Origin of the sequence: Mesorhizobium sp. WSM4989 (genome assembly GCF_029625795.1) — a bacterium.
Lineage (GTDB): Bacteria > Pseudomonadota > Alphaproteobacteria > Rhizobiales > Rhizobiaceae > Mesorhizobium.
Map to the genome: position 1 here is coordinate 57,672 of NZ_JARTVN010000001.1, position 107,744 is coordinate 165,415.

Here is a 107,744-nt window from a genome sequence, read left to right on the forward strand (position 1 = left end):
AGGAAGTCGCCCAGGTCGGCACGATCTCGGCCAATGGCGACGAGTCGGTCGGCAAGATGATCGCGGAAGCGATGCAGAAGGTCGGTAACGAAGGCGTCATCACCGTCGAGGAAGCCAAGACCGCCGAGACCGAGCTGGAAGTCGTCGAAGGCATGCAGTTCGACCGCGGCTATCTCTCGCCCTACTTCGTCACCAACGCCGACAAGATGGTCGCCGATCTGGAAGACGCCTACATCCTGCTGCACGAGAAGAAGCTCTCCAACCTGCAGGCCATGCTGCCGGTCCTGGAAGCCGTCGTTCAGACCTCGAAGCCGCTGCTCATCATCTCGGAAGACGTCGAAGGCGAGGCTCTGGCCACGCTGGTCGTCAACAAGCTGCGCGGCGGCCTGAAGATCGCCGCCGTCAAGGCTCCGGGCTTCGGCGACCGCCGCAAGGCCATGCTGGAAGACATCGCCATCCTGACCGGTGGCCAGGTCATCTCGGAAGACCTCGGCATCAAGCTCGAGAATGTCGGCCTCAACATGCTCGGCCGCGCCAAGAAGGTGTCGATCTCCAAGGAAAACACCACCATCGTCGACGGCGCCGGCAAGAAGGCCGAGATCCAGGGCCGCGTCGCCCAGATCAAGCAGCAGATCGAGGAGACCACCTCGGACTACGACAAGGAGAAGCTGCAGGAGCGTCTGGCCAAGCTCGCGGGCGGCGTCGCGGTGATCCGCGTCGGCGGCGCGACCGAGGTCGAGGTCAAGGAAAAGAAGGACCGCGTTGACGACGCTCTGAACGCGACCCGCGCGGCCGTTGAAGAAGGCATCGTCCCCGGCGGCGGCGTCGCGCTGCTGCGCGCTTCGCACGCCGTCAAGGCGACCGGCGTCAATGCCGACCAGGCGGCGGGCATCGCCATCGTTCGTCGCGCGCTGCAGGCTCCGGCCCGCCAGATCGCGGCCAACGCCGGTGCCGAGGCTTCGATCGTTGCCGGCAAGATCCTCGAGAACAAGGCTGCGACCTACGGCTTCAACGCCCAGACCGGCGAGTATGGCGACATGATCGGCATGGGCATCGTCGACCCGGTCAAGGTCGTTCGCACCGCTCTCCAGGACGCGGCCTCGGTCGCCGGCCTGCTGGTCACCACCGAAGCCATGATCGCCGAGGCTCCGAAGAAGGAAGCCGCCGGCGGTATGCCGGGCGGTATGCCTGGCGGCGGCATGGGCGGCATGGGCGGCATGGACTTCTAAGAAGTCCATAAAGCACGCCCATCATTGAACATTGCTCAAGCCCGCAAGCGGCTTGAGTGGCGGCATGGACTTCTAAGAAGTCCGGTCCCACAGCGAATATGGAAAGGGCGGCAGACATGTCGCCCTTTTTGTTTGGCATGCGGGCAGCCGGTCCAAAGGCGGGCTTCTATACTGTTGCGAAGTGTTGCGATTGGCGAAGGCCCGCGCAACAGCCGATCTCCCCTCTTGAGGGGGAGATGCCCGGCAGGGCAAAGGGGGTCCCGCGCATAAGGCGCCGGCGACGACTCCCTTGCAACGAAGGCGCTGGCGCTCCAACGCGCGGCGACCCCCTCTGTCGCCTTCGGCGACATCTCCCCCTCAAGGAGGGAGATCAGCAGCGCCAGCGCCAGCGCTCGGCCATCCCTGCGTCAACCTGATCCGCGTCGCGGACGGGCGATAGTCGAGGCGATGGGCTATATCACGGTTCGCTTACCGATCCGCCAGCGCCAGCTTGGCCCCCAGCATGACGAAGGCGCCGGCGAAGGTGCGGCGCATCCAGGTCAGCACCATCGGCCGCGACACGACATGGCTGCGCACCGAAGCCGCGAACACGCCGTAGACGACGAAGACAAGGAAGGTCATCAGCATCAACACGCCGGACAGCTCCAGCATCTTGGCGAAAGCGTGCGGCTCGGTGGTGCTGACGAATTGCGGCAGGAAGGCGAAGAAGAAGATCGACAGTTTTGGGTTCAAGATGTTGATCAGGATGCCGGAGGTGATCACCTTGCGGGCAGAGCGCGGCGCGGCGTTCTGATCGAGAGCAAGGCCGCCCTTCTCCTTCAGCGTGTTCCAGGCCATGTAGAGCAGATAGGCGACGCCCAGATATTTCAGAGTCTCGAAGGCGACGGCGCTTGTGTGCAGCACCGCCGCAAGGCCGGTGATGGCCGCCGCCATGTGCGGGATGATGCCCAGCGTGCAGCCGAAAGCGGCGATGATCGCGGCGCGAGCGCCGCGCGAGAGGCCGGCGCTCAGCGTGTAGAGAACGCCAGTGCCGGGCGAAGCGACGATAATCAGCGACGTCAACAGGAATTCGATGCTCACGGTTTCCTCCATGGCCTGCACGGCGCGGAAGGTATCGGGAGGTCCGAGCGTGGGCAAGCGGGGAAGAAAGTAATCTCCCCCTTGTGGTCCCCTCGCGAGGAGATGTCGCCGAAGGCGACAGAGGGGGCTCGCCTCGTGTAGAGCGCGGCCTTTTCCGCGACGCGATCACGTTGGCGATTTATGTGAGACGACCCCCTCTGACCGCTTCGCGGCCATCTCCCCCTCGAGGGGGGAGATCACGCTCTCCGCCGCCAGCCCATGGGCGGCCCTTGCCATTAGGCAGTCGTCGCCGCCGGGCATGCAGGCGCGGCAGACATGCGGGCGGGCTTCGTAAATCGCGCAGGCCGTCTGCTTGCCCACCTCGCCGCGAAGCGCGGTGCAGCGGCCGTCCTCGCAGCGCATGCCTGACAGGTCGGTCGCGACCAGCTCATCGGGGATGCGGTCGAGCTCGGCATCCTCTTCGGTCGAAAAGCGCGGCCAGTCCGCCGAATAGGCGCAGCAGGCGCCGCAGCTCTGGCAGTCGAAGGCGGCTGATGCGTCAAGCAGGGTCGGGCAGGGTCGGTCGTGCGGCAAGGCTATCCTCATGCTGGCAAGTGCCTTTAGCACGGAGCCGGGAAATGCGTCGCATCCGGCCGAGCAAAAAATTTTGTTTTGCCGGGAACCCTTTTGCCGGCTGGCGGTTTTGTCCCTGTTATCGGCAGTTCACGAGTATCGAGAAAAGCTGATAACAAAAGACGCCTCCCGCGCCCTGAAAAGCGCGAGAGGCGTTTTCCATCCGCCTTACATGATCGTGCTCATCATCGGCAGGATTTCATAGCGGAAGCCGCGGCCGGAACGCGCCACCGGGTCGCCTTCGGTAACCGCCCTGGCGTCGGCTTCCGTGCCGACCTGCAGGATCAGAAGCCCCCACGGTCCGGCTGGATCGGCGACTGGGCCGGCAATCATCATTCTGCCTTCACGAAGCAGGCCGCGCAGATAGTCGGCATGCGCATTCATCAGCGCCCTCTCCTCCTCCGTCAGGGTGAAGGCGAAATCCGGACGCGGCGGAATCAGCCGGCAATGGAAGACCGAAGGCGACCTGGCAGCCGTCTCCTTGGCAAGGAATTCGTCCAACCAGCCCAGAACGCGCTCCCAACCGGAACCGTGATCGCGGCAGGAGTCCCGTCGCGACCCGAAGCCGTCATGGCGCAGCGTCAGCCGGGTGCCGTTCTCGACGGCTTCGAGCGTATAGGTGACGGTGGTGAGGTTATCGCCGTCCCAGGGCGCCTTCCAGGTCATCACCAGACGATGCGGCGGCTCGACCTCGAGATACTCGCCGGCGACATGGAAGTCCTGCCCGTCCGCGCCCTTGCCTTCCGAGCGCCAGGCGCCGCCCGGCCGGACATCGGCCGTGTGCTCCGTCGTCCGGTACATGTTGTCGGCGCCCCACCAGAGCGGGATCTGGTCCTCAGCGGTAATGGCGCGGAAGACGCGCTCCGGCGGCACGGCGATCGTCACCGTGGCAAGGATGGTACCGGCGGAAATGTCGGCGATCGCGCGCGGCTTGTCTTGGATGGCCATCATTCATTCTCCAGGTAGGATTTGAGATTGCCGAGGCTGTGCTGCCAGAAGTCTCGGTAAGGCAGGATCCAGTCGGCGACATCCTTCAATTCCGCCGGCTCCAGCCGGTAGACTCGCTCGCGGCCCTGCCGCTGCTCGGAAACGACGTTGAGCTCGCGCAGTATCCTCAGATGCTTGGAAATGGCCGGCCGACTCTGCGAGAAGGCGGACGCCAGTTCGTTGACCGGCGCGGGGCCCTGCCGCAGCCGGTCGAGGATGGCGCGCCGCGTCGGATCGGCGATGGCGCGGAAGACGGAACGGTCGTGCTCAGCCTGCGGCATAATGCGTATCCATTTGGTTACATATTATGCCGAATTCGGTCGCCGGTCAATTATCCTCGACCGGTGTGCTTTGGCGCAACGGAACCGCGAAGCACTCCGGCCCGTTTCTCCTCGCGAATTGGATCTCCGGGAGATGCGGAGATGGTGAACATGGACCAAATAGTGGGCTTGGCGAAGCAGATCAAAGGTTCGATCCGGCAAGCCATAGGCAAGGCCACCGGCAACCGGCCGATGGAAATCAGGGGCATGGCGGACAAGTCGGCAGGCCAGGTGCAGAAGGCCTGTGGCGACATGAAAGCCATGCTCAAAAAGGCGATGTGACCAGCAGGCCCCGCGGTCAGATCTCGAACGCCCGGCACGGGCTGTCCGTCATGCCGACAGCGGCGTGATGCGGCAGGCCGCACGGAACTCAAACATTGCCCGTTCGTTGTCGTGGCGGATGCGGTTGGCGCATCCCGCTCCTATTCCAGGCCCAGGAGATGCGGATATGGTGAACAGGCATCAAGTTGCCGGCATCGCCAAGCAGGTAAAAGGCAGGCTGAAGCAGGCGGCCGGCAAGGCCACCGGCAGCCGGCGCCTGCAGGTGGAAGGCATGTCCGAAAGAATTGCCGGCAGGGGCCTATGGCGACGTGAAGGACAAGGCTCGCAAGGCGCTCTGACCCATAGCCGCGAGGGCAACGGCCGACCCGCGCGCCGGCCTGTTCGTCGTTTGAGCGTCGACCGCGCCAAGACCGCAGAACAGCTCGAACAACGGGCCTGGCGCAACTCTACCCGGCGTGCTTTCTCCGTTCAGGTGGCCCAGCTTTTGGCGAAGGCGTTGGTGAAGACGACCTCGCCATGGTCGCCGGCCGCCTCACCCAAGACCACGTCCATGTGGTCATCGGTCACCCGCGCCAGCGCGAAGCCGCCCATGAAAGCCGCCTTCGGCTTGACGAGGTCGAGCCCGTCGCGCCGGTAGATCATCGGCACTGCGTGCTGATGGCCGTGGAAAATGGCGATCACATTATAACCCTTCAGCGTGGCGACAAGCGCCTGGCGGTCGGCGTCGCCCCACCAATGCGGGCGGCCGGCGCCGTCGTCGCCATAGGTGCGCTTCACTGGATCCCAGCGCTCGACCGAGAAGGTGTCCCAACCATAGTGCTGGAAGAGAATCACCGGACGGCCGTCGCCGGCATAGGTCGCCAGATCCTGCTTCAGCCATGGCAGGCTGCCTATCGCGTCATGGCCGGTGTCGCCGGCGAAGCGATGCGTCTGGACGAGGTGCAGGCCGCCCCAATCCCAGGAATAGCAATCGGTGTCGACATCGTAATTGGTCGCCGGCACCGGCGGCTTGAAGAAAACGCCGGGGCGATGGTTGACCTCGACATAGTCGCGCATCTCGCGACGGTACCAGTCAACATGGCGCGTCGGCCCATTCTGGTCGAGATCGTGATTGCCGAGCCCGACATAGACCGGGACATGCACGCGATCGGGGCCGATGCCTTGCTGGTAGCGCTGGCTGAACTGCAGAAGCTGCGTGCCTTCGCTCGGCTCAGTGATCTGGCCGCCGCCGTCATCGGTGATGTCGCCCCCGGTGACGAGGCCGAGCGGCGTGGCGATGCGTGTGCCGGCCGAGCGCAGGCCGGTGGCAGCGCCGCTGATCTCGGCCGGCCACTCTTTGTCGTCGATTGCGTTGAGCACGGCCACATTGCGCAGCAATGCCGCGTCGGTCTTGCCCTCCTGCTCGCAATGCGGGCTGAGCCCGGTCTCCATGCGGCAGGCATGGATATCGGCGATGAACAGGAAGGTGGCGTCAATCGGCTGGATAGGCTGGCCGGTCTGGGCGAAAGTGGTGTCCGGCAGGGCGCAGGTCGCGGCAAGGCCGGCCACCCGGGCCAGGAAATCGCGCCGGGACAAGAATGCTGAGGATAAGCGATTCATCATCGCGCCATTGGAACATTTTCAGCGCCGGATCGTCCAGATTGGCGGGTCTTTTCAAGCATTGGTTGAATTCGTGAAGGGCACTTTGGGTCGACAGCGCAGAGAGGGTCTGTCATTCCTTCCAGAACACATTTCCAGGGGAGAAGGCATGAAACCCGTGACGACCTGTGTGGCCCTCTCCATGCTTGCCCTCACCGGCACCGCCGAGGCGGCCGACTGCGTGGACGCCAAATCCGCCAAGGCCGGCTTCGTGCTGGAGAAGCCCGGCATCCGCAGCGAGTTCCGGCCGGCGCCGGGCGGCATGGTCGCGGTCGCCAACAACTACCAGTCGCAATCGCCGCAGACGCAATATCTCTACGCCGGGCTGATCGAGATTTTCCGCGATAGCGACACGGGCCGGCTGTCAATGATCCCGCTCGGCGACCTCAAAAAGCTCTTCCCGCTGAAGGCCGGTGCCAAGAGCAAGACCGAGTTCGTGCGGCTTTCGGCGAAGAAGGCGCCGAAGGGCACCGAAACACTGGCTTTAAGCGTCAAGGGCAAGGACACCTACAAGCTGGGCGACTGCAAATACACGGTGCTGACGGTGAAAGAGACGCTGACCGGCGATTCCGGCGCGGTGATCGACAGCTTCACCGCGCTCTATTCGCCCGACCTGCAAGCGGTGCTGGCGCGGCGCTACGACGAGGGGACGAGCGCGCAGAGCGAAGTGGGGTTCGAGACGATCAAGCCGCTGAGGGAGTGAAGGCTGCCTTTCAGTCAGGGACTTAAGATGATCCTCATACCGGCATCAGCGGATTGCCTGCTGCCGCACCACCCTGCGGGGTCGTCTGGCGGGCGAACCGTTCTGTGATGGCGGGGGCTCGACCCGCTCCAAACCCTCCAGGCACTGCCGCAACACACCGGCATCCTGCTCGGCCTTGGCCATCGACATGGCGCCGGAGTAAGCCGCCACCGTCAGCGCGGCAAAGCGGTCGGGATCGGTCCCACCTTCCCGGCCGGCCTCCTGATCGGCGCGCACCTTGTCGGAGATCGCCCGCCGCCAGCCGGCGAAGATATCGGCCAACGCAATACGGAAATCGGGATCGGCGAGCGACAGCTCATGCGCCAGATTGTTGAGCGGGCAGCCGCGTACATAGCCCTGCTGCTCGAGCGCGGCCGCTACCGCCTCAAACACGGCGCGCACGCCCTTGCGAGCCGAAGGCGCCGCCCGCACCGGCTCGATCCAGGTCTCCTCAACCGCGGCCGCCACCCGCTCCTCGATCACCGCCAGCGCCAGCGCCTTCTTGGTCGGGAAATGATGGTGCAGCGCGCCGCCGGTGACGCCGGCCGCCGCCATCAGGTCGCCGAGGCTCGAGGCGTGGTAGCCGCGCGCCTGGAAGCAATCTTCCGCCACGTCGAGCACGCGCCGCCGCATGCCCTGCGGATCGTTGGTGCGCTTCTTGCGCATCGCCACCTCCACCTTTCCCCGTCGGAGAGAAGGGGAAGAACGTAGCATATTGACAAAACAGGACAACCGGTCTGTTTATAAACAGGATGAACACCCTGTTTTCGAGAGTCTAGCCATGAACAGACCTTCCCGCCTTGCGTCGCCGATCGTGGAGCTCAGGCAATACACATTGAAACCCGGCGATCGCGAAACGCTTATCGCGCTGTTCGACCGGGAGTTCATCGAGAGCCAGGAAGCCGTGGGCATGACCGTTATCGGCCAGTTCCGCGACCTCGATCGTCCCGACATGTTCGTCTGGCTGCGCGGCTTCGCCGACATGGAGGCCAGGAGGAAAGCGCTCACCGCCTTCTATGAGGGCCCGGTGTGGGCCGAGCATCGCGACGCCGCCAATGCGACGATGATCGATTCCGACGACGTGCTGTTGCTGAAGCCCGCGTGGCCGGACGCCGGCTTCGACCTGTCGAGGCGGGAGCGGTCGACCGTGAGCGAAGGCGAAAACAAAAGTGCGCAGCCTCACTTAGACGGCATTGTTGAGATTTCGATTCATCATTTGCGCCACGGCATGGAAACCGGCTTTGCCGAGCGTTTCCGGGCGGAAATGGTTCCGCAACTGACGGCCAGCGGGGGCCGGCTGCTCGGCGCCTTCGTCAGCGAGCATGCCGAAAACACTTTTTCGCGGCTGCCGGTGCGAGCCGGCGAAAATGTCTTCATCGCAGTCATCGGTTTCGACGATGGCGACGCCCATGCGAACTATCGGTCCGGCCTTGGCGCTTCTCCGGCATGGCAGGCGGTTCGCAAAACCATGCAGGCTGCTTCGACGCAGCCGGCAGAGACGTTGCGCCTCACGCCGACGGCCCGATCGCTGTTGCGGTAGTCACTCGGCTGGCAGCACGTCGGCTATTGCCTTGGCGACGAAGGCCGGGTCTTCCCAGTGCGGATTGTGGCCGCAGTCCTGCGCCCAGACGAGACGCGATCCGGCAAGCGCCTCGGCCAAAGCCTCCTGGTGCGCTTGGCCGAAGAGGGGATCGCAGGCGCCGGCAATGATCAACGTCCGGACCCGCACAGCCCGCGCCGCCGCGGTCAGATCCGTGCGGCGGATTTCTTCGAGAATGGCGCGCCAGCGCGCCGCCGGCATCGCCGAAGCGTCCGCCGCCAGGCCGGCAAGAAGGGCCCGCGGCACGCCGGACCCGCAGGCGTGCCACCAGTCGTAGAACGGATCAGTCGGCGAGATCGGGTCGCGCAGTTCCGCCACGCCGTCAACCAACGGATGGTCCGGCGCGAAATCTGCCTTCAGCGCCCCGGCCAGGACGACCAGCCCGCCGACCAGTTCCGGATGCCGCGCGGCCACCTGCATGGCGACCATGCCACCCAGCGAATGGCCGAGAACGACCGGCCGGGCGAGCCGCAGGTTGCGGATCAGCCCGGCGACATCGTCGGCGAAATCGGCGATGCCAAAGCCCCTGCCCGCCTGCGAGGCGCCATGGCCGCGCAGGTCCGGCATGACCAGCCGCCGCGCGGAAAGATGCGGCGCCAGCAACGAGAAACTGCGGCTGGTGTCGGTGAAGCCGTGCACCAGGACGAGCGGCGGTTCCGAGCCGGCGACCTCGACATAGGCGAGGTCGAGGCCACCGACATCGACGAATCGCTTGCGGCCGGCCCAGGCGTCCTGCTCGCCCCCCTGTCCCGACAGATCCAATGCCGCGGGCCTCACAGTCCAAGCTTTTCCTTGACCGCGGCGAGGCCGGGCTTGCCGTCGAAGGTGGTGACGCCGGCAAGCCAGGCGTCGACACGATCCTTGTTGAGCGTGATCGACTTAAGCGCCGCTTCCTCCGGCTTCATGCCGTCATTGATGAGGTAGCCCATGCCGACATTTTCCAGATCGATGTCGAAGGCAAGGTTCTTCAGGAACTGCGCCACGTTCGGGCACTCCTGCAGGAATCCCTTGCGCACCTGGGTCGTCACCGTCGCGGCGCCGAAATTCGGGCCGAAGAACTTGTCGCCGCCGGTCAGATACTTGAAGTCGTACATCGTGTTCATCGGATGGGGCGCCCAGCCCTGGAAGACGATGAACTGCTTCTCCTTGATCTCGTAGCCGACCTCCGAGAGCATGCCGGCTTCGCTCGATTCGACCACCTGCCAGCCGTCGAGCTGGAACTGAGGATCGGCGATAGCATCCATCATCAGCTGGTTCGAGCCGGGCTCGATGCCGTACATCTTCTTCCCGAACTTGTCGGCGAATTTGTGCAGGTCGGAGAGATCCTTGACGCCGGCTTCCCAGACATAGGTCGGCACGGCGAAGGTGTATTTGGCGCCGACCAGATTGACCCGCACATTCTCGATCGAGCCGTCCTTCCTGTAAGGCTCGTAATAAGTGACCATCGCCGGATCCCAGTAGCCGAGGAACAGGTCGAGGTCTTTGTTCTTCATGCCTTCGTAGATGACGTTGATGCCAAGCACGTCGCTCTGCGGCTCATAGCCGAGCACCTGGAGCAGGACCTTGGCCACGCCCGTCGTGAAGGCGAGATCGTTCCAGCCGGGCTCGGCCATTCGCACCACCTTACATTCCTCCGCCTCGGCCGCCTGAACGGTTTGAGCGGCCACCATCAAGGCAGCGAGACAGACGCCATTCGCAAGCAAGCGCACCATTCCGGTTCTCCTCTGTTGACCATTTGGTCATGTTATTGTCCCAGTGGTCAATGATTGATCTGAGCGGGCGAAAATGTCAACATAGATTCGCAAACATGGATCGATCCGGTGAAGCTCACACGTCTCAGCGACATACGCCGCAAGGAGTTGCGGCAAGCGGCCTTTGCGGTGCTCGAGCGCGAGGGCATTGCCGGCGCCACCTTGGAAAAGGTCGCGGCCCAGGCCGGCGCCTCGAAGGGCATCGTGCTGCACTATTTCCGCAACAAGCAGGAATTGTTCGAGCACGCGATGCGCGAGGCCAATGCCGTGCTGTGCAACGCGGTGGTGGCGCGGCTCAAGCGCGCGCGAACGCCGATGGAGCGGCTGGACGCGGTGATCGAGGGCAATTTCGAGGAGCATTTGTTCCTGCCGCCGCTCTGTCACGCCTGGCTGTCGCTCTGCGCCGAGGTGCCGCGCGACGAGAAGCTGGCGCGCATCCAGCGAGTGATCCACGCGCGCATGCGCTCGAACCTGTTGTCCGGCCTGCGCGGCCTCGCATCGCCGGAGTTGGCCGCGGAGATCGTACTCGGCGTCACCGCTCTGATCGACGGGCTGTGGCTCAGGCTTGGCCTGCAGCCGGGCAGCGTCTCGCGCGCGCAGGCGGTCCGCCAGGTCAAGGACTATGTCGCGGGGCGGCTCGCGCTGCGCCAGCCCGCGGCCATCGGCCTGGCGGCCGGATAACAGAGTCTACTCTCCGACCTCATCCTCCAGGTTGCGGAAGCCGAGCGCCTCGACTTCCACCAGGATCTGCTCGCGGATCCAGCGATGCGGCGCCTCGTCGTCATGGCGGGCGTGCCAGTACATCCTGACCGCCGGCGAGGGAATCGAGATTGGCGCCCCGTAGATGCCGAGCGGCAAGGATTTCGCCGCCACCGCCGCGAACTGCATTGGAACGGCCGCCAGATAGGGTCCGCTCGCCACGGCCAGCGCGACCGCCTGGAAATGCGGCAAGGCAAGCGTGACCCGGCGCGTCCGGCCCATCTTCCCCAGCGCGTCATCGGTGAAGCCCGACATCGAGCCGTCGATGGAGCGCAGCGCGTGCGGCAGCTCGCAGAAGAGATCGAGCGGCACCTGCTCGCCTTCGGCGATGCCGGCCCGATTGAGCGCTGCATTGCCCTTCGCCGCGATGACGGCGAAGGGCGAGCCGAACAGCGGTACGCTGGAAACCCATTCGGCGACTTCCAGGGGACGCTCCAGCGCCACGTCGATTTGGTCCTCCTGCAACAGTTTCGAGACGTCGCCGATGGCGCTATCGAGGAAGCGGAACGACACTGATGGCGCCACCGCCGCGATGCGCGCGGCAAAGGGCGGCATCAGGAGCATGGAAAAGAAATCCGCGCCCATGAAGGTGAAGGTCCGCTCCAGCCTGGCCGGATCGAAGTCCTTCGCCGGCTGGAAAGCACGCTCGATCTCGCGCAGCGCAGCACGCACAGGCCCGGCCAGGCTTTCGGCGCGTGGCGTCGGCACCATGTCGTTGCCGCGCCGCACGAAGAGCTGATCGTTGAGCGTATGCCGCAGGCGGTTGAGCGCGGCACTCACCGCAGGCTGGCTGAGGCCGATCTGCTCGCCGGCGCGCGTCACGCTTTTCTCGCGCAAAAGCGCGTCGAGCACCCTCACCAGGTTGAGATCGAGCGCGTTCAAATTCATCGCATCAATTCAGCCCATATGATCATTCGATTTCCATCGCCCACGCGTCGCTGGTTAGTTCGCCGTCGACGCCGCTTCGCCGGCCCAACACAAAGCAGAGACACCATGACAATGATCAACCGGACCATCGCAGGCAAGGAACTCCTTTGGTTCAACAACACGCTCGTCGCCATCCAGGTCTCTTCGGCCGACGGAGAGGACGGCATCTGCGTCATCGAGCATCGCCTGCCCTATGGCGATTCCCCGCCGCTGCATATGCACCGCAACGAAGACGAGGTATTTCACATCCTCGAAGGACAAATGCGTTTCCAGATCAACGGCCATGAGCGGGTCGTGGGCGCGGGCGAAACCGTCATCGCGCCGAAGGGCCTGCCGCATACATACAGGGTCGAATCTCCGCAAGGCGCGCATACGCTCACCGTCACGCGCGGCTCGGATTTCGAGACGATGGTGCGCCTGGCGAGCCGCCCCGCCGAACGGCCGGACCTGCCGCAGCCGGGGGCGCCGACGCCCGAGATGATGGCGACGCTGACGAGACTCTGCGCCGAGAACGGCATCGACATCGTTGGACCGCCGATGGAGGGCTGATCTGGCCCACAAGGGGGGAGATCGGCAGCCCCCTTCAACCGATTTGCATCTTCCTCGCCCACAATCTCCGCTTGAAGGGTTTTGTGCAACGCGATACGCCCTTGCGCAAATCGACAGACCGGAGATTTCCCGTGAGCGCTGAGAAGACCAGAACCGAAACCGATACATTCGGTCCCATCGAGGTCGCGGCCGACCGCTACTGGGGCGCGCAGGCGCAGCGTTCGCTCGGCAATTTCAAGATCGGTTGGGAAAAGCAGCCGGCCTCGATCGTGCGCGCGCTGGGCATCGTCAAGCGCGCCGCGGCCGAAGTGAACATGGAGATGAAACGGCTGGATCCAGCCATCGGCAAGGCAATCGTGGACGCCGCGCAGGAAGTGATCGACGGCAAGCTCGACGACCATTTCCCGCTCGTGGTCTGGCAGACCGGTTCGGGCACGCAGTCCAACATGAATGCCAATGAAGTGATCTCCAACCGGGCCATCGAGATGCTCGACGGCGTGATGGGCTCGAAGAAGCCCGTGCACCCGAATGACCACGTCAATATGAGCCAGTCGTCAAACGACACCTATCCGACGGCCATGCATGTCGCCTGCGCCGAGCGGGTCGCGCATCACCTGATCCCGGCACTCCACCATCTGCACAAAGCGCTCGACGCCAAGGCCCGCGCCTTCAACCACATCATCAAGATCGGCCGCACCCACACGCAGGACGCCACACCCCTTACGCTCGGCCAGGAATTCTCCGGCTACGCCGCGCAGGTCGCCTCGTCGATCAAGCGCATCGAGCAGACGCTGCCCGGCCTGCAGGAACTGGCGCAGGGCGGCACCGCGGTCGGCACCGGGCTCAACGCGCCGGTTGGCTTTGCGGAAAAGGTGGCGGACCGGATCGCCGCCATCACCGGCATCGCCTTCGTCACGGCGCCGAACAAGTTCGAGGCGCTCGCAGCACACGATTCCATGGTGTTCTCGCACGGCGCGATCAACGCGGCGGCGGCGGCGCTCTTCAAGATCGCCAACGACATCCGCCTGCTCGGTTCAGGCCCGCGCTCGGGCCTCGGCGAGCTGTCGCTGCCGGAGAACGAGCCGGGCTCGTCGATCATGCCGGGCAAGGTCAACCCGACGCAGTGCGAGGCGCTGACGCAGGTCTGCGTGCAGGTGTTCGGCAACAATGCCGCGCTAACCTTCGCCGGCAGCCAGGGCCATTTCGAGCTCAACGTCTACAACCCGCTGATGGCCTATAATTTCCTGCAGTCGGTGCAGCTGCTTGCCGACGCTTCCGTCTCCTTCACCGACAATTGCGTCGTCGGCATCGAGGCGCGGGAAGACAACATCAAGGCGGCGCTGGAGCGCTCGCTGATGCTGGTGACGGCGCTCGCCCCCACCATCGGCTACGACAACGCCGCCAAGATCGCCAAGACCGCGCACAAGAACGGCACCACGCTGCGCGAGGAAGCTCTCGCCACCGGGCTGGTCAGCGAGGCCGACTACGACCGGCTGGTGCGGCCCGAGGACATGACGCATCCGGGGTAGTTCTCGCGGCGCGGACAGGCCAAAGGGGTCGTCGTACCAGGGCGAAGACGACCCGATCGGGCGTTTCGGCTAGTCCCCGAGGTCTGCGACTGCAACCCCAACCGATGGCTTGGCTATTTTGCGGGGGCACAATTTACTCGTTAATCCCAATCCGCCGACACGATTTTCGCGCGCGTCCGACGGTCACCGAAACATACTGCCTGTGAACAATGTGTCGCCGCATCGGCGGCTTTGGTGAACAGTCTTCGTCGTCTATCTGACTGGGCATTCAACACGATTCGGAGACTCGCCAATGTCCATCAACACTTCCGCCGCCGGTACCAGCATCGCGTCCAACAGTGCCACCACCATCCTGCTCGGCCGTATCCTGCTCGCCGTCATCTTCCTGCTTTCCGGCTTCGGCAAGCTTACCGCCATTTCCGGCACCGCCGGCTATTTCGGCGCCCTCGGCCTGCCGCTTCCGACCGTGACGGCCGTCGTGGTCGGCCTCATCGAGCTGCTCGGCGGCCTTGCCATTCTCGTCGGGTTCCAGACGCGGATCGCCGCCTGGTTGCTCGCCATCTTCACGATCGCTACCGGCCTGGTTGCTCACACCGGCTGGGCCGACCAGATGCAGATGATCCAGTTTCTAAAGAACCTCGCCATCACCGGCGGCTTCATCCTGCTCGCCTCCTCCGGCGCCGGCGCCTATTCGATCGACGCCAAGCGCGGCTGATCTCCTTCCCCTCCCAAGTTGAAATTGGCGGCGCGGAATTTTTCGCGCCGCTTTTTCGTTTTTCGATTGCAGGCGTACACTGCACCGAGAGCCGGTGCATTCCCGGATACCGGCAAGGGAGGTGGGCCATGAACCGCAACGCGTTGCTTCTCGCCTCGCGGCTCCTGCTTGCCGCGCTGTTCGTGCCCTCGGGCTTCCAGGTGCTGACCAACTTATCCGGCACGATCGATTACTTCACCGGCCTCGGCCTGCCGCTACCGACCCTGGCGGCCTGGGGCACCGGCCTGTTCGAGCTGATCGCCGGACTTTTGATCCTTGTCGGTTTTCAGACGCGGATCGCGGCGCTGCTGCTTGCCGCCTTCACTATCGTCGCCGGCTTCATCGGCCATTTCGGCCAGGGCGGCGAGGATGCGACCCTCACCTTCATGCACCATCAGATGCTGATGAAGGACATTGCCATTGCCGGGGGCTTCCTGGCGCTCGCCATGGCCGGCGCCGGCGCATGGTCGGCCGACGGCCGCCCTTTTGGCGTCGGTGCCGAGATCACCTGATCCGTCACTTGACGGAAATGCTCGGCCCGCCCTCGACCGCCAGCACCAGCCGGCGGTTGGTGATGCGCGCCAGCTGCGCCAGCCGCCCGGCAGGTCGTTCGCCATAGAGGTCGGCAAGCGACGCCGGCAGCACCAGCGCAAGCGCACCGTTGCCGCGGCTTTCCCATTTCAGCCGCGGCATGACCCCGGGCATCGCCGCCGTCAGCAGATAGACGACGCGCATCATCGCCGCCAGCGCACGGGCGCGCTCGAGCATGCGCGGCGGCGCCAGGGTCTTGATCTCGGGCGCGATCGCATCGTTGAAGATGCCGTCATGGCGATAGGCGTTGGTCAGGGCCAGATAGGCGCGGCCAGGATGGTCGACGCCGATAAAGGACGCATGCGCGATGATGTTGAGCGACTGCCGGCCGCGATATTCGGGATGCGCCCGCCAGCCGATATCGGCAAGCAGGCAGGCGGCGTGGCGGTAGCGCGCCTCATCCACCGTCTCGTCGATCCCGAAGGCCTTGAAAGCCTTGTCCGTCCATTCGACGAGGTCATGCGCGTGATGGACCGAGCGCGAGCGCAGCAGCGCCAGTTCCTCCGCCGCGGAGATCAGCGGATCGGCCTTCTGCTCGGCGGCGTCGAGCAGCGAATAGAGGAAGCCTTCGCGCACGCCCTGCGCCGAGACGACGATCTTCGAGGGCTGCATTGCCGCCATGATTTCCTGCAGCACGACCGCACCGTAAGGCAGCAGCGAGCGGCGGTTCTTGGAGACACCTTCGATGCCCTTGACCTTTTCGACCTCGCCCTTGGCCACCTGCCTGAGGAAGTTCAGGGCGCTGTCGGCGGCGATCTCGTAATGATGCATGACGCCGAGCGGGTAGTTGGTCATTTCCATATGGAGCCGGGCGAGGTTTCGCCAGGTTCCGCCGACGGCGTAGAACACCCTGCCCTGCCCGCCCTTCAAAAGCTTCGCCCGCGCCAGTTCCTGGCGCGCGATCTTCTGCGCCTGGACGAGAGAGTTCTTCGCCATGTCCTGCAGGCGCAGGCCGCCGAGCGGCAGCGTGATACCGTCGCCGATCGCCTCGCCATTGATGTCGACGAGTTCCAGGCTGCCGCCGCCAAGGTCGCCGGCGATGCCGTTGGCCGGATAGAAACCGGAAATGATGCCAAGCGCCGAATAATGCGCTTCCTGGCGGCCGGAAAGCACGCGGATCTCGGTCTTCAGCACATCCTCGGCGCGGTGGATAAAGTCCGGGCCGTTGACCGCCTCGCGCGCGGCCGCGGTCGCCAGCACATAGATGTGTTCGGCGCCGGCCTGATCCGAAAGCGCGCGAAAACGGCGGAACTCCTCCATCGATCGCGTCACCGCCTCGGGATCGAGCTTGCCCGTCGAAACGATGCCGCGGCCGAGGCCGGCCAGCATCTTTTCGTTGAACAGCATCGTCGGCGAGCGCGCCAGCCCTTCATAGACGACGAGGCGGATCGAGTTCGATCCGATGTCGATGATCGACAGCGGCCGCCGGTCCTGGAGCCGGCCCTGCGAGACTGAAATCACGCGGCGGCGTTCTTCTTGCGGCGCTTGAACTGGGCAATGCGCCTTGGCGCATGCGATTTCAGCGCGTCACCCCGTCCGGAAAGACTCGGATTGGTCATGAAATATTCCTGCGCGTTGAACGGCTCCTCGCCCTCCTCGAGCGCGGCGCGCCGGGAGGTGCCATCAGCCAATACGTCGAAACTTTGCTGATTGTCCATGATGTTGCCGAGCATGATCTGGCCAAGCACCTGTTCATGCACAGTCGGATTGGTGATCGGCACCAGGGTCTCGACGCGGCGGTCGAGATTGCGCGGCATGATATCGGCCGAGGAGATGTAGACGATCGCTTCGTCGGACGGCAGACCGTGGCCGTAGCCGAAGCAGTAGATGCGGCTGTGCTCGAGGAAGCGGCCGACAATCGACTTCACCCTGATGTTCTCGGAAAGACCCGGCACCTGCGGCCTCAGGCAGCAGATGCCGCGCACGACGAGATCGATCTCGACGCCGGCGCGGCTGGCGTTATAGAGAGCATCGATGACGGTCGGATCGACGAGCGCGTTCATCTTCATCCAGATACGGGCCGGCCTGCCTTCGAGCGCATGGGCGATCTCCTCGGCGATGTGCCTCAGGATGCGGTCGCGCAGCGTGAACGGCGACACCGCAAGACGCATCTCCTCGGCAGGCTCGGCGTAGCCGGTGATGAAGTTGAAGATCTGCGCGACATCGCGCGCGATCGTCGGGTCGGTGGTGAAGAAGGACAGGTCGGTGTAGATGCGGGCGGTGACCGGATGGTAGTTGCCGGTGCCGAGATGCACGTAATTGCGCAGCCGACCGTCCTCGCGGCGGACCACCAGCGACATCTTGGCGTGGGTCTTCAACTCCAGGAAGCCGAAGACGACCTGGACGCCGGCGCGCTCGAGGTCGCGCGCCCAGCGGATATTGGCCTCTTCATCGAAGCGCGCCTTGAGCTCGACGAGCGCCGTCACCGACTTGCCGGCCTCCGCCGCGTCGATCAACGCCCGCACGATCGGGCTGTCGTTCGAGGTTCGGTAGAGCGTCTGCTTGATGGCGACGACTTCCGGATCGGCCGCCGCCTGGCGCAGGAACTGCACCACGACGTCGAAGGATTCGTAGGGGTGGTGGACGATGATGTCCTTCTCGCGGATGGCGGCCAGGCAGTCGCCGCCATGCTCGCGGATGCGCTCGGGAAAGCGCGGGTTATAGGGCGTGAATTTGAGGTCGTCGCGCGGGATGGCGACGATCTCGGAGATCTGGTTGAGCGCCAGCGGCCCGGTGAGCACGCTGATGCGGCTCGACGACACTCCGAGCTCGCCGGCGACGAAGTCGCGCAACTCGGCCGGCATCAGCGTGTCGAATTCGATGCGGATGACAGAGCCGCGGCGGCGGCGCTTCAGCGCCGTCTCGAACAGGCGAACGAGGTCTTCCGATTCCTCCTCCACCTCGATATCGCTGTCGCGGATGATGCGGAACGTGCCCGAGCCCTTGACCTCATATCCAGGGAAGAGCTTGCCGATATAGAGGCCGACCGCTTCCTCCAGCGGGATGAAGCGGACATGATGCTTGCGGTCGGGCAGACGGATGAAACGCCGCAGCGCCACCGGCAAGCGCAAGAGCGCGCTCATCTCCTCGCCGTTCTTGCGGTGGCGCAGCTGCAGCGCCATCGAGAAACCGAGATTGGGGATGAACGGAAACGGGTGCGCCGGGTCGATCGACAGCGGCGTCAGCACCGGGAAAACCTGATCCTGGAAATGCTCCTCCAGCCACGCCTTCTCGTCCTTGGTCAGGCCATCGCGGGGGATGCTTTCGATGCCTTCCTTGTTGAGCAGCTCCATCAGAGCCGACAGGCTCTTCTGCTGGTCTTCCTGCAGGCGCTCGACCTCGCGCAGCAATTGCTCCAACTGCTGCTCGGGCGTGCGGCCGTCCGGGCTCTTCAACGCGATGCCCTCGCGCACCTGACCGGCGAGGCCGGCGACGCGCACCATGAAGAACTCGTCGAGATTTGCGGCCGAGATCGACAGGAAGCGAACGCGCTCGAGCAGCGGGTGATGCTCGTTCAGCGATTCCTCGAGCACCCGGCGGTTGAACTGCAACCAGGAAAACTCGCGGTTGACGAAACGATCTGGATTGCCGCCGTCCGGGCTCGCCGCCTCGACGGTGATGAACTCGCTCTGCACCGGCTTCAGTTCGTTCATGGTCCTGCTCTTGCCCACAACGTCGTTCTTTGAGCGCCATACGCCGCCGGACTCGCTATGCACGCTCTAACACGCTTTTATGACGCATGATGTCACGGAATCGCTTCGTTTCCGGCCTCATGCGCTTAACCGGCTCAACTTATCCTCTGCCAGCCTTTTGCGACAGTTTCATTTCATCGATCTTGCAAACCGGCCGGTTATGATCCAGATGCAAACGGGCCGAACTGAAGGAGACGACGATGGCAGGCGGTACCATTCCCCATTTCCAGAACGACGCGGGCCATCCGGCGATCGATATCGGCGTCAAGGAATTCATGTGCACCGGCGCCAACCCGCCTTTCGACCACCCGCATGTATTCCTCGACATGGGCGACGACAATGAAAAGGTCTGCCCTTACTGCTCGACGCTCTACCGCTATTCGCCGAAGCTGAAGGCGACCGAAACCGAGCCTGCCGGCTGCCTCTATATCGACCAGGCCGCCTGATCGCGGATCTGGGTGACCGCTAGACCATGGAGGAGGCGCGGTCCCGGCAGGTCGTCATCGCCGGGGCCGGAATCGCCGGACTGACGGCAGCTCTTGCCTTTGCCGAACACGGCCATGCCGTCACGGTGCTGGAACAGGCCAGCCAGCTCGAAGCGGTGGGCGCCGGCATCCAGCTTTCCCCCAACGCCACCCGTATGCTCAGCCGGCTCGGCGCGCTCGACCGGTTGCGGTTGAACGCGATCCGCCCGGAAGCGGTGGTGCTGAAGGACGCTGCCACCTTGCGTGAACTGGCGCGCGTGCCGCTCGGCCAGGCCGGCGAAGAGCGCTGGGGCGCGCCCTATCTGGTGGCACACCGCGCCGACCTGCAGACGGCGCTGACGGCGCGGATGGCGGAGCATCCTGAAATCCAACTCGTCACCGGCGCGCGGGTAACGGACGTCGCTGTTCACCCGCCAGACATCGCCGTCGCCGCCGAAACGGATGGCGGCAGCATCGAGGCCGCCGGCGGCCTGCTGATCGGCGCCGACGGCGTCTGGTCGTCGGTTCGCAGGCTGCTTGCGGGTCGAGAGCCGGCCTTCGGGAAGAACCGCTTCTCGGGCGAGCTGGCCTGGCGCGCAACGGTTGCAGCGACAAGCGCCGCTGGCCAGGCTTTTGCAGCAATCGCCGCCGGCGACTGCGTCACGGCCTTCCTGCATCCCGGCTTCCATATGGTCGCCTATCCGGTGAGCAAGGGCAGCGCCTTCAACCTGGCCGCCTTCACCAAGGGCGAGCGCATCGCCGAAGGCTGGTCCGGCCATGCCGATCCCGCCATTCTTGCCAGCGCCATGCGTAGCACGGCGCCCGCGCTGGCGAGACTCGCCGCGCTCGCCGGGCCATGGACGGCGTTTCCAATCCACACCGTCGAGCAGACGCGCTGGACGATGCCGCAGGGCGTAGCCCTGATCGGAGACGCGGCGCACGCCATGACCCCGTTCGCAGCGCAGGGCGCGGCGATGGCGATCGAGGATGCCGCGATGCTCGCCGATCTGATCGCCGACTTTGCCGGCGATCCGCGGCAGAACCTCACCACATGGGAAAATCTCAGGCGGCCGCGCATCGAGAAGGTGCTCGGACGCGGCGCACTCAACCGCATGGCCTGGCACGCATGGGGCCCGGTTGCGATCGCGCGCAACCTGGTGCTGGCGACGCGCCCGGCGGAGAAGCTCGCGGGAGATTTGGACTGGCTCTATGGCTGGGAGGAGCGGAACAGGCGGTGAGGCGTTCGCTGCAGCGGTGTCCTGCACGACCGCCAATGCTACCGCGCCTCGACAACTATGGAAGGCGAGACCGGCAGCGCGCTTCACCAACCGGTCGCTCAAAAGCCCGGCCGTTGGCGGCCGGGCTTCTCGAATTGGCGTCAGAAGCTCAGTGCAGGATCTGCGACAGGAACAGTTTCGTCCGCTCATGGCGCGGATTATCGAAGAACTCGGCCGGCGTGTTCTGCTCGACGATCTGGCCCTGATCCATGAAGATCACCCGGTTGGCGACCTTGCGGGCAAAGCCCATCTCGTGGGTGACGCACAGCATGGTCATGCCTTCTTCGGCAAGGCCAACCATCGTCTCCAGCACTTCCTTGATCATTTCCGGGTCGAGCGCCGAGGTCGGCTCGTCGAAAAGCATGATGCGCGGGTTCATGCAGAGCGAGCGGGCGATCGCCACGCGCTGCTGCTGGCCGCCGGAGAGCTGTCCAGGATATTTGTTGGCCTGCTCCGGGATCTTGACGCGCTTCAGGAAATGCATGGCGATTTCCTCGGCCTGCTTCTTTGGCGTCTTGCGCACCCAGATTGGCGCCAGCGTGCAGTTCTCCAGGATTGTCAGATGCGGGAACAGGTTGAAGTGCTGGAACACCATGCCGACCTCGCGGCGCACCTCGTCGATCTTCTTCAGATCGTTGGTGAGTTCCTTGCCGTCGACGATGATCTTGCCCTTCTGGTGCTCTTCCAAGCGGTTGATGCAGCGGATCATGGTCGACTTGCCGGAGCCGGACGGACCGCAGATGACGATGCGCTCGCCGCGCATCACCTTGAGGTTGATGTCCTTCAGCACATGGAACTCGCCATACCATTTGTGCATGCCGACGATGTCGATGGCGACATCTGTCGTCGAGATGTGCATCTTCTTGGCATCGACCTTGAGGTCTTCCGCGCTGACGGCGTTTTCGGTGGCCATGGCCAATTCCCCTTTTTATCGTTTGTAGCCGGTGTCCAGCCGGCGCTCGGTATACATTGAATAGCGCGACATGCCGAAGCAGAACAGCCAGAACACGAAGGCGGCGAAGATCAAGCCGGACTTCGGGGTCTGCGGCGTCGCCCAGTTGGGATCGGAGAAATTCTGCTTCACCACGCCGAGCAGGTCGAACATCGAGATGATGAGCACCAGGCTGGTGTCCTTGAACATGCCGATGAAGGTATTGACGATGCCGGGAATGACCAGCTTCAAGGCCTGCGGCAGCACGATCAAGCCCATCTTCTGCCAATAGCCGAGGCCGAGCGAATCGGCGCCCTCATACTGGCCCTTCGGGATCGCCTGGAGGCCGCCGCGCACCACTTCCGCCATATAGGCGGCGGCAAACAGCGACACGCCGATCAGCGCCCTGAGGTACTTGTCGAAGGTAACGCCCTCGGGAAGGAAAAGCGGCAGCATGACGCTGGCGAAGAACAGCACGGTGATCAGCGGAATGCCGCGCACCGTCTCGATGAAGACGACGCAAAGCCATTTGACGATCGGCATCTGGGAGCGACGGCCGAGCGCCAGAGCGATGCCCAGGGGCAGCGACACGGCCATACCAACGAAGGAGAGACTGAGCGTCACCAGCAGCCCACCCCAGCGCGAGGTCTCGACATGCGGCAGGCCGAACACGCCGCCGACCAAAAGGAAGTGGGCGACGACCGGCAGCACGAGGAAGAGCAGGATGGCGTTCAGCCCCTTGCGCGGCACGCGCGGGATCAGCATAGGCACCAGCAACACCACGAACAGGATGGCGACCAGGATAGGCCGCCAGCGTTCCTCGATGTGATAGGTGCCGAACATGAACTGGCCGAACTTGGCGTTGACGAAGGCCCAGCAGGCGCCGGTCCAGCCGTCGGGCTGGATGCCGCCTTGCGACACGGTGGCGCAGACCGTGCGGTCCGGCCCGGTCCACACTGCGTTTATGAAGGCCCAGTTGATGACCTGCGGCAGGATCCAGGCGACTATGGCGATGCCGAGGATGGTCAGGATAGTGTCGCCAACCGAGGCGGTCAGGTTCTTGCGCACCCAGGCATAGGCGCCGCGCTCGCCAGGAGGCGCCGACTGCGCCAGCGCCATCTCCGTGCGCACCCAGGACATACCATGTTCCTGCATGGCCCTACCTTTCCACCAGCGCCATTCTGGCGTTCACCACGTTCATCACTGCAGAGGTGACGAGGCTCAGCACTAGATAAGCGATCATCATGAGGAACACGCCTTCGACCGCCTGGCCGGTCTGGTTGAGCACCGTGCCGGCGGTGGCCGTGAGATCGGGGTAGCCGATGGCGATCGCCAGCGACGAGTTCTTGGTCAGGTTCAGATACTGGCTGGTGAGCGGCGGGATGACGATGCGCATCGCCTGCGGAATCACCACCAGGCGCAGGATCGGCCCGGAACGCAGGCCGAGTGCAGCCGCCGCTTCGCTCTGGCCTTTGCTCACGCCCTTGATGCCGGCGCGCACGATCTCGGCGATGAAGGCGGCCGTGTAGAAGGAAAGCGCCAGCAGGAGCGACAGGAACTCAGGCTTGATCTGAAATCCGCCCGTCAAATTGAAGGTCGACTGCTTCGGGAAGTCGAAGGTAAGCGGCATGCCGGCGAGCAGGAAGGCGAGCACGGGCAGTCCGACGATCAGGCCGACCGAGGTCCAGAACACCGGGAATTGCTGGCCGGTGGCCATCTGCCGCTGGCGCGCCCGGTGCGCGACAAACCATGCCATGGCCAGCGCTACGACAAATGCAACCAGGATCAGCCAGGAGCCGTCGCCCCAGATGCCGCGCGGAAAATAGAAGCCGCGCTGGTTGAGGAAGGAGCCGAACGGCAGGTGATAGCTCTCGCGCGGCGGCGGCAGCACCGCGAGCACGCCCGAATACCAGAAGAAGATGACCAGCAGCGGCGGGATATTGCGGAAGATCTCGACATAGACCGTGCAGATCTTACGGATCAGCCAATTTTGCGATAGCCGGCCGATGCCAATGATGAAGCCGACTATGGTGGCGAGGACAATGCCGGCGGCGGCAACGATGATTGTGTTGAGCAGGCCGACGATGAGCGCACGGCCATAGGTTGCGTCCGACGTATAGGCAATCGGCGTGTCGGAGATATCGAAACCGGCCCTGTTCCTGAGGAACTGGAAGCCTGAGGCGATGTGAAGGCGCTGGAGGTTCTCGATGACGTTGTTGACGATCCACCAGATCGAGACGAACAGAAGAATTACGACCAGCGTCTGAAAGAACAGGGCGCGTATTTTCGGGTCATTGATGAAGGAGCCGCGACCCGGCTCCTGCCGAAGGATTTCCTGCGAAGCCATAGACGATCCCCTGAAAAGAGAAACCGGGAGGCAGACGACCTGCCTCCCGGATCACATTTCCATCAGCGAACCGGCGGACCATATTGCAGGCCGCCCTTCGTCCACAGAGCGTTGATGCCGCGCGCGATCTTGAGCGGGCTACCCGAGCCGACATTGCGCTCAAACATTTCACCGTAGTTGCCGACCGCCTTGATGATGTTGACAACCCAGTCGTTGGAGAGGCCGAGATCGGCGCCATACTTGCCATCGGGCTCAGTGCCAAGGAGGCGCTGTATGTTCGGATCGGTCGACGACTTCATCTCCTCGACATTGGCCTGCGTGATGCCGGCTTCCTCGGCATTGAGCAGCGCGAAATACGTCCACCGCGCGATATGGGCCCATTGATCGTCGCCCTGGCGCACAGCCGGGCCGAGCGGTTCCTTGGAGATGATCTCGGGCAGCACGACGTGGTCGGCGGGCGAGGAGAGCGTCAGGCGGATGCCGTAGAGGCCGGACTGGTCGGTGGTGTAGGCGTCGCAGCGACCGGAATCATAGGCGGCGTTGACCTCTTCCAGCTTCTCGAACACGACGGGGTTGTACTCCATCTTGTTCTTCTTGAAGTAGTCGGCGAGGTTGAGCTCCGTGGTGGTGCCGCTCTGCACGCAGACCGCGGCGCCCGAAAGCTGCAGCGCGGAGTTCACACCCGGCAGCTTCTTGGCGTTGATCATGAAGCCCTGGCCGTCATAATAGGTGACGCCGACAAAATCGAGGCCGAGCGCGCTGTCGCGGTTGCTCGTCCAGGTGGTGTTGCGCGAGAGGATATCGATCTCGCCCGACTGCAGGGCGGTGAAACGCTCCTTGGCGCTGAGCGGCGTGAACTTGACCTTGGAGCCGTCACCGAAGACGGCGGCCGCGACGGCGCGGCAGAAATCCGCATCGATGCCCTTCCAGTCGCCCTTGTCGTCCGGCGCCGAGAAGCCGGCGAGGCCGGTCGAGACGCCGCACTGGATGAAGCCCTTCTGCTTGACGGTGTCGAGCGTGCCGGCCGAAGCGGCGGACGCCATGAGCCCGAGCGCGGCGGCGCCAAGCATGCCCAATGCAATGTGTTTCATGACCCACAGACCCTTTTCTGTTACAGGCGCCCCTAATTGCAGGCGACGCTTGATCTTTTTTCGTTTGTGAATGCAGCTCCCACTTGGGCCCGCTCCCGGACCCGCATCGTTTCGCCGATGCACTGCCTCCCATTCACGAAACGCATCGAAGGCGATTATTCCTGTGAGGTCAAGGGAAATGACCGAATTGCGACACGTTTGAAAACCGATTGCCGCAAATCACCGAATTGCAGCCAAAAGCGCTCGCAAATTGGTCAAGAGCTGCAGCCGGGACGCAAGTCCGGCGCCATCGAAATTTTGGCCGTTACCTGAACTCCCGCCTCTTACTACTTGTTGGCGCCAATGGAAGGACTGGCGTGATTCGTAGCGAAGAAAGGCGCGCCGGGCTGCCTCCGGCGCATCGTCGCCGGAGGCCTGCAAAGGGCACGAAAGGTGAGCAGGCGACCTCTCATTTGGCCCATCCAAACACCATCGCTTGGCGGGTTCGCAGCGGTTGCGCGACCAGTTCCATCGCTCTATGGCTGAGCCCCTGACACACTGCGACGAGCGACGAACTATGGGCGACGAGCGACGAACTATGGTGACAGACGGCAGCAACATCGGCATCAACACGCGGCTTGCCCATTCCGGCAACAACCCGCGCGACTATTTCGGCTTCGTCAATCCGCCGGTCGTGCATGCCTCGACGGTGCTTTACCCCGACGCCGCTTCGATGGCCTCGCGCAGCCAGAAATACACCTACGGGACGCGCGGCACGCCGACGATGGATGCGCTCACGCTCGCCGTCGATGCGCTGGAAGGGTCGGCCGGCACGATCGCCGTGCCGTCGGGACTGGCTGCGGTGACGATTCCCCTGCTCACCTTCGTCTCGGCCGGCGATCATGTTTTGATCGTCGATTCGGTCTATCACCCGACGCGGAATTTCGCCGATACGATGCTGAAGCGGCTCGGCATCGAAGTCGAATATTACGGTCCGCGCATCGGCGCCGGAATTGCATCGCTGATCAAGCCCAACACCAAGGTGGTGTTCACCGAGTCGCCGGGATCGAACACCTATGAGGTGCAGGACATTCCGGCGATCGCCAAGGCGGCGCATGCGGCAAACGCGCTCGTCATGATGGACAACACCTGGGCGACGCCGCTCTACTTCAAGCCGCTCGACCACGGCGTCGACATCTCGATCCATGCGGCAACCAAATACCCAGCCGGCCATTCGGACGTCCTGCTCGGCCTGGTCTCGGCCAATGAGGCTTGCTGGAAGCAGCTCTATGACGGGTTCTGCACGCTGGGCTGCTGTTCGGGCCCGGACGACATCTACCAGACGCTGCGCGGCCTGCGCACCATGGGGGTGAGGCTGGAGCAGCACCAGAAGAGCGCGCTCGAAATCGCGCGCTGGCTGGAGGAGCAGCCGGGCGTGGCGCAGGTGCTGCATCCGGCGCTGCCGAGCCATCCCGACCATGCGCTCTGGAAGCGCGATTTCTGCGGCTCGAGCGGCGTCTTTTCGATCGTTCTCAATGGCGGCGGACAGAAGACGCAGCACGCCTTCCTCGACGCGCTGACCATCTTCGGCCTCGGCTACTCCTGGGGCGGCTATGAGAGCCTTGCGGTGCCGGTTTTCCTCGGCGACCGCACCATCGCCAAGGGCTCCTATGCCGGGCCGCTGATCCGCCTGCAGATCGGGCTGGAAGACGTCGAGGACCTCAAGGCCGACATCCAGCGCGGCCTCGCCGCCGCGGCCGAGGCCTGAGCGACGGTGCTAAATGCCGTTGCCAAACTGAATCCGCGGACGGCCGTAAAGCCTTGGCGCGATTGAGAAAGCCGAGGCCGCTGGCGGCATCTCGCAGGCGATCCGCGCTGCAATAATATTCTCTCCAGCCGCGAATATACGGATTGGTTTGGCTTCCAAATCCGTGGCTTCGGCGGCATTTCGGGCAGCGCAAATTCCACCATTCGACAGTTCAAGCCAATCGACCTGGGGCTGCCATGGCGTTCCGCCTCTTCGTTCCGATCCTTGCCGGCGCGACGCTGCGCGAGCGGCTGCTTGCCTGCATCGGCGCGACCATCGGCATCGCGCTGACCGGCGTGATCAGCGGGCTCGCCATGGGCAACGGACCGCATGTGGCGATGCTGGTGGCGCCGATGGGCGCGTCCGCCGTGCTGCTCTTTGCCGTTCCGTCGAGCCCGTTGGCGCAGCCCTGGTCGATCATCGGCGGCAACACGATCTCCGCGCTGGTCGGCGTGACGGTGGCGCATTTCGTGCACAACCCGGTGATCGCCTCCGGGCTGGCGGTGGCGCTGGCGATCGCCGCCATGTCGTTTACGCGCTCACTGCATCCGCCGGGCGGTGCGGCAGCCCTCACCGGCGTGCTTGGCGGGCCGGCCGTGATCAGCGCCGGCTTCCTGTTTCCCTTCGTGCCGGTGGCGCTGAACTCGATCATATTGGTGACGCTCGGTTTCCTGTTCCACAAGCTGTCGCGGCGCAACTATCCGCATGTGCCTCAGCCTGCCGCCAACAGCCACGGCACAGCCGACCGGCCGCCGGCGGAGCGCGTCGGCTTCCGGCCCGAGGATGTCGATGCCGCCCTGGCGGCACTCGACGAGACCTTCGACATCGACCGCGACGACATCGAAAGGCTGCTGCGCCAGGTCGAGCTGCAGGCGATGGTGCGCGCGCATCGGACGCTGCTCTGCCGGGACATCATGTCCCGCGACGTGATCTCGATGTCGGAGAACGCCACCGCCGACGAGGCGCGCAAGCAGCTTCTCGACCACAATATCCGCACCCTGCCGGTGGTCGACGCCGAGGCGAGGCTGGTCGGCGCCGTCGGCCTGCGCGAACTGACGCAAGCGACCGACACCGTGAAGGGCGTGATGTCGAAGGCCGGCACGGCCTCGCCCGAGACGCCGGCGATGAGCCTGCTGCCGCTGCTGACCGACGGGCGCAGCCATGCGGTGGTGATCGTCGACGCCGGACGGCATATTCTCGGACTCATCACCCAGACCGATCTGCTTGCTGCCGCCGCCCGCGCGCAGGCTGCAGACAGGCCGCCGCTGAAAGCTGTAGCATAGCGAGCGACTGGATCGGGAAAATCCGGGAACCTTTTGCCGGCAGGCGCGTCCAATTGCCCGGATGCAACGCCTGTTGGGAGATCGGGGCGCGATGATGAAGTCAGCAAGTCAGGCCGCCGCGGTTTCGGCGGCGGAGGCCGGCGAGATGGCGTTGGTGCACCGGGCCCTGGCACGGGACCCGGGCGCCTTTCGCTTGATCATCAAGACGCACAACCAGCGGCTCTACCGCATCGCGCGCGGCGTGGTGCGCAACGACGCCGAGGCCGAGGACATCGTGCAGGAAGCCTATATGCGCGCCTTCGCCAGCCTCGACAGCTTCCGCGGCGATGCCTCGCTCTCGACTTGGCTGTCGCGCATCGTCATCAACGAGGCGCTCGGCCGGCTGCGCAAGAGAAAACGCATCGTGGCAATGCCTGAAAACCCTGACGCGCAGATCATCCGGTTTCCGTTGAATTCAAATGACCTGAACCCTGGCGACGATCCGGAGCGGACAATGGCGCAGCGGCAGATCCTCGGGCTTGTCGAGCGGGCGACCGACAGCCTTCCCGATGTCTATCGCACGGTCTTCGTCGCCCGCGTCATCGAGGGATTGAGCATCGAGGAAACTGCCGACCTGCTCGGCATCAGGCCGGAAACGGTGAAGACAAGGCTGCACCGGGCGCGTGCCTTGGTGCGCAAGGCGCTGGACGACGAGATCGGCCCGGTGCTGCTCGACGCTTTTCCTTTCGCCGGCCGGCGCTGCGAACGGCTCACGCAGGCGGTGATGAAGAGGCTGGGGTTCGAGGCCTGAGGCGCGTTCAGATTTTGCGAAGCCCGCGTTGAGGATAGGCATCGCCGCCATCGCCTCGTCATCCTGGGCGTAGCAGGAGGAAAGCGACGCGCGCAGACCCTAAGATGACGAAGTGATGAGTATGTGTCCCGCGACTTTTCCCGGGAACGTTTCGCCCTCTCCCGCATCCAATGGCCGTCAACTGAGAATGAAGCCCGGTGCCAATGTGCCGGGCGAAGGAGATGCCATGTTTATCCGACCGACCGCAGCCCTCGCAGCCTTCCTCCTCGTCAGCGCAGCGCCGCTGGCTGGAGCCGCCGAGAAGCCGACCGACCCGCAGATCGCCCATATCGCCTATACGGCCGACGTGCTCGACATCGAGGCGGCGAAGCTGGCGATCCAGAAGTCGAAAACCAAGGAGGTCGTCGACTTTGCCAAGGATATGGAGCGCGACCACGAGGCGGTGAACAAGCAGGCTCTCGACCTGGTGAAGAAGCTGAAGGTGAAGCCGGAAGACAACGCCACCAGCCAGGCGCTGACCAAGGCGGCGAGGGAAGAGCGCGCCAAGCTGGCAAAGCTCGAGGGCACTGCCTTCGACAAGGCCTATATCGAGAACGAGGTCGCGTATCACAAGCAGGTCAACGGCGCGCTCGAAACCCTGCTCATTCCTTCGGCCAGCAATGCCGAGTTGAAGAGCCTGCTCGAGACGGGGCTAAAAATCTTCCAGGGACATGAGCAGCATGCCGAGCATGTCGCCGGCACGCTGAAATGAGGGCGGGCGCGTTATCGCTGCTCGGCTCGCTGACGCTGGCGCTTGTCGCGCCGCCGGCGCTCGCCGCCACCATCGAGGTGACGATCGACAGGCTGGTCTACTCGCCGGCGAGCGTCGAGGCCAAGGTCGGCGACACGATCGAGTGGGTGAACAAGGACGTCATCGCCCACACCGCGACAGTGAAGGGCGGCTGGGAGGTGATGATCCCGCCGAAATCGAAAGGCAGGATCACCCTCAAGCAAGCGGGAGCGGTCGACTATTTCTGCCGCTTCCATCCCAATATGAAGGGTCACCTCAACGTGGCGCCCTAATCCGCCGCGGGGTCGCGCCGAAACGAGGCGCGCCGTGCCTCGCTCAGCCGGGTGACGTGCGTCCATGAGCCGTCATAGATGGGCTGGCGCCGCTCGATCCAGGCGCTGAGCCCTTCGCCGAGGTCGGCGGTCGGGGCCATGCGGGCGAACTGCTCGGCCTCGACCAGCAGGCCCTCGGCGATGCTAAGGTTGATGCCGCGCGCCACCGCGGTGAGGATGCCAGCCACCGCCGCCTGCGAATGGCGGAGGATGCGGTTCGCAAGATCGAGCGCGGCGGGCATCAGCTCCTCATGCGGCACGACTTTGTTGACCAGCCCGAGCTCCAGCGCCCGCGCGGGCGAGAAAGGCTCGCCGGTAAGCAGCAGTTCGAGCGCGCGTTTGCGCCCGGCAAGCCTCGGCAGGCGCTGCGTGCCGCCGAAGGTCGGCGGCATGGCGAGCTTTATTTCGGGCTTGACGAACAGGGCGCGGTCGCTGGCGACCGCCAGCGGCACCGCCTCGGTGATCTCGCAGCCACCGCCGAAGGCAAGGCCGTTGACGGCGGCGATGACCGGCTTGCGGAACGCTTCCAGCCGCGCCGTCAGCCGCTGGCCGCGCATGACGAAATCGCGCAGCGCGACATCCGTGCCTTCGGCCACGCTCAACGCGAATTCGTGGATGTCGCCGCCGGCCGAGAAGGCGCGCTCCCCTGCCCCGGTGAGGATCACGGCACGCACGGCACCGTCGGTCTCTATCCTGTCGAGGATCGCCAGCAGGCGGTCGATAAGGTCGTAATTCAGGGCATTGAGCTTTTCGGGGCGGTTGAGCGTCAGCACCGCGACGCGGTCGCGGATTTCGCAAAGCACGGGCTCGGTCATAGTGTTCTCCTTAGCCGTTCGTTTTTCTCCGCAATTCCGGACGGAAGCCGCTTCGCATTTTCCTGGAATTGCTCTGTGGAACGGCTGCAAGGGATCAGCTTTCGGCTTGTTTGTATATTCACTAGTCGGTATACTTCCTGGATGATCGAGAAGCCCAATCCAACCAGGAAACGCCTCGTCGACGCGGCGGCAAAACTCTTCTATGCCGAAGGCATCGGCCGCGTCAGCGTCGATGCCGTGGCGGAAAAGGCGGGGCTGACCAAGCGCACGCTCTACTACCACTTCAAGAGCAAGGACGAGCTGATCACGGCCTATCTCGACAGCCGCGACCAGCCGAACCTCAAGCAGATGGCCGGCTGGTTCGAGGCGGCGCAAGGCGGCGCGGACAAGAAGGTCGCGGCGATCTTTACCCACCTGGCGCGCGTGGCGCGGCACGTCAAATGGAAGGGCTGCGGCTTCCTGCGCACGGCCGCCGAACTCGCCGCGATGCCCGGCCATCCGGCGGTGAAGGCCGGCTCGCGCCATAAGAGCAATTTCGAGAAATGGCTGGCGGGCGAGCTTTCTAGCCATGGCGTGCGCGAGCCGAAGATGCTGGCGCGCGAGATCGTGCTTCTGATGGACGGCGCCTTTTCCAGCATGCTGATCCATCACAATCCCGACTACATCACCGCCGCCGGCCACGCCGCCGCGACGCTGGTGCGGGCGCGGATGGCAGCGGCGTAGACCTCGCCCGGCGTCCTGACCCCGTGGACCGCGACGGGCGAGTCCGGCGGCCTCAGCCGCGCGCTGCCCCCTCCTCTGCCAGCAGCCAGTCGATCATGGCGGCGGCGGGCGCGGGCGGACGGTCGGGCGCCAAGATCGAGAGAGCGCGGCCGGTCGGCACGCGCAATTCGGGAAACGGCGCCACCAGCGAGCCGGCGGCGAGAGCGCGCGACACCAGCGCCTCATGCCCCATCAAAACGCCGGCGCCGTCGACGGCGGCCTGCACAGCCATGCTGTAGAGCGAGAATTCGGAACCTGTTTCGATCGACGGGCCTTTCACGCCGGCGACTTCGAACCAAAGGCTCCAATCCTCCGTCCAGGTGGTGTCCCAGAGCAGCAACTGCGAGGAAAGTTCGGCCGGCGTCTTCAATTGCCTGGCCAGCGCCGGCGCGCAGACAGGAAAGATGACATCGTCGCAGAGCTTAGAGGATCGGCCGGCGCCCGACCTGGTGAGGAAAATAGCGAGGTCGAAAGGCTCGCGCCGGAAGTCCGGCGGCTCTTCCAGCGCATGAATGGAGGGGCGCAGCGTCGGATGCGCCGCGCGTAGGGCCGGCAGCCGCGGCGCCAGCCAGAGCTGCGCGATCGAAGGCAATGCCGCGACGCTGACCTGCGGCCGGGGCGCCGAGACACGCAATTCCTGGACGGCGAGCCCCAGGGCGTCGAAGGCGGTGGAAAACGAGGGTAGCGCCGAACGCCCAGCATCGGTGAGGTGCAGTCCTTGCGCGTGACGCACGAATAGCGGAGAGCCTAGCCAAGCCTCCAGCGCCTTCACCTGATGCGAGACGGCGGCGGGGGTCACGCCGAGTTCGTCCGCCGCCTTGGCAAAGCTTTCATGGCGTGCCGCCGCCTCGAAGGCCCTGAGGGCGTTGAGCGGCGGCATGCGCGGTCGCGGCGGATTGACGGCCATCTGCAGCTTTCCCAATGCCGCGCCGCCTGCCATGACGGCGCGGCAATGCTTCGAGCGAAAGAACGGCGACCGCCTGCGCTCGCCTCCAGGACCTCAAGTCTATTTGAGGGCCACCGGAACGAGCTTGCCGTCGACCTTCCGCCACTCAAATACGACGAAGCCCGGCTGCTTGATATCCCCTTTGTCGTCATAGGAGATGGTGCCAAGCACGGTCGGGATGGCCGCTCCCGAATGGAGATAGTCGGACGCCGCCTTCGGGTCGTCGACCTTGGCCTTGGCGATCGCCTCGGCGAGGATCTGGGTGGCGGCATAGGCATAGAGCGTGACGGCTTCAGTGGGCACGTTCTTCGCCTTCAGGTCGGCGACCGCGTCTTTGGCTTCGGGAAAGCTCGCCGGATCGGGGAAGGACGTCATCAGCGTGCCGGCCGCGCCATCGCCGCCGATAGCGCCGAACTCGCTGTTGGATATGCCGTCGCCGCCCATCAGGACCGTCTTGACGCCCTGGTCGTGCATCTGGCGCACGATCAGGCCGGCCTCTGTGTGCTGGCCGCCGTAATAGACGAGGTCGGCGCCCGACTTCTTGATCTTCGCGACAAGCGCGCTGTAGTCCTTCTCGCTCGGGTTGATCTCCTCGCGCAGCACCTCCTTGCCGCCGCCGGAATTGTAGGCCTTGGCCATCTCGTCGGCGAGGCCCTTGCCGGCCGTCGACTTGTCGTCGACGATCGCGACCTTCTTGCCGGCAAAACGCTCGAGCACGAATTTCGCGGCGATGATGCCCTGCTGGTCGTCGCGGCCGCAGGCCCGGAACGCGTCCCATAGGCCTCGCTCAGTCACCATCGGGTTGGTGGCCGTGGGCGTGACGAAAAGCACGCCGTTTTCTGCATAAATCTCCGAGGCCGGAATGGTGACACCGGAATTGTAGTGGCCGACGACATAGTGCACGCCGTCGGCGACGAACTTGTTGGCGACCGACACGCCCTGCTTGGGGTCGGAGACATCGTCGCCGACCGAGACGCTGAGCTTCTGACCGAGCACGCCGCCATTGGCGTTTATGCGCTGGATCGCCGTCTCGACGCCGACGCGGTACTGCTCGCCATAGGCGGCGTTCGGCCCCGACATCGGGCCGGCGACGCCGAGCACGATATCCGCCCTGGCGACGCCGGCGGCGGCGGCCATCAGGGCAGCAGTCATCAATCGCAGAATCATGCGCATGGTCATTCCCCTTTGTTGAAGAAGGCGGGCTTCTCGCCCGCGGCCCTTGCTTTTGACGAAGCGGGCTCCCTGCCCGCGGGTTCAGGCGCTCAGCTGACGAAATGCAGCTTCGTGAACCGGCGCCGGAATGCACTCACATCCGCCGCGACATCCTCCACGGCATCGTTGCCACGCAGTCCCCTGGCGATGAGGGCGGCAAGCTCGGGCATGTCCTTCTCCGTCATGCCCCAGCGCACGATCTCGGGCGTGCCGAAGCGCAGGCCGTTCATGTCGCCATCGACCGCCGTGACCGGCAGGCCGATGCCGCAGGTGAGGATGTTTGCACGCCTCAGCCGCTTCGCCGCCGCCTGGCCGCCGCCGAACTCCGCCGCCTCGATGGCGAACTGGTGCGAGGCGGTGTGCCCCTTGGCGGTCGAGAACACCGGCAGGCCGCGCTCAGCCAGCGCGCTTGCCAGCGCCTTCGCGGTGCCGGCCATGGCGGCGGCATAGGCGCGGCCATGTCCCTTCCAGTCGAGCATGGTGATGGCCAGGGCGGCGGCCTTGGCGGCATCGAAATTGGCGGTCATGCCGGGAAAGGCTATGCGGTCGAGCTTTTCGGCGATCTCGGCGACGTTGGTGACGATCAGCCCGGAGGGCGGCCCGCCGAGGCTCTTATAGGTGCTCATCGTCATCAGATGGGCGCCCTCCTCCAGCGGCTGCTGCCAGGCCTGTCCGGCGATCATGCCGCAGAGATGCGCGGCATCGAACAGCACCAGCGCACCGACCTCGTCGGCGATCGCCCTGATTTCCTGGATGGGATGCGGCAGGAGATTGAGGCTGCTGCCGATGGTGATCATCTTCGGCCTGAGCTTAAGGGCAAGCGCGCGTAGCCTCTCGATATCGACCGTGTAGCCGCCGGCATCGACGGGCGCGGCATGAATCTCCAGCCCGTACAGGCCGGCGCAGCCCGCCATATGATGCGTGACATGGCCGCCGATGGCCGGCGGCGGCGCGATGATCGCGTCGCCCGGCCGCGCCGCGACCATGAAAGCATAGAGGTTGGCGATGGCGCCGGAAGGGACGCGGATTTCGGCATATTTCGCGCCGAAGACTTGCGCCGCAAGCTCGGCGGCGATGACCTCGATGCGTTCGACGCCCTCCAGCCCCATCTCGTATTTGTCGCCGGGATAGCCGAGCGACGGACGCGAGCCGAGCCGGGCGGCAAGCGCGGCCTCCGCCTTCGGGTTCATCACATTGGTCGCCGGATTGAGGTTGATGCAGTCGGCCTCGTGGATTCGCCGGTTGAGCGCGATGCCGCCCTCTATCGCGGCGAGCACGGCGTCGTTCCCCTGCCCGCTTGTGGCGGTCGCCAGCGCCTGGATAAAATCCTCGCAATGGGCGGGAACCCAGGGCCTGCGGGCAAGAGCGGTCATCGAAGCCTCCCTGTTGCCGGATGCGATGTCCGGCTCGTGAGGGCATGGTGGAGGCTTGGCCGGCCGGGCGCAAACGAGTAGTTCTAGCGGCTAGGCTTAGAAAATTTAGGGGTAGGAATTAGGGCAATGCGCCTGACTTAGGTGGTGCAATGCAGGAAGCGGATGGTCATTATAAGGAGAGTCTTTATAACGGTCGATCTGATCATGACCACCAAGGGGAGACGATGCGCTACATACGTCCGCAATCAATAGAAGAGGCCGCCGGCCTGTTGGCCAGCGCGGCCGGCCCGGCCACGATCCTTGCCGGAGGCAGCGACCTTCTGGTGAGGATGAAGGGCGGCTTCATCGAGCCCGACCTGATCGTCGACATCAAGGCGATCGCGGGCCTTAGCGAAATCAAGGAAACGGCAGACGGCTTCAGCATCGGCGCCGCGGTGCCCTGCGCGGTGCTCGGCGAGAACGCGGCGCTGAAGAAGGCCTGGCCAGGCGTCGTCGAGGCGGCCAAGCTGATCGGCTCGAAGCAGGTGCAGGGACGCTGCACAATCGTCGGCAATCTCTGCAACGCCTCGCCCGCCGCCGACAGCGTGCCGGCGCTGGTGGCTGCCGGCGCCAAGGCCGTGGTTGCCGGGCCGAACGGCAGGCGCACGATTCCCGTGGAAGCCGTGCCGACCGGACCGGGCCGTACCTCGCTGGCCAAGGGCGAGATCATCGAGGCGATCCTGCTCGACAAGCGCGCGCCAAATGCGGGCGACGCCTATCAGCGCTTCATTCCGCGCACCGAGATGGACATCGCCGTGGTCAGCGCCGGCGTGAACCTGACGCTCGGCGAGGCGGGCGCGATCAAGTCGGCCCGCGTGGCGCTGGGCGCCGCGGCGCCCACGGTGCTGCTGGTCGAGGAGGCGGCCGAGGTGCTCGTCGGCTCGAAGCTGGATGAGGCGACGCTGGAGCGGCTCGCCAAGATCTGCGCGGGCGCCTGCCGCCCGATCGACGACAAGCGCGGCACCATCGAATTCAGACGGAAAGTTGCGGGTGTGCTGGCGAAGCGTGTCGCCACCACCGCCTATGAGCGTGCAGGAGGCAAATGATGGCCGGTGTAGCGGTTTCAACGACAATCAACGGCGATCACGTCGAATATCTTTGCCAGCCGGACGAGACGCTGCTCGACGTGCTGCGCGACCGGCTGGGACTGACCGGCGCCAAGGAAGGCTGCGGGACCGGCGACTGCGGCGCCTGCAGCGTCATCGTCGACAACCGGCTGGTGTGCTCCTGCCTGGTGCTCGGCGCCGAGGCCGAAGGCCGCCAGATCGAGACCATCGAAGGCATGGCGCATGGCGACCAGCTGCATCCGCTGCAGCAGAAATTCCTCGAGCACGCCGCCTTGCAATGCGGCATCTGCACGCCAGGTTTTTTGATTGCGGCGAAGGATCTGCTCGAGAAGAACCCCTCCCCGACCGAGGAGGAAATCCGCTTCGGGCTCGCCGGCAATCTCTGCCGCTGCACCGGCTATGACAAGATCGTGCGCGCCGTCCAGGACGCGGCAAACGTGATGAAGGGAGCCTGAGATGAACTTCGATCCGCGCTACTCGGGACGCAGCTTCTCATCCGTCGGCACGCGCCCGCTCCGCCCCGACGGCGTCGACAAGGTGACGGGACGTGCCCGCTACGGCGCCGACTTCAACATGGCCGGGCAGCTGGTCGGCCGTGTGCTTCGCAGCCCGCACGCCCACGCGATCATCAAGAAGATCGACACCTCGAAAGCCGAAAAGCTCGCCGGCGTGAAGGCGGTGATCACGGCGAAAGACCTGCCGGACCTGACCGATGGCGATGCCGGCATGTTCGACACCCTCGACAATTGCATGGCGCGCAGGAAGGCGCTCTATGACGGCCATGCCGTGGCCGCGGTGGCGGCGATCGATGCCCGCACCGCCAGGCAGGCGCTGAAGCTGATCGAGGTCGACTATGAGGTGCTGCCGCATGTGACCGACGTCGACGAGGCGATGCAGCACCACGCCCCGCTCATCAACGATGCCATCTTCACCGAAGGGCTGGAGGAAAAGCCGGTCAAGCCGTCCAACGTCTCCAAGCGCACGCAATACGGCCATGGCGACGTCCACCAGGGTTTTGCCCAGGCCGATTTCGTCGTCGAGCGCTCCTTCAAGACCGAGCAGACGCATCAGGGCTATATCGAGCCGCATGCCTGCGTGGCGAGCGTCAATCCCGACGGCACGGCCGATCTCTGGGTCTGCACGCAAGGCCATTTCGTCTATCGCCAGCATTGCGCCCAGCTGCTCGGCCTCGAAGTCTCGAAGCTGCGCGTCACCTCTTCCGAGATCGGCGGCGGCTTCGGCGGCAAGACCCATGTCTGGGCCGAGCCGGTGGCGCTGGCCCTGTCGCGCAAGGCCGGCCGCCCGGTGAAGCTGGTGATGACCCGCGACGAAGTGTTCCGCGCCTCGGGGCCAACCAGCGCCACCTCGATCGACGTCAAGATCGGCGCGAAGAAGGACGGCACCATCACCGCCGCCGAAGCGACGCTGCGCTACACCTGCGGCCCCTATGCCGGCATGTGGGCGGAGATCGGGGCCATGACGGCATTCGCCTGCTACAAGCTGGAGAACGTCAAGACCGTCGGCTACGAGGTGCTGGTCAACCGGCCCAAGACCGCGGCCTATCGCGCGCCTTCGGCGCCGATGGCGGCGTTCGCGGTGGAAAGCGCTGTCGACGAGCTCGCCAAGAAGATCGGTATCGACCCAGTCGAGTTCCGCATCAAGAATGCGGCGCAGGAAGGCACCCGCGCCTCCTACGGCCCGGTCTACGGCCCGATCGGCATCGGACCGACGCTCGAGGCGGTCAAGGAGCACCCGCATATGCGCGCGCCGCTGGCTCAGAACCAGGGCCGCGGCATGGCCTGCGGCTTCTGGTTCAACTTCGGCGGCCAGACCTGCACCGACTTGAACATCGGCATGGACGGCACGGTGTCGCTCGCCGTCGGCACGGTGGATGTGGGCGGTTCGCGCGCGTCGCTGTCGCTGGTGGCGGCGGAAGAGCTCGGCATCGACTACAGCCAGGTCAAGGCGATCGTCGCCGACACTTCCAGCCTCGGTTACAACGACATGACCGACGGCAGCCGCGGCACCTTCTCCTCCTCGATGGCGACCATCTCGGCCGCCCGCAACGCCATCAAGGTGCTGCGCGAGCGCGCCGCGCAGATGTGGGACATCTCGGTCGAAGACGTTGCCTGGGAAAAGGGCCATGCAGTCGCCAAGGGCGAGAAGCACGGCAATCTCGGCAAGCTGTCGCTGAAGGAGATCGCCGCACAGTCCGGCAAGACCGGCGGGCCGATCGCCGGCCATAGCGAGCTCGTCGCCGACGGCGCCGGCGTCTCCTTCGCCACCCATATCTGCGACGTCGAGGTCGATCCCGAGACCGGCTCGACCAGGGTGATCCGCTACACGGTGGTGCAGGATGCCGGCAAGGCGGTGCACCCGACCTATGTCGAGGGCCAGTACCAAGGCGGTGCCGCGCAAGGTATCGGCTGGGCGCTCAACGAGGAGTATATCTACGGCAAGGACGGGCGGCTGCAGAACCCAGGCTTCCTCGACTACCGCATCCCGGTCTGCTCCGACCTGCCGATGATCGACACGCAGATCCTGGAAATCCCCAACCCCAACCACCCCTACGGGGTGCGCGGCGTCGGCGAGACCTCGATCGTGCCGCCGCTGGCGGCGATCGCCAATGCGGTGTCGAACGCGGTGGGCGTGCGCATGAGCCACATCCCGATGTCGCCGCCGCGGATTCTTGCAGCGCTCGAGGCCGAACGGGAAGGCTAGCATGCCGAAAAGCGCGAAGCGGTTTTCAGCTCACGTCACGGTCCAATGAGGATCAGGCGATAATGGTCCAAGTCACGCTCTGGGGCTCGCTCAGCGCCGCCGCCGGAGGCAAGGACAAGCTCGACATCGAGGCCAAGGACATCAGGGAGCTGTTCCGCAAGCTTGCGGAACAGCATCCCGCGTTCGAACCCCTGCTCGATCGCGGCATCGCGGTCGCGATCGACGGGACGATCTATCGCGACACGTGGTCGAAGGAACTGCCGCCGGGGGCGGAGATTTTCCTGCTGCCGCGGCTGGCGGGTGGATAGGCGGAGCGGCGGACCGCCTTCGCCGGATTCGCGCTGAGCCTCACCCCTTTTTGACAGAGCCGGCAGTGACCTCATCCTTGTGCGCGGCAAAGGCTTCCAGGACCTCGGTCTTTTCGGCTTTCGGAACCTTGAAGCGGTCGAGCGTCCGCCCGAGTTCCGCTGCGACCTCGTCGAACTCGGCGGGAGAAATCTTCAGGTCCTTGTGGGCCTCCTCGAGGCCGAGCGGCGTCGCGCCCGGCTCGGTGGCCACGAACTTGAAGGGGCCGCCGGAAACATCGCACACCCACAGCGTGCGCATGAACTTGAGGCCCGGCAGCCGTTCGAGGTTCTTGGTGTGCCATTTGCGCAGTTGCGGGTTCTTGGACTTCTTGCCGACGATGGGGTTTTTCACGACGGCGTCGCTGAAGTGATCGACCACGGCTGCGATGGCGAACACGCCTCCCAGCCGATCGTACAGACTCTTGTCCGGCGCGGTCTGCTTGGTCTGCGCCAGCGCATCGCCGGCGGGCAATATGGCGGTCGACGCGGCCGCCGCCGCCAGCACGGCGACGACGCTTCGTCTCGAAAGAGAGGTCGAAACAGCCGTTTTCATCTCCGGTACCTCCGTTGGGCCAGAGCCGGCCGCTCTGGCGGCTTCAATGCGTGATTGCGGGACATATGCACTTTGCCTCAAACGGCATCGTATGAGGAACTAACGAAACTGCGCCCGAAATATTCCTCCGGCGGACCGGCAGCCTGGGGTCTATTCACGATGGCTAAAATTTTGCGTGACGGAGACGGATACATAAACGGCGTCGCGCGTTAATGCGCCTATGGCTGACGGGCTCTTCCGTGAATCGTGGCCTCGCGGAAACGGCGAGATGGCGCGATTCATTCGCGAATTTCCCTGGTCGGAAAGCCCGCTCGGGCCGATCGAGACATGGACGCTCAGCCTGAGGACGACGGTCGACCTGATGCTCGCCGCCGAAGCCCAGATCGTGCTTTTCTGCGGGCCGGAGTTTGTCGCGCTCTACAATGACGCCTACGCGCCGACCATTGGCGACAAGCATCCGCGCGCGCTCGGCCGTCCCGCCGAGGAAAACTGGTCCGAGCTCTGGACCGACCTCGAGCCGCTGCTGCGCGGAGTTCTCGAAACCGGCGAAACCTTCTCGGCCAGGGACCGGCCTTTCTACATCGAACGATCCGGCCTGGTCGGCGAGACGGTCTATTTCGACATCTCCTATTCCGCAGTGCGGGCGCAGGACGGCACGGTCGAAGCCGTGCTCTGCATCGTTTCGGAGACCACGGCCCGGGTGCTGGCGGCAGCAAAGGTGCGCGAAAGCGAGCAGCGGTTTCGCGCGCTGGTCAATGCCAGCTCCGACGTGGTTTACCGGATGAGCCCGGACTGGCAGGAAATGCATGAGCTGGACGGCCGCGGCTTCCTGTCGAGCGCCCAAGGGCCGGCGATCCGCTGGCGCGACGAATACCTGTTCCCGGAAGACCAGGCGAGCATCCAGGCGGCGATCGAGCGCGCCATCATGGAGCGCGGCGTGTTCGAGCTCGAGCACAGGGTGCGGCGCGCCGACGGGTCCGCCGGCTGGACCACCTCACGGGCAATCCCGATCGTCGATGACACCGGCAGCATCCTGGAATGGTTCGGCATGGCGGCCGACATCACCGAAAAACGGGCGAGCGAACAGCAGATCCAACTCTTGATGCGCGAGGTGAACCACCGCGTCAAAAACCAATACGCCGTGATCCTTTCCATGATCCGCGAGACGAGCAAGCGCGCGACCGACCCGCGCGCGTTCGAACACCAGATCCGCGAACGCATCATGGCGCTGTCGCGCTCGCACGACCTCTTGGTGCTCAACGACTGGCGCGGCGCGGGCATGGCCGACCTTGTGCGCGAACATCTGCGGCCGTTCGGACACGAAGAGCGGATCTCGCCTTGCGGGCCGGACGTGACGTTGCGGCTGAACGCGGTGCAGAACATCGGCATGGCGCTGCATGAGCTGGGCACCAACGCGACGAAATACGGCGCCCTGGCCGGCGACGCCGGAACCGTGCGGATGGACTGGCGGGTAGCCCCGGCCCCCGAAGGCAGCGATTTCGAGCTGGTCTGGGAGGAACATTTTTCCGAACCTCCCGCGGCCGCCGATGCCAAGCCGCACAAAGGCTTCGGCAGCGTCGTTCTCCAGCGCGTCGTCCCCACCAGCCTCTCCGGCAGCGCCTCCATGGAACGGCTGCCCGGCCTCGTTCGCTGGACGCTCTCGGCGCCGCTCGCCAACGTGGTCGTCGCCGGCGGGGCGGAGCTGGACGGCGATGAGCAGATCGCCGGGCTGACGTGAGGCCGGTTGCATCCTGGGAGACCGAACAGGGCGGCTCGCCGCCACGTCGGAAGCTCGCTGGCGCCGCCGAGCCCTCGCCGTAGCGCCGTACGCCGAATGGCTTGCGCTGCTCCCATTTTTGCTTTCCCCTTCCCCGCTTTTTTAGAACAGAAAAGCGCCAGCTTTTCTGTTCTGGACTCTGGATATTTGGACTCTGGATTCTGGCTTATGGATTATGGGGCTTATCCCAGGCCTTAACCCCTGGCTTATCCAAGCGCAGAATTCCGTCACACTTCCAAAGGCTTGGGCTACGGCTCCTCAGCATGCCTTTGAAGCGCGTGCGCACGGGCCGGCGATCTCCTGTCGCTGTCTGCCAACAGTGAACAAAATGGGAACAAGAATGTCAAGCCGAGCACCGCTGACGGGGCGGCGATCGACCTTTGCCGTCATCGGCTTCCCGATGCCGAGGCATTCAAGGCGGCAGGCTGGCAGCCCGCCGGCGTCTGATGGCAGAGAGATGCGGCTGGCCTGCTGCAGCCAGCCGCCGCCGGCGGCTTATGAATTCTTTGCTGCGGATCCGATCTCCACATCGTCCAGCCCCTTGGCCTTGTAGACGAGGTAGGAGATCGCCCAGGCGGCGATGAAGATGCCGATAATGGCGAAGCCCAGATTGTTGAAATTGTCGTTGAGCCTGCCGACGCCGTTCCAGAAGCCACCCGACAGACCGAGCTTGTCACCGATCAGGCCGAGCGCCTCGATGCCGCCGATCAGTACTGCGACAAGGACCGACACCAGGGTGATCGTGATGTTGTAGTACAGTTTGCGGATCGGCTTGACGAAGGCCCACTCATAGGCGCCGAGCATCATCACTCCATCGGTCGTGTCGACCAGTGACATACCGGCCGCGAAAAGCACCGGGAAGACCAGAATGGCTTCGAACGGCACGCCCTTGGCCGCTTGTGCCCGCGGACACGCCGAACATGGCGACTTCGGTCGCGGTGTCGAAGCCAAGGCCGAAGAGGAAACCAAGTGGGAACATGTGCCAGCTCTGCGACACCAGCCGGAACATCGGGCGGAAGACGCGGGCCAGGAAGCCGCGATTGTTGAGCAGCAGGTCCAGGTCCTCCTCGACAAACGCCTCACCGGCCCGCACCCGCCGATAGCTTCTGTAGATCGAGAACAAGATGACGATGTTCATCGCCGCGATGGCGAGCAGGAAGAGTGCGGAAACGCCGGTACTGATCGTGCCGCCAATCTCCTGAAAGCTCTGGAAGCGGCCGAGCAGGGACGTTGCCGCCGCGATAGCCGCAGCGACGATGACGACGATCGTCGAATGGCCGAGTGCGAAAAAGAAGCCGACGGAGACCGGCCGTTTGCCGTTCTGCATCAGCTTGCGCGTGACATTGTCGATGGCCGCTATGTGGTCGGCATCGACGGCATGGCGCAAGCCGAGGCCATAAATGACGAGAGCGACGCCAAGCAATGTCGGCTTGTCGTGGAAGGCGACGAAAGCCCACAGCCACGCCCCGACGTTGAGAATGGCGAGCGCCCCGTAGATTGTAATCAGCCTGGCCTTCAGGTCCGGCGCGGTTTTGTTCAGCATTTTCGATAGTTGGGTCAGCATGATTCTGCCTTTGACGTTGCCTGTCATCGCAGGGAACTCGCCCCGCCCTCCGGCCAGGCGCGCACACCGGATCACCCGTCCGATGTTCTGCTTTGACGTCCATGATGGCAGGTCTCCTGGCTCGCGGATTCCCGCCGCTTTCGCCTTCCCGGCCCATGCAGCCAGTGGCATCGTGAAACCGGCATGCCGCTTACAGTTGCGGGGGCAGCCACGGCTTTGGATTTCTCCGCACCGCGTTCCCTTTTGATCCCCGAAGGGAACCATCGGCGCGAATTCGCCACACCGCGATTGGTCAGTCAATCGACAACTCCGCCGGCCAGCCGCCTCTCACGCCATCGTGACGAGATCGCCGCGCCCCCCTCACACCCCCAGCGTCGGCTCGGTATTCACCTCCAGCGCCTCTTCCGCCTCGTCCTCTTCGCCAAGCACGTCGCCCTTCACCGGCAGCGCCTGGCCGATCCAAATCGGGTCGATAAGGTGGTCGCGCTTGGGGTTGGTGGTGTTGGGATGGATGAGGATGCTCAGGCCGCCATGGTTCAGCATCAGCCAGGGAACCAGCGTGGCAAAGATCTCGGTGGCGAAGGAGACCTGGTACATGGCTTGCTGGTGCGGGCCGACCGGCTCGTCGCGCCAATTGCCCAGGCGCACGCGGAAACGCTCTGCGATGCGCTGGCGCAGCCATTCGGCATGCTGCCGCTCGGCTTCCCCGCCGTAGTAGATATGGGCGTGATAGCTGGCGATCTCGGCGATCGGCCTGACTTCGTTCATCGCGATGCTCCCCTTCGATGATTTTTTTGCGCCCGGCGGAACTCTAGCCGAAGCGCGGGCGCCTTGTCTGCAGCCGGCCGAGGTCCGCGCCTGCGGTCGGCAGGGTTATCGGATATGGCGCTCCCCCGCTCCGTCTCGGCTGCGCCGAGCCACCTCTCCCGTCCACCTTGTGGGGGCGAGGAATTGCCAAACCGCCGAGGTTGCAACCGGCAGGAAGGATGGCAACGGCCGTTCTGCCTTTGCCCTAAATCACCGCGGTGACCGCGCCCTTCGCATTTAGGCGACAGCCGACTTTCGCCTGCCTCACTTCGATGCCGCCTCGCCCGTCATAGTCTATGCGCACCTCGATCGGCGCGTTGAGCCCGCTTCGGCGTTGACGCAAGGGGCCGGCGCTGACCGTGTAAACACGCACGGCGCCGAGGGGCTTGGCGGCCGCCGCGATCGCGGCGCGACAGGCGCGCACTACGGCGGCCGGCGTGCCGGGTATCGCCTTCGGAGGTGACAGCGGCGCGATGCGATAGCCTTTGGTGACCCGCCAGAGGTCGCCGCCGGCGGATCTGGAGGGCCTCAGCACTGGAGGCAGCACAATGGTCTGCGTCGCGCTTTTGGCCAAAGCAGGGGCTGTCGGCACCGCGGCCGGGTTCTGCGCAGAGGCAGCCGATCCGCTGACGGCGGAAGGATCGTCGCCCGCGGCGGCGGCGCCCACGCTTGTCGACACGCCTGTGCTGGTGCTGCCCAGATTGCCGCCGGCATTGACGCCGAGCGATCCGCCGCCGGTCGATGCGCCGACGTTTGCGCCGCCGACACCGTCGGCACTGGCGCCCACGCCCGCCGACACGCCTTGCGAACCGGCGCCCAATCCGGCGCCCACGCCGATGCCGCCGACTTTGCCGCCCACGCCGACGTCAAGCGCCGAGGCAGGCCCGATCGGGATGGCGATCGCCAGCGCGGCTGCTAGGTATTTTTTCATGGCCAGACCTTTGTTCCAAGGCCAACCTTGTGTGGCTCCTCATCGAGCGTTCCGCTCGACAGCGGTCTGCGAAGCCTTCGTCGCGCGAACGCGTGCCGAGCGATGGCGACTTCTCGCCTTGCCAGGCATCGGCCTCGGCGGTGACCGGCGCGGCTGGAGGCCGCTCGAAAGACGAATGATAGAAAAGCGGTCTCGGCAACGCCAAGCACTGAAAAAGGCTTAGGACTTCTCCTTTCAACTTAGCTGTCGACAGCAGGGCAAGTTTGAGCTCGCCTACGCGGTGCTAACGGGTAACTTTCAAATTAGTTTCAACTAAAATGCAACAGAACAAGGACACCACCGTGCCAGCGCCGGTTGCTGATGCCGACGCCGGGCTCTCGTCGAAATGGCCGTCTCGCCTTCGCCGGGCCAATTCTCCCCCACTTCCTGGCGTGCGCGGGCCTGGAGGCTTGAGAGTCGCCCAGGGCGGCAAGGCGCCCGCGCTACCGGCTCGAAGCCGCAACGCTCGTCGCGCTGGCCGACAAGGACGCGGTGCTGGTCGGCCAGGCCGACCTGTTGCGATCGATGGTCGAGGGTGCGGCCGGCGATGCGATCCTGGCCAACAAGCGCGAGATCGAGACCGGCATCGCCGCCATCAGCGCCACATTGCGCGACAGGCAATCGTTCCTGCTGTGAGGGCCGGCTAGGCCTTGCCCCTGGAGCGCCTCACGCCTTTTGACTGGTGAGGCGCTCGAGCGCATCGACGATCAGGTCGCAGAATTTCGCATGGTCGAGCTTCATCGCCACGGTATGGCGGAAATCGACCTGCTCGCTCGCCGTGCCGCCGAAATGGCGCATGCCGCCCAGCTTCTCGAAATTGCAGACCGTCATGCCCTTGGTCCACCGTCCGGCAAGCTCGACGCGGATATCGGCCTTCTCGGTGGTGAAGACGCCTGCATCGATCATCGCCGCCACGCAGCAGGCGTCATGGACGGCGGGATGGGCTATCTGCAGCAGGCCGCCATGCGTGGTCGCGATGAACTCCCAGATATCGAGAATGAATTTGGCGATCGGCCCGCCGACGGCGCGCACCCTGTCCTGCAGGTCGGGGGTGGCCAAGGCCTGGTGCGTGAGGTCGAGCCCCACCATGGTGACGTCCCAAGCGGCGCGGAACACCACGTCTGCGGCCTCCGGGTCGGCATAGACGTTGAACTCGGCCGCGGGCGTGATGTTGCCGCGCGTGAAACTTCCGCCCATCGCGACGACCCGCTTCACCCGCTCGACGATGCGCGGCTCCTTGCGCACGGCTAGAGCGATGTTGGTGTAGGGCCCGACCGGCACCAGCGTGACGGTTTTCGGCTCATGCGCCATGACCGTCTCGATGATGAAGTCGACGGCATGGCGCTTGTCGAGCTCGAACGAGGCGGGCGGCAGCTCCGGGCCATCGAGCCCGGTCTCGCCGTGGATCTCGACGGCCAGCACCTGGTCGATGATCAGCGGGCCGGGAGAGCCTTTCGCCACCGGCACCTTTATGCCGTAGGCCGTGCATACGGAGAGCGCATTGCGCGTGGTGTTCTCGACATTGTGGTTGCCCGAAACCGTGGTGATGCCGAGAAGGTCGATGTTCGGGTTGCCGGCCGCAAGCAGGATGGCGATGGCATCGTCGTGCCCCGGATCGCAGTCGAGGATGATCTTTTCCATGGGGGTCGCCTCTCCCTGGCCTGCGGCGATTACAGACCGGGGCCTCTGGTGACGTCAAGGTTGCCATCCGGCCGAAGCGCGATCACCACAACTGACGCTCTTGCCGCCCCGCCCATAATGCCGCCCTCAGCGCGCCTGCCCGCCTCTCGCCCCGCTCCCCCACAGCGCCCGCGCGAACACGTTGCGCTTGCCCTTGCGCGGCGCCAGCTCCACATCGCTGACCAGCTTCGCGCCGCCCTCGCGCCGCTCCAGCGTGATCTTGCGGCTGTGGAAGGCTTCCAGCTCGGCGCGGTGGGCGACGCTGATGACGGTGACCTTCGGCAATGCCTGGACCACCGTCTGCATCATCTTGTCCTGGCTCTTCTCGTCCAGCGCCGAGGTCGCCTCGTCCAGCACGACGATGTCTGGCTCGTGCAGCAGCAGGCGCGCGAAGGCGAGGCGCTGCTTTTCGCCACCGGAGAGCGTCTGGTCCCACGGCGCCTCTTCCTCGATCCTGTCCCGCAGGTAGCCGAGGCCGACCTTGTCGAGGGCGGCGTCGATCTCGTCCACCGTCCAGTTGTCGGCGGCGGCCGGATAGGCGACCGCGCGCCGCAGCGTGCCGGTCGGGATGTAGGGGCGTTGCGGCAACATGAACAGCCGCTTGCCGGCATGGAAATTGACGCTGCCGCCGCCCCAGGGCCACAGGCCCGCGACGGCCCGCACCAGCGTCGACTTGCCGGTGCCGGATTCGCCCGCGACCAGCACCCGCTCGCCCGGGTTGATCTCGACCTTCGTCTCCTTGACCACGCCGGTGCCGTCGTTGAGGGTGACGGAGAGATCGTCCAGGCTGAGCATGGCGCCGTTTTGCGTCTCGCCGCGCCGGATGCGCCCAAAGGACTCGCTCTCTTCGGCGCGCTCCAGCCCGTCGAGCGACATCATCAGCGAAGCGACGCGGCGCGCCGAGGCGTTCCAATCGGCCAGGCGCGGATAATTGTCGACCAGCCAGCCGAACGCGCCTTGCACGATGGCAAAGGCGGAGGCCGCCTGCATGACCTGGCCGAGCGACATCGAGCCTTCGAGGAATTTCGGCGCGCAGAGCAGCACCGGCACCACCGGCGCGAACAGCATCGACCCTTGCGAGACAATCGCGGTGCGCATGTGCTGTCCGGTCAGCAGCGCCCATTGCCTCAGCACATGGCCGAAATTCCTGTCGATGCCGCTGCGCTCCTCCGCCTCGCCGCCGAGCAGCGCGATGCTTTCGCCGTTTTCGCGCACGCGTGTCAGCGTGTAGCGGAATTCGGCTTCCGCCTGGTTCTTGCGCTCCGAAAGCTGCACGAAATGGCGGCCGATGACCACCATCGAGGTCGAGGTGATGGCGGCATAGATGACCGCGGTGACGACGAGGAAGCCGGGGATGGTGATGCTCTCGCGGCCGAGCGGCAAGGTGAGCGCGCCGCCGATGGTCCACAGCACGACGATGAAGGTCGAGGCCGCCAGGAAGGCGTTGAGAACGCCGGAGATGAAATCGACGGGGGACTCGGTGGCGATGCGCAGATCTTCGGTGAGACGGGCTTCGGGGTTCGAGTGGTCGCCGGCGACGAGGTTGAGCTGATAGTAGCGGCCGCTGGCCAGCCAGCGCGCGATGACAGATGTGGTGAGCCAGGAGCGCCAGCGGCGCTGGATCGTCATACGCAGGTAGACCTGAACGACGACGAGGCTGGCGCTTCCGGCAACCAGCGGCACGAAGACGGCGCTCAGCATATAGACGGTGTGGACATTGCGCTGCTCGATGGCGTCGAAGAAGGCGCGGTTCCAGACATTGATGCCATACTGGAAGCCGACATTGACGCAGATCAGCACCAGCAGCCCAATCGTAAACGGCCATGCGAGCTTGTCGCCATTCCGGCCCCAGTAGCCGCGCCCGCTGATCCAGAACCGCCTAAACAGGTACTTCCTGCGCGCCTGCTCGGCCTCCTCGGGCGTCAGCTTCGGACCGGGCTCGACGGATTCCGGCGGCGGCGGCGCCGGTTCGCCGACGGCCTCCGGCGTCGCTTCGGCCGGCTCCTCGTGCTCGGGCGATTGCTTCGGTTGCGACTTCTCTTCGCGGGGTCTTTCCGGATGCAAGCTTTCCGGCGGCGACTTTTCCGGCCGCGTCTTGCCCGGGGGTGCCTTCGCTGCGCCCGTCTTTGCGGGGCGCGACTTCCCGGCACCGCGCGGCTGGGCGCCGTCGGCCGATCTTGGCTTGAGCTTTGCTTCAGACATCAGCCGACAACGGCTCAAAAATCAGAAGGTTTCACGATCTCGGCGAGAGATGTTGCCTGCCCGCTCGGGCCTCGACCTCACCTCACCCGGCAAAACCCCGCCGCGCGGCGGCCATGCCTTCCCACATCAGCTTGATCCCGAGCGCGCCGACCACGGCGCCGGCGGCGCGGTCGATCCAGTGCTTGGTGCCGAGATAGGCCGCGCGCGGCCGGCTGGAGGAAAAGGCGAAGGCGACGACCGCGTACCAGACGAATTCGTTGAGGAAGAGCAGCGGCGGCAGGACCAAGAGCATCCAGAGCGGCGGCGAGGCCGGCAGCATGGCCGCGAACATCGAGGCGTAGAAGATCGCCGTCTTCGGATTGGCGAGCTGGACCAGAAGCGCGCGCCGCAGCGCCCGCCAGAACGAGCCGGCGCGCGCCGAGGCATCGTTCGCGATCTCGATCGGCTGATTGGCGCCGCGCCAGATCTTGATGCCGATCCACAACAGATAGGCGCCGCCGGCGACGCGCAGGAAAATGTCCAGCCAGGCGACCTGGACGAGCAGCGCGGTCAGGCCCGCGACCGCGATGATGGCGAAGATGAAGCCGCCGATGCCCATGCCGATCGCCGCTGCTAGGCCGTCACTGCGCTCGCCGGCGACCGCGATGCGCGAGACGACGACGAAGCTCGGCCCCGGGCTCATCGCCCCCAGCAAGAAAACGCCAAGGATGGAAAGGATGGTTGCAATCTCGGACAAGGCTTCCTCCGCAGGCGGCTGCAATTCCCTGCGCAGTACAATGCACGCGCCGCGCGCCTTGTCACCATCCTGGCGGGCGATCGGCGAGCGCGAGCATGCCGAGACGGCGTCTGGTCAGGCTGGAGCCGCGCCCTATGTCTTCCGCGGCCCGTCCAGCCATCGGGCAAAACACCGCCTTTGCGGAACAGGCGGCAACTGCTTGGGTTGGCAGCCGTGTTCAGCAGTCGTACGGTATATGGCGGAAGTGCCTCTGCACACGGGGAGACTTCAGATGAAAGCTGCTGCAGAACGCGACCCTCGCAGGCGCGAGCTTTTGAAGGATCACGGCCCAGCCGGACTGGCCGCGAAGTCTGTTTCCGGCCGTGCCGCGGCCCAGCGGCGCCGACGACGCGCCGCCCACAGTCAAGACGTCCCGCCGATCCGTTCGCGCCAAGCATGATCCGTTCCAGTGCTTTCCTTCCCTAGACCGAGGCGAGGCCGCTCGCCGCTCTGGATAGGCCTGATCGCAACGCTCTCCGGCTGCGCGGGCGGGGTGCTCGACCCGCAGGGCCCGATCGGCGCGGGCAACCGCACGATCCTGCTCAACTCGCTGGCGGTCATGCTGGTCATCGTCATTCCGACGCTGGTGGCGCTGCTTTTGTTTGCCTGGATGTTCCGTGCCTCCAACCGCAACGCGCGCTACGAGCCGGAATTCACCTATTCGGGCCGCATCGAGCTGATCGTCTGGTCGATCCCGACGCTCACCATCCTCTTCCTCGGCGGGCTGATCTATTACGGATCCTACCATCTCGACCCGCGCCGGCCGATCGCCTCCAGCCAGCCGCCGCTCGACATCCAGGTGGTGGCGCTCGACTGGAAATGGCTGTTCCTCTACCCCGACCAGGGCGTCGGAACGGTCAACCAGCTGGTCATCCCGGCCGGCGTTCCCGTTCGTTTCAAGCTGACCTCGGCCAGCGTGATGAACACCTTCTTTGTGCCGCAGCTCGGCAGCATGATCTATGTCATGAACGGCATGCAGACCGAGCTCAACCTGCAGGCCGACCGCGAGGGCGACTATCTCGGCCTGTCGGCGCATTTCAGCGGCGATGGCTTCTCCGACATGAATTTCCGCGTGCGCGCGGTCCCGCCCGACGAGTTTGCGCGCTGGGCCTCTTCGCTGCATGGCGCCGGCGGCGTGCTCAACGCCCGCGCCTATGGCGAGCTTGCCAGGCAGAGCATCAACGTGCCGCCGGCCTCGTTCGGCGTCGTGCAGGACGGCCTGTTCGACGCGATCGTGCGCCAGACGCTGCCGCCCGGTCCGGGTCCCGCCGAAACCGCCGCCGGCGAGCCGCAGGTAAGCCCCAAGGCCCAGCCCAAGGCCGGGACGCCGGCGCCTGCCCAACAGCCGCAGCCGAAAGCGGGAGGATGACGATGCTCGGCAAGCTCGACTGGTCTGCCATTCCCTTCGATCAGCCCATCCCGCTGGGCGCCGCGCTCGTCGTCTTCCTGGCGGCCGCCGCGGTGCTGATCTGGGTCACGGTGAAAGGATACTGGCCCTATCTCTGGGACGAATGGATAACTTCGGTCGACCACAAGCGCATCGGCGTCATGTATATCGTTCTGGCGGCGCTGATGCTGCTGCGCGGCTTCGTCGATGCGGTGATGATGCGCACGCAGCAGGTGCTCGCCATCCACGGGCCAGGCTACCTGCCGCCCGAGCATTACGACCAGGTCTTTTCGGCCCACGGCACGATCATGATCTTCTTCGCCGCGATGCCCTTCGTCATCGGGCTGATGAACTTCGTCGTGCCGCTGCAGCTCGGCATCCGCGACGTCGCCTTTCCGACGCTGAATTCGGTGAGTTTCTGGCTGACGGCGACCGGCGCGCTCCTGGTCAACATCTCGCTCGTCGTCGGCGAGTTCGCCCGCACCGGCTGGCTGCCCTATGCGCCGCTTTCGGAGACGACCTACTCGCCGGGCGTCGGCGTCGACTATTATCTCTGGTCGATCCAGATCTCCGGCGTCGGCACGCTGCTCACCGGCGTCAACCTGGCGACCACCATCCTCAAGATGCGCGCGCCGGGCATGGGCTATCTGCGCATGCCGATGTTCTGCTGGACATCGCTCGCCTCCAACCTGCTGATCGTCGCGGCCTTCCCGATCCTCACCGCCACGCTCGCCATGCTGACGCTCGACCGCTACCTCGGCTTCCATTTCTTCACCAACGAAGCCGGCGGCAACCAGATGATGTTCATGAACCTGATCTGGGCGTGGGGCCATCCGGAGGTCTACATCCTGGTGCTGCCCGCCTTCGGCATCTATTCCGAGATCTTCTCGACCTTCTCATCGAAGCCGCTGTTCGGCTACCGGTCGATGGTCGCGGCGACGCTGTTCATCTGCATCGTCTCCTTCATGGTCTGGCTGCACCACTTCTTCACCATGGGCGCCGGGGCCGACGTCAATGCCGCCTTCGGCATAGCCACCTCGGTCATCGCGGTCGGCACCGGGGTCAAGATCTACAACTGGCTCTTCACGATGTATGGCGGGCGCGTGCGCTTCGACACGCCGATGCTGTGGGCGCTGGGCTTCGTCACCACCTTCATCATCGGCGGCATGACCGGCGTGCTGCTCGCCGTTCCGCCGGCCGACTTCATGCTGCACAATTCGCTCTTCCTGGTGGCGCATTTTCACAATGTGATCATCTCGGGCGTGCTGTTCGCCGCCTTCGCCGGCTTCACCTACTGGTTCCCGAAAGCCTTCGGCTTCCGGCTGCACGAGGGCTGGGGCAAGGCCGCGTTCTGGTTCACCCTTGCCGGCTACGTGCTGGTCTTCGTGCCGCTCTATATCGTCGGCCTGCTCGGCATGACCCGCCGTCTCCAGCATATCGACATGGACCTGTGGACGCCGTGGCTGGTCGTGGCGGCCTTCGGCATTGCGGTGATGATCGTCGGCGCCGCCTGCCAGGTCGCGCAGCTCGTCGTCTCGATCAGGCATCGCGACGAATTGCGCGACGAAACGGGCGACCCTTGGGACGGCCGCTCGCTGGAATGGTCGACATCCTCCCCGCCGCCCTTCTTCAACTACGCGCGGCTGCCGCATGTCGAGAACGAGGAACCCTACTGGACCATCAAGCAGCGGGCGATGGAGGAGCAAAGGCCCGGCGAGGACGAAAGCTATGAGCCGATCGAAATGCCGCGCAACAGCCCGACCGGCTTCGTCACCGCCTTCTTCAGCACGCTGATCGGCTTCGCCCTGATCTGGCACATCTGGTGGCTGGCGATCGTCGGCTTCATCGGCGCCTATATCACTTTCGTCGTCTTCGCCTGGCGAGAGCACGGCGACTACGAGGTCTCCGCGGAGGAAGTCGAGCGCATCGACCGCGACGGCAGGGCCGCACAGCTTGCCTGGCTGCGCAGACGGGAGCGCGTGGCATGAGCGACATAGCGGCCGGCAGCGCGGCGCGCGATCCCTACCGGGTTGGACGGTCCGGCGGGCATGGCCATGGGGGACACGGTCATGGGGGTCACGGCCATGCGGGACACGGCCATGGCCTGCTCTCGGCGACCGGCCACGGCCAGGGCGGCCCGGCCTCGAAGTTCGTCACGGTGGCCTACGGCTTCTGGATCTTCCTCCTGTCCGACATCATCATGTTCTCGGCTTTCTTCGCCGCTTATGCGGTCCTGTCGACGGCGACCGCCGGCGGGCCATCCGGCAAGGAGCTGTTCGAGCTGCCGCGCGTTGCGGCGCAAACGGGGCTGCTGCTCACATCGAGCTTCACCGGCGGGCTGGCGACGCTCGCGACGCATCGCCGGTCGATGGCCGCCACGCAGTTCTGGCTTCTGGTCACCGGCCTGCTCGGTGCCGCCTTCCTGTTCCTCGAGGTGCAGGAATTCGCGGTGATGGCGAGCGAGCAGGCAGGCCCTTCGCGCAGCGCCTTCCTGTCAGCCTTCTTCGCCCTTGTCGGCTGCCACGGTACCCATGTCGGGCTCGGCCTGCTCTGGCTCGGGACCATGATGGCGCAGCTCTGGGTGAAGGGCTTCCGGCCGGAAATACTGCGCCGGCTCCACTGCTTCGGCCTGTTCTGGCACGCGCTCGACATTATCTGGGTCGCCATCTTCACCCTGGTCTATCTCTTGGGAGCGTCGCCATGAGCGACATCGACAGCCGGACCGACGAGGAACTCGACCGCCGCGATTCGGCGCCGGGCGAGGAGCGCATCACCGAGCACGAACTGGCGGGAGGGCTGTCCGGCTACCTGCTTGGCTTCGGCCTGGCGATCCTGCTGACCATCGCCTCTTTCCTCGCCGCGCAGACCGGCTTGATCTACCAGCCGGCGGTGATCTCGGCCCTGGTGGTGCTGGCGATCGCGCAGATGGGCGTGCATCTGGTCTTCTTCCTGCACCTGACCACCGGGCCCGACAACACCAACAACGTGCTCGCGCTCGCCTTCGGCGTGCTGATCGTCGCGCTGGTCGTGATCGGCTCGGTCTGGATCATGGCCCATCTCAACCTGAACATGCCTCCGATGAGCGCCCATCAGGCCAGGATGATGCCATAAGGCGGCTCAACCCGCCGGCAGAGGCGTTCTCCCGCGTGGGTCGCCACCGTCACAGCCGGCCCGATCGACGTCATGACCCCATGCCAAAAGCATGGGGTCACATCGATGTCAGAGGTTTGATAGGCTTCCGCCGGTCAGTGAATGGCGATGCGTCGCGTCACCTGACCGTTGCTTTCCCAGTAGGTGTGCTTCTTGGCGATGACGGGATCGTCCATTGCCGGTTGGACCTGCCCTCCAGTGCTAACGGCGCGCGAGGTGACTGTGTGCTCCCCGGCGGAGGGCTTGGGCCAGTCGACGGACCATATCTTCCAAGCGAAGTCCGCCTTTTCGGTTTCATCGATGGTCGCCGGCATCCATGGGCCGTCATCGATCTTCACCTCGACCCGCTCGATCGGCGCGCCCCAGGCCGCCCCGACGATCCGGTAATCATTGCCGATATGAGTGACCCGGGCCGGCGCAGACTTCAGGCGCGCCCTCCCGACAGAGGTTTCCATCCATACCGTCTCTCCGTTGTGCTCCTCCTCGCGCAGCGTGACATAATCGCGTCCCATGAACTGGTTCACGAAGCGTTGGTCCCTGACTTCGATGCGCTTGAGCCATTTCACGTTCGCGATCCCGTACCAGCCCGGCGCTATCAGCCGCAGCGGGAACCCGTTATCGGCAGGCAAGGCAGTGCCGTTCATCTCGTAGCAAAGCATGTTTTTGGGGTCCAAGGCGTCGGCGAGCGACATGCTGCGCGCAAAGTTCTGCGTAAACTTGACGTCGTCGGCTCGCTTGATTTCACCTTTATCGGCGCCCCAGAAGACAATCTCGATGCCACTGTCGAGGACGCCGACCTCCATAAGGATCGGGGCGAGCGGCGTGCCCGCCCAGCGAGCATTGCCAATCCCGCCATTGAAGAACGGGAGGCCAGTATTGCCCGAACATTCGACCGTGAACGTGACTTCCTGGCGTGGTCGAGCCTTGATGTCGGCGAGCGTCAGGGCAGTCGGCTTTTTGACGGACCCGCCAATTTCGAGCTTCCACGTGCTTTCGTCGATGACCGGCCGGTCGAAATGCGCGATTGAGAAGAACTTGTCGTTGGGCGTCACCCAGGAATCGAGATCCTCCCACACCAACTGATTTTTGATGACTTGCGGAACCGGGTTTGGCGGCAACTGATCGAGCCATTTGATGACTTCCTCGCCGGCCCGGGTTGGAAAAGCATAGGCAATCCGCGATTGAAAGGACGCCAGCGCCACGAGGGTTGCCCCTCCTCGAACCATGAATTCACGTCTGGGAAGGTAATGCATGATCACTTCTCCTCCAGTGAAAAGCTCAGTTCTCCTTCAGTGAGTAAATGCGAATAGCGACCGCGATCGCGCGCAGAAGCCGGACGCGGCGGGCAATGATGAGAGCGCGTGGAACACCCCCCGAGTTGGAAGTGCGCCCTAGTTGAAGCGACGTCTCCCGCTCTCAATTCGCCGGCGTGTCAGGTCCGAGCCAGCGGTCTTCAAATATACGCCCTATCTGTCGTCGTGGCGAGGCCAAGGGCTGGCATCTTCGCATCAGGACTCGATACCTGCATCGTGCTCCAAGCTTGAATGCCGCCGACGATTGATGCGTTGCATCTCGTGAGCGGCATGGACCTGGTCAGCACCGATGTCAGCTCTGAGGCGTTGCCGATCCTGCCAAAGTCCGACCCGTGACGTCCCACCAGGTCTTGACGAAGATCGGCGGGCCTGTTTGAGACTCGCGGTCAAATGGGGACACTTGCTTCACGGGGAGATGAACAGGCGGTGGGCAGGCTGTGAGGCGCGTTTTTCGATTGCTTGCCGCGGCGGTCCTGGCGGCCGGCGTGGCCGGGTGCACCAGCATTTCCTATTACGCGCAGTCGCTGGAGGGCCATGTTGAGATCATGGCGGCGCGCAAGAATGTCGGCAAGCTGATCCGCGACCCCGCAACGCCGGAGGCATTGCGCGTCAAGCTGACGTCGGCGAGCGCCATACGCCGCTTTGCCACGGATGAACTGGCGCTGCCCGAAAACAGCAGCTACCGCAGCTATGTCGACATCGGCCGGGACGCTGTGACCTTGGCGGTTTTTGCCGCGCCGCAATTCTCGCTCACGCCCGTAACATGGTGCTTTCCGGTCTTCGGCTGCGTTCCGTACCGGGGTTACTTTTCCCGGAAATCGGCGGCAGAGAGCGCTGCCGAACTGCAGCGGCAGGGGCTGGACGTCTACGTCTCGGGCGTCACCGCATATTCCACGCTCGGATGGTTCAGCGATCCGCTGCTCAGCACCATGCTGCGCCAGGACGACACCTATCTCGCAAGCCTGATCTTCCATGAGCTGGCGCATCAGAAAATCTATGTGAACGGCGACTCCGCGTTCAACGAGGCTTTCGCGGTCTCGGTCGAAACCACCGGCGTCAGGAAATGGCTCCGCGCCACAGGCAATCGCGCGGGATTGCGCCGCTACGAAGCCAATCGCAAGCGCAACGCCGATTTTCTCGGACTGATAGCGAAAACCCGGGACGAGTTGCGCCAAGTCTATGGAAGTCCGCGTGGCCCACAGCAGATGGCCGCCGCCAAAGCAGCCACGATCGACAGGCTGCGGATGCGCTACCGGCGCATGCGCGATACGCGCTGGGCCGGATACCGGGGCTATGACGCCTGGTTCGATAGCCCGATCAACAACGCAAAGCTCGCCGCGACTGCCGTCTATGGCGAACAGGTTCCGGCGTTTCTTCGCCTGTTCGACTTGTGCTCCGGCGACTATCCAAGGTTCTACGCCGCCGTTCGAAGGATCGGGAATTTGCCCGGACCTGCGCGCGCCCAGACGCTGAAGACCGTGGCGGCGTGCGATTGACCTGAACAGGCAAGGGTCGGCCGCGTACCCGACATGAGCGAAGCCAACTCGGCAGCCAATCACATCGGGCGCGCCATATGCGATTGCCCTTAGGCAGCCGCGCGGTGCCGCGACGCCCCAAAAAGGCCTCTTGCGGAGCCTCGTCGCAACAGCGGCGCCCGGTCGGCGCGCGGCCCCTAGCTCGAAAACGTCACGGTCACGCCGCGCTGGCGGAAATAGGCCTGCATCAGCTTGCGGCCCGCGCGGTTGTTGTGCGCCAGCTTGGCCGGCTCGAACACCGCCTGTTTCAGCCCTTCCCGCGCCATCGCCGCCTTGAGCGTCGCGATATGCGCATCGATGTCGGCGTTGTCCGCGCGGATCGAGGCATAGATGCTTTCGGTCGCTTCGGCCACGGTCGGTTCGCTCACTTTATGTCGTCCTTCGGTTGGTTGCGCGGCGGCTTAACCGGGCCTGAAAACAAAAACAAGGCTCCATGGGGCATTGTCGCACTCACAGCAGAACCTTGCCCTATTCTCCCCGCCAGCTGCTTGGCGTTTTCCGGCTTAATCGCCTACGCCGACGCGATCGCACCCAACGTAAAGGCGTCCAACGGCTACGAAGTGAGCGCCAGCCACGCCGTGCCGAAGACCAGCGTCAACAGCGTCAGCGGCAAACCGACCTTGAAGAAAGCTGCGAAAGACAGCTCCTTGCCCGCCGCTCTTGCCTGCTCAGCCACGATGAGGTTGGCGACCGAGCCGAGCAGCGTGAAATTGCCGGCGAGCGTCGAGCTCATCGCCACGACCAGCCACGCGCGGTGGGGGTTTTCGAGGCCCGGGATGAACGGCCTCAACGCCAGCACCGCCGGCACATTGCTCATGACGTTGGAAAGCACCGCGGTGAAGCCGGAGAGCCGCCAAACATCGTCGAGACCCATATTCTTCGCCGCGGCGATCATGTCGGGGGTGAGCAGCGTGCGCTCCGCGCCCGCCACGACCACGAACAGTCCGGCGAACATGAAGAGCAGCGGGCCGTCGATCTCGCGGTAGATGCGGTGCGGCTTGATCGCGCGGGTGACGAGCAGGAAAGCGCCGGCAATGAGCGCCGCCTTGGCGACGGGCACGCCAGCGAAGAAGGCGAACGCCAGCACCACGCAGACGATGGTCGCCTTCAGCACCTGTCCCGGCAGCATGCGGCCGCGATAGACCTCGGGGCTGAGCTCGGCGGGGCGAGAGAATTCGCCGCGGTAGACGATGCGGACAATGACGATGACGGCGACAAGGCCGAACAGCGCCACCGGCGCGAGCGCCGCCGTGAAGGCCGGATAGGAAATGCCCGAGAGCGCGCCGATGACCATGTTCTGCGGGTTGCCGGTGATGGTGGCGACGCTGCCGCAGTTGGAGGCCGTGCAGGTGGCGATCAGGTAGGGAACCGGGTTGCGCCGGATGACGCGGGTGACGTGGACGACGATCGGCGCCATCACCAGGCAGATCGCGTCATTGACCAGAAAGGCCGAAAGCACTCCGGTCAGAAGCGTCACCATGACGAGCAGCATGAAGGGCGCGTGCGCATGCTCAATAGCGAAGCCGCCGAGCGCCCGGAACGCGCCCGACACTTTCAGATGCGCGACCACGATCATCATGCCGAGCAAAAGCGTGATCGTGTCGAAATTGATGGCGCGGTAGGCATCCTCCATGCCGATCGCGCCGATCGCGATCATGGCGGCGCCACCGAGCAGCGCGATGCCGGCGCGATCCAGCCTGAAGCCCGGAATACGGCCGACGGCAACGCCGGCATAAGTGGCTACCAGGATGAAAAGCGCTCCCGCACCGGTCCATGTCATTGCAGGAAATCCCGTTGCCTGCCCGCGCCCGACGGAATCTGCTCGGGCGCCCTTTGCCGGACGAGCTTTAGCAACGGCAGCGCAAAGGGAAAGGGTCGAGGGATGAAACTTTCGTCATCCGCCCGGGGCTTTTATATCTCGGATGGCTAATGTAATGTCTTGAGAAAAACAGGACCGACAATCCAGTCGTTGGGGACTAAATGGATGAACGCGGTCGTTGAAGCGGAGCATCGCGTCTCGCCAAACGAGAATCTGATGCCCTCGGCGGAATGCCGGCGCTGCCATGGCGCCAGGAAAATTTTCATTTGCGACCGCTGGGTCGCCTCCAACGGCCATTGCTGCCCGGAAGGAACGCACCGGCTGAGCTGTCCGGGACACAGTGTGGTCTGCCTTGAATGCGGCGGATCGGGAGGCCAGAATGCCTGACCGGGTTCTTACCGACGTCGCGCTGACGGTCGCTTCGTCGTCCGTCCGACCGCGACAAGGCCGGTTGCGCAGACATCCTCATCGGCGTCGTTTTGCTGTTCAAAAGCCTTGCGGTGTTCCGGCGGCGAGCCATATTCGTACTGCAAAAGCCATCACTGAAAGCTGGCGCTTCGATGAAAAGCCTGACGACCGCCCTTGTTGCCGGCACGATATTATGGACCGCGGGCGCCGCCGATGCGCGGCCCGACACACGCGCCATGACCTGTGGCGAGACGCAGGCGCTGATCCAGCGCCGGCATGCTGCGGTGCTGACCACCGGGCCCAACACTTATGATCGTTTCGTGCGCCAATTCGGCAATGAGTGCGACTGGCCGGAAGTCCCGATGTCGGTCGCGGTTCCGACCCGTGACGGTCCATGCCGCGTCTACCGCTGCGAGGAACCGGTCTTCGACTTCCCCGGTTGAGCGACGTTCCGACCGCGCTGTGGAACAGTTGAGGCGGCATGCGAATTGTACCGGATGGTGACACCAATGTCCCGGCTGCAGGAGGAACGGCCATGTTCAACGATGTCATGCGTAGCGGCAGCTGCCTGTGCGGCGGTGTGCAGTTCCGGGTGACCGGCGAGCCGCTGAGGGTGGGACTTTGCCATTGCAAGGACTGCCGCAAGACCAGCGGATCGGCGTATCAGGCCTTTGCCATATGGCCGCGCCAGGCATTCGAAAGCGCGGGTATCACCAGCACTTATGGCGGGCGAAGCTTCTGTCCAACCTGCGGCAGCCGCTTGCCGTCGGTTCGCGAGGACGAGGCCGAGGTGATGATCGGCAGCCTGGATGTCGTACCGACCGAAGGGCTTGAGCCCAGCTACGAATTGTGGATCGGCCGCCGCGAGCAGTGGTTGCATCCTCTGCCCGAGGCGAGCCAATTCGAGCATGACCGGACCGTCGCTGAGTCGGCGGCCGATGATGCCGAGCCGGAGGCCGTGCGCGAGCCGTATCGCAAATCAGCCTAAATGCTGAATGGCAGTAAGGCTTAAGTCGCAGAGCAAGGACGCATCGGTCCAGCGAGCCGGCGTCTATGCCCCTGAACGACCGGACGCTGACCGCGAGGGCCTTGTCTTCTTCTGGAAGTCGGGCATTTTCAACCAACGGTCGGTTTGCCGGCGCGGCAGCGGCCGCTAGCATCCCCGGCGCGGCGAAAAACCTTTTGGAGGCCGCTTCGGCCGGCGCGGCTCAGGCAACACCAGCATTGCCGCGCCGGCCTTACAAGATGGACAGTATGTCCAGCCCCAGGCGTTGCGTCCGGGAGAATACAACTTTTGATGTTGTTTCTAGTTCGAAAGCTTCCTTCCCGCGTGAAGCACCGGCTTCATTTGCGACACGGAAATGAAAATTGTTTCGGCCAGAGAAAATTTTTCACCAACCGTATTTCCTGGATGATGCCAACTATGCGGCGTAGCCATGGAAGCAAGCGGCAGGCCCAATCATTTTCTTGCCTTGTACACAAAACTCACCTTTGTTTCTTTTTGATTTTAAGACATAGTACTGGCGAATCCTGAAACCGAACGGGGCGGTTTTCATGACACTGGCGCCTCAACGCAGCCGCAACCTGCATATGCGGTATCCACCGATCGACGGGTTTTGGACCTGGGACATCAAGCGCGACCGCGTCTATGGGGACGCGAATCTGTCCGCTTATTTCGACCTGACGCTCGAGGAGTTCTCGCACGGCGCGCCGCTGGAGCGGTGCATGCAAAGCATAGAGCGGGACGATCGGCCGCGGGTTCGGCTGGCGATCCGCAAGGCGATCGAGCGCAGGTCAGGTTTCCGCGAGGTCTACAAGGTCCGCTCGGAAAAGATGGGGCTGCGCAAGATCCTTGCCGTCGGCCAGTGCTATGTCGATGACATGGGCGAGGCAGCGCTCTATCCGGGCTGGTTCATCGACCTGACGCAGGATGCCGCGGGCGAGGATCACTCGCTGCGCGAAATCCACGACCATGTCGAGCAGGCCAGGGAACTCGCGCAGTCGATCGGGGACGACATGCTTTCCTACCTGCTGGACAACATCCAGGAAGAGATCCTGCAAAGGCTTGGCGAGAGATCGAGGAGGCGCAAATCGTCCTGAGGCGATCTTTGTCGGTTTCTCGGCCGGGTTCCGGGCTAGCTTCTGGGCGGAAGCCTGCCGCGCCTGCCGATCTCGGCCGTCACCATGCGCGCGAAATGCGAGTGGGGCGAGCGGCGCTCGATAAGCTTGGCTCGCTCGAGGGCAGCGTCGCCGTAGAATTCGATCAGCACGTTGGCGGCCTTGGCGGCATCGGCCTGCAGCCTGCCGAGATCGGCCTGTCCGCTCCCGCTCGCGGGCTCGCTCCTGGCAATCACGTCAAGCATGGCTTGCAGCTTGTCGGGAGTGCTGCCCTCGTCTTCATGCATATTCGCCATCCGATTGGGGGCGTAAAATATCGACATTTTCGCGCGATGTGCAACAGCTTCATTGATCGAGCGCAGGTGCAACCGGGCGCAGCCTGGCCGCGAGCGAGCCGACAACCTTCGTACAAGTATAGTCAGCCAAACTTCCACGTAGACATTGGGGGCACCGATGGACCAGCCGAGCAAAATGGAAAACCTGCAGTTTGCGCAGGGCATCTTGCGCGAGCTTCGCCAGAAGGCTGAGGCCGACGGCGAAAAGCTTCTGACCTATCTCATCGACATGGCTTACCTTGAAGCCAGCGACCGCATCCGAGCCCACTGGATCGGCAGCCACGAAAACGAAAACCGCCGGGCCAAGGGGTAAGGCCACAATTCCAGCCGGAGCATGCCGGCGAGATGCGGGCTTGCGCCCGGAACGCAAAAAGCCCGCCATGCCTTTCGGCACGGCGGGCGTGATCCTGAATGAAGGGCTGCGCAGCCCTATTTTTATGATGCGGCGGCCTTTTCGCGGACGGGAAGCTTCCAGCCCGGCCGAACGAAATGGCAGGTGTAGCCGTTGGGGTAGCGCTCCAGATAATCCTGATGTTCGGGTTCGGCCTGCCAGAAGGCACCGGCCGGGGCGAGCTCGGTGACGACCTTGCCCGGCCAGAGACCCGAGGCGTCGACATCGGCGATGGTGTCTTCGGCCACCCGCTTCTGCTCGTCGCTGGTATAGAAGATCGCCGAGCGGTAGCTCATGCCGACATCGTTGCCCTGACGGTTCCTGGTCGTCGGATCGTGGATCTGGAAGAAGAACTCGAGCAGCGTGCGGAAACTGGTCTTGGTCGGATCGAAGACGATCTCGATCGCCTCGGCATGGGTGCCGTGATTGCGGTAGGTTGCGTTCGGCACGTCGCCGCCGCTGTAGCCGACACGGGTGGAGATCACGCCGGGCAAGCGGCGGATCAGATCCTGCATGCCCCAGAAGCAGCCGCCGGCAAGGACCGCGCGTTCGGAAGAAGCCATGTCAAACCTCCTTTGGATTTCTCCATAAGTGGGGATTGTGGCCTGCTTCTTCCAGCGGCTCAAGCGGCTGGAAAAAGGCGCCGGGAAAGGTCGACGGGGGAAAACGAGCCACGGCGCCGAATCTGCCGATTGCTCGCCGGTCGGGCAAACCGGCGAGCCTCGGGCTGAGCGCCAGCTTCACTTGGGCCCTTTATCGCCCCTGCCGTTGTCGCCTCCGCCATTGTTGCCCCGGCCGGGATTCCCCCGGTCATGGCCATGGCTTTCACCACCGAGGCAATTCGCGTCGCCGACCCCGCAGCAGCGGCCAGCCCACAGCTTGTTGGTCGGCGTGTTGTCGCATTCGTAGATCTGCTGGCCGGCCATCGCGGATCCACCCAGGGCGGATACGGCCAGGGCGGCAAGAAGTGCATTGCGAAGGATTGCAGGCATCGAAAATCTCCATGGATACACGGGTGTTCATTTGCACCGATGCGTCGCATGGCCACGCGAATTGGTTCATCGCGATTGGCAGAATTCTTGCCGGCCGGTGTCGCCAATGCTCGGGACTGATCGGCACGGCTCCCATTCCGCGCCGCTCATTCTTCTGGTGCGGGCCTGAAGCGCCGCACCAGCACCTCGAACACGATGTCCGATAGGCGGCGATAATTTCCGCGCGCTGCTCGGGCGAATAGTGCCCGGCATCTTCGATGGTCATGAAGGTCACGTGTCGGGACATATTAGTCTCGTCGTAATTATCTGCCCCAACCAACTATTGTCGTTGATAATACTGTTCATCAATGCGAAGTTCCTGATGAAACGGGGGAGATACATGATCCGCATTGCAATCGTCGTGCCATTGCCGCGAGCGCCTCAGCCTGCCAGTCGAACGTGCCCTATGACACGAGCAAGCAGACCTGCGGGATGCACGAGTTCAGGGGGTTCCAACGCAAAGTTTGTATCCCGGACACACCGAACAAAGTATGCAATGTCTGGTACAATCCAATTACTCGTGACGAAAGGATATGGTGCCAACCGCTAACCCGGAAAGCGACCGACCCTAAGGCTCGCGCTAGGCAGCTTGCGGGCAGCAAATATCCCTGATCGGATTTCATCCGTATTTTTTGGCTCCAATTCCTCGCCCCACGAACGTGGGGAGAGGTGGCGCGGCGGAAGCTGCGACGGAGCGGGGGCAGCGCCGGCTGTCGATGCAAGAGCGGAAAGCTACTCGTAAGCTTGTCGCCCTACGAAGACCCCCTCTCCGGCCGCTTCGCGGCCACCCCGCCTTGCGGGGGCGAGGAACCCAAGCCCTGAACCGCCTCCGCCGACAAAAACCGCAGCACCACATCCGACATCCCGAGCAGCGGTGTGAAAGTCACGATGGTTATCCCGCCCGTCGCATTGGTGCGGGTCAGACCCTCGGAATAAATGTCCAGCGGCGGCTCCTCGTCGAACCAGACACCGTGCAGCGTCTCGCCCTGCCATTTCTCGCGGCCTTTTTCGTAGGACTTGAAGGAGAGCACGCTTTCGCCCGCCTGCACATCACCGCCACCGCCCCAGCGCACGACGACGCTGTCCAGCGCTCCAGGGGCGCCGCGGCCCATCGTCGTTTCGGCAATGGCGTCGGCCGGGATCATGCCGGTGCCCCATTCCGCCTGTCGCTGCGGCGGGCCGACCAGCACACGCTGCGGATTGTCGCGCGTGCCCTCGCCGGTGACGCCGGCGGCCCAGAGCCGGACGGGCGTGTCGAACACCTTGCCCCTCCACCAGTCCGGATAGCGGCCGGTGAGGTGCATGGCCCATTCGGCGCCCCCTGCCCTGGTCTTGCCGAGCTGGTTACCGGCCATGAACAGGCGCTCGCGGTTTTTTGCCCCCGCCGCGTGGAACTCGGACTGCCTTTCGTATGGCCTGTAGGCAGCAAGAAGGTTACGTTGACGGCGTCGGTCCATCTCCTCGAGCAGCGCCAAATAGGTCGCTATCATCGAGGAACGGCCGCAGCCTCGCTTCGAGGCAGCGGATGCGGCTGCGGATCTCCTCATCGCTCAACTGGCCCAGACTGTTTTGGTTCGCATCGAGACCCTGCGAGAACTCTTTGGGCAGCATCGTCAGCACGACCTTCAGATACTGGTCGGGCTTTTCCGCCCTGACCGCGGCGATGACGCCGGCGCCATGGGCGCGGAAATCAGCGCGCAGCGCCGCGGCGAAATCGTCGCCCAGCGTCTTTTTCGAGCGCCTGGCTATCGGCGCGGCGGCCGGCTCAGCCTTCGCTCCAGCGGTTCGGGCGCCGGCGCGCCGCGCCTTGCCTGCGCAGTCAGCCATTGACGGCTGCATCGGCTTCCGGCGTTCCGGCGGAACGAACGGCACGCCACTTGGCGGGCTTGCGCGCCGGCTTCTTGCGCGGCTTGGCGCGGGCGGCCTTCGGCGCGGAGGGCTGATCGACCTGTCCGGAAAACGGCTCCGTTCGTTTCAGCTTCGCCGCGGCGGCTCTCATGGCCGACGGATCGAGACCCTGGCGCGGAAAGCCGAAGCCGGCGATCGCGTCGACCGGACCGCCGCGCACCATGCCGATGCGCACACCCGGCGCGACTGCCTCGACGCGGCTTGTGCGGGGCGGCTCGCCGAACGATGCGAACTCGCCGATGGCGCTGACGATTTCGGCGCCGTCGTCGCCGGTGATGATGGTGGCGTAGCGTGGCATGCAGAGCTTCCGCAGATTGGATTCAACTAAAAAGGTCGAGTTCCCGCCCCGCCTGTCCTGCCGGACATCTCGCCCGCAAGGGGGACCATCGATCCCCTTCTTGCGGGGGATATGGCTGGCACGCCACAGGAGGATGCTGTCCCGTCGCCTCGCCAACTGGCGAAGCCCCCAAGGTGAGGAGCCACAAAAAAACCCGCCGGCTGGCGGGTTGTTGGCGCAAATCAGCACCATGGATAAAATCATAGCAGAGCTGCCCTCACCTGACAAGGCTCTTAGGTAAATTTTCCTAGCTGCTTGTCTGCAGCCTTGCCGGGAAGCGACTTTCGCTCGCGCACCGATAAATTGTGGCCCAGGTCTGAAAGTTCCAGAAATTTTTTCTCGGAACCACCTCCGGGCCGAGGGGTTCCACCCTTAGTCGCGACGCGACAGACTCCCGAACAGAGAAACGATCTCGCACAAGAAGGAGAAGATCATGCTCATCAAGATTCTTGCGGCATCGGCTCTGACCATCGGTCTGGCTACGGCTGCGATGGCTCAGAATGCAACGGGCGGTACCGCCGACACGGCGGGCAGCGGCCAGAGCATCACGGTGGACCCCACCACGCCTGCCAATCCGCCGCCTGATCAGATGGCGCCCGATACAGGCACGACGGGCAGCATCACCACGGACAGCATGAATTCGAACGCCGATCGGAATTGCCCCGCGACGCCGCAGGGCGCCCAGCCGGATGCAACTCACACGTCGCCTGGCACGGCTACACCGTCGGTCAACGATAATCATTGCGGCAAGTAGTAACGAGACGCGGCAGTTTCGTCGCGCGAGGGCCGTGGAGTTCCGCTCCACGGCCCTTTGCTTGGAAGGGAACCATGGCGGACGTGAGCCGTTGCAAGGTCGGGCGTGAGCCGTTGCAGAGTTCAGCAAGGAGAGACCCATGGCAGACGACGAAACCAACCAGGGTAAGGACACGAACGCAGCAGCCGCGCGCAACGGCAGCTCGACGTCCCAGGGCGGCGGCACAGAGCGAAGCAATCCGGGCCGCAGCAGCGCTGCCCGCAGCGGCAGCGCTTCGCGCACCAGCGCCAGATCTTCAGCCGCTTCGGAAGCGGCGATGAGGAAGCAGATCGCCGAATTGAAGCGCGAGGTGAGCCGGCTCAACCGCGCGCTTGCCGATCAGGCCGAGGAAGCCGCCAGTGCGACGCAAGGGTGGTACCAGAGCGCGGCCGACCGGGCCTCCGGCCTCTACAGCGGGGCGGCCGACCGAGCTTCTGAATTCTACGGCGGCGCGAGCGATCGCGCCTCACGCGCGGCAAGGCAGTTGCGAAGCCAGGCCCAGAGCGTTTCCGAAACCGTGCAGCAGAATCCCGGCACCGTTTCCACCGCCATGGTTCTTGGCGGCCTGGTCGGCTTGCTGATCGGCATGGCGATGGCGCGCAACTCGGACACAGACCACGACTGGGCCCGCCCCTGGACCCGATAGAGCAATCGCGCCCCCACGGCCGCCGCAGCGCAGGCCGCTGAAGGAGGCCGGGCCCAGAGCCCGGCCTTTCCATAGCGGCGGGTTGGTGTGCCCGGTTGTCGTTGGTGTGCCCGGTTGGGCTGGTCATTAGCCGGACCTTATGGAATCATTCCCCAAGGGGAATCGCGGAGAGCGGGCATGGACAAATCCGCCATGGCATCGGTCTTTCGGATGCGGCATGCGCCAGCAGGTATTTCAGGCGTTCGCAGTCTTGGCCGAGGCCAGGCGGATCCGGTCTTCCATTCGCGCCCGCTTGGCGAAGCCATCCGCTTCATCGCCGAGGCAGACGGCCAATATGATCTGAGCGCCGTGGCCATCTCCTATGGAGATCGCTCGACCCGGCCGCTGGGCGCCCGCGAGATCAAGCAGCTCTGGGCCGAATACGGCGTGCGCCTGATGGAGGCCTAAGGCGGTCCCGGATCGGAAACGCCGCTCATGCGTTTTCAAGCGAGGTCAATGGGAGGAAGCGCCATGAACGTCGCCAATCTGCAACTCGAGGGCCTGCTGATGGCCGTCGCGGCAATCAACCATACTCTGGTGCGCAAGGGGGTGCTGACGGTCGAGGAGATCGACATCGCGCTGCGCAAGGCCGAGGCCGTCGAGACAGGCGAGGACCGGTCCGAGGCGATTTCGGCGTCGAACCGCGATGCGATCAACTTCCCGATCCGCCTGCTCGAGCTCGCCAACCAATGCCAGCCGGAAGCGGACATGCCTTCCTTCTCCAAGCTGGCGCGCATGGTCGGGCAGATGAAGGAACCCTATAACGATCAGATGTGAAGTGGCGGCGCCTCACGCCCGGCCCGGCCAACCCTGTCGGACGCCGAGCAACTTGCCCGGCCCATGCACGGCGGCGAAGAAAAGGCCGGCGAGGAAAGTGAAATGATCGACGAAGAAGCCGAACTCGGCCTGGTTGCCGGTCCAGTGCGACGGGCCGTGGAATGAAAAGCCGAGGAAGATCACATAAACTGCCGCGACCAGCGCCGCCGGCGTGAAGAAGGCGCCGGTGAGGAAGGCGATCACCAAAAGCACCTCCAGGATCGCCGCGCACCAGGCGAGAAACAGCGGGAACGGAAACCCGGCGGCGGCGATGTAGCCAGCGGTGGCGCCCATATCCATGAACTTGAAGGTCACGGCCATCGCGAAGACGGCGGCGAAGATCAGGCGAGCGATGAGAATGGCGGCGGTCTGCCAGGCCGATTGCGTTTCCACGTTGTCCCTCCGGTTCGAAGCTGTTGATGCCCCAAGGACGGAGGAAGGGCAATGATTCCGACAGGGGGCTGGAATTTTTGCTTCACTTGTTTCCTCACCCCCACTGCAGGCCGAGGAGAGTCGCCGCGCAGCAGCCGGTGAGGCGCCGGCGACGCCGGGACGAACCGCCAGACGGCGAGCCCACAGCCAAGCTCGGCGCTCAACGAGGGCGCTCTCCCTCGCGGCTACGCCGCGCCACCTCTCCCCTGTTCGCGCGGGGCGAGAAAGCTCAGCCCGCCTTCGCGTGCGGCGGGTGGCTGATCGAGTCGCGCACGGTGCCGTAGGCCGCACCCCAGCGGTCGGTCATGTCGCAGCGTATGTCCCAGAGCTCGGGGAAGAAGCGGTGGCGGGCGCCGCCTTCCAGGATCTCCACCGGGCGACCCTTCAGCGACTTGGCGCCAAGACCGATCGAGCGGTGGATGAGATAGAGGTGGTTGGCGCGGAATTTCTGGAACAGCTCGTCGAACTCGATCAACGCCTCGGCCACGACATAAGCATCGCCATGGTCGTAGTGAGCGTCGTAGACGTCCTCGACGGAAAGCCCGCGGCCGTCGAGATAGGAATGCTTGAAGGCCCGCCAGAGGTCCGGCGGCAGGCGCAGGATAAGCTTGAAGCCTGGCGATTCCTGGCCGCTGCCATTACCGAGCTCGAGGCGGATCTGCTGGTACTCCTTGGGCGACATCGTCTCCAGCAGATCGAGCTGCGCCGTCATCATGCGCACCAGCCGGTGCACGCGGCCCATCAGCGTGACGATGCGGTGCGTGTCCTGCCTCTCCAGATAGTCGAGCACGTCGACCAGCGTGTAGGCGATGAGCTTCATCCACAATTCCTCGACTTGGTGCACGATCTGGAACTGCAGCTCGTCGGCATTGACCATTTGCGAGAGCGGCTTCTGGCAGGCGAGCAGCTGGTCGCATTTGAGATAGACGCCGTAGTCGCGCATTTCGGGCGCCTCGATGCGGGCGTGATAGTCCAACTTGTCCATGGCTCATCCTCCTCGCGCGGGCATGTTCGGCAGGCAGCCAAGGATAGCGCTTTCGGCTTGAACATTGTTCCTTTCTGTTATCCAAATAGCGGAAATTGGAGTACGATTAGCGCCCATTGTCGCGACATCGGAGAACGGGCTATGCTTGATGCCCTTGACCGCAAGATAGTGTCAGCACTCGAGCGCGACGCGCGCATCTCCTTCGGCGAGTTGGCCCAAGAGGTGGGACTGAGCAAGACGCCGTGCTGGAAACGGGTGAAGGCGCTCGAGAATCAGGGCATCATCCGCAGCTATTCCACCCGCATCGATCCGGCCGCGATCGGCTTCGACATCGAGGCCTTCATCCAGGTGTCGATCGACTTCGAGGTGTCGGACGCCTTCGAGGCGGCGGTGAGGAAGCACCCGCTGATCCGCCGTTGCTATGCCACGACCGGCGAGGCCGACTATCTGTTGCAGATCGTCACCGTGGACATGCGGGCGCTGGACAGGATGCTGCGCGAGGAGCTCAGCCGGCTGCCCGGCGTGCGCCGCACCGTCACCTCGATGGCGATGCGTGAGATCAAGGGCGACATCTCGTTCGCCGATGCAGCGGCGCATGCGCTAAGGGAATGACTACAAGAATATTTGCAATCAAAGAGTAATTTCGGTATATACCTTAATTGTCGAGACGGGCGGGGGCGATGCTTTTCGAATGGGATGCCGCAAAGGCTAAGATCAATAAGGCCAAGCATGGCATCGATTTCGAGCTCGCTCCGGAATTCGATTTCGCCAACGCGGTCGTCGACGACAGCACGGTCTATGGCGAGGAACGCCTGGTCGCCACCGGGATCATCGGCCTGTCAGTCTGTGTGATGGTCTATGTCGAGCGCGGCGAAACGATCCGGGTGATTTCGCTGCGACGGGCCACGAAGAACAAGATCGAGAGTTATGTCGAAAACCTCTAGTCGTTCCCGCTCCGCGCTCGTGCACCGGGAAGCAATCCCGCCGAAGCGCACCCGAGAGGAAGCCCTCGCCATCGCCCGGGCCGCGCTTTCGCGCATGTCCGAACAGGAAGATGCGGCGATCAGGGCGGCGGCGTTGGCCGATCCGGATGCGCAGCCTGCGGAAACATTGCCGCGCCGCAAGCCGGGCCGGCCGCGCGCCGAAGTCAAGAAAGTGGCCGTTTCGCTGAAGCTCGACCCCGATGTGGTCAGCGCTTACCGCGCCCAAGGTCCCGGCTGGCAGACGCGGATGAACGACGATCTGCGCAAGGCCGCGAAACTAAAGCGCCACGCTCGCTAGATTGCCCTGGCAGGTTGGCGGTGCTCAGGTCAGTCTGAAGCAGGCCGGCCGGCTCGGGCTCCCGCGCGGCCTTTTCCTTCTCGGCGTCGGCCTTGCGCTTCGGGCACGCCTCGAACTCGTGATCGCGGCCGCCGCAATAGGAGCAGCATTTGGCAGGCTGATCGGGATGGAGCATCGGTGCCATTCCCAAGAATGCACGAAAAGGTTTCCGGTTGCAGCAATTGCGTGAGGTCGCAACCGTTGCTCAGCCCCGTGCCCCGATTGGTCTTCCATGCAGTTCCGGTCGGAAAACCGGCTGCACGCTTTTCCTGGAATTGTCTTTTCAAAGGAGCTCGCCGCTTGCGCGGCGGGCTCCCTTAATCACCGCTCACGCATGCGCGTGGGGATGACGGACGTCCCAGACGGCCCAGGCAGATGCCGCGACCACGAGCACGCCAAGGATGACGTGCGTGAGCATCACGTTCCTGTCCGCCGCGAAGCCCAGCAGCCAGGGCGACACGATCAGCCAGAGCCCGAGCACGAGATTTACCCATTCCTCCCATTCGGCGAACACCGAAAGCGTCGCGAGCGCCAGCGCACCGAGCAGGACGCCAACAATCCAGGCGTTCCACGCGGGCATCATTGCCGCGGTGAATCCGATGACCCAGGGTGAGATGAACAGGCAGATCGCGAGGACCAGGATAACCCAGTCCTTGCTCTTCCTTTCTTCCATCAGTTTGCTTGCCATGACAACCTCCATCGATGAAGCCAGACCAAAGCAACTGCAATCGCGTGCAATGCGCACGCTATGTTACATGATGTAATACATTTTTACGGAACGACAAGGGAACCTTCCGCGGCAGCCGTATTGCGCGCCGTGGCGGCCCGCACAAGCTCCCGCTGGATCGGGCCGGGCCGTCCCTTTTACGGGAAAGCCCTTCGAGGTGGGGAACGGACTGTCATCCGTAGAAGTCGCTTCCGCTCTCGGCGCCGAGCTGCGGCATGACAATGGCCTCTAGCGGTGCCGTCAGCGACCATTTCAACGCACCGGACGAGCGCTCGAGACTGGAGGAGCCGCTAAGGGATTGCGGCGCCACCCGCTGCAGCACCACGGTGCCAAAACCCTTGCGCGCCGTCTCGTCCGGCTCGCCATTGGCATGGCCATTCGACCTCTCCTGCCAGACAAGGTGAAAGTGGCGCTGCGCCTTCGGGCCGGTCTCGACCGTCCAGGTGATCTCGACATGCCCGCCCTCGCCTGCCAACGCGCCATATTTCGACGAGTTGGTGCCAAGCTCGTGGAAGGCCATGCCGAGATTCTGCACGGCATTCGACTGCAGCGTCAAAAGCGGGCCGGAAAGCGAGATGCGCTCCTCATGACCAAACGGTTTCAGATGTTCCTGGATCAGGTCGAAGAGACTGGCGCCTGCCCACTCCGAGGTAACCAGCAGATCGTGCGAGCGCGACAGCGCCATGATCCGGGCTCGGATCATCTCCTCGAACTCGCTGGGGCTGGCAGAACGCTTGTTGGTTTCCCTGACCATCGACAGGATCACCGCGAACTGGTTCTTCACACGGTGGTTGACCTCGCGCATCAGGAGCCGGATGCGGCGCTCATTTTCCCTGGCGGCGGTGATGTCGCGCGCGATCGTGGAGGCGCCGACGATCTCGCCCGCAAGGCTCCTGATCGGCGACACCGTTACCGAAACGGCAACGAGTGAGCCGTCCTTGCGCTTTCGCATCGTGTCGAGATTTGCCACGCCCTCGCCCCGGCGGATGCGGCTGATAATGTCGGTCTCCTCGTCGTGCATATGCTCGGGGATAAGGAGCAGCATCGATTGGCCGATGGCTTCCTCCGCGCTGTAGCCGAACATGCGTTCTGCCGCGCGGTTCCAGTCGGTGATGGTGCTGTTCAGATCCTTGCCGATGATGGCATCGAAGGAAGAATCGACAATGGCGGCCAGACGCGCATTGGCGCTGGCATCTTCAAATTCCCTGCCCCCGGATGTCACCATGGGCATTAGTTAGCGCGGCCGAATCTCATAGCAAGCGGCTAAGCCTTGGAGGGGTCAGGATTTTCGCCATTCCCCTTTGCTGGATCCAGCACGCCGAAATCCTGCGACTTCATGCCGGTCTCGGCTGTCAGGAAACCTTCGGATGCGAGGCCCCTTCGCAGAAGCTCGCGCACGGCGGCCGAGCGGCTCGGCATGCGTTTCTCGAAGCGCCAGTTCTCGACTGCCGCCAGTTCCTCTTCCGTCAACATGATCTGCAGCCTTTGCGGCCGCTCCAATTCAACCACCCTAGCCTCCCGCAGGTCATGACACGAATGAGTATGTCACTCACTGCCAGTAAAAGTAGGATTCGGCTCAAAAGACGTCAAGGTCATGCGAGACAACAAAGGCGGGGGACGCTGGCGGTGCTAACGATATGGCTACACCGCATTTGCCGTTCTATGCTAACTTGTTGATTTTTTTACAGCTTTTCCATTTTTTAGTTGCCAACCGAGCGAGGTCGGCGCATTATCGCCGGCAGAGGGATGAACCGCCGCGAAAGGAGGTTTTTCCGATGTTACGAGGATTTTCCGACCGGTTGCGCAACGACGCTCACCACAAGGTCCAGCGGGCTTTGCGGCAAAACGGCATCGTCAACATCATCCAATTGTCGGAAGAAATCAGGCTGATGAATCTCGGCGAGAACATTGCCCGCGAGGATATCGAGACTCTGGTGATGCAGGTGGCTCAGCTCTATGGCGGGGCCATCGAATTCGACGAAGAGGCGCTGACGGCGCTCGACCTGCCCGACGCCTGCCCGGCTGACAGCCGCAACGACCTGGAAAAGGCGTTGCGAGAACGCTCGCTCCTTTCACCCGAGTCGGCGGATCTGCTGCAGGTGAGCGACAAGGGCTAGAGCAATTCCAGTCACTCGCTGGTCAACTCGTCGAGCAGGCGCAGTCCGTTCTCGTACTTCTCGGGGTCGATGCCCGCCTGGTGCGCCTGCCAGAGATTGTCCTTGAGGTCCGCCTGCTTGACAGGCAGCGCAAGCTCGTTGGACGCCGCACGGCAGACAAAGTCGTGCTCGCTTTCGTCCATTCTTTTCGTCAGCGCGTCGACGGCGGCGACGACCGGAAAGCCGAAGCCCTCGGCCTCGAGCCGATCGAGCGTCCACCCCTCGCCTTTCTCGACCACGTCGTGCAGGTAGGCGACGGTTTTCTCGTCAAGCGTTTCGACCGCATCGGCGACGCGTCTCAGATGTTCGATAAAGGGACGGCCGGTCTTGTCTTTCTGGCCGCGATGGGCCTCTTCGGCGATCTTCGCTGCCTGGTAAAGCATGATCTCCTCGATCTATTGGAAGCCCGCCCCAACGGGACAACGAGACGGGCAGGATTGGGTCCCGACCCGGTCCGCCGGCACGCCTTGCAGGGACGGCGCGCCATACTGCGGCAGAACATGAGCAGCGTTCAAATGTTCCCTCGTGTCCGGCCGAAAAACAGGAACCCGCGGCCCGCGCAGTCGTTAGCATTTACGCAAACACAAAGGAGGTCTGCACCATGGATTGGAACCGCGTCGAAGGTAACTGGAAGCAGGTCAAGGGCAAGGTGAAGGAACAGTGGGGCAAGCTCACCGATGATGACCTCGACCGCATCGCCGGCAACCGCGAGCAGCTCGAAGGCAAGATCCAAGAGCGCTACGGCATCGAGAAGGATCGCATCCGCCGCGACATCGACGACTGGGCGAGTCGCCAGGGCTGGTAAGATCCGCCGCCGGATGAAATGAGCCCGCAGCCCCGATCGGGGCTGCGGCGTCGAAAGCCAGAAATTTTGATTTCAGAACAGGGACGTTATATTAGTTGACTAAGCGATTCGCGGCACGGTGAACCGATGGCCAAGAAGAAATCGAGACCGGCCTTGTCCGTTATCGCCGCAGCCTCGCGATCGGAGGCTTCCGAAGCGATTTATTTTGCCCGCAAATGCGGCCTTACCCCCGATGAAGCCCTGCGGATAATGCGCGAGGCGCTCGTGACCGTGGGGCCTAAGCCTTCCGGCGCCGGAAAGCGGAAGCGCTAGGCGCCATCGCCTCGGGCGATCGGATACGATCGTTCTCAAACCCGCAGCGGACTTCGGCCAGGATCACAAGTGCTGTGCTCGGCGGCAAAGCCCGGGGTTCCAAACCGCTCCGTCCGTGACGCGAGAAAGTTCCGCTTGATGGCAGGGTGACACAACATGTGACCCCGCCGCCAGCGCTTATCCGCAACTCCCAAACCCAGGCCAGCGTTTGTAAGCGCGGACCACGCTTTCACTTTCACCTGTCAACGGGAGGGAGAGCAATGGTTTTTCCGGGTTTCCTCAACCCCGAGGATTTGGTCATCCTTGCAGCCGCTCTCGACGACTACTGCCGCACATTACCGTCGGACAGTGAGGAGCGGCTTCATGCGGCAAGGCACGCGCTGATTTTGTTTGAGAACGGCTGCCGCGATCCGGTCGAATTGAGTGAAAAGCTCAAGGCCAAACGCAAGTAGCGCAAGCCGGCGCGAACTTTAGGTTCGCCAGCGGCCTGCCTCTTGCCGCCAAAATGAAACATACGGCCACCTCGAAAGTTCTTGTCTGAGAGGAGGCGCGCCATGGTTGGAAATGATGGAAAGCAGGTGCAGCAAACGGAGGCCGATGTCCAAATGCTCGCCCACCGGTTGGCAAAGGACGCGGACATTTCGGAAAACGATGCCCGCGAGTTGATCAAGCTAATCGGAACCGACTGGCCTTCGCTGCTGCGCGAAGCCCGGTTCCTCAAAAGCCGACACTGATGCTGCCTGCCGGCCAGGCGTCCCGCGATTCTTTGCGAGCTGCTTCAGCGCCTTGAGAAAGATCGGAGCCGCCAGATCGCATTTGTATTTGGACGGTCCATTGGTCTGGATGACGATCTCAGCCTGCCTCAGGGTCAGGCCGTGCTTTTCGGCGAATTCGAGCGGTTGATAGGCCTGCTCCCAACCTGGCCCTGTCTTTGGCATCGTGACGACTTCCTCCCGCGATTGACACGTGAGGCAACGCATTCGGCTGGACAAGGTTTCAATGGCTCGCACACAGCGGCGAAACCGCTGCCAAGCGCCTGACACTGGGTGCATGGAACTTCGGTTGCTGCTGATTGTTGCACCTGAAAGGCGGGTCGGGATGACCATATCGTCGTTGCATCTGCTCAAGGGCATAGGCTATTCGATCTCAACGGTAAGCGTGATGCTGCTGGCGATCGTCAGTTGGGAGCACGTTTCGCAAAATCCGTTGCTGATTGCCTGCCTGCTTGGCGGCGCCGCCACTTCGATCATCGGGATGTTCTGCCGCTGGCTTTCCTACGAAGTCGAAAAGCGTCAGCAGGAGCGACAGGTAGAGAACGGCCGACCCTCGAACCGGCGGCCAGCATCCTCACCCCTGCCGCCAGCGCCGGAACTCCGAGATCAGCACCGTGATTAGGCTGCTGAGGACGATCCATCTGACGACCTCGCCGTCCGGCACGCCCGGTTGCGGTGACCTGCCTGACCTTGCCGTTTCGTCGCTGGCCGCCACCACCGGCGCAAGATCCTGCCGGCTGCCGCTCCGCACCGAATAGGCGCGGGTGATCTCGGCACCGAAGAGGAAAATCTGTGCCGAGTAGTAAACCCAGACCAGCACGACCATCAGCGCGCCGGCAGCGCCATACGAAGTGCCGATGGCGCTGGTGCCGATGTACCAGCCGATCAGCGACTTGCCGATGGTGAAGAGCAGTGCGGTGACGATGGAACCGACGCCGACGTCGCGCCATTTGAGCCTGCGGTCCGGCAGGACCTTGTAGATCGCCGCGAAGAGCAGCGCGATCAGCACGAATGAGACGATGGTGTTGATCGCGCTCACGATCAGCTCGCCGAACGGCAGGTGCTGGTTGATGACCTCGCTCAGCGCCGAGATCGCCGTGCTTGCGGCGAGCGACACCAGAAGCATGAAGCCAAGAGCTGCCACCAGCCCGAGGCTTGCCGCCCTCGCCCGCACCAGGCGCGAAAGCGAAACGCCGCTGGGCTTGACCTTCCATATCTCGTTCAACGACTGCTGCATCTCTCCGAAGACGCCGGAGGCGGTGACAAGCAGCGTGATCAGCCCGATGAAGGTGGCCAGCGTGCTGGACCCGCGATGCGCGGCGGTCTCGATCACCGCCGTGAGCAGTTCGGCGCTCTGCGGGCCCATCACCCCCGCGAACTCAGCCGAAAGCGCGAGCTGCGCGGCGTCGTTGCCGATGACGATGCCCGCGATTGCTACCACGATCAGAAGGATCGGCGCCAGCGAGGTCGTGGCGTAGAAGGCTATCGCCGCGCCATGGCTCAGCGCATTGTCGTTGACATAGCCGGTGATGCTCTCTTTCAGCACAACCCAGGCTTCCTGGAACCAGCGCTGCATCTTCCTTCCCGTCGGCTGTTCCTCCTCGGCGGCTATTTGGGGCGCGGATCCTCGAGCCCGGCTCCGATGGTCTGGAACGAACCCGCGCGACGCTTCTCGACGGCTTCGGCGAGCGCCAGCGCGGCATTGCGGACTTCCGTCTGCACGGCATGGTCGGCGTCGAGCTCGTCATGGCTCGTCGCATAGGGCTTCCAGTAGCCAATGTAGCGGTCGAGCTCGGCAGCCTCGCCCACCGGATCGAGCTTCATCGAGCGCAGCCAGTCGGCGAGGCTGTGACGCACCCTTCCGGCACCTTCGGTGTCGCCATGCACGATGACGGAGAACAGCCGGCCGGCGAGATGGCGCGGATAGTCCCGGCCGGCAAGCTCGACCTTCTTGGCAAGCGCGGCATCCTTGCCCTGCGTCAGCGAAGGATCGGGATTGCCGCCGTCGGCGCAGACAAGCCGGTCCATCATCAGCTTTACCGGCGAGGAGGAATGATACCAGTTGACCGGCGTGACGATCATGACGCCATGCGCCTCGACCCAGAGCGGGTAGATGTCGTTCATCCAGTCATTGACCTGCCCGAGCGAATGATTGGGGTAGCAGGAGCATGGCCAGTGGCAGAGCGCAGCCGCGGTCGAGAAGCACGCCTTGCAGGGAAAGATCCGGCGGCCGTATTCGGAGGCGAGCCGCGCGAGGTCGAGAACCTCGATCGCGAAGCCCGGTCTTGCTGCAATGGCGCTGCGCGCCAACTCGACAAGGCGGAAGGTCTTCGACATTTCGCCCGGGCAGGTGTGCTCGCTGCGCGAGGAGCCGTTTATGAGCAGGATGCGGGACGGCGCGGTCTTGTCCTCGTAGCGGCGCTGTGCCGCTTCGACCGCTTCGTGCGCGGCGAACCAGTCGACGGAGAGATCATAGTCCGGATCGTGGAAGCCCTGTCCCGCCTTTCTGGTGATCGGTGCCTTGCGTTCTTCGCTGTAGGCCTGCCAGGCGATCTCGGCCAGCCTGCCAATGGCATCCGCCTCCGACTGAAAGGCCGGATCGTAGAATTGTCTCAGATAGCGTGCCTTGAATTCGCTTTCGCCGAGACGCGGGCTCGGCATGCCTTTGCGCGGCTCAGGGCTCTTGCTGAAATCTGTGCTGTTTGCCATGCGCCCACGCCCGAGTTGGGCGGGCCGGGTGGGACAAGAGCTCGTCTGCCTTTTCGTTGGCCAGGGTGTGAAGCCGGAGAAACCAAACCCTGTTCTCTTTACCACCAGGTCCGGCTGACGCGGCCCGCTGAGGACAATTCGGCGCGGGCCCGATGGTTCCGTGCTTCGGAGCCGAGAAGATAAGGGACCGAGGCAGGCCGTGCCGGGCCCGCCGCCGGCAAAAAACCGCCCCGGATGGGAGAACCGGGGCGGCAATTGTGGGAAGCAGTTCGGGTATCCGGGAACTGCACAGTCAGTAACTCGCCCGTGCGGGAAAAGTTTCCCGCCAGACCGATCATGCGTTCTACTTCGACGGCTGCGGCGGGACCTCGCCCGGCTTGATCACCGGCATCTGGCTGGTGTCGGCCGGCGGAGCGGTAGCGTTCTTGTCGCCCGTGGGCGGAGGCTTCAGCACACCGTCGCAAGGCGCCAGGCTGGCGGTCAGGTTGTTGGACTGATCATTGGCCTGCGCTTTCGGGGCCTGCGCTTTCGGCTGCTCGCCGGTCTGATTAGGGGTCGCGCTGGCGTCCGGTTTGACCTGGCAATCCTCGATCTGCGGATTCTCCAGCTGGGTCTGGGCCGCGGCAGTCGTTCCCGACATTTGGCCCGACATCATGACAATGGCGAAGCCAAGAAGTGCTTTCTTCATTGGATCCTCCTTATGGATTCGGCAACCGCCGACGATCGGGGAGAGCCGTTCGCCTTCGCAGGCCGACGTCGACTCTGGCCCCGCTCGCCGTGTTCGCCACCGGGTGGCGGTGGGGCACCGGGGCATTCGTCATCCTCTTCTCGAGAGACAACGCTATCGGAGAGACAACGCATGCCGGCCGAAAAGGTTGGCTTTCGGTAGAGGCTGCGGTCTCGGCAGGGCGTGGCGCACGTACATCAAAGTTAAATGCGCGAATGCTGCCGGAGTGCTAGTCGCTCGCAGCTTGGGGGGACTCTACGAGGAGAGTCCCATGGAAATTCGAGATCTGATCGGCACACTGTCCAGGTCATTTCTGCGCCAGGGTGCCCGGCGTCCGTGGCCGATCCAGTCTTTGCGCGCCGGCGTGCCGCTCAGGCCGCGTCCGCGCCCGCCGTACCGCCCGCAGCCGCCCAGCCGGCCGGCGAGCAATTAGCTTGCCGCTTATTCAGCGCCTGCCTGTGCAACCGGTCGGCGGCATCCTCGTTATGACGATCCAAAAACATGTGGTGGCAACGATGAGACCCTTTCGGACCAACAATCATCTTTTCATTCTGGCGGCAGCGGCGGTGACCGCGGCGCCCTTCGCGGGCCTCGCCTGGCGGGCTCAACAGTGGCTTGGATGGTGACCGGGGATGAGTAGATTCCTGCCGCTCACCATCCGCTTCGTCACTGGCGGCTCAATGGTGGTTTCGTCGATCGCCGACGCAAGGAAGGCCTTGGACGGAGCCTGGAAGAACAAGGAAGCGCCCGACTATTTGGCGGCGGCGCGGCTGGTGGACGACGCCATGGCGGGCATCTGCCGTCCGGCGGTCGCCTTCGACGCTTTCAAGCAGGCCGCCGCCCGGCAGGGCCTGCTGAGGACGGCCGACCCGAGCGCGGCACTCTCGATGCTCGACTCGCTGTGGTCTGGCGACGACCAAGGGCCGCCGCGCTGACGCGTTCTCACCTTGGCTCGTTCCTCATGCTGAGATAGGTCGGGTCGAATTCCGCAATGGCGACCAGGCGGTTCCAGTCGAGGATGTCGATCAGGTGGTTGGTCCAGTTGATGACGTTCATGCGGCGCAACGTGCCGATGACCCGATTCATATGGACGACGGAGAGACCGAGCACATCGGCGAGTTCGGCCTGCGAAAGCGGCAGATTGAAGCTCATGACCCGCGTCTTCTTCACGGCCTGCAGCCTGACGAAGAGTTCGCATATCAGATGCGCCAGATGCGCGGTCTTGGAGCGGCGTCCCATGGCCACGATCCATTCCCGGTGGATGGCGCCGTCCACCAGCGTGTCCAACCAGAGCAGCCTCGTCAAATGCGGGGCCTTTTCGGTGATTTCCCGCAACTTGCTGTGCTCCGCAGCGATGATATGGCAGGGCGACAGCGCGACGATGCCATGGTCCATGGTCTTCAGGAGAAAAGCGTGCAGATCGACGAAATCGCCGGCAACATGGAGCGCAGTGAACTGCCGGCCGCCGTCCTCCAGCACCTTGTAGCGCGCGGCAATCCCGTCGACGATGAGGGTGCTGAAAGTCGGCCTTGATCCTTCGGCGACGAGATCCTCGCCAGCGACGAAATACTTCTCCACCGATGTGGCGCTGGCCAGCAACGCCTTCTCGCTTTCGGAGAGAGCATCGTGCTGACCCAGGTTCAGATAAAGGGGTTCCAGCATGCGCGGCCGCCCGTTGTGATTTGCAAGGGCCTAACGTTGCAGAGCCGGGCCGGGTTGCAGCGGACCACCACACCGCCGGCCGCCGGCAAAGCAGTCCCCGGCCAAGACGGTCCGTTGGAACCATGATCGCGCGCAGGGATTGAACGTCCAGGTTGCGGCGGATGCTTTCGCGGATGGAACGCTTCTACTTCGATTTGTACAACACCGTGCACACGCAAATGGACAGCGAGGGGCAGCTCTTCTCCTCAGCAGAAAACGCGCGAAAGGAGGCGCTCAGGATCTTGCAGGATGTCGCGCGCGACGAGATGCCGAACAGTGATAACCTCAAGATCACCATCAAAATGCGCACCGACAAGAGAGGCCAGATATTCGAGGCGTCCCTTACAGTCAAATCCGCCTGGAGCTGACCACGGAAGGCGCCAGCCGAGAGAAGCCGCGGCCCGAGCAACCATCCCGCCCGCGGCCGTTCCGCCTGTGGAGTACAAAGCATGTTCGGCGGTTTCGAAAGCGCGGAAGTCGATACGGGCGCGGCACGGACATTCATCCGGACTGCCGGCAGCGGCCCGGCGCTGCTCCTGCTGCACGGCTTCCCCGAAACGCATCTGATGTGGCGCGACGTGGCGCCGAAGCTGATCGACCGCTTTAGCGTCGTCTGCGCCGACTTGCGCGGCTACGGCAAAAGCTCCTGTCCGCCATCCGATCCGGATCATGCGCCCTACGCCAAGCGCGCCATGGCTGCCGACCTCGCGGCGCTGATGACTAAGCTCGGCTTTGGCCGCTTCATGGTTGCCGGCCACGATCGCGGTGGACGCGTTGCGTATCGCCTGGCGCTGGACCACCCGGACCGCGTCGAGAAGCTTGCCGTGCTCGACATCGTACCCACCGCCGATGTCTGGGACAGGGCCGACGCCCGGCTGGCGCTGGGCTATTGGCCCTGGTCGCTCTTGGCGCAAGCCGAGCCGCTGCCGGAGACGATCATGACGGCGGCCGCGGATGCGATCGTCGACAGCGCGTTGGCTGGCTGGGGTTCCTCGCCTGCCGCCTTTCCCGCCGAGGTCCGGCAGGCTTATGCCGAGGCCTTGCGCGATCCAGCCCACGCGCACGCCATCTGCGAGGAATACCGTGCGGCAGCGACGCTAGACCGTGAGCACGACCAGGCGGACCGCAAAGCCGGCCGGCGCATCGGCTGCCCGATGCTTGCGCTATGGAGCGGACATGGCGCGCTCGCCGAATGGTACGCGCGAGAGGGCGGTCCGCTGGCACTGTGGCGGGAGTGGGCCGACGACGTCAGCGGCGGGGTCAGCGGCGGGACGATGCCCGGCGGGCATTTCTTTCCCGAAGAAGCCCCGGCCGAGACAGCCGCAAGGCTCGGCGAGTTTTTTGCCGGCTACAGGCCGTAGGCCAGGGTGAGGTAGATCGCCGGCGCAACGATCAGGCAAAGCGCCATCACAATCACCACGGCATTGCCAAGGCGCTCGGCGCGCCTGGCGATGTCGGTGACATCGTCGTCGTTGAGGAATTGGAGAATCGAGGTGTCGGCGAGGACGGAGAGGCGATTGTCGTTCGCGGGCAGGCTTTCGGGCTCTCGCAGATTGGGCTTGGCAGAAATAAAGGTCAAAACGTCGTCTCGCTTTCGAAGCCGGCCGCGCGACTTCCTGGTTCCAATGATTGTGGATGGTATTGGATGCCCGCCATTTGCGCGGAAACGGCGGGCACCCAAAACGGCGCCGACGAAGGGGACTTCGTCGACGACCGCTACCAACTCGAAGCCTCCGCTTTGGTTGCCGTCGAGGGCCCAATGCGCGAGCCACTCCGACTTCAGTCGTAGGAAAGAGACCGACCGTGGCCCCGGGCCCTGGCGCCCGCGCGGACCGGCGACGCACCGTCCCGCGATCCCTTCGCGGGACGCCGCCCAGAACATCCAATTTGGAACTTCTTCCCCTCCCCTTGGTTCCTCCGAAACCCCGGCGGCTCGGCCGTCGGCAGGACGTTTGAACGGAGGCAACAATGTCCGTGCGCACACTTCACCCCGAACGTGTCGATGAGACACGTATGCAGGCCTATTCGACCTTCGCTCCGCTGCTCATCACCGCCCTGAGCCAGAAGCTGGCGCGCTGCCAAGGCAAGAGCGAGATGGACAAGGTCGAGGCGTCCCTCATCCGCGTCATCGAAGAAGCGGACGTCGTCACGGGAGACGTCGAGGCAATGAAGGAGTTCGCGATCGAACTCGTCGTGTCCACGCTGCGCAATGTGCGCGAGCATCCCGACGCCAAACAGGATGTGGAACAGATCGACGGCCGCCGCACGCAAGGACGCTCGGAGAACCCGGACACGCTGGAAGAACAATTGCAGTCCGGTCTCGAAGACAGTTTCCCGGCGAGTGATCCGCCCGCGGTCGTCTCCACCGCCATCAGCGGTGGCGCGAAGGACATCGTCGGCACCGACGAAGTGCTGCGCCGCAAGAAGGAAGCTGCCGAGCGCGGGCACGAAAACGAGAAGGCGTAGCCCCAGCCCCGCAGCCGCCCGTTTCAGGCGCCCTGCCTCATCGCGGTCGCCAGCTCGGCGAAGGAACCAGTCCTTTCGCCAAGGGTTGGTTATCGGAAGGAGAAAACGATGGATAAAAGCAAACTTCCACATCGCCCGGGCGCTGGCCGAACGGCACAAGACGCAAGGCTGCCGACCAAGGGCGGCGACGATCCGGACGTGCGGTTCCTGGCCGAGAACACCGACCTTTCACCGAAGCAGGCGCGCGAGCTGATCCGCGAGCACGGGCATGACCGCGACAAGCTGCTTGAAATCGCACGAACCATGAAGGCCGAGGGCTGACCGGCTCTCTGAAAGCGAGGCAACGATGAGCAACTCACCCCGTACGGGACGTCCAGGCACATCCGATCAATGGCCACGTTGGGAAGGTCCGAAAGCCAATCGGCCGAGAGGTTATCTGCCAGCCAAGGACGATCCCGACAAGGATCGCGACGCGGCCGGCGAGAACAACCAGGACCCCGAGCGGTCCGATCTCGGCGACGCGGTCAAAACGAAGAAGGAGCCGTAGGGCGGCTCCTCTCAGCCCAACAGGAGAAGAAAAATGCCACGCGGAGACAAATCGAAATACACCGACAAGCAGGAGCGCAAGGCCGACCATATCGCCGAGGGCTACGAAAAGCGCGGCGTCTCCGAGAAGGAAGCCGAGCGCCGGGCCTGGGCGACCGTCAACAAGGACGATGGCGGCGGCAAGAAGGCGGGCGGCTCGGGCCGCGGTAAGCACACCGGCCATCCGGCGGCGCACAAGGGCGGCAAGGCCGGCGGCCAAGCATCAAGCTCGCGCTCGGCGGCCGAGCGTTCTGCTTCCGCCAAGAAGGCGGCGGCGACGCGCAAACGCAACGCGGAGCACCACGCCCAACATTAGGCGTGGGTTCGCCTTCTCCCTTGCCGGAGACGGCGGACAGGCGCGCAGCGCCGAGACGATAGAGACGAAACGAGGCGCTGGGAAACTGGCGCCTCATTGCCGCGGCGGTCCTTCCAGCAGCATCCCGACGGTTCGCGGTCACCTTCTCCCTCAAGGAAAAAAGGGAAGATCTAAAGCGGCATCTCCGAAGTCTGCTTGACCGTCTGGCTGGGAACGTCGGTCTTGACGTTCTGCACCCCCTTGATGCGACTTAAGTGCTCCGACTGGAAGCGGCGATAGTCCTCGATGCCCGCCGCCACAACCCGCACCATAGCGTCGCAATCGCCCAGCATCAGATAGCATTCCAGCACCTCGGGCAGCTTGGCCACCTCCCTGGCGAAATGCTCGATCGTGTCCTCGTCCTGCTGCTTCAGCCAGATGCGAGTGAAGAAGGTATGACCGCGACCGATCTTGGCCGGGTTGAGCACCGCGACATAGCGGTCGATGACGCCAGCCTCCTCCAGCAATTTTACGCGCCTGAGACAGGGTGACGGCGACAGGCCGACCTCTCTCGCAAGATCGTTGTTGGCCATGCGTCCGTCGCGCTGCAGGGCGCGCAGGATCCGCTTGTCGATCTCATCCAGCTTCATGGCGTCTGATTCCAATATTGGCTTAATTCTCGCTATCCAATGCCAAACCTTGGCAGAAACGGCGCATCTTCGCAACCCGATTGCGGAGCATTTCGGCTATGGTGGCCAGCGATAACCGACCATCGAGCAACCGGAGAAGGCCGCCCCGCAAGGCTGGCCGAAGAAGAGCCATGAGCGTTTCCGAGATAACCCTGGGCCACCCTCCCGCCGAAGCACGCGGCGCCGAATTCCGGCGGGGCGCCGCCGCCTCGACGCCGGTGCTGCTTGGCATTGTCCCCTACGCACTCGTGCTGGGCGCGCAGGCCGCGCAGAAGGGCTTGAGCGTCGTCGAGGTGCCGTTGATGACGGGCCTCAACTTCGCCGGCGGCTCCGAATTTGCCGCCATCCAGCTCTGGACCTCGCCGCCGCATGTGCTGTTGATCGCCGCCATCACATTGCTGGTCAACAGCCGGCATTTCCTGATGGGCGCGGCACTTGCGCCGTTCCTGCGCCACCTGCCCAAACGCAAGGCGCTGCCCGCGCTGTTCTTGATGTGCGACGAGAGCTTTGCGCTCGGGCTCGCCGACGCGAAGCGCCGCGCGGCCAGCGGACTGCGGCCAGCCTTCAGCCTCGCCTACTATGCGGGAACTGCCCTTCCCTTCTATCTTGCCTGGGTGATTTTCACGACCTGCGGAGCGGCGCTCGGGCCGGTGCTTGGCAACGTCGAGCGCTACGGCTTCGCCATGGCCTTCCCGGCAGTGTTCCTGGTGCTGCTGCGCGGCATGTGGAAGGGTTTTGCCGCGGCGCGCCCCTGGCTTGTCAGCCTAGTGGTGGCGGCGGCAACTTATCTGGTCGTTCCGGGCGCCTGGTACGTGGCGACAGGCGCGCTGTCCGGGTTGGTGTCCGCCTGGCTTCTGGCAGGTGAGAAATGATCGAGCCCTGGACCGTCCTCGCCATCCTCGCCATGGCCGGCGTCACCTATTTGACGCGGATCGGCGGCTATGTCGTGCTCAGGAACCGCACGCTCAGTCCACGCGCCACCGCCGTGATGGAAGCCGCGCCCGGCTGCGTGCTGATCTCGGTGATCGCGCCCGACTTCGTGTCGAAGAATCCGGCCGATCTGGCGGCGCTCGTCATCACATTGCTCGCGGCGACAAGACTGTCGATGCTGCCGACGGTGGTCATCGGCGTGGCTTCGGCCGGGGTATTGCGGTGGGTGATGGGGTAAACGCCGGCGGCCCCCCTCTGCCATGCCGGGGCATCTCCCCCAAGGAGGAGATTGGCTCTCCATCGCATCAATTGCCGTAGACCCCAATTTCGCCAGACGCGATCGAAGCGGTCTCGTCGATCCAGCCCAGATGCTTTTCCAGCGCCGGTCCAGCGGGTCGGGGTCCTGCGGGTCGATGATCGCGGGACCATTGTATCGGGCAAAATGCCGAGCTGATCCAGGCCGAGCTGCTGTTCGATCTCGGCAATCGCGGAGGGTGCTCGCAATTTTAGCCGTGGCTTATTTTGCGACACCCACCCGGGCTTGTGGCTTCTCGGCCGCGGCCCGCGCCGCGATCGCCTCCAGCGGCTCTGGCCGGTGCAGGAAATAGCCTTGGCCATAGCCGACGCCCATGCCGACGAGGATCTCCAGCGCGCTTTTCCCCTCGACCTTCTCGGCCACGACGGCGCAGCCCATCGAGCGGGCGATGCCGGCGATTGCCGAGACGATCTCGCGGTCGAAGCGGCTGTCGGCGATGTGCTGGACGAAGGAGCCGTCAATCTTGATCGCATCGATAGGAAAGCGCCGCAGATATTCGAACGAGCTCATGCCGGCGCCGAAATCGTCGAGGCTGACACGGCAATGGCGCAGCCTTGCCCGGCGCACGAATTCCTCCGCTGCGTCGAAATTGGTGACAGCCGCGGTCTCGGTGATCTCGAAGCCGATTGCAGACGGCGGCGCGCCGTTCTCGGCGATCGCCGCGTCGACGAAATCCCAAAGCTGCGGATCGGAGAGCGTCTGCGCCGACAGGTTGAAGCCGAGCGAGACGGCGCCGGAGAGCATCGCCCTGCCATGGCGCGACAGCGCCGTGCGGATGATCCAGCGGTCGAGCCGGGCGGCAAGCCCGAAGCGTTCGGCCACCGGCATGAACTCGCCCGGCAAGATCAGCTTGCCGTTGCGCGCCTCGAGCCGCGCCAGCACCTCGACATGGCGGCTGTCTTGCCAAGGCCTGCCGAGGCGATGGATCTCCTGGCCGAACAGCTTCAACCGGCTGTCCTCCATGGCATCGACCAGATCGGCGGCAAGCCGCGCGGCGTTGAGGCCGCCGGCTCCGGAAGCTGTTTCGGCCGAGAACACGGCGAAGCGGTCGCGCCCGCCGGCTTTGGCGGCGTAGCAGGCATCGTCGGCGCAGGCGAGCGCATCGGTTACCGTCGTCCGGGGATCGCGCACGAAGGCGATGCCGATGCTGGCGGCTAGCCTGCGGGACGACACGGCGGAGCCGAGATCGGCGTCGCGCACCGCGGCGAGCACGGCACGCGCCAGCCGCTCGGCGCAAGCGTCGCTGCAGTTCGGAACCAGCAGCGCGAATTCGTCGCCGCCGAGGCGCGCGGCGTGCGCCGAAGGCGGCAGGCTGGCGCGGATGCCGCCGGCGACGCTCTTCAGCGCGATATCGCCCGCGGCATGGCCGGCATAGTCGTTCAGCGCCTTGAAGTAGTCGAGGTCGACATAAAAGACGGCAAGCGGCAGCCGGTCCGCCGCGCCGATGTTTTCGGCGAGCAGCCGGTCGAAGGCCGAGCGGTTCCACAGCCCGGTCAGCGCATCGTGATGGGCGGCGTAAGCGAGCTCCTCGGCGCGCTTCGTCTCGTCGGTGATGTCGCGTACCGTGCCGAGGATCTGGCCGGCCGAGCCGGCGCCGGCGATCAAACGCACCAGCGACTCGACATGGCGGACCGAGCCGTCGCGCCGGACGATACGGTATTGCGTGGCGGTCACGCTTTTCGAGCCCGGCGGCGGCAGATGCGCGCGCTCGGTGGCCTCCTTGTCGTCCGGGTGGAGATAGGTGTGCCAGAGATCGGCCGTCACCTCGTCGGTATCGCTGACCAGGCCGAAGATCTCCCTGGTGCGCGGGTCCCAATAGCTCTTGTTGGTGCCGATATCGTAGTGCCAGATGCCGGTGCCGCTGGCGGCGAGCGCGAGCCGCAAGCGGACATTGACCTGCTCAAGCGCGGCCTCGGCCTCCTTCTGCCTCGTGATATCGGTCTGCACGCCCATCAGGCGCAGCGGCTTGCCCTCGGCATCGCGCTCGACGATGCCGCCGCGGTCAAGCACCCAGACCCAGCGGCCGTCCTTGTGCTTCAGCCGTAGTTCCGTCTCGATCGACTCGGTGTCACCAGCGATATGGCGGTCGCCGCTCGCCAGTGCTCGCTCGCAGTCGTCGGGATGAGTGAGCTTCAGCCACAGATCGGAGGTATCGAGCTCGCCCTCGGCATAACCCAGCATCTTCCACCAGGTCGGCGAATAGTAGCAATCGCCCGTCGCGAGATTCCAGTCCCATAGGCCGAGCTGGGCGCGATCGAGCGCCAGCGCCCAGAATTCGCCGTTGCGTTTGGTGTCGTCCGCCATGCCCTCGTTCTTGCCGTCCCCGTTCGGGCATAGTGCATGAAAGCTGACAAAAAAGGGTTACTGGATGAAGCTGCCAATCTCCCCGCTTTTTGGAGGAAATGTCCGGCAGAACAGGGGGGCGCGAAGGATCGCGGCCCATCTGCTTCGTCATCCGAGGGCGAAGCAAGGAGCGAAGCGACGCGCGCAGACCCTGGGATTCATGCCGTTACGCTAAAGCGTTGCAACAGCTACAGTATTCTGCGCTGCCGAACTCTACGCCAAAGGTCATCGAATGGATCCTCGGGTCAAGCTCGAGGATGACGAAGCAGAAGCTCCGCCGCTTTCGCCAATCGCAGACGCCCTTACCCCGCCGCCAGCCTTCGCCTCACCACCGCCGCATGGAAACGCGCGCCATGCAGCAGGCCTTCATCGTTGAAATCGTAGGCCGGGTTGTGCAGCGGGGCGGAATTGCCGTTGCCGAGGAAGACGAAACAGCCGGGCACTTCGGTGAGGAAGCGGGCGAAATCCTCCGAGGCGGTCATCGGCTCGGCGGCGATGCCGACGGCATCGCCGGCCAGCACCGTTCGGGCCGCAACAAGCGCCTCATTCACCAGCGCCGCGTCGTTGATCAAGGGCACGAACTCGCGCGTGTAAGTAACGTCAGCCGCTACGTTATAGGCCTGCGCAGTGCCTTCGGCGATGCGGCGCATCTCCTTCTCGATCGCCGCGCTCACCTCGGGCCGGAAACTGCGGCAGTCGCCAAGGATGCGGGCGAGGCCGGGCAGCGCGTTGCGGGTGCCGTCGGTGATGAGCTCGGTGACCGAGACGACGCCGATATCGACGGGGCTCAGGCGTCGCGAGACGATGGTCTGCAGGTTGACGACCAGCGCGCAGGCGGCAACCAGCGTCTCGCGAGCGTCGTGCGGCCTGGCGGCGTGGCCGCCCAAGCCTTTCAGCACGATCTCGAAATTGTCCTCGGCCGACATGATCGGACCGCTCCGGGTTTCGAAGTGGCCGATGGGCAGGCCCGGCATGTTGTGCAGCCCGAAGATTTCCTCGAAGGGAAAGCGTTCGATGAGCCCGTCTTCGATCATCGCAAGCGCGCCCCTGCCCCACTCCTCGGCCGGCTGGAAGATGAACCGCACCGTGCCGTCGAAGCCGCCTTCCTCCGCAAGCAGCTTCGCCGCGCCGAGTAGCATGGCGGTGTGACCGTCATGGCCGCAGGCATGCATGGTGCCCGGCGTCTGCGAGCGCCAGGCTTGGGTCCCTTGCTCGGCGATGCGCAGCGCATCCATGTCGGCGCGCAGCGCAATCGCGCGATTGCCGCTGCCCCTGGCCAGCGTGCCGACAACGCCGGTGCCGCCGATGCCTTCCGCGACTTCGAGCCCGAAGGCGCGAAGCTTCTCCGCCACGAAGGCGGCGGTACGTTTTTCCTCGAAACCGAATTCCGGGTGGGCGTGAAGGTCGCGCCGCCAGGCTGTCATCTCGCGATGCAGCTGCTGCTGGTCGAGTTCAGCCATCTTCTCTTCCCCAGCGCTCGTTCCAGGCGAGTCTTCCCGAAGTTGCGCTTCGTTTCCATCGATTCCGGAGGGAAGCCCGCTTTCCTGAAAATCCTTCAGGCGATCTGCAGCTCCAGCTCCCGCGGCACCGCCCCGACCAGCTCGGTGTAACGGCCGGCGTCGGTCGCGCCTTCCGAATTGATGACGAGGACACGCGACGTCGCATCGAGCCCGAGAGCCGCGCGCATGCCCTTGTCTCCGGCTGCGCGGATCAGCCCGGCAAGCCCCGCGCCGCCGCTCTCGCCGGAAACGATGGCCGGATCGTTGCCCAAGGGCCGGGCCAGCCGGTTCATCACCGCGACCGCGTCGTCTTCGTCGACGGTCATGAAGGCGTCGCCGACGCGGGCCAGCACCCGCCAGGCGATCAGGGACGGCTCGGCGCATTCCAGCATCGCCATCACCGTCGACCGCTGAGGAGCGATCGTTACGGGACGGCCGGCCTCCACCGAGGCGTAGACGCAAGCCGAGCGCCTCGGCTCGACCACCACGGCCTTCGGCCGCCCCTCGCCGAGCAGAATTGCCATATAGCCCGCAAGCGCCGCCGCAAAACCGCCGACGCCGGCCTGCAGGAAGACGTGCGTGGGCGGCTCGGCCATGTGCCGCAGCGCCTCGCGCACGATCACCGTGTAGCCCTGCATGACAAGCCCCGGAATGCGCTCGTAGCCACGCCAGGAGGTGTTGGAGACGATCTTCCAGCCGCGCTCGGCGCCGACCCGGGCGACTTCGCGGACCGCCTGATCATAACCGCCCTCGACCTGCACGATCTCGGCGCCGAAGCGGGCGATGGCCGCCACGCGCTCGGCGCTGACGCCGGCATGGACGTAGATGACCGAACGCGCGCCAACGAGGCCCGCCCCCTGCGCGACCGATCGGCCGTGGTTGCCATCGGTGGCGCAGCAGAAGGTCATCTGGGCGGCGATAGCGCGCAGCTTCGGATCGTTAATTTCGCAGATATCGACTTCGCGACCGAAGCGCTTGCCGGCCTCTTCCAGCACCAGCCGCATGACGGCATAGGCGCCGCCCAGCGCCTTGAAGCTGCCAAGGCCAAGACGCTGGCCCTCGTCCTTGACATGCAGTGCTGCGATGCCGAGGCCATTGGCGAGCGCCGGCAAGGCATAGAGAGGCGTTTCGGCATGGTCGTCGCGAGCCCTCAGATAATGCTCGGCCCGGTCGGCGCCCGCCACGCCGAGGGCCTCGGCGTCGGCCGGCACCAGCGGCTGGTTGTGTTCGGGGCGCTGGTTGATGAGCAGCATGCTATTCTTTCTTCGATACACTGAACTTTTTTGACGCGCGCGAGAATCGCGCTCCCTGATCTGGCTAGTGATTGAAGTTTGTTTCGATCAGATGTCGCCGGATTCCCGCCTTGGTGGCACGCAACGTTTCGAGATGACTATTTTTGGTGGTGTTTCGCCTTGGCGGCACCTGCCGTCGACAACATACCGTTTGGTTCCGCGATCAGTCGGCTGCCAGCCGGGCGGCGACGCCAAGCAGGACATTGGCGCCCGCAACCAGCTCGTCGGCGGCGGTGAACTCGTCCGGGCTGTGGCTGATGCCGCCCCGGCTCGGCACGAAGATCATCGCGGACGGCGCAATGCGGGCAATCATCTGCGCGTCGTGCCCCGCGCCCGACGTCATGCGCCGGCAGGAGAGGCCGGCGGCTCTGGCGCCATCCTCGATCAGCGAGACGATGCCGGCATCGAACGTCACCGGCTCGAAGCGCGCCAGGCTTTCGGCATGGATGGTGACGCCGGCGCTTGCAGCAAGGTCGTCCAGGAAGGCGGCGAGCGCCGCTTCCGCTTCGCGAAGATGCATTTCGTTCGGATCGCGAAGGTCGATGGTGAAGATTGCCCGCGACGGGATGACGTTGATGGCGTTTGGCTCGAAAGCGATGGTGCCGACGGTGGCGACCGTCGGTGTCGGCGAGGCGCTGGCCCGGTCCGCGAGGAAACTGATCACCCGCGCGGCGGCGACGCCGGCATCCTGGCGCATCGACATCGGCGTGGTGCCGGCATGGTTGGCCACGCCGTCGATGGTTATGCGCTGCCAGGAAATGCCCTGCAGGTTCTCGACCGCGCCGATGGCGATGCCCTCGCGCTCCAGCACCGGCCCCTGTTCGACATGCAGCTCGACATAGACATGCGGCTTGAGGAAGCCGGGCTGATGTCGGCCGGCATAGCCGATGCGCTCCAACTCCTTGCCCAGCACCGAGCCGTCGGTGCCGATCGAGGCCAGCGCCTCTTCGATATCCCGGCCGCCGGCAAAGACCAGCGAGCCCATCATATCAGGCGAATAGCGCACGCCCTCCTCATTGGTGAAGGCGGCGACCACAAGCGGGCGCGCCGGCGCGAATCCTGCCTCCTTCAGGCCCTCGATCGCTTCGAGGCCGGCAAGCACGCCGTAGCAGCCGTCATAGATGCCGGCGTCGATCACCGTGTCGATGTGCGAGCCGAGCATCACCGCTTCCTGGCCGGCATCGGCGTCGCCCTGCCAGATGCCGAAGATGTTGCCCATGCGATCGATGGCGACGTCGAGCCCTGCCTCTTCCAGCCAACCGACAAGGCGGTCGCGGCCAAGCTTGTCCATGTCGGAGGCGGCGACGCGGACGAGCCGGCCCTGCGCATCGCGACCGAGGCTGCCGAGCTCCTCGATACGGCCAAGCAGGCGGTCGGCATTGATCGTCAGATTGCTCATGCCGGCTGCCTCGCCAGCGCAACCTCGTCCGGCGCCATCCCGACCAGCTCGGCATAGCGGCCGGGGTCGGTCGCGCCTTCGGAGTTGATGATGAGCACGCGCGACTGGGCATCGAGGCCGAGAGCCCCGCGCATCTTCTTGTCGCCGGCAGCGCGGATCAGCCCGGCGAGCCCTGCCCCGCCGCTCTCGCCGGAAACGATCGCCGGATCAGTGCCTGAAGGCCGCGCCAGGCGGTTCATCACCGAAACCGCGTCTTCCTCGTCCACGGTCATGAAAGCATCGGCGAGCCGCGACAGGACGCGCCAGGCGACCAATGACGGTTCATAACACTCGAGCATCGCCATCACCGTGGGCTTGCTGTGCGCAATCGCGATTGGACGCCCCGCCTTCGCGGTGGCGTAGACGCACGCCGCCCGCGCGGGCTCGACCACGATTGCCGTCGGGCGATCTTCGCCAAGCACGATGGCGAAATGGCCGGCCACCGCCGCCGCAAGGCCGCCGACGCCGGCCTGCAGGAAGACGTGGGTGGGCGGCTGCGGCAAGCGCCTCAGCGCTTCGCGCACGATAACCGTGTAGCCCTGCATCACCAGCCCCGGGATGCGCTCATAACCCGGCCAGGATGTGTCGGAGACGACGGTCCAGCCGCGCTCGGTGGCGACGCGGGCGGCTTCCCTGACCGACTGGTCGTAGTCGCCGGCGATGCGCACGATCTCGGCGCCGAAGCGGGCGATCGCCGCCACGCGTTCGTTGCTGACGCCCGAATGGACGAAGATGACGGAGCGCGCACCGACCAGGCCGGCGCCCTGCGCTACCGAGCGTCCATGATTGCCGTCGGTCGCGCAGGCGAACGTCATCCCGGCCGCAATCGCCTTCACGTCGGGCCCATGCAGTTCCGCAACATCGATGGCACGGCCGAGCCGTTTCCCAGCCTCTTCCAGCACCAGTCGGATGACGGCGTAGGCGCCGCCCAGCGCCTTGAAGCTGCCGAGGCCGAGGCGCTTACCCTCGTCCTTGACGTGGAGCGCGGCGATGCCGAGTTCGCCGGCCAGCGCGGGCAAGGCATGCAGCGGCGTCTCGGCATGGTTGTCGCGTGCGGCCAGGAAGCGCTCGGCCTCGGCGGCTCCGGCGAGCCCAAGCGTCGCGGCGTCTTCATCGGTCAGCGGCTGGCGATGGCTCGGGTGGTGGTTAAGGAGGAACATGGATCGGCTTTCTCTGTCTTGTTGGCTGAAATTTATTGCAAGTCCAGTGAGAAAGGCGCTCTGTTTCGGCACCTGAAATGCAAGTTTGTTTCGTTTAGATGCTGTCATGTCCATTTTGCCCGACCTCGACGCCTTCGACCGCGCCATCCTCGCCATCCTGCAGAAGGACAACAGCACGCCCCAGCGCATTATCGGCGAGACGGTGAACCTCTCGGCGCCGGCCGTGCAGCGGCGCATCAAGCACATGGAGGAAATGGGCGTCATCCGCGGCAATGTCGCGCTGGTCGATCCGGCCAAGGTCGGCCATCCGATCACGATCTTCGTCGAGGTCGAGGTGGAGAGCGAGCGGGCCGAGCTGATCGACGCCGCCAAGCGCGGCTTCGCCGCGGTGCCGGAAGTGCAGCAATGCTATTACGTGACCGGCGAGGCCGACTTCATCCTGGTCGTCACCGTGGCGACGATGGCCGACTACGAGGCGCTGACCCGGCGATTGTTCTTTGAGAACAACAACGTCAGGCGGTTTCGCACGTTCGTTGCGATGGACCGGGTGAAGGTCGGGCTGGAGGTGCCGGTGGGCGCACCTCACTCAACATGATCCCTCGGGGCATTTCGTATCGCGGCATGATACTCTGCGCTTGATCTCGGAGACGTATCATGCAAAGATACGTTGCGAGGGGCAGTGGATGATACGTTCGTTCAGAGACAAGACCACTGAAGCGATTTCGACAGGCAAAGCTCCGAAACGATTTCCGGCAGATCTCATTCGTGTCGCTCAGCGGAAACTGTTCATGCTGGACAACGCAGCCGAACTGGCCGACTCAAAGTCCCACCGGGAAATCGGCTTGAAGCGCTGAAGGGCGATCGCGCCGGTCAGTACTCAATCCGTATCAACGACCAATTTCGTGTTTGCTTTCGGTGGACCGATGGAGGAGCGGACAATGTGGAGACACCGACTACCATTAGCTAAACCAACAGCTCTGTCCGACAGGAGCGGAACCAATGATCAACCTCGATAAGCCTATTCATCCCGGCGAGATATTGCGGGCCGAGTTCCTAGAGCCACTCGACCTGAAGCCCTACACCCTGGCGAAAAAGCTTCACGTCCCACGTACCCGTATCGAGCGCCTCGCCAACGAGACCACGCCCGTTACGCCGGACACCGCTCTGCGTCTCGCCAAATTCTTTGGCACCACGCCACAGTTCTGGATGAACATGCAAGCCAGTTACGACCTGGCCGTGGAGGGCGCGTCGCTGCAGGAAGAGCTCAAGGAAATTAAACGGTTCGAGGCGGCTGCTTAAGAGCTCTTGCCGCCCTCCCTTCCCAGCAACCGCGCATAGATCTCCCCCACGATCCCGCGCCGGAAGATCAGCACGCAGACCATGAAGATCACGCCGGTCGCTATCGTCACCGGGAAGCCGGAGGTGGCAAGCGTGTTCTCGAGGCCGACGACGAGGCCGGCGCCGACCACCGGGCCGACCATGGTGCCGATGCCGCCAAGAAGCGTCATCAGGATGACCTCGCCCGACATCTGCCAGGTGACGTCGGTGAGGGTCGCGAACTGGAAGACGATCGCCTTCACCGCGCCGGCGAGGCCGGCAAGGGCCGCCGACATGACGAAGGCGGCGAGCTTGTAGCGGCCGACGGAATAGCCGAGCGAAATGGCACGGTTCTCGTTCTCGCGGATCGAGCGCAGGATCATGCCGAAGGGCGAGTTGACGATGCGCCAGATGGCGAAAAGGCCTATCAGGAAGATGGCGAGCACGAAGAAATACATGTTCATCGGCACGTTGAGGTCGAGCATGCCGAAGAGATGGCCCCGCGGCACGCCCTGGATGCCGTCCTCGCCTTCGGTGAAGGGCGCCTGCACGCAGAAGAAATAGAACATCTGCGCCATCGCCAGCGTGATCATGGCGAAATAGATGCCTTGCCGGCGGATGGCGAGGAAGCCGACGACGAGGCCCATGCCTGCCGCGCCCGCAGCGCCGAGCAGGATGCCGGCCTCGGGCGGCCAGCCCCAGGCTTTCACGGCATAGGCGCAGAAATACGCGGCGCCGCCAAAGAAGGCGGCGTGGCCGAAGGAAAGCAGCCCGGTGTAGCCGAGGAGCAGGTTGAAGGCGCAGGCGAACAGCGCGAAGCACAGCATCTTCATGACGAAGATCGGGTAGATGACGAACGGGGCGGCGACGAGCGCCATGATCCCCAGCGCCACAAGCGCCCGTTCCAGCCGGACGGAGGCAGCGGCGCGCTCTGCGTGAAGGGTCGCCTCGCTCATCTTACGCGTCCCTTCCGAACAGGCCCGCGGGGCGGAGCAAAAGCACGATTGCCATGATGACGAAGACCACCAGGTTCGAGGCCTCCGGATAGAAAACTTTGGTCAGGCCCTCGGCGAGGCCGAGCATGTAGCCGGTGACGATGGCGCCGAGGATCGAGCCCATGCCGCCGACCACGACGACGGCGAAGACGACGATGATGAGGTCCGATCCCATCAGCGGGCTGACCTGGTAGACGGGCGCCGCAAGAATGCCGGCCAGCCCGGCAAGTGCTGCGCCCAGCCCATAAGTGAGCGTCAGCAGCAGCGGCACGTTGACGCCGAAAGCCTGCACCAGCTCGGGGTTCTCCGTGGCGGCGCGCAAATAGGAGCCGAGCCTCGTCTTTTCGATCAGCAGCCAGGTGCCGATGCAGACGATGAGCGAGGCCACCACCACCCAGCCGCGGTAATTGGGCAGGAACATGAAGCCGAGATTGGTGCCTCCGGCAAGCAGGGTCGGCACCGCGTAAGGATTGCCGGAGACGCCATAATAGAAGCGGAACACGCCTTCGATGACCAGCGCAAGGCCGAAGGTGAAAAGCAGGCCATAAAGCGGGTCGAGCCGGTAGAGCCGCGACAGTGCTACGCGCTCCACCACGATGCCGAACAGGCCGACGGCCAAAGGCACGATGATCAGCGCCGGCCAGTAGCCGATGCCGAGATGGACGAGCAGCAGATAGCCGATGAAGGCGCCGAACATATAGAGCGCGCCATGGGCGAAATTGATGATGCGCAAGAGCCCGAAGATGACGGCCAGCCCGAGGCTGAGCATGGCGTAAAAAGAGCCGTTGATCAGGCCGACAAGCAGTTGGCCGAGCAAGGCTTGGATGGGGATGCCGAAGATCATGGTCATTTGGCCATCATACCCCCAGCACCTCGTGCAGTTTGTCGGTGTGCGCGGAAAGCTGGCCGACCGGGAAACCTTCCACCACCTTGCCGTGATCCATCAGGTAGAAGCGATCGGCGATGCGGGCGGCGAAGCGGAAATTCTGCTCGACCAAAAGGATGGTCATGCCACGCTTCTTCAGCGTCGCCAACAATTCGCCGATGCGCTGGACGATGACCGGCGCAAGGCCTTCGGTCGGCTCGTCGAGCAAAAGCATTTCGACGCCGGTCCTCAGGATGCGGGCGATCGCCAGCATCTGCTGCTCGCCGCCGGAAAGCTTCGTGCCCTGGCTGTTGCGACGTTCCTTGAGGTTGGGGAAGAGGTCGAAGATCTCCTCCACGCTCATGCCGCCCTTGGCCACCACCGGCGGGAGGATCAGATTTTCGTCGACGGTGAGCGTGGCGAAGATGCCGCGCTCCTCCGGCACGAAACCGATGCCCTGGTGGGCGACGCGGTGCAGCGGCAGGCGGATCAGGTCCTTGCCATTGAAAGTGACGCTGCCCGTCCGTTTGCGGATCAGCCCCATGATGGCGCGCAGCGTCGTCGTCTTGCCGACGCCGTTGCGGCCAAGCAGCGTAACCGTCTCGCCGCGCAGGACTTCGAGGTTGACGCCGTGCAGCGCATGGCCCTCGCCGTACCAGGCATGAAGGTCGCGCACGGCAAGCAGTGGCTCACTCATGTTCGGTCCCCATATAGGCGACGCGCACGCGCTCGTCCTGGCTCACAGTCGCGTAGTCGCCGGCGGCAAGCACCTGGCCGCGCTGCATGACGGTGATCCAGTCGCAGAGATCGGCAACGACGGTGAGGTTGTGCTCGACCATCAGCACGGCGCGGTCTTTCGCCAGCGAGCGGATGACGCCTGAGATCGTGCCGACATCCTCATGCCCCATGCCGGCCATCGGCTCGTCGAGCAGCAGAACTTTTGGATCGAGCGCCAGCGTGGTGGCGATTTCCAGCACACGCTTCCTGCCATAGGAGAGATCGCCCGCCAGCCGATGCGCGGCGTCGTCGAGCCCGACTATGGCTAGCAGCTCGCGCGCCCGGGGCGTCAGCTGGTCCAGCGCCGAGACCGGGCGCCAGAACTGATAGCCCAGCCCGCCCGGACGCTGCAGCGCGACGCGCACATTGTCGAGCACGCTGAGATGCGGAAAGATCGCCGATATCTGGAAGGAGCGTACAAGGCCCATGCGCGCCACCTTGGCCGGCGGCGTGCGGGTGATGTCGGTGCCGAGCAGCTGGATGGTGCCGCTGGTCGGCTGCAGGAATTTGGTCAACAGGTTGAAGATGGTGGTCTTGCCGGCGCCGTTCGGGCCGATCAAGGCATGGATCCTGCCGTGGTGGACGTCGAGGTCGACATCCTTCACGGCGACGAATCCGGCGAAGTCGCGCCGCAGGCCGCGGGCGGAAAGCACCACCCGCGGCGTCTGGTCGATGCCGTCCCGGCGGACGGCGGTGGCGGTGTCGAGCGTCACTTGCTGACGAGCGGGCAGCCGCTGTCCTCGGCTTTCATGAAGGCCTTGTCGCCGGGAATGGTCGCCAGGTAGGTGTAGTAGTCCCAGTCCTTCTTGCTCTCCTCCGGCTTCTTGACCTGGTAGAGATACATGTCGTGCACCATCGAGCCGTCGGCCTGCACCTTGCCGTTCACCGTGAACACGTCGTTGACCGGCATCTCATGCAATTGCTTGGCCACCGCTTCAGTCTCGTCGGTGCCGGCCTTGTCGATGGCCTTCAGATACTGCGTCACCGCCGAATAGGTGCCGGCCTGGACCATGTTTGGCATGCGGTTGGTGCGCTTGAAGAAGCGTTGCGCGAAATCGCGGCTCACATCGTCGCGGTCCCAGTAATAGCCTTCCGTCAGCACAACGCCCTGCGCCGCCTGCAGGCCAAGGCCATGCACCTCGGCCAGCGTGAAGAGCAGCGCCGCCAACCGCTGGCCGCCGGCGACGATGCCGAACTCGGCCGCCTGCTTGATCGAGTTCGAGGTGTCGAGGCCGGCATTGGCTAGGCCGATGATCTTGGCGCCGGAGGACTGCGCCTGCAGCAGGAAGGAGGAATAGTCGGTGGAGCCAAGCGGATAGCGCACCTCGCCCAGCACCTTGCCGCCACTGGATTCCACGAGCTTGGCGGTCTGGTCCTTCAGCGAATAGCCGAATGCATAGTCGACGGTGATGAAATACCAGCTGTCGCCGCCCTGCTGCACCAGTGCGCCGCCGGTGCCGACCGCTTGGGAGTGGGTGTCGTAGGCCCAGTGGAAACCATAGGGCGAGCACTGCTTGCCGGTGAGGTCGGTGGAGGCGGCGCCGGTGACGATGTCGATCTTCTTCTTTTCCTTGGAAAGCCCCTGGACGGCGAGCGCGACGGAAGACGTGGTCAGCTCCATGATCGCGTCGACCTGCTCGGTGTCGTACCACTGGCGCGCGATGTCGGAGGCGATGTCCGGCTTGTTCTGGTGGTCGGCGCTGACGATCTCGATCGGCGCGCCCTGCACCTTGCCGCCGAAATCCTCGACCGCCATCTTGGCGGCCTCTACCGACCATTTGCCGCCGAAATCGGCATAGACGCCGGACTGGTCGTTCAAGATGCCGATCTTGACCTTGCCGTCCGAGATTTCGCCAGCCGCCGCCGGCATTGCGGATGCCGCAATGAGCGCGGCGGAGACGAGATAGGATGCTTTCACTGGTAGTTCCTCCCTTGTGGTCAACCACGGGAAACGCGGCGGACCTCGCAATGGTTCAACAGTTCCGTCGGATTGTGGATTGAGGCCTCGATCCCGCCTGCCACTCCTATTCTTGCGGGCCTGCTCGTTTGCGGCTGGGCCGCCGCGCGCCTTGGGTGCACGGGCGCGAGCCTAGCATCACATTTCGCTGGCCGGGAATGCTATTTTCGTAGCATGCGGATGGGTTGGGGGCAGCATGGTGTCCCTTCACCAGGGCAGCCGCTTGCCATCGCTAAAAAGCCGCCGGTCGGACCGTCGGGCAAGGTTGCGGCGCAGACGATGCCGGCTGCGCCTTGCGCGACGGGGCGGCCGCCGGCACCGCCCATGTCGCGACCCAGCCGGGGCAGGTCGAATTGACCAGCAAGCGCCCCCTCCCCGCCAGACACAATCCGGAAACAAGATTCAACAGCCCGGAAAAACTCGCGAAAAGACCGGCTGTCATAAGCGGCACCGGAGCAGCCGAACTACGGCCAGCGACAACCTGATATCGATCTTCGAAAAAGGAATGCCGACTTATGAAAAAGACCCTTCTCTCCGTTCTCGGCCTGGCGGTCGCGCTTGCTTTCGCGGTGCCGGCGCTCGGCACTACCGAAGCCAACGCTGCCGCGACCACGACGGCTGCGACCACGACGACCACCGCGGCTCCGGCTGCGGCCACCGAGACGGCCAAGCCGGACGCCAACGGCCCGCACAAGAAGCACGTCAAGCATCATCGCCGTCACGCCCGCAAGCATCACGTGAGGAAGCACTCGAAGCATCACGCCAAGAAGCATCATGTGAAGCACCACACCAAGAAGCGTACCCACAAGAAGCACGGCAAGAAGCTCGCCGCATAAGGCGCGTCGCCGGCTTTTGGCTTTTCAGCAATTGGCCAAAGACTTCATGACCGAATGATCCCGGACCGCTTCAACAGGGTTCGGGATCATCGCTTCCCGGAAACGCCGTCCCTCAAAGGCGGCGTTTTTGCTTACCGGGTCGCTGGCGCGGTCGTCCGGTCCGGATCGTGCCCTACTTCTTCTGCGGATAGATCGTCTCGCCGCGCTTCAGCATTTCGACGAACGTCTCGATCTTCTTCTTGCGCCCCGCCTCGGTCTTCATGTTGTGGACGCGGAAGGCGAGCGCGAAACGGTTCTGCGCCGAAAGCTTTGCCAGCATCGCTTTGGCCTTCGGTTCGGCATCGATCGCGGCCTGCAGGTCGGGCGGAATTGTCATCTCTTTCGAGCCGCCATAGGCGCGGTCCCAGCGGCCATCGGCTTTGGCCGCCTCGACTTCGCGCAGGCCATGCTCCGTCATGCGGCCCTCTTCGATCAAGCGCGCGACGTTGTCGACGTTGATCCTGCTCCAGATGCTCTTCCTGCCGCGCGGCGTGTAGCGCTGCAGAAAGCTCTTCTCGTCGAGCGACTTGCGCACCGCATCGATCCAGCCGAAGCAGAGCACGACGTCGATCGCTTCCTTCGGCGTGATCGAAGGAAGGCCAGAGCCAACCTTGTGGATCTTGATCCAGACCTCGCTTTCGCCGGCGTGGTTTTGGCTGAGCCAGGCGTAGAAGCTTTCAGCGTCCGAGAACTCGTGGACCTTGCTCGGGTCGACCTTGATGGGGGCCATCGGTGTTCCTTCTTGCCTGAGCCGAGGCTCCGATCTTCCCCTTTGTTGGGGAGACGGCCGGCAGACCAGAGGGCGCGCTGTCCCGCCAGCCCTGTCGAGACGCCGCCGCCTTAGCTTATAGTCGTGGGAATTTAAGGCCGCGTTTCTTGGCGCCCCCCTGCCCTGCCTGGTTGAATTATCAAAGCCGCGCCAGCCAACCATCGGACTCTCCGATAACACTATCGGTTTCTTCCGTTTCCGCTCCGCCGGCCGGCCTGCCACATCACCGTCCATGCAAAGGAAAGGCATGGACATGAACGAGACAAAAATCCTGATCGTCGGCGGCAGTTCGGGCATGGGGCTGGCGCTTGCCAGGCGCTGCCTCGCCGAAGGCTCCGGCGTCATCATCGCCGGGCGCAATGCAGCGAGGCTGAACGCCGCGCGCGATGAGCTCGGCTGCCCGGCCGCGCTGGCAACGGCGGTGGCAGACATCAGCCGCGAGGCCGAGGTCGCGGCGCTGTTCGCGCGCATCGGCCGGCTCGAGCATATCGTCAGCACGGCGGCCGAAATCGAAGGCGCCTACCGGCTTTTGCCCGACATCGAGCTTTCGGCGGCGCAAAAGGTTGTCGACAGCAAGTTCTACGGGCCGCTGCTGTTGGCCAAGCATGGCGCGCCGAAACTTTCGGCCAATGGTTCGCTCACCTTCGTCTCCGGCATTGCCGCCTACCGCCCGGCCGCGCGCGGCTCGGTGGTCGCGGCCGTCAACGCCGGGCTCGAAGGGCTGGTGCGGGCCTTGGCCATCGAGCTGGCGCCGATCCGCGTCAATGCCGTCTCGCCCGGCTGGGTCGACACGCCGATCTGGCAATTCGTTGCCGGCGATGCGAAGGACGAGACGCTTGCCGCGATGGCGAAGCGCCTGCCGGCGGGACGGGTCGGACGGCCGGAAGACATTGCGGACGCGATCCGCTTCCTGATGGGCAACGGCTTTACGACGGGAACGACGCTGCATGTCGAGGGCGGGCAGCGGCTGGTCTGACGAGCGCGAAGTTTTCGCCCATCGCCGCGAGCAAGAGCTTCAGCGCCGGCGGCTGGACGCGCCGGCGCCGCCAGATCATGACCAGCTCCGCCGAGCGGATCGGGCCCGGCCATGCGATCTCGGCCACCTCGCCGCGATCGAGCGCCGCGGCGACCGCCAGCCGCGGCACAAGGCCGAAGCCGGCGCCGGCCGCCACCAAGCCGGCGATGGCGTCAATGCTGCCAGCCTCGGCCGCGAGCTTCGGTCCGCCGAGGCCCGCCTCGGTGAAGGCCGTGTCGACCATGACGCGGTAGACGCATCCGGTTTCGGTGGCGACGAAACGCTTTTCGGCAAGCTCCGCCAGATCGACATCCGCCCGGTTCTCGCCCGGCGGCGCGATCAGCACCAGCGGCTCGGCCGCGACGGGGCGCCTGGCGAAGCGCTCGTCGGGCTCGCTGGCGCCCGGTCTGTCGAAGCAGAAGGCGACGTCGATCCCACCCTCTCCCAGCCTGCGGCGCAACTCGCCGCTGCCTGCGATTTTCAGCCTGATGTCGATGTCGGGATGAACGGCCTGGAAATCGGCGAGCCAGCCGGGAAGTTTTGCCGAAGCGATCGTCTCGAGCGCGCCGATCGACAGGCTGCCGGCCGTCTCGGCCTTGGTGGCATCGATGGCGGTCCGGGCGTCGTCGGCGAGCGCCAGGAATTCCTCGGCGTAAGGTTGCAGCGCCTCGCCGGCCGGCGTCAGGTCCAGCCCTTGCCGCGACCGTATGAACAGCGTCGCGCCCAGCTCGGCCTCGAGCGCCTGGATCTGGTCGCTGACGCTCGACTGTGCGAGATTGAGCTCGCCCGCCGCGCGCGTGACGTTGCGTGTGCGCGCGACCGCGAGAAAGGTCTTCAGCAGCCTTGGATGCACGTTACTGCAGCTGCGGCTTCTTGAGGAAGGAGTTGCGGTCGGCCGATTTTACGCGAAGCCAGGTCTCACGGCCGTCGCGCACGACGCGCAACGGAATTTCCGCGCCGGCCGGGTTCTGCCAGAGTTTTCGATAGAAGTCGGCGAGACCGTCAACCTCGCCGTCGCGCACGTCGGAGATGATGTCGCCTTGGCGAAGGCCAGCCTTTGCCGCGGGACCACCTTCGGCGACGCTCATCACCACCACCATGCCGTTCGACTCCGCCGAGAAGGCGCCGAGCCACGGGCGCGGCGGCTTGGCGACCTGACCGCGCTTGACCAGATCGTCGAGGATCGGCGTCAGAAGGTCGATCGGCACGATCATGTTGATGTCGGCAACCTCGCCGGCGCGGCTCATCTGCAGGCGCAGCGAGCCGACGCCGAGCAGCTTGCCGTCACGGTCGAACAGCGCAGCACCACCCCACGAGGGATGCGCCGGCGCGGTGAAGATCGCCTCGTCGATGAGATATTCCCAATAGCCGGCGAATTCCTGCTTGGTGACGATGTGGGCGTCGACCTGCTGGCCGATGCCGTCGGCAAGCGTCACGGCGTCGCCGATATTGGCCTTCCTGGCATTGCCGAACTTGACTGCCGGCAGCCCGAGCGGCGCCAGCGCCTGCACCAGGCCGAAGCCGGTCTCCTGGTCATAGGCCAGCGCATGCGCCGCAACCACGCGGCCGTCCTGGTCGGTCAGCCAGACCTCCTCGGCCTCGGTGATGAGATAGCCGATGGTGAGAACCAGCCCGCTGTCGCGGATCACCACGCCGCTGCCCTCACGGCGCGTGCCCAGCGCATTGGCGGTGAAGGCGTCGTCCGGAACCGTGGCGCGCACGGCCACGACGGAGCGCGAGATTTTTTCGATGGTCATCGTCGATCCTGAATTACGGGTCTTTTTCTATAAGTATGGCCAAAGGGACGCGGTGCAAGGGCATCTGTCCCTGACGGAGAAGGCGGGGCGCTGCTGGCCCAAGCGTTAGTTCAACGAAATTTGAACTTTTTTCTTTGACGCCCGCGCAACCGCACCTAAATCTTGCGCCAACGAACCCCGCATCCCGCTCACAGCAACAAGGCCTCCCGAGATGAACCAGTACAACCCGCCGAAAGTCTGGACCTGGAACAAGCCGAATGGCGGCACCTTCGCCTCCATCAACCGGCCAGTCGCCGGGCCGACGCACGAGAAGGAATTGCCTGTCGGCAAGCATCCGCTGCAGCTCTATTCGCTGGCCACGCCCAACGGCCAGAAGGTGACGATCATGCTGGAGGAGTTGCTGGCGCGCGGCCACAAGGGCGCCGAATACGACGCCTGGCTGATTCGCATCAATGACGGCGACCAGTTCGGCTCGGGCTTCGTCGAGGTCAATCCGAACTCCAAGATCCCGGCGCTGATGGACCGCAGCGAGCCGAAGCCGGTGCGCGTGTTCGAGTCGGGCTCGATCCTCACCTATCTGGCGGAAAAATTCGGCGAGTTTCTGCCGACGGAGCGTGCAGCGCGGGCCGAAACCTTCTCGTGGCTGTTCTGGCAGATGGGCTCGGCGCCCTATCTCGGCGGCGGCTTCGGGCATTTCTACGCCTATGCGCCGGAAAAGATCGAATACGCCATCGACCGCTTCGCCATGGAAACCAAGCGGCAGATGGACGTGCTGGATCGGCGGCTGGCGGAAAGCGAGTATCTCGCCGGGCTGGATTACACCATCGCCGACATGGCGGTCTGGCCCTGGTATGGCGGGCTCGCCAAAGGCCGCAGCTACAACGATGCCGCGCAGTTCCTCGCCGTGCATGAATACAAGCACGTGCAGCGCTGGGCCGACGCGATCGACGCCAGGCCGGCGGTAAGGCGCGGCCGCATGGTCAACCGCATCTCCGGCGATCCGGCCTCCCAGCTGCACGAGCGCCACGACGCCAGCGATTTCGAGACGAAGACGCAGGACAGGTTGCAAGCGGCGGAGTGAGCTGCTGATCTCCCCTTGCGGGGGGAGATGTCGCCGAAGGCGACAGAGAGGGTCGGCGCGCATGATGCGCCAACTTGCCCTCTTATTGTTCTTCGGGCGTCGGCGCTACGCGCATCGACCCGCTTTGGCCTGCCGGCCATCTCCCCCCTCGAGGGGGGAGATCAGCTACCTCCCGTAGGTATACGTCACACTGGCCTCCGCCAGCGCCTGGCTCTTCGCCGCGACCGACACCATTTCGGGCGACGGATTTTCCGGCGTGCGCAGCTTCGCCTCACTCAGCGCATAGAGCGTGAAGACATAGTGGTGCGTGCCGCTGCCGGGCGGCGGACATGGGCCGAAATAGCCGGTGCGACCGACGCCGCCCATGCCGGACACCGTGCCCTTCGGCAGGCGCTTGCCGCCTTTGGAGCTGGCGCCTTCGGCGAGGCCCTTGGCGCTTGCCGGGATGTTCCAGGCAAGCCAATGCCAGAACCCCTTGCCGTCGTTGGCGTCGGGATCGAACATGGTGAGCGCGTAGCTCCTGGTGCCCGCCGGCGGGTCCTTCCAGGCAAGCGCGATCGAGACGCTCTTGCCGCCGCATCCGGGCTTGTCGCCGAGATATTTTGCGTCCCACTTGTCGTTGGAAACCGACGGGCTGGAGATCTCGAAGGCGGATGCCTGAGTGGCGAAGGCAGCGAAGGCAAGTCCAATCAGGCTGAGGCGCGAAGTCATGGCTTCACTCCTTCTACTTGGATTGCCCAAAGTCTATCCGAAAGGCGCGCCGGAGCCGAGCAACTTTGCGTGACGGGTCGGCAGGCGCCGGAGCTGCCGATCTCCCTTACAAGGAGAGGATCCGGAGCACTGCGGATGACCAGTGTCACGCGCGGCGATGCGTGTATACTATCCCCCCTCTCGCCAACCCGGGCGACACGATTTGTCCTTGCCGGCCCTTCCTGAAAGTGCCGCCACGCGATCTGGCTGTTGGCTCAGAAAAACAGAGCTATGCGGTTCTTCACGAATTTTTTCAGCCGGAACATCCCCTGGAAAGCTCCGTTGGAAACTTAGTCAACGATGCAAACCAATGGAGATTTCCTGATGATGAAGAAGATTCTCGCAGCTTCCGTTCTTACCCTGGCGCTCGCGACCTCGGGCGCCATGGCTCAGACAGCCGGCGCGAGCGGCGACGCCAGCGGCAGCGTTTCGGGCGGCGTCTCGGGCACGACTGGCGGCGCCTCGGGCAGTGCGACGGGCGGTGCCACGGTCACCACGCCGACAACCCCTGGCACGGATACGACCACCACGAATTCCACGAATTCCATGAATTCCACGAATTCGACGAACCAGCCGGCCGGCATGCAGGATCGCTGCAAGGATACGGGCGCCAACGATACCGACAACAACACGGCCAGCGGCAATACGACCTCGAACATGCAGAACTGCAACAAGTAGGGCGGTTTCGATTCGCGCCGGATCGCCGACACAAAAAAGCCCCGCCGGTGGAAGCCGTCGGGGCCCTTTCGTTGAGGCCTTGAAGGTGGGACTTCGCTGCCTGCCGATCCAGGGGGTGTTGGATCGGCCGCGACCCTAGCCGAAGAATCGGCGGGGCTATAATCACGGCTGCGCACTACCAATCACGCCTGCGCGAGAAGGAGGTGATAGCCGGCTGTCGATCTCTCTTTGAGGGAATTGGCTACCTCAGCAGCTTCGCCAATCGCGGCACGCCCTCGCCCACCGCGCGGTCGTCGGCCAGCGTGAAGGACATGCGCAGCGTGTTGCGGCCAGTGCCGTCGGCGTAAAAGGCGTTGCCCGGCACGAAGGCGACGCGCGCCTCTTTTACCGAACGCGCCAGCAACGCGGTGGCGTCAGTGCCTTCGGGCAGCGTCAGCCAGACGAACATGCCGCCTTCCGGCCGGCTCCAGGAAATGCCGTCCGGCATGTTTTCCTCGAGCGCGCCGAGCAGCGCGTCGCGGCGACGGCGATAGGCACCGATCAGCTTCTCCACCTGGGCGTCGAAGATGGTCTCGGCAACGCGATGCATGACCATCTGGTTGATCGACGGGCTGTGCAGATCGGAGGCCTGTTTCATCAGCACCAGCTTTTCCACCACATGGCGCGGCGCGCAGACCCAGCCGACGCGCATGCCTGGCGACAGGATCTTGGAGAAGGAGCCGCAAAAGAGCGTGCGGGCATTGTCGATGCCGCCCGAGCGGGCACAATCCAGCGCCAGGATCGGCGGCACCGCCTCGCCGTAATAGCGCAGCGCCCGATAGGCGGCGTCCTCGATGACGGCGATGTCGAGCTCGCCGGCGAGGTCGAGCACCGCCTCGCGCTGCTTGCTATCCAGCGTGTTGCCGGTCGGGTTGGCGAAATCCGGCACCAGATAGGCGAATTTCACTTTGCCGCCGTTGCCCGCGGCTGCCGCGCGATAGGCCTCCGGCGTCATGTTGCCGCCGGCAATGTTCAGCCGGTCGTAACGCGGCTCGTAGGCGTTGAAGGCCTGCAGCGCGCCGAGATAGGTCGGCCAGGTGACCAGCGCGGTATCGCCCGGCGACAGAAACAGCTTGCCGAGATAGTCGAGCGCCTGCTGCGAGCCGGAGGTGATGAAGATGTTGCCCTCGTCGCATTGGATGCCGAGCCTGCCCATATAGCTGGCCAGCCATTTGCGCAGCGGCAGGAAACCTTCGCTGACCTGGTATTGCAGCGCGGCCCCCGCTTCCGCGCCGCCGAGCACGGCCTGATAGGCGTCGCCGATGGCCTCGGCCGGAAACAGCGAGGCATCGGGAATACCGCCGGCGAACGAGATGATGTCGGGCTGATCAAGCAGTTTGAGGAGCTCGCGGATTTCCGAGGCCTTCATGCGCGAGGAGCGCGAGGCCAGAAGATTCAACAAGGTCAAAGCGCACCTCCCGCAGTGCTTCGTTTCAGTAATTTAGGTCAGGTTGGTTGACC

At 64.4% G+C, this 107,744-nt stretch carries 123 protein-coding genes, 3 pseudogenes and 1 riboswitch (1 of these 127 only partly in view); of the genes and pseudogenes, 63 read left to right on the forward strand and 63 right to left on the reverse strand.

Annotated features, from left to right (window positions below):
- Positions 1-1,229, forward strand: partial view of a chaperonin GroEL gene (gene groL / locus P9217_RS00250; RefSeq protein WP_067324836.1) — the 3' portion only. It extends 424 nt beyond the left edge of the window; only the last 1,229 of its 1,653 coding nucleotides appear in the window; its start codon lies off the left edge, out of view; the stop codon is at positions 1,227-1,229.
- Between the two features lie 468 nt (positions 1,230-1,697).
- Here the strand turns inward: groL and P9217_RS00255 are convergent, their stop codons facing one another.
- The 4 genes and pseudogenes from P9217_RS00255 to P9217_RS00270 form a co-directional block, all read right to left on the reverse strand.
- A complete protein-coding gene (locus tag P9217_RS00255; RefSeq protein WP_278086891.1) occupies positions 1,698-2,309 on the reverse strand; it encodes a LysE family translocator in 612 nt (203 codons plus the stop codon).
- Between the two features lie 267 nt (positions 2,310-2,576).
- Positions 2,577-2,894 (reverse strand): annotated as a pseudogene (locus P9217_RS00260) (YkgJ family cysteine cluster protein); the annotation flags it as partial.
- Positions 2,895-3,089: 195 nt separating this feature from the next.
- Complete coding sequence (locus P9217_RS00265; protein ID WP_127325428.1) at positions 3,090-3,869, reverse strand: SRPBCC domain-containing protein; 780 nt, start codon at positions 3,867-3,869, stop codon at positions 3,090-3,092.
- Positions 3,869-4,189 carry a metalloregulator ArsR/SmtB family transcription factor gene (locus P9217_RS00270; protein ID WP_067001113.1) on the reverse strand — a complete coding sequence of 107 codons (321 nt, stop codon included), beginning with the start codon at positions 4,187-4,189 and terminating at the stop codon, positions 3,869-3,871. Before P9217_RS00270 ends, P9217_RS00265 begins: the two co-directional genes overlap by 1 nt.
- A 141-nt stretch (positions 4,190-4,330) precedes the next feature.
- Between P9217_RS00270 and P9217_RS00275 the strand changes: the two genes are divergently transcribed.
- Positions 4,331-4,510: a CsbD family protein gene (locus P9217_RS00275; protein ID WP_082953881.1), complete on the forward strand. Its 180-nt coding sequence runs from the start codon at positions 4,331-4,333 to the stop codon at positions 4,508-4,510.
- A 166-nt stretch (positions 4,511-4,676) separates the two neighbouring features.
- Positions 4,677-4,848 (forward strand): annotated as a pseudogene (locus P9217_RS00280) (CsbD family protein).
- 130 nt (positions 4,849-4,978) lie between these two features.
- Here P9217_RS00280 and P9217_RS00285 read toward each other — a convergent pair.
- Entirely contained in the window at positions 4,979-6,112 is a 1,134-nt protein-coding gene (locus P9217_RS00285; protein ID WP_278086890.1) for a metallophosphoesterase, read from the reverse strand.
- Positions 6,113-6,257: 145 nt separating this feature from the next.
- Here P9217_RS00285 and P9217_RS00290 point away from each other — a divergent pair, with 145 nt between their 5' ends.
- Positions 6,258-6,851 (forward strand): hypothetical protein, encoded by a 594-nt coding sequence (locus tag P9217_RS00290; RefSeq protein ID WP_127241490.1) that lies wholly within the window; start codon positions 6,258-6,260, stop codon positions 6,849-6,851.
- 45 nt (positions 6,852-6,896) lie between these two features.
- Here P9217_RS00290 and P9217_RS00295 read toward each other — a convergent pair whose 3' ends face one another.
- Entirely contained in the window at positions 6,897-7,556 is a 660-nt protein-coding gene (locus P9217_RS00295; RefSeq protein ID WP_278086889.1) for a TetR/AcrR family transcriptional regulator, read from the reverse strand.
- Between P9217_RS00295 and P9217_RS00300 the strand changes: the two genes are divergently transcribed.
- Entirely contained in the window at positions 7,549-8,430 is an 882-nt protein-coding gene (locus P9217_RS00300) for an NIPSNAP family protein (protein ID WP_336618894.1), read from the forward strand. The two genes, P9217_RS00295 and P9217_RS00300, sit on opposite strands and share 8 nt — an antisense overlap.
- Here P9217_RS00300 and P9217_RS00305 read toward each other — a convergent pair whose 3' ends face one another.
- Both P9217_RS00305 and choX read right to left on the reverse strand, forming a co-directional pair.
- Positions 8,431-9,267 carry an alpha/beta hydrolase gene (locus P9217_RS00305; RefSeq protein ID WP_278086888.1) on the reverse strand — a complete coding sequence of 279 codons (837 nt, stop codon included), beginning with the start codon at positions 9,265-9,267 and terminating at the stop codon, positions 8,431-8,433.
- Positions 9,264-10,202, reverse strand: coding sequence for a choline ABC transporter substrate-binding protein (gene choX, locus P9217_RS00310; RefSeq protein ID WP_095802559.1), 939 nt, complete (start codon positions 10,200-10,202; stop codon positions 9,264-9,266). Before choX ends, P9217_RS00305 begins: the two co-directional genes overlap by 4 nt.
- Positions 10,203-10,310: 108 nt before the next feature.
- On the opposite strand from choX, the gene betI reads away from it, so the two are divergent.
- The gene (gene betI, locus P9217_RS00315; protein WP_095778401.1) at positions 10,311-10,922 is read left to right on the forward strand and encodes a transcriptional regulator BetI; all 612 of its coding nucleotides are present in this window, start codon (positions 10,311-10,313) and stop codon (positions 10,920-10,922) included.
- Between the two features lie 6 nt (positions 10,923-10,928).
- Here betI and P9217_RS00320 read toward each other — a convergent pair whose 3' ends face one another.
- A complete protein-coding gene (locus P9217_RS00320; RefSeq protein ID WP_095802560.1) occupies positions 10,929-11,888 on the reverse strand; it encodes a LysR family transcriptional regulator in 960 nt (319 codons plus the stop codon).
- Between the two features lie 105 nt (positions 11,889-11,993).
- Here P9217_RS00320 and P9217_RS00325 point away from each other — a divergent pair, with 105 nt between their 5' ends.
- The 4 genes from P9217_RS00325 to P9217_RS00340 all read left to right on the forward strand — a co-directional run bounded on the left by P9217_RS00325 (position 11,994) and on the right by P9217_RS00340 (position 15,271).
- Positions 11,994-12,476, forward strand: a complete 483-nt coding sequence (locus P9217_RS00325) for a cupin domain-containing protein (protein ID WP_127246831.1) — start codon at positions 11,994-11,996, stop codon at positions 12,474-12,476.
- A 131-nt stretch (positions 12,477-12,607) separates the two neighbouring features.
- Entirely contained in the window at positions 12,608-14,005 is a 1,398-nt protein-coding gene (gene fumC, locus P9217_RS00330; RefSeq protein WP_278086887.1) for a class II fumarate hydratase, read from the forward strand.
- 292 nt (positions 14,006-14,297) lie between these two features.
- The gene (locus P9217_RS00335; protein ID WP_067001137.1) at positions 14,298-14,720 is read left to right on the forward strand and encodes a DoxX family protein; all 423 of its coding nucleotides are present in this window, start codon (positions 14,298-14,300) and stop codon (positions 14,718-14,720) included.
- A 128-nt stretch (positions 14,721-14,848) separates the two neighbouring features.
- Complete coding sequence (locus P9217_RS00340; RefSeq protein WP_127216669.1) at positions 14,849-15,271, forward strand: DoxX family protein; 423 nt, start codon at positions 14,849-14,851, stop codon at positions 15,269-15,271.
- 4 nt (positions 15,272-15,275) lie between these two features.
- Here the strand turns inward: P9217_RS00340 and ppx are convergent, their stop codons facing one another.
- Both ppx and P9217_RS00350 read right to left on the reverse strand, forming a co-directional pair.
- Entirely contained in the window at positions 15,276-16,811 is a 1,536-nt protein-coding gene (gene ppx, locus P9217_RS00345; RefSeq protein ID WP_095829080.1) for an exopolyphosphatase, read from the reverse strand.
- Complete coding sequence (locus P9217_RS00350; RefSeq protein ID WP_278086886.1) at positions 16,808-19,003, reverse strand: RNA degradosome polyphosphate kinase; 2,196 nt, start codon at positions 19,001-19,003, stop codon at positions 16,808-16,810. The genes ppx and P9217_RS00350 overlap by 4 nt, the downstream gene beginning before the upstream one ends.
- Before the next feature lie 239 nt (positions 19,004-19,242).
- On the opposite strand from P9217_RS00350, the gene P9217_RS00355 reads away from it, so the two are divergent.
- Complete coding sequence (locus P9217_RS00355) at positions 19,243-19,488, forward strand: zinc-finger domain-containing protein (RefSeq protein ID WP_066997164.1); 246 nt, start codon at positions 19,243-19,245, stop codon at positions 19,486-19,488.
- A 26-nt stretch (positions 19,489-19,514) separates the two neighbouring features.
- On the forward strand, positions 19,515-20,744 hold the full coding sequence (locus tag P9217_RS00360) for an FAD-dependent monooxygenase (RefSeq protein WP_278086885.1): 1,230 nt from the start codon (positions 19,515-19,517) through the stop codon (positions 20,742-20,744).
- 148 nt (positions 20,745-20,892) lie between these two features.
- Here P9217_RS00360 and P9217_RS00365 read toward each other — a convergent pair whose 3' ends face one another.
- The 4 genes from P9217_RS00365 to P9217_RS00380 form a co-directional block, all read right to left on the reverse strand.
- Entirely contained in the window at positions 20,893-21,696 is an 804-nt protein-coding gene (locus tag P9217_RS00365; RefSeq protein WP_066997155.1) for an amino acid ABC transporter ATP-binding protein, read from the reverse strand.
- Positions 21,697-21,711: 15 nt separating this feature from the next.
- Positions 21,712-22,869: an amino acid ABC transporter permease gene (locus tag P9217_RS00370; RefSeq protein WP_127241989.1), complete on the reverse strand. Its 1,158-nt coding sequence runs from the start codon at positions 22,867-22,869 to the stop codon at positions 21,712-21,714.
- Between the two features lie 4 nt (positions 22,870-22,873).
- Positions 22,874-24,061: an amino acid ABC transporter permease gene (locus tag P9217_RS00375; protein WP_127241988.1), complete on the reverse strand. Its 1,188-nt coding sequence runs from the start codon at positions 24,059-24,061 to the stop codon at positions 22,874-22,876.
- Positions 24,062-24,123: 62 nt separating this feature from the next.
- The gene (locus P9217_RS00380; protein WP_066997146.1) at positions 24,124-25,152 is read right to left on the reverse strand and encodes an amino acid ABC transporter substrate-binding protein; all 1,029 of its coding nucleotides are present in this window, start codon (positions 25,150-25,152) and stop codon (positions 24,124-24,126) included.
- A gap of 36 nt (positions 25,153-25,188) precedes the next feature.
- Between P9217_RS00380 and P9217_RS00385 the strand changes: the two genes are divergently transcribed.
- From P9217_RS00385 to P9217_RS00410, 6 genes are all read left to right on the forward strand, one after another.
- Positions 25,189-25,464, forward strand: coding sequence for a hypothetical protein (locus P9217_RS00385; protein ID WP_278086884.1), 276 nt, complete (start codon positions 25,189-25,191; stop codon positions 25,462-25,464).
- Positions 25,465-25,729: 265 nt separating this feature from the next.
- Positions 25,730-26,899 (forward strand): cystathionine beta-lyase, encoded by a 1,170-nt coding sequence (locus P9217_RS00390; RefSeq protein WP_278086883.1) that lies wholly within the window; start codon positions 25,730-25,732, stop codon positions 26,897-26,899.
- Between the two features lie 236 nt (positions 26,900-27,135).
- A complete protein-coding gene (locus P9217_RS00395) occupies positions 27,136-28,221 on the forward strand; it encodes an HPP family protein (protein WP_067324804.1) in 1,086 nt (361 codons plus the stop codon).
- 94 nt (positions 28,222-28,315) lie between these two features.
- Entirely contained in the window at positions 28,316-29,011 is a 696-nt protein-coding gene (locus P9217_RS00400) for an RNA polymerase sigma factor (RefSeq protein WP_095824661.1), read from the forward strand.
- Between the two features lie 226 nt (positions 29,012-29,237).
- Positions 29,238-29,762 (forward strand): DUF4142 domain-containing protein, encoded by a 525-nt coding sequence (locus P9217_RS00405; protein ID WP_278086882.1) that lies wholly within the window; start codon positions 29,238-29,240, stop codon positions 29,760-29,762.
- Positions 29,759-30,073: a cupredoxin family copper-binding protein gene (locus P9217_RS00410; RefSeq protein WP_278056912.1), complete on the forward strand. Its 315-nt coding sequence runs from the start codon at positions 29,759-29,761 to the stop codon at positions 30,071-30,073. Before P9217_RS00405 ends, P9217_RS00410 begins: the two co-directional genes overlap by 4 nt.
- Here the strand turns inward: P9217_RS00410 and P9217_RS00415 are convergent.
- Positions 30,070-30,927: a crotonase/enoyl-CoA hydratase family protein gene (locus P9217_RS00415; RefSeq protein WP_278086881.1), complete on the reverse strand. Its 858-nt coding sequence runs from the start codon at positions 30,925-30,927 to the stop codon at positions 30,070-30,072. The genes P9217_RS00410 and P9217_RS00415 overlap by 4 nt on opposite strands.
- Positions 30,928-31,068: 141 nt before the next feature.
- Between P9217_RS00415 and P9217_RS00420 the strand changes: the two genes are divergently transcribed.
- On the forward strand, positions 31,069-31,650 hold the full coding sequence (locus P9217_RS00420) for a TetR/AcrR family transcriptional regulator (protein WP_095802571.1): 582 nt from the start codon (positions 31,069-31,071) through the stop codon (positions 31,648-31,650).
- A gap of 52 nt (positions 31,651-31,702) precedes the next feature.
- Here the strand turns inward: P9217_RS00420 and P9217_RS00425 are convergent, their stop codons facing one another.
- From P9217_RS00425 to P9217_RS00435, 3 genes are all read right to left on the reverse strand, one after another.
- Positions 31,703-32,596 (reverse strand): LysR family transcriptional regulator, encoded by an 894-nt coding sequence (locus P9217_RS00425; RefSeq protein WP_278086880.1) that lies wholly within the window; start codon positions 32,594-32,596, stop codon positions 31,703-31,705.
- Between the two features lie 99 nt (positions 32,597-32,695).
- Positions 32,696-33,814, reverse strand: coding sequence for a branched-chain amino acid ABC transporter substrate-binding protein (locus P9217_RS00430; RefSeq protein ID WP_278086879.1), 1,119 nt, complete (start codon positions 33,812-33,814; stop codon positions 32,696-32,698).
- Between the two features lie 83 nt (positions 33,815-33,897).
- Positions 33,898-35,220 (reverse strand): aminotransferase class I/II-fold pyridoxal phosphate-dependent enzyme, encoded by a 1,323-nt coding sequence (locus P9217_RS00435; RefSeq protein WP_278086878.1) that lies wholly within the window; start codon positions 35,218-35,220, stop codon positions 33,898-33,900.
- A 224-nt stretch (positions 35,221-35,444) separates the two neighbouring features.
- On the opposite strand from P9217_RS00435, the gene P9217_RS00440 reads away from it, so the two are divergent.
- The 4 genes from P9217_RS00440 to P9217_RS00455 all read left to right on the forward strand — a co-directional run bounded on the left by P9217_RS00440 (position 35,445) and on the right by P9217_RS00455 (position 39,355).
- A complete protein-coding gene (locus P9217_RS00440; RefSeq protein WP_278086877.1) occupies positions 35,445-36,305 on the forward strand; it encodes a xanthine dehydrogenase family protein subunit M in 861 nt (286 codons plus the stop codon).
- Positions 36,305-36,781, forward strand: coding sequence for a (2Fe-2S)-binding protein (locus tag P9217_RS00445; RefSeq protein ID WP_066997187.1), 477 nt, complete (start codon positions 36,305-36,307; stop codon positions 36,779-36,781). The genes P9217_RS00440 and P9217_RS00445 overlap by 1 nt, the downstream gene beginning before the upstream one ends.
- A 1-nt stretch (position 36,782) precedes the next feature.
- Positions 36,783-39,047, forward strand: coding sequence for a xanthine dehydrogenase family protein molybdopterin-binding subunit (locus P9217_RS00450; protein ID WP_278086876.1), 2,265 nt, complete (start codon positions 36,783-36,785; stop codon positions 39,045-39,047).
- Positions 39,048-39,109: 62 nt separating this feature from the next.
- Positions 39,110-39,355: a MoaD/ThiS family protein gene (locus tag P9217_RS00455; protein WP_066997117.1), complete on the forward strand. Its 246-nt coding sequence runs from the start codon at positions 39,110-39,112 to the stop codon at positions 39,353-39,355.
- 40 nt (positions 39,356-39,395) lie between these two features.
- Here P9217_RS00455 and P9217_RS00460 read toward each other — a convergent pair whose 3' ends face one another.
- Positions 39,396-39,899 carry a group 1 truncated hemoglobin gene (locus P9217_RS00460; protein WP_245322344.1) on the reverse strand — a complete coding sequence of 168 codons (504 nt, stop codon included), beginning with the start codon at positions 39,897-39,899 and terminating at the stop codon, positions 39,396-39,398.
- Positions 39,900-40,215: 316 nt separating this feature from the next.
- Here P9217_RS00460 and P9217_RS00465 point away from each other — a divergent pair, with 316 nt between their 5' ends.
- Positions 40,216-41,685, forward strand: coding sequence for an HWE histidine kinase domain-containing protein (locus P9217_RS00465; protein ID WP_278086875.1), 1,470 nt, complete (start codon positions 40,216-40,218; stop codon positions 41,683-41,685).
- A 534-nt stretch (positions 41,686-42,219) separates the two neighbouring features.
- On the opposite strand, the gene P9217_RS00470 is transcribed toward P9217_RS00465, so the two are convergent.
- The 4 genes from P9217_RS00470 to P9217_RS00485 all read right to left on the reverse strand — a co-directional run bounded on the left by P9217_RS00470 (position 42,220) and on the right by P9217_RS00485 (position 45,026).
- Positions 42,220-42,609, reverse strand: a complete 390-nt coding sequence (locus P9217_RS00470) for a hypothetical protein (RefSeq protein WP_347404339.1) — start codon at positions 42,607-42,609, stop codon at positions 42,220-42,222.
- Positions 42,512-43,288, reverse strand: a complete 777-nt coding sequence (locus tag P9217_RS00475; protein ID WP_278086873.1) for a hypothetical protein — start codon at positions 43,286-43,288, stop codon at positions 42,512-42,514. Before P9217_RS00475 ends, P9217_RS00470 begins: the two co-directional genes overlap by 98 nt.
- Positions 43,289-43,376: 88 nt before the next feature.
- Positions 43,377-43,568, reverse strand: a riboswitch (cobalamin riboswitch).
- 80 nt (positions 43,569-43,648) lie between these two features.
- Positions 43,649-44,056, reverse strand: a complete 408-nt coding sequence (locus tag P9217_RS00480; RefSeq protein WP_278086872.1) for a DOPA 4,5-dioxygenase family protein — start codon at positions 44,054-44,056, stop codon at positions 43,649-43,651.
- 244 nt (positions 44,057-44,300) lie between these two features.
- Positions 44,301-45,026: a hypothetical protein gene (locus P9217_RS00485; RefSeq protein ID WP_278086871.1), complete on the reverse strand. Its 726-nt coding sequence runs from the start codon at positions 45,024-45,026 to the stop codon at positions 44,301-44,303.
- A 531-nt stretch (positions 45,027-45,557) separates the two neighbouring features.
- On the opposite strand from P9217_RS00485, the gene P9217_RS00490 reads away from it, so the two are divergent.
- On the forward strand, positions 45,558-45,701 hold the full coding sequence (locus P9217_RS00490; protein ID WP_156752689.1) for a hypothetical protein: 144 nt from the start codon (positions 45,558-45,560) through the stop codon (positions 45,699-45,701).
- A 30-nt stretch (positions 45,702-45,731) separates the two neighbouring features.
- Here the strand turns inward: P9217_RS00490 and P9217_RS00495 are convergent, their stop codons facing one another.
- The 3 genes from P9217_RS00495 to P9217_RS00505 all read right to left on the reverse strand — a co-directional run bounded on the left by P9217_RS00495 (position 45,732) and on the right by P9217_RS00505 (position 49,629).
- Complete coding sequence (locus P9217_RS00495; protein ID WP_127325682.1) at positions 45,732-46,706, reverse strand: nucleoside hydrolase; 975 nt, start codon at positions 46,704-46,706, stop codon at positions 45,732-45,734.
- Positions 46,707-46,832: 126 nt separating this feature from the next.
- A complete protein-coding gene (locus tag P9217_RS00500; protein WP_278086870.1) occupies positions 46,833-48,947 on the reverse strand; it encodes an ATP-binding cassette domain-containing protein in 2,115 nt (704 codons plus the stop codon).
- Positions 48,948-49,029: 82 nt separating this feature from the next.
- Positions 49,030-49,629, reverse strand: a complete 600-nt coding sequence (locus P9217_RS00505) for a LysE family transporter (protein ID WP_164763758.1) — start codon at positions 49,627-49,629, stop codon at positions 49,030-49,032.
- A gap of 502 nt (positions 49,630-50,131) precedes the next feature.
- On the opposite strand from P9217_RS00505, the gene cyoA reads away from it, so the two are divergent.
- From cyoA to cyoD, 4 genes are read left to right on the forward strand one after another with little or no spacing between them, the layout of a single operon-like run.
- Entirely contained in the window at positions 50,132-51,091 is a 960-nt protein-coding gene (gene cyoA, locus P9217_RS00510) for a ubiquinol oxidase subunit II (protein ID WP_082953921.1), read from the forward strand.
- A gap of 2 nt (positions 51,092-51,093) precedes the next feature.
- Positions 51,094-53,097, forward strand: coding sequence for a cytochrome o ubiquinol oxidase subunit I (cyoB, locus tag P9217_RS00515; RefSeq protein ID WP_170950379.1), 2,004 nt, complete (start codon positions 51,094-51,096; stop codon positions 53,095-53,097).
- The gene (locus P9217_RS00520) at positions 53,094-53,813 is read left to right on the forward strand and encodes a cytochrome (ubi)quinol oxidase subunit III (RefSeq protein WP_278086869.1); all 720 of its coding nucleotides are present in this window, start codon (positions 53,094-53,096) and stop codon (positions 53,811-53,813) included. The genes cyoB and P9217_RS00520 overlap by 4 nt, the downstream gene beginning before the upstream one ends.
- Positions 53,810-54,220, forward strand: a complete 411-nt coding sequence (gene cyoD, locus P9217_RS00525; RefSeq protein WP_066997081.1) for a cytochrome o ubiquinol oxidase subunit IV — start codon at positions 53,810-53,812, stop codon at positions 54,218-54,220. The genes P9217_RS00520 and cyoD overlap by 4 nt, the downstream gene beginning before the upstream one ends.
- Before the next feature lie 134 nt (positions 54,221-54,354).
- Here the strand turns inward: cyoD and P9217_RS00530 are convergent, their stop codons facing one another.
- Complete coding sequence (locus P9217_RS00530; RefSeq protein ID WP_278086868.1) at positions 54,355-55,512, reverse strand: sulfite oxidase; 1,158 nt, start codon at positions 55,510-55,512, stop codon at positions 54,355-54,357.
- 497 nt (positions 55,513-56,009) lie between these two features.
- On the opposite strand from P9217_RS00530, the gene P9217_RS00535 reads away from it, so the two are divergent.
- Positions 56,010-57,068 carry an aminopeptidase gene (locus tag P9217_RS00535; protein WP_067325154.1) on the forward strand — a complete coding sequence of 353 codons (1,059 nt, stop codon included), beginning with the start codon at positions 56,010-56,012 and terminating at the stop codon, positions 57,066-57,068.
- 176 nt (positions 57,069-57,244) lie between these two features.
- On the opposite strand, the gene P9217_RS00540 is transcribed toward P9217_RS00535, so the two are convergent.
- A complete protein-coding gene (locus tag P9217_RS00540) occupies positions 57,245-57,475 on the reverse strand; it encodes a hypothetical protein (protein ID WP_067325155.1) in 231 nt (76 codons plus the stop codon).
- Positions 57,476-57,660: 185 nt separating this feature from the next.
- A complete protein-coding gene (locus P9217_RS00545; RefSeq protein ID WP_067325157.1) occupies positions 57,661-58,887 on the reverse strand; it encodes an anion transporter in 1,227 nt (408 codons plus the stop codon).
- Positions 58,888-59,486: 599 nt separating this feature from the next.
- Here P9217_RS00545 and P9217_RS00550 point away from each other — a divergent pair.
- The 3 genes from P9217_RS00550 (at position 59,487) to P9217_RS00560 (ending at position 61,434) form a co-directional block, all read left to right on the forward strand.
- On the forward strand, positions 59,487-59,777 hold the full coding sequence (locus tag P9217_RS00550; RefSeq protein ID WP_095784117.1) for a hypothetical protein: 291 nt from the start codon (positions 59,487-59,489) through the stop codon (positions 59,775-59,777).
- Between the two features lie 92 nt (positions 59,778-59,869).
- Complete coding sequence (locus tag P9217_RS00555; protein WP_127324322.1) at positions 59,870-60,322, forward strand: GFA family protein; 453 nt, start codon at positions 59,870-59,872, stop codon at positions 60,320-60,322.
- Between the two features lie 566 nt (positions 60,323-60,888).
- Complete coding sequence (locus P9217_RS00560; protein ID WP_278086867.1) at positions 60,889-61,434, forward strand: hypothetical protein; 546 nt, start codon at positions 60,889-60,891, stop codon at positions 61,432-61,434.
- A gap of 35 nt (positions 61,435-61,469) precedes the next feature.
- Here P9217_RS00560 and P9217_RS00565 read toward each other — a convergent pair whose 3' ends face one another.
- Positions 61,470-61,739, reverse strand: a complete 270-nt coding sequence (locus tag P9217_RS00565) for a hypothetical protein (RefSeq protein WP_127241096.1) — start codon at positions 61,737-61,739, stop codon at positions 61,470-61,472.
- A 166-nt stretch (positions 61,740-61,905) separates the two neighbouring features.
- On the opposite strand from P9217_RS00565, the gene P9217_RS00570 reads away from it, so the two are divergent.
- Positions 61,906-62,100 (forward strand): hypothetical protein, encoded by a 195-nt coding sequence (locus P9217_RS00570; RefSeq protein WP_095778310.1) that lies wholly within the window; start codon positions 61,906-61,908, stop codon positions 62,098-62,100.
- A gap of 122 nt (positions 62,101-62,222) precedes the next feature.
- Here the strand turns inward: P9217_RS00570 and msrA are convergent, their stop codons facing one another.
- The 5 genes from msrA to P9217_RS00595 all read right to left on the reverse strand — a co-directional run bounded on the left by msrA (position 62,223) and on the right by P9217_RS00595 (position 65,415).
- Positions 62,223-62,741, reverse strand: coding sequence for a peptide-methionine (S)-S-oxide reductase MsrA (gene msrA / locus P9217_RS00575; protein ID WP_067325167.1), 519 nt, complete (start codon positions 62,739-62,741; stop codon positions 62,223-62,225).
- Between the two features lie 177 nt (positions 62,742-62,918).
- Positions 62,919-63,170, reverse strand: coding sequence for a hypothetical protein (locus P9217_RS00580; RefSeq protein ID WP_067325169.1), 252 nt, complete (start codon positions 63,168-63,170; stop codon positions 62,919-62,921).
- Positions 63,171-63,961: 791 nt separating this feature from the next.
- Positions 63,962-64,564, reverse strand: a complete 603-nt coding sequence (locus P9217_RS00585; RefSeq protein WP_245433326.1) for a terminase family protein — start codon at positions 64,562-64,564, stop codon at positions 63,962-63,964.
- A gap of 79 nt (positions 64,565-64,643) precedes the next feature.
- The gene (locus P9217_RS00590) at positions 64,644-65,036 is read right to left on the reverse strand and encodes a hypothetical protein (protein WP_095824487.1); all 393 of its coding nucleotides are present in this window, start codon (positions 65,034-65,036) and stop codon (positions 64,644-64,646) included.
- Positions 65,029-65,415 carry a hypothetical protein gene (locus P9217_RS00595; RefSeq protein WP_095824488.1) on the reverse strand — a complete coding sequence of 129 codons (387 nt, stop codon included), beginning with the start codon at positions 65,413-65,415 and terminating at the stop codon, positions 65,029-65,031. Before P9217_RS00595 ends, P9217_RS00590 begins: the two co-directional genes overlap by 8 nt.
- Positions 65,416-65,887: 472 nt before the next feature.
- On the opposite strand from P9217_RS00595, the gene P9217_RS00600 reads away from it, so the two are divergent.
- From P9217_RS00600 to P9217_RS00615, 4 genes are all read left to right on the forward strand, one after another.
- Positions 65,888-66,208, forward strand: coding sequence for a hypothetical protein (locus P9217_RS00600; RefSeq protein WP_095824494.1), 321 nt, complete (start codon positions 65,888-65,890; stop codon positions 66,206-66,208).
- A 139-nt stretch (positions 66,209-66,347) separates the two neighbouring features.
- The gene (locus P9217_RS00605; protein ID WP_095829028.1) at positions 66,348-66,893 is read left to right on the forward strand and encodes a hypothetical protein; all 546 of its coding nucleotides are present in this window, start codon (positions 66,348-66,350) and stop codon (positions 66,891-66,893) included.
- Between the two features lie 177 nt (positions 66,894-67,070).
- A complete protein-coding gene (locus tag P9217_RS00610) occupies positions 67,071-67,340 on the forward strand; it encodes a hypothetical protein (RefSeq protein WP_278086866.1) in 270 nt (89 codons plus the stop codon).
- A gap of 63 nt (positions 67,341-67,403) precedes the next feature.
- Positions 67,404-67,709: a hypothetical protein gene (locus P9217_RS00615; protein ID WP_066999393.1), complete on the forward strand. Its 306-nt coding sequence runs from the start codon at positions 67,404-67,406 to the stop codon at positions 67,707-67,709.
- A 12-nt stretch (positions 67,710-67,721) separates the two neighbouring features.
- On the opposite strand, the gene P9217_RS00620 is transcribed toward P9217_RS00615, so the two are convergent.
- Positions 67,722-68,141: a DoxX family protein gene (locus P9217_RS00620; protein WP_278086865.1), complete on the reverse strand. Its 420-nt coding sequence runs from the start codon at positions 68,139-68,141 to the stop codon at positions 67,722-67,724.
- A 268-nt stretch (positions 68,142-68,409) separates the two neighbouring features.
- Positions 68,410-69,165 (reverse strand): tryptophan 2,3-dioxygenase family protein, encoded by a 756-nt coding sequence (locus P9217_RS00625; RefSeq protein ID WP_278086864.1) that lies wholly within the window; start codon positions 69,163-69,165, stop codon positions 68,410-68,412.
- 141 nt (positions 69,166-69,306) lie between these two features.
- Here P9217_RS00625 and P9217_RS00630 point away from each other — a divergent pair, with 141 nt between their 5' ends.
- The 3 genes from P9217_RS00630 (at position 69,307) to P9217_RS00640 (ending at position 70,446) form a co-directional block, all read left to right on the forward strand.
- Positions 69,307-69,777 (forward strand): Lrp/AsnC family transcriptional regulator, encoded by a 471-nt coding sequence (locus P9217_RS00630; protein WP_278086863.1) that lies wholly within the window; start codon positions 69,307-69,309, stop codon positions 69,775-69,777.
- A gap of 68 nt (positions 69,778-69,845) precedes the next feature.
- The gene (locus P9217_RS00635; RefSeq protein ID WP_278086862.1) at positions 69,846-70,109 is read left to right on the forward strand and encodes a BrnT family toxin; all 264 of its coding nucleotides are present in this window, start codon (positions 69,846-69,848) and stop codon (positions 70,107-70,109) included.
- Positions 70,110-70,203: 94 nt separating this feature from the next.
- Entirely contained in the window at positions 70,204-70,446 is a 243-nt protein-coding gene (locus tag P9217_RS00640; protein WP_095802602.1) for a BrnA antitoxin family protein, read from the forward strand.
- Between the two features lie 367 nt (positions 70,447-70,813).
- On the opposite strand, the gene P9217_RS00645 is transcribed toward P9217_RS00640, so the two are convergent.
- The 3 genes from P9217_RS00645 to P9217_RS00655 form a co-directional block, all read right to left on the reverse strand.
- The gene (locus P9217_RS00645; protein ID WP_066999436.1) at positions 70,814-71,173 is read right to left on the reverse strand and encodes an SPW repeat protein; all 360 of its coding nucleotides are present in this window, start codon (positions 71,171-71,173) and stop codon (positions 70,814-70,816) included.
- Between the two features lie 211 nt (positions 71,174-71,384).
- Positions 71,385-72,443, reverse strand: a complete 1,059-nt coding sequence (locus P9217_RS00650; RefSeq protein WP_067325207.1) for a PAS domain S-box protein — start codon at positions 72,441-72,443, stop codon at positions 71,385-71,387.
- A gap of 32 nt (positions 72,444-72,475) precedes the next feature.
- Positions 72,476-72,721, reverse strand: coding sequence for a hypothetical protein (locus P9217_RS00655; protein ID WP_067325210.1), 246 nt, complete (start codon positions 72,719-72,721; stop codon positions 72,476-72,478).
- 128 nt (positions 72,722-72,849) lie between these two features.
- Here P9217_RS00655 and P9217_RS00660 point away from each other — a divergent pair, with 128 nt between their 5' ends.
- A complete protein-coding gene (locus P9217_RS00660) occupies positions 72,850-73,329 on the forward strand; it encodes a hypothetical protein (RefSeq protein WP_127215684.1) in 480 nt (159 codons plus the stop codon).
- 11 nt (positions 73,330-73,340) lie between these two features.
- Here P9217_RS00660 and P9217_RS00665 read toward each other — a convergent pair whose 3' ends face one another.
- A complete protein-coding gene (locus tag P9217_RS00665) occupies positions 73,341-73,751 on the reverse strand; it encodes an HD domain-containing protein (protein WP_067325217.1) in 411 nt (136 codons plus the stop codon).
- Positions 73,752-73,969: 218 nt separating this feature from the next.
- Here P9217_RS00665 and P9217_RS00670 point away from each other — a divergent pair, with 218 nt between their 5' ends.
- From P9217_RS00670 to P9217_RS00690, 5 genes are all read left to right on the forward strand, one after another.
- Entirely contained in the window at positions 73,970-74,173 is a 204-nt protein-coding gene (locus P9217_RS00670) for a CsbD family protein (RefSeq protein WP_066999415.1), read from the forward strand.
- Between the two features lie 126 nt (positions 74,174-74,299).
- Entirely contained in the window at positions 74,300-74,485 is a 186-nt protein-coding gene (locus tag P9217_RS00675) for a hypothetical protein (RefSeq protein ID WP_067325223.1), read from the forward strand.
- A gap of 260 nt (positions 74,486-74,745) precedes the next feature.
- Complete coding sequence (locus tag P9217_RS00680) at positions 74,746-74,937, forward strand: hypothetical protein (protein WP_278086861.1); 192 nt, start codon at positions 74,746-74,748, stop codon at positions 74,935-74,937.
- Between the two features lie 102 nt (positions 74,938-75,039).
- Positions 75,040-75,219, forward strand: a complete 180-nt coding sequence (locus tag P9217_RS00685; protein WP_082953924.1) for a hypothetical protein — start codon at positions 75,040-75,042, stop codon at positions 75,217-75,219.
- Between the two features lie 328 nt (positions 75,220-75,547).
- Entirely contained in the window at positions 75,548-75,880 is a 333-nt protein-coding gene (locus P9217_RS00690; protein ID WP_278086860.1) for a hypothetical protein, read from the forward strand.
- Here P9217_RS00690 and P9217_RS00695 read toward each other — a convergent pair.
- The 3 genes from P9217_RS00695 to P9217_RS00705 form a co-directional block, all read right to left on the reverse strand.
- Positions 75,833-76,834 carry a YihY/virulence factor BrkB family protein gene (locus P9217_RS00695; RefSeq protein ID WP_278086859.1) on the reverse strand — a complete coding sequence of 334 codons (1,002 nt, stop codon included), beginning with the start codon at positions 76,832-76,834 and terminating at the stop codon, positions 75,833-75,835. The genes P9217_RS00690 and P9217_RS00695 overlap by 48 nt on opposite strands.
- 32 nt (positions 76,835-76,866) lie before the next feature.
- Complete coding sequence (locus P9217_RS00700) at positions 76,867-77,967, reverse strand: flavodoxin family protein (protein ID WP_278086858.1); 1,101 nt, start codon at positions 77,965-77,967, stop codon at positions 76,867-76,869.
- A 343-nt stretch (positions 77,968-78,310) separates the two neighbouring features.
- The gene (locus tag P9217_RS00705) at positions 78,311-78,655 is read right to left on the reverse strand and encodes a hypothetical protein (RefSeq protein ID WP_278086857.1); all 345 of its coding nucleotides are present in this window, start codon (positions 78,653-78,655) and stop codon (positions 78,311-78,313) included.
- A gap of 671 nt (positions 78,656-79,326) precedes the next feature.
- Between P9217_RS00705 and P9217_RS00710 the strand changes: the two genes are divergently transcribed.
- A complete protein-coding gene (locus P9217_RS00710) occupies positions 79,327-79,629 on the forward strand; it encodes a DUF982 domain-containing protein (RefSeq protein WP_095824503.1) in 303 nt (100 codons plus the stop codon).
- A gap of 7 nt (positions 79,630-79,636) precedes the next feature.
- On the opposite strand, the gene P9217_RS00715 is transcribed toward P9217_RS00710, so the two are convergent.
- Positions 79,637-80,356, reverse strand: a complete 720-nt coding sequence (locus P9217_RS00715; protein ID WP_066998395.1) for a Crp/Fnr family transcriptional regulator — start codon at positions 80,354-80,356, stop codon at positions 79,637-79,639.
- A 173-nt stretch (positions 80,357-80,529) separates the two neighbouring features.
- Here P9217_RS00715 and P9217_RS00720 point away from each other — a divergent pair, with 173 nt between their 5' ends.
- Together P9217_RS00720 and P9217_RS00725 are read left to right on the forward strand one after the other, a co-directional pair.
- Positions 80,530-80,763 (forward strand): hypothetical protein, encoded by a 234-nt coding sequence (locus P9217_RS00720; protein WP_278056865.1) that lies wholly within the window; start codon positions 80,530-80,532, stop codon positions 80,761-80,763.
- Between the two features lie 81 nt (positions 80,764-80,844).
- Positions 80,845-81,756, forward strand: a complete 912-nt coding sequence (locus tag P9217_RS00725; RefSeq protein ID WP_278056863.1) for an alpha/beta hydrolase — start codon at positions 80,845-80,847, stop codon at positions 81,754-81,756.
- Here the strand turns inward: P9217_RS00725 and P9217_RS00730 are convergent.
- Entirely contained in the window at positions 81,744-82,277 is a 534-nt protein-coding gene (locus tag P9217_RS00730; RefSeq protein ID WP_278088261.1) for a hypothetical protein, read from the reverse strand. The genes P9217_RS00725 and P9217_RS00730 overlap by 13 nt on opposite strands.
- A gap of 86 nt (positions 82,278-82,363) precedes the next feature.
- Between P9217_RS00730 and P9217_RS00735 the strand changes: the two genes are divergently transcribed.
- The 4 genes from P9217_RS00735 to P9217_RS00750 all read left to right on the forward strand — a co-directional run bounded on the left by P9217_RS00735 (position 82,364) and on the right by P9217_RS00750 (position 83,762).
- Positions 82,364-82,861 (forward strand): hypothetical protein, encoded by a 498-nt coding sequence (locus P9217_RS00735; protein WP_095778269.1) that lies wholly within the window; start codon positions 82,364-82,366, stop codon positions 82,859-82,861.
- 108 nt (positions 82,862-82,969) lie between these two features.
- On the forward strand, positions 82,970-83,182 hold the full coding sequence (locus P9217_RS00740; RefSeq protein WP_066998409.1) for a hypothetical protein: 213 nt from the start codon (positions 82,970-82,972) through the stop codon (positions 83,180-83,182).
- A 25-nt stretch (positions 83,183-83,207) separates the two neighbouring features.
- Complete coding sequence (locus P9217_RS00745) at positions 83,208-83,408, forward strand: hypothetical protein (RefSeq protein WP_067322603.1); 201 nt, start codon at positions 83,208-83,210, stop codon at positions 83,406-83,408.
- Between the two features lie 33 nt (positions 83,409-83,441).
- Positions 83,442-83,762 (forward strand): plasmid stabilization protein, encoded by a 321-nt coding sequence (locus tag P9217_RS00750; protein ID WP_278086855.1) that lies wholly within the window; start codon positions 83,442-83,444, stop codon positions 83,760-83,762.
- 170 nt (positions 83,763-83,932) lie between these two features.
- On the opposite strand, the gene P9217_RS00755 is transcribed toward P9217_RS00750, so the two are convergent.
- Entirely contained in the window at positions 83,933-84,391 is a 459-nt protein-coding gene (locus P9217_RS00755; protein WP_095778267.1) for an Lrp/AsnC family transcriptional regulator, read from the reverse strand.
- A gap of 170 nt (positions 84,392-84,561) precedes the next feature.
- Here P9217_RS00755 and P9217_RS00760 point away from each other — a divergent pair, with 170 nt between their 5' ends.
- Positions 84,562-85,302: an AzlC family ABC transporter permease gene (locus tag P9217_RS00760; protein WP_095824506.1), complete on the forward strand. Its 741-nt coding sequence runs from the start codon at positions 84,562-84,564 to the stop codon at positions 85,300-85,302.
- On the forward strand, positions 85,299-85,598 hold the full coding sequence (locus P9217_RS00765; RefSeq protein WP_095801370.1) for an AzlD family protein: 300 nt from the start codon (positions 85,299-85,301) through the stop codon (positions 85,596-85,598). The genes P9217_RS00760 and P9217_RS00765 overlap by 4 nt, the downstream gene beginning before the upstream one ends.
- Positions 85,599-85,877: 279 nt before the next feature.
- Here P9217_RS00765 and P9217_RS00770 read toward each other — a convergent pair whose 3' ends face one another.
- The 5 genes from P9217_RS00770 to P9217_RS00790 all read right to left on the reverse strand — a co-directional run bounded on the left by P9217_RS00770 (position 85,878) and on the right by P9217_RS00790 (position 93,408).
- On the reverse strand, positions 85,878-87,980 hold the full coding sequence (locus P9217_RS00770) for an EAL domain-containing protein (RefSeq protein WP_278086854.1): 2,103 nt from the start codon (positions 87,978-87,980) through the stop codon (positions 85,878-85,880).
- 341 nt (positions 87,981-88,321) lie between these two features.
- Entirely contained in the window at positions 88,322-89,479 is a 1,158-nt protein-coding gene (locus P9217_RS00775; RefSeq protein WP_278086853.1) for a M20 aminoacylase family protein, read from the reverse strand.
- Between the two features lie 95 nt (positions 89,480-89,574).
- Positions 89,575-90,771, reverse strand: coding sequence for a diaminopropionate ammonia-lyase (locus P9217_RS00780; RefSeq protein WP_278086852.1), 1,197 nt, complete (start codon positions 90,769-90,771; stop codon positions 89,575-89,577).
- Positions 90,772-90,973: 202 nt separating this feature from the next.
- Entirely contained in the window at positions 90,974-92,209 is a 1,236-nt protein-coding gene (locus tag P9217_RS00785; protein WP_278086851.1) for a Zn-dependent hydrolase, read from the reverse strand.
- Positions 92,206-93,408, reverse strand: coding sequence for a diaminopropionate ammonia-lyase (locus tag P9217_RS00790; protein WP_278086850.1), 1,203 nt, complete (start codon positions 93,406-93,408; stop codon positions 92,206-92,208). Before P9217_RS00790 ends, P9217_RS00785 begins: the two co-directional genes overlap by 4 nt.
- A gap of 106 nt (positions 93,409-93,514) precedes the next feature.
- Here P9217_RS00790 and P9217_RS00795 point away from each other — a divergent pair, with 106 nt between their 5' ends.
- From P9217_RS00795 to P9217_RS00805, 3 genes and pseudogenes are all read left to right on the forward strand, one after another.
- Positions 93,515-94,003: an Lrp/AsnC family transcriptional regulator gene (locus P9217_RS00795; RefSeq protein WP_278086849.1), complete on the forward strand. Its 489-nt coding sequence runs from the start codon at positions 93,515-93,517 to the stop codon at positions 94,001-94,003.
- An 88-nt stretch (positions 94,004-94,091) separates the two neighbouring features.
- Positions 94,092-94,371 (forward strand): annotated as a pseudogene (locus P9217_RS00800) (type II toxin-antitoxin system RelE/ParE family toxin).
- Between the two features lie 36 nt (positions 94,372-94,407).
- Complete coding sequence (locus tag P9217_RS00805) at positions 94,408-94,707, forward strand: HigA family addiction module antitoxin (protein ID WP_067322571.1); 300 nt, start codon at positions 94,408-94,410, stop codon at positions 94,705-94,707.
- Here P9217_RS00805 and P9217_RS00810 read toward each other — a convergent pair.
- The 5 genes from P9217_RS00810 to P9217_RS00830 are packed head-to-tail and all read right to left on the reverse strand — an operon-like array spanning position 94,704 to position 99,280.
- A complete protein-coding gene (locus tag P9217_RS00810; protein ID WP_067322567.1) occupies positions 94,704-95,681 on the reverse strand; it encodes a branched-chain amino acid ABC transporter permease in 978 nt (325 codons plus the stop codon). The genes P9217_RS00805 and P9217_RS00810 overlap by 4 nt on opposite strands.
- Position 95,682: 1 nt before the next feature.
- Positions 95,683-96,570: a branched-chain amino acid ABC transporter permease gene (locus P9217_RS00815; RefSeq protein WP_066998448.1), complete on the reverse strand. Its 888-nt coding sequence runs from the start codon at positions 96,568-96,570 to the stop codon at positions 95,683-95,685.
- 7 nt (positions 96,571-96,577) lie between these two features.
- Positions 96,578-97,282 (reverse strand): ABC transporter ATP-binding protein, encoded by a 705-nt coding sequence (locus P9217_RS00820; protein ID WP_066998451.1) that lies wholly within the window; start codon positions 97,280-97,282, stop codon positions 96,578-96,580.
- On the reverse strand, positions 97,275-98,075 hold the full coding sequence (locus P9217_RS00825; RefSeq protein ID WP_278086848.1) for an ABC transporter ATP-binding protein: 801 nt from the start codon (positions 98,073-98,075) through the stop codon (positions 97,275-97,277). The genes P9217_RS00820 and P9217_RS00825 overlap by 8 nt, the downstream gene beginning before the upstream one ends.
- A complete protein-coding gene (locus P9217_RS00830; protein ID WP_278086847.1) occupies positions 98,072-99,280 on the reverse strand; it encodes an ABC transporter substrate-binding protein in 1,209 nt (402 codons plus the stop codon). Before P9217_RS00830 ends, P9217_RS00825 begins: the two co-directional genes overlap by 4 nt.
- 554 nt (positions 99,281-99,834) lie before the next feature.
- Here P9217_RS00830 and P9217_RS00835 point away from each other — a divergent pair.
- Complete coding sequence (locus tag P9217_RS00835) at positions 99,835-100,155, forward strand: hypothetical protein (protein WP_095801377.1); 321 nt, start codon at positions 99,835-99,837, stop codon at positions 100,153-100,155.
- Between the two features lie 172 nt (positions 100,156-100,327).
- On the opposite strand, the gene P9217_RS00840 is transcribed toward P9217_RS00835, so the two are convergent.
- Entirely contained in the window at positions 100,328-100,924 is a 597-nt protein-coding gene (locus P9217_RS00840) for a YdeI/OmpD-associated family protein (RefSeq protein ID WP_095801378.1), read from the reverse strand.
- A gap of 286 nt (positions 100,925-101,210) precedes the next feature.
- On the opposite strand from P9217_RS00840, the gene P9217_RS00845 reads away from it, so the two are divergent.
- Positions 101,211-101,939 (forward strand): SDR family oxidoreductase, encoded by a 729-nt coding sequence (locus P9217_RS00845; protein ID WP_278086846.1) that lies wholly within the window; start codon positions 101,211-101,213, stop codon positions 101,937-101,939.
- On the opposite strand, the gene P9217_RS00850 is transcribed toward P9217_RS00845, so the two are convergent.
- Together P9217_RS00850 and P9217_RS00855 are read right to left on the reverse strand one after the other, a co-directional pair.
- Complete coding sequence (locus tag P9217_RS00850) at positions 101,890-102,831, reverse strand: LysR family transcriptional regulator (protein ID WP_127243212.1); 942 nt, start codon at positions 102,829-102,831, stop codon at positions 101,890-101,892. The genes P9217_RS00845 and P9217_RS00850 overlap by 50 nt on opposite strands.
- Position 102,832: 1 nt before the next feature.
- Positions 102,833-103,735 carry a S1C family serine protease gene (locus P9217_RS00855; RefSeq protein WP_095778255.1) on the reverse strand — a complete coding sequence of 301 codons (903 nt, stop codon included), beginning with the start codon at positions 103,733-103,735 and terminating at the stop codon, positions 102,833-102,835.
- A gap of 211 nt (positions 103,736-103,946) precedes the next feature.
- Here P9217_RS00855 and yghU point away from each other — a divergent pair, with 211 nt between their 5' ends.
- Complete coding sequence (gene yghU, locus P9217_RS00860) at positions 103,947-104,816, forward strand: glutathione-dependent disulfide-bond oxidoreductase (protein ID WP_278086845.1); 870 nt, start codon at positions 103,947-103,949, stop codon at positions 104,814-104,816.
- Between the two features lie 165 nt (positions 104,817-104,981).
- On the opposite strand, the gene P9217_RS00865 is transcribed toward yghU, so the two are convergent.
- Positions 104,982-105,527: a YbhB/YbcL family Raf kinase inhibitor-like protein gene (locus P9217_RS00865; protein ID WP_127240615.1), complete on the reverse strand. Its 546-nt coding sequence runs from the start codon at positions 105,525-105,527 to the stop codon at positions 104,982-104,984.
- Positions 105,528-105,890: 363 nt separating this feature from the next.
- Between P9217_RS00865 and P9217_RS00870 the strand changes: the two genes are divergently transcribed.
- Positions 105,891-106,244, forward strand: coding sequence for a hypothetical protein (locus tag P9217_RS00870; RefSeq protein WP_095824669.1), 354 nt, complete (start codon positions 105,891-105,893; stop codon positions 106,242-106,244).
- Positions 106,245-106,485: 241 nt separating this feature from the next.
- Here the strand turns inward: P9217_RS00870 and P9217_RS00875 are convergent, their stop codons facing one another.
- Positions 106,486-107,652: a PLP-dependent aminotransferase family protein gene (locus tag P9217_RS00875; RefSeq protein WP_278086972.1), complete on the reverse strand. Its 1,167-nt coding sequence runs from the start codon at positions 107,650-107,652 to the stop codon at positions 106,486-106,488.
- Positions 107,653-107,744: the final 92 nt, after the last annotated feature.

Excerpts from the sequence above, each read along its gene's own strand:
- P9217_RS00375 (WP_127241988.1), bottom strand. The coding sequence starts at position 24,061 with ATGGCTTCGCAGGAAATCCTTCGGCAGGAGCCGGGTCGCGGCTCCTTC.
- P9217_RS00750 (WP_278086855.1), top strand. The coding sequence starts at position 83,442 with ATGCCACGCGGAGACAAATCGAAATACACCGACAAGCAGGAGCGCAAG.
- P9217_RS00670 (WP_066999415.1), top strand. The coding sequence starts at position 73,970 with ATGGATTGGAACCGCGTCGAAGGTAACTGGAAGCAGGTCAAGGGCAAG.
- P9217_RS00325 (WP_127246831.1), top strand. The coding sequence starts at position 11,994 with ATGACAATGATCAACCGGACCATCGCAGGCAAGGAACTCCTTTGGTTC.
- P9217_RS00870 (WP_095824669.1), top strand. The coding sequence starts at position 105,891 with ATGATGAAGAAGATTCTCGCAGCTTCCGTTCTTACCCTGGCGCTCGCG.
- P9217_RS00395 (WP_067324804.1), top strand. The coding sequence starts at position 27,136 with ATGGCGTTCCGCCTCTTCGTTCCGATCCTTGCCGGCGCGACGCTGCGC.
- P9217_RS00465 (WP_278086875.1), top strand. The coding sequence starts at position 40,216 with ATGGCGCGATTCATTCGCGAATTTCCCTGGTCGGAAAGCCCGCTCGGG.
- P9217_RS00475 (WP_278086873.1), bottom strand. The coding sequence starts at position 43,288 with ATGCTGACCCAACTATCGAAAATGCTGAACAAAACCGCGCCGGACCTG.
- P9217_RS00275 (WP_082953881.1), top strand. The coding sequence starts at position 4,331 with ATGGTGAACATGGACCAAATAGTGGGCTTGGCGAAGCAGATCAAAGGT.
- P9217_RS00505 (WP_164763758.1), bottom strand. The coding sequence starts at position 49,629 with ATGAGCCCGGGGCCGAGCTTCGTCGTCGTCTCGCGCATCGCGGTCGCC.
- P9217_RS00390 (WP_278086883.1), top strand. The coding sequence starts at position 25,730 with ATGGTGACAGACGGCAGCAACATCGGCATCAACACGCGGCTTGCCCAT.
- P9217_RS00735 (WP_095778269.1), top strand. The coding sequence starts at position 82,364 with ATGTCCGTGCGCACACTTCACCCCGAACGTGTCGATGAGACACGTATG.
- P9217_RS00435 (WP_278086878.1), bottom strand. The coding sequence starts at position 35,220 with ATGACCGCTCTTGCCCGCAGGCCCTGGGTTCCCGCCCATTGCGAGGAT.
- P9217_RS00685 (WP_082953924.1), top strand. The coding sequence starts at position 75,040 with ATGGTTGGAAATGATGGAAAGCAGGTGCAGCAAACGGAGGCCGATGTC.
- P9217_RS00755 (WP_095778267.1), bottom strand. The coding sequence starts at position 84,391 with ATGAAGCTGGATGAGATCGACAAGCGGATCCTGCGCGCCCTGCAGCGC.
- P9217_RS00295 (WP_278086889.1), bottom strand. The coding sequence starts at position 7,556 with ATGCGCAAGAAGCGCACCAACGATCCGCAGGGCATGCGGCGGCGCGTG.
- choX (WP_095802559.1), bottom strand. The coding sequence starts at position 10,202 with ATGGTGCGCTTGCTTGCGAATGGCGTCTGTCTCGCTGCCTTGATGGTG.
- cyoD (WP_066997081.1), top strand. The coding sequence starts at position 53,810 with ATGAGCGACATCGACAGCCGGACCGACGAGGAACTCGACCGCCGCGAT.
- P9217_RS00650 (WP_067325207.1), bottom strand. The coding sequence starts at position 72,443 with ATGCCCATGGTGACATCCGGGGGCAGGGAATTTGAAGATGCCAGCGCC.
- P9217_RS00530 (WP_278086868.1), bottom strand. The coding sequence starts at position 55,512 with ATGCATTACCTTCCCAGACGTGAATTCATGGTTCGAGGAGGGGCAACC.
- P9217_RS00780 (WP_278086852.1), bottom strand. The coding sequence starts at position 90,771 with ATGCTGCTCATCAACCAGCGCCCCGAACACAACCAGCCGCTGGTGCCG.
- P9217_RS00810 (WP_067322567.1), bottom strand. The coding sequence starts at position 95,681 with ATGAGCGAGGCGACCCTTCACGCAGAGCGCGCCGCTGCCTCCGTCCGG.
- P9217_RS00425 (WP_278086880.1), bottom strand. The coding sequence starts at position 32,596 with ATGGCCGTCAATCCGCCGCGACCGCGCATGCCGCCGCTCAACGCCCTC.
- P9217_RS00835 (WP_095801377.1), top strand. The coding sequence starts at position 99,835 with ATGAAAAAGACCCTTCTCTCCGTTCTCGGCCTGGCGGTCGCGCTTGCT.
- P9217_RS00355 (WP_066997164.1), top strand. The coding sequence starts at position 19,243 with ATGGCAGGCGGTACCATTCCCCATTTCCAGAACGACGCGGGCCATCCG.
- P9217_RS00570 (WP_095778310.1), top strand. The coding sequence starts at position 61,906 with ATGGACCAGCCGAGCAAAATGGAAAACCTGCAGTTTGCGCAGGGCATC.
- P9217_RS00600 (WP_095824494.1), top strand. The coding sequence starts at position 65,888 with ATGCTCATCAAGATTCTTGCGGCATCGGCTCTGACCATCGGTCTGGCT.
- P9217_RS00495 (WP_127325682.1), bottom strand. The coding sequence starts at position 46,706 with ATGGAAAAGATCATCCTCGACTGCGATCCGGGGCACGACGATGCCATC.
- P9217_RS00480 (WP_278086872.1), bottom strand. The coding sequence starts at position 44,056 with ATGAACGAAGTCAGGCCGATCGCCGAGATCGCCAGCTATCACGCCCAT.
- P9217_RS00875 (WP_278086972.1), bottom strand. The coding sequence starts at position 107,652 with ATGAAGGCCTCGGAAATCCGCGAGCTCCTCAAACTGCTTGATCAGCCC.
- P9217_RS00700 (WP_278086858.1), bottom strand. The coding sequence starts at position 77,967 with ATGGCAAACAGCACAGATTTCAGCAAGAGCCCTGAGCCGCGCAAAGGC.
- P9217_RS00565 (WP_127241096.1), bottom strand. The coding sequence starts at position 61,739 with ATGCATGAAGACGAGGGCAGCACTCCCGACAAGCTGCAAGCCATGCTT.
- P9217_RS00625 (WP_278086864.1), bottom strand. The coding sequence starts at position 69,165 with ATGGACAAGTTGGACTATCACGCCCGCATCGAGGCGCCCGAAATGCGC.
- P9217_RS00270 (WP_067001113.1), bottom strand. The coding sequence starts at position 4,189 with ATGCCGCAGGCTGAGCACGACCGTTCCGTCTTCCGCGCCATCGCCGAT.
- P9217_RS00285 (WP_278086890.1), bottom strand. The coding sequence starts at position 6,112 with ATGATGAATCGCTTATCCTCAGCATTCTTGTCCCGGCGCGATTTCCTG.
- P9217_RS00795 (WP_278086849.1), top strand. The coding sequence starts at position 93,515 with ATGTCCATTTTGCCCGACCTCGACGCCTTCGACCGCGCCATCCTCGCC.
- P9217_RS00645 (WP_066999436.1), bottom strand. The coding sequence starts at position 71,173 with ATGGCAAGCAAACTGATGGAAGAAAGGAAGAGCAAGGACTGGGTTATC.
- P9217_RS00595 (WP_095824488.1), bottom strand. The coding sequence starts at position 65,415 with ATGCCACGCTACGCCACCATCATCACCGGCGACGACGGCGCCGAAATC.
- P9217_RS00320 (WP_095802560.1), bottom strand. The coding sequence starts at position 11,888 with ATGAATTTGAACGCGCTCGATCTCAACCTGGTGAGGGTGCTCGACGCG.
- P9217_RS00605 (WP_095829028.1), top strand. The coding sequence starts at position 66,348 with ATGGCAGACGACGAAACCAACCAGGGTAAGGACACGAACGCAGCAGCC.
- P9217_RS00715 (WP_066998395.1), bottom strand. The coding sequence starts at position 80,356 with ATGCTGGAACCCCTTTATCTGAACCTGGGTCAGCACGATGCTCTCTCC.
- P9217_RS00290 (WP_127241490.1), top strand. The coding sequence starts at position 6,258 with ATGAAACCCGTGACGACCTGTGTGGCCCTCTCCATGCTTGCCCTCACC.
- P9217_RS00680 (WP_278086861.1), top strand. The coding sequence starts at position 74,746 with ATGGTTTTTCCGGGTTTCCTCAACCCCGAGGATTTGGTCATCCTTGCA.
- P9217_RS00775 (WP_278086853.1), bottom strand. The coding sequence starts at position 89,479 with ATGGCTGAACTCGACCAGCAGCAGCTGCATCGCGAGATGACAGCCTGG.
- P9217_RS00430 (WP_278086879.1), bottom strand. The coding sequence starts at position 33,814 with ATGACCATGCGCATGATTCTGCGATTGATGACTGCTGCCCTGATGGCC.
- P9217_RS00725 (WP_278056863.1), top strand. The coding sequence starts at position 80,845 with ATGTTCGGCGGTTTCGAAAGCGCGGAAGTCGATACGGGCGCGGCACGG.
- P9217_RS00585 (WP_245433326.1), bottom strand. The coding sequence starts at position 64,564 with ATGGCCGGTAACCAGCTCGGCAAGACCAGGGCAGGGGGCGCCGAATGG.
- P9217_RS00555 (WP_127324322.1), top strand. The coding sequence starts at position 59,870 with ATGTTCAACGATGTCATGCGTAGCGGCAGCTGCCTGTGCGGCGGTGTG.
- P9217_RS00790 (WP_278086850.1), bottom strand. The coding sequence starts at position 93,408 with ATGTTCCTCCTTAACCACCACCCGAGCCATCGCCAGCCGCTGACCGAT.
- P9217_RS00550 (WP_095784117.1), top strand. The coding sequence starts at position 59,487 with ATGAAAAGCCTGACGACCGCCCTTGTTGCCGGCACGATATTATGGACC.
- P9217_RS00760 (WP_095824506.1), top strand. The coding sequence starts at position 84,562 with ATGAGCGTTTCCGAGATAACCCTGGGCCACCCTCCCGCCGAAGCACGC.
- msrA (WP_067325167.1), bottom strand. The coding sequence starts at position 62,741 with ATGGCTTCTTCCGAACGCGCGGTCCTTGCCGGCGGCTGCTTCTGGGGC.
- P9217_RS00770 (WP_278086854.1), bottom strand. The coding sequence starts at position 87,980 with ATGGCGGACGACACCAAACGCAACGGCGAATTCTGGGCGCTGGCGCTC.
- P9217_RS00630 (WP_278086863.1), top strand. The coding sequence starts at position 69,307 with ATGCTTGATGCCCTTGACCGCAAGATAGTGTCAGCACTCGAGCGCGAC.
- P9217_RS00635 (WP_278086862.1), top strand. The coding sequence starts at position 69,846 with ATGCTTTTCGAATGGGATGCCGCAAAGGCTAAGATCAATAAGGCCAAG.
- P9217_RS00740 (WP_066998409.1), top strand. The coding sequence starts at position 82,970 with ATGGATAAAAGCAAACTTCCACATCGCCCGGGCGCTGGCCGAACGGCA.
- P9217_RS00820 (WP_066998451.1), bottom strand. The coding sequence starts at position 97,282 with ATGAGTGAGCCACTGCTTGCCGTGCGCGACCTTCATGCCTGGTACGGC.
- P9217_RS00845 (WP_278086846.1), top strand. The coding sequence starts at position 101,211 with ATGGACATGAACGAGACAAAAATCCTGATCGTCGGCGGCAGTTCGGGC.
- P9217_RS00815 (WP_066998448.1), bottom strand. The coding sequence starts at position 96,570 with ATGACCATGATCTTCGGCATCCCCATCCAAGCCTTGCTCGGCCAACTG.
- yghU (WP_278086845.1), top strand. The coding sequence starts at position 103,947 with ATGAACCAGTACAACCCGCCGAAAGTCTGGACCTGGAACAAGCCGAAT.
- P9217_RS00520 (WP_278086869.1), top strand. The coding sequence starts at position 53,094 with ATGAGCGACATAGCGGCCGGCAGCGCGGCGCGCGATCCCTACCGGGTT.
- cyoB (WP_170950379.1), top strand. The coding sequence starts at position 51,094 with ATGCTCGGCAAGCTCGACTGGTCTGCCATTCCCTTCGATCAGCCCATC.
- P9217_RS00580 (WP_067325169.1), bottom strand. The coding sequence starts at position 63,170 with ATGCCTGCAATCCTTCGCAATGCACTTCTTGCCGCCCTGGCCGTATCC.
- P9217_RS00365 (WP_066997155.1), bottom strand. The coding sequence starts at position 21,696 with ATGGCCACCGAAAACGCCGTCAGCGCGGAAGACCTCAAGGTCGATGCC.
- P9217_RS00500 (WP_278086870.1), bottom strand. The coding sequence starts at position 48,947 with ATGTCTGAAGCAAAGCTCAAGCCAAGATCGGCCGACGGCGCCCAGCCG.
- P9217_RS00640 (WP_095802602.1), top strand. The coding sequence starts at position 70,204 with ATGTCCGAACAGGAAGATGCGGCGATCAGGGCGGCGGCGTTGGCCGAT.
- P9217_RS00615 (WP_066999393.1), top strand. The coding sequence starts at position 67,404 with ATGAACGTCGCCAATCTGCAACTCGAGGGCCTGCTGATGGCCGTCGCG.
- P9217_RS00420 (WP_095802571.1), top strand. The coding sequence starts at position 31,069 with ATGATCGAGAAGCCCAATCCAACCAGGAAACGCCTCGTCGACGCGGCG.
- P9217_RS00865 (WP_127240615.1), bottom strand. The coding sequence starts at position 105,527 with ATGACTTCGCGCCTCAGCCTGATTGGACTTGCCTTCGCTGCCTTCGCC.
- P9217_RS00855 (WP_095778255.1), bottom strand. The coding sequence starts at position 103,735 with ATGACCATCGAAAAAATCTCGCGCTCCGTCGTGGCCGTGCGCGCCACG.
- P9217_RS00340 (WP_127216669.1), top strand. The coding sequence starts at position 14,849 with ATGAACCGCAACGCGTTGCTTCTCGCCTCGCGGCTCCTGCTTGCCGCG.
- P9217_RS00560 (WP_278086867.1), top strand. The coding sequence starts at position 60,889 with ATGACACTGGCGCCTCAACGCAGCCGCAACCTGCATATGCGGTATCCA.
- P9217_RS00590 (WP_095824487.1), bottom strand. The coding sequence starts at position 65,036 with ATGGCTGACTGCGCAGGCAAGGCGCGGCGCGCCGGCGCCCGAACCGCT.
- P9217_RS00765 (WP_095801370.1), top strand. The coding sequence starts at position 85,299 with ATGATCGAGCCCTGGACCGTCCTCGCCATCCTCGCCATGGCCGGCGTC.
- P9217_RS00745 (WP_067322603.1), top strand. The coding sequence starts at position 83,208 with ATGAGCAACTCACCCCGTACGGGACGTCCAGGCACATCCGATCAATGG.
- P9217_RS00415 (WP_278086881.1), bottom strand. The coding sequence starts at position 30,927 with ATGACCGAGCCCGTGCTTTGCGAAATCCGCGACCGCGTCGCGGTGCTG.
- P9217_RS00695 (WP_278086859.1), bottom strand. The coding sequence starts at position 76,834 with ATGCAGCGCTGGTTCCAGGAAGCCTGGGTTGTGCTGAAAGAGAGCATC.
- P9217_RS00445 (WP_066997187.1), top strand. The coding sequence starts at position 36,305 with ATGGCCGGTGTAGCGGTTTCAACGACAATCAACGGCGATCACGTCGAA.
- P9217_RS00440 (WP_278086877.1), top strand. The coding sequence starts at position 35,445 with ATGCGCTACATACGTCCGCAATCAATAGAAGAGGCCGCCGGCCTGTTG.
- P9217_RS00805 (WP_067322571.1), top strand. The coding sequence starts at position 94,408 with ATGATCAACCTCGATAAGCCTATTCATCCCGGCGAGATATTGCGGGCC.
- P9217_RS00610 (WP_278086866.1), top strand. The coding sequence starts at position 67,071 with ATGGACAAATCCGCCATGGCATCGGTCTTTCGGATGCGGCATGCGCCA.
- P9217_RS00450 (WP_278086876.1), top strand. The coding sequence starts at position 36,783 with ATGAACTTCGATCCGCGCTACTCGGGACGCAGCTTCTCATCCGTCGGC.
- P9217_RS00785 (WP_278086851.1), bottom strand. The coding sequence starts at position 92,209 with ATGAGCAATCTGACGATCAATGCCGACCGCCTGCTTGGCCGTATCGAG.
- P9217_RS00665 (WP_067325217.1), bottom strand. The coding sequence starts at position 73,751 with ATGCTTTACCAGGCAGCGAAGATCGCCGAAGAGGCCCATCGCGGCCAG.
- P9217_RS00335 (WP_067001137.1), top strand. The coding sequence starts at position 14,298 with ATGTCCATCAACACTTCCGCCGCCGGTACCAGCATCGCGTCCAACAGT.
- P9217_RS00360 (WP_278086885.1), top strand. The coding sequence starts at position 19,515 with ATGGAGGAGGCGCGGTCCCGGCAGGTCGTCATCGCCGGGGCCGGAATC.
- P9217_RS00265 (WP_127325428.1), bottom strand. The coding sequence starts at position 3,869 with ATGGCCATCCAAGACAAGCCGCGCGCGATCGCCGACATTTCCGCCGGT.
- P9217_RS00380 (WP_066997146.1), bottom strand. The coding sequence starts at position 25,152 with ATGAAACACATTGCATTGGGCATGCTTGGCGCCGCCGCGCTCGGGCTC.
- P9217_RS00705 (WP_278086857.1), bottom strand. The coding sequence starts at position 78,655 with ATGAAGAAAGCACTTCTTGGCTTCGCCATTGTCATGATGTCGGGCCAA.
- P9217_RS00660 (WP_127215684.1), top strand. The coding sequence starts at position 72,850 with ATGGCTACACCGCATTTGCCGTTCTATGCTAACTTGTTGATTTTTTTA.
- P9217_RS00710 (WP_095824503.1), top strand. The coding sequence starts at position 79,327 with ATGAGTAGATTCCTGCCGCTCACCATCCGCTTCGTCACTGGCGGCTCA.
- P9217_RS00720 (WP_278056865.1), top strand. The coding sequence starts at position 80,530 with ATGGAACGCTTCTACTTCGATTTGTACAACACCGTGCACACGCAAATG.
- P9217_RS00405 (WP_278086882.1), top strand. The coding sequence starts at position 29,238 with ATGTTTATCCGACCGACCGCAGCCCTCGCAGCCTTCCTCCTCGTCAGC.
- P9217_RS00485 (WP_278086871.1), bottom strand. The coding sequence starts at position 45,026 with ATGAAAAAATACCTAGCAGCCGCGCTGGCGATCGCCATCCCGATCGGG.
- P9217_RS00410 (WP_278056912.1), top strand. The coding sequence starts at position 29,759 with ATGAGGGCGGGCGCGTTATCGCTGCTCGGCTCGCTGACGCTGGCGCTT.
- P9217_RS00545 (WP_067325157.1), bottom strand. The coding sequence starts at position 58,887 with ATGACATGGACCGGTGCGGGAGCGCTTTTCATCCTGGTAGCCACTTAT.
- P9217_RS00400 (WP_095824661.1), top strand. The coding sequence starts at position 28,316 with ATGAAGTCAGCAAGTCAGGCCGCCGCGGTTTCGGCGGCGGAGGCCGGC.
- P9217_RS00675 (WP_067325223.1), top strand. The coding sequence starts at position 74,300 with ATGGCCAAGAAGAAATCGAGACCGGCCTTGTCCGTTATCGCCGCAGCC.
- P9217_RS00370 (WP_127241989.1), bottom strand. The coding sequence starts at position 22,869 with ATGCAGGAACATGGTATGTCCTGGGTGCGCACGGAGATGGCGCTGGCG.
- P9217_RS00730 (WP_278088261.1), bottom strand. The coding sequence starts at position 82,277 with ATGTTCTGGGCGGCGTCCCGCGAAGGGATCGCGGGACGGTGCGTCGCC.
- P9217_RS00840 (WP_095801378.1), bottom strand. The coding sequence starts at position 100,924 with ATGGCCCCCATCAAGGTCGACCCGAGCAAGGTCCACGAGTTCTCGGAC.
- P9217_RS00350 (WP_278086886.1), bottom strand. The coding sequence starts at position 19,003 with ATGAACGAACTGAAGCCGGTGCAGAGCGAGTTCATCACCGTCGAGGCG.
- P9217_RS00455 (WP_066997117.1), top strand. The coding sequence starts at position 39,110 with ATGGTCCAAGTCACGCTCTGGGGCTCGCTCAGCGCCGCCGCCGGAGGC.